Annotated in this window: 119 protein-coding genes, 3 tRNA genes and 1 other RNA gene (1 of these 123 running past the window's edge); 44 read left to right on the top strand and 79 right to left on the bottom strand. The window is 69.2% G+C overall.

The features are described 5' to 3' along the window. On the top strand, positions 1–179 hold the 3' end of the coding sequence (locus tag J2847_RS19865; protein WP_209780583.1) for a DUF2189 domain-containing protein. It extends 628 nt beyond the left edge of the window; 179 of the gene's 807 nt are visible here — the last part of the coding sequence; its start codon lies beyond the left edge, outside the window; the stop codon is at positions 177–179. Positions 180–256: 77 nt separating this feature from the next. On the opposite strand, the gene J2847_RS19860 is transcribed toward J2847_RS19865, so the two are convergent. Next, entirely contained in the window at positions 257–442 is a 186-nt protein-coding gene (locus tag J2847_RS19860; RefSeq protein ID WP_209780582.1) for a DUF1192 family protein, read from the bottom strand. Between the two features lie 123 nt (positions 443–565). On the opposite strand from J2847_RS19860, the gene J2847_RS19855 reads away from it, so the two are divergent. From J2847_RS19855 to J2847_RS19830, 6 genes are all read left to right on the top strand, one after another. Further along, complete coding sequence (locus J2847_RS19855; protein WP_209780581.1) at positions 566–1585, top strand: NAD(P)H-quinone oxidoreductase; 1020 nt, start codon at positions 566–568, stop codon at positions 1583–1585. A 247-nt stretch (positions 1586–1832) separates the two neighbouring features. Continuing rightward, positions 1833–2447 carry a DUF1013 domain-containing protein gene (locus J2847_RS19850; protein WP_085557171.1) on the top strand — a complete coding sequence of 205 codons (615 nt, stop codon included), beginning with the start codon at positions 1833–1835 and terminating at the stop codon, positions 2445–2447. 55 nt (positions 2448–2502) lie between these two features. Continuing rightward, positions 2503–3126: a UbiX family flavin prenyltransferase gene (locus tag J2847_RS19845; protein ID WP_209780580.1), complete on the top strand. Its 624-nt coding sequence runs from the start codon at positions 2503–2505 to the stop codon at positions 3124–3126. Positions 3127–3239: 113 nt separating this feature from the next. Further along, positions 3240–3917 carry a carbonic anhydrase gene (locus J2847_RS19840; protein ID WP_209780579.1) on the top strand — a complete coding sequence of 226 codons (678 nt, stop codon included), beginning with the start codon at positions 3240–3242 and terminating at the stop codon, positions 3915–3917. A gap of 85 nt (positions 3918–4002) precedes the next feature. Beyond that, a complete protein-coding gene (locus tag J2847_RS19835; protein ID WP_209780578.1) occupies positions 4003–4260 on the top strand; it encodes a hypothetical protein in 258 nt (85 codons plus the stop codon). A gap of 237 nt (positions 4261–4497) precedes the next feature. Then, positions 4498–4929, top strand: coding sequence for a hypothetical protein (locus tag J2847_RS19830; protein WP_211114790.1), 432 nt, complete (start codon positions 4498–4500; stop codon positions 4927–4929). On the opposite strand, the gene J2847_RS19825 is transcribed toward J2847_RS19830, so the two are convergent. Together J2847_RS19825 and J2847_RS19820 are read right to left on the bottom strand one after the other, a co-directional pair. Continuing rightward, positions 4919–5383: a TIGR02444 family protein gene (locus J2847_RS19825; RefSeq protein WP_209780577.1), complete on the bottom strand. Its 465-nt coding sequence runs from the start codon at positions 5381–5383 to the stop codon at positions 4919–4921. The two genes, J2847_RS19830 and J2847_RS19825, sit on opposite strands and share 11 nt — an antisense overlap. Before the next feature lie 5 nt (positions 5384–5388). Continuing rightward, positions 5389–6483, bottom strand: coding sequence for an ATP-dependent 6-phosphofructokinase (locus J2847_RS19820; protein ID WP_209780576.1), 1095 nt, complete (start codon positions 6481–6483; stop codon positions 5389–5391). 292 nt (positions 6484–6775) lie between these two features. On the opposite strand from J2847_RS19820, the gene J2847_RS19815 reads away from it, so the two are divergent. Beyond that, positions 6776–6976, top strand: coding sequence for a YdcH family protein (locus tag J2847_RS19815; RefSeq protein WP_085554764.1), 201 nt, complete (start codon positions 6776–6778; stop codon positions 6974–6976). 206 nt (positions 6977–7182) lie between these two features. Here J2847_RS19815 and J2847_RS19810 read toward each other — a convergent pair whose 3' ends face one another. Beyond that, the gene (locus J2847_RS19810) at positions 7183–7638 is read right to left on the bottom strand and encodes a group III truncated hemoglobin (RefSeq protein ID WP_233474644.1); all 456 of its coding nucleotides are present in this window, start codon (positions 7636–7638) and stop codon (positions 7183–7185) included. Between the two features lie 265 nt (positions 7639–7903). Between J2847_RS19810 and purE the strand changes: the two genes are divergently transcribed. The 4 genes from purE (at position 7904) to J2847_RS19790 (ending at position 12503) form a co-directional block, all read left to right on the top strand. Continuing rightward, complete coding sequence (gene purE, locus J2847_RS19805) at positions 7904–8371, top strand: 5-(carboxyamino)imidazole ribonucleotide mutase (protein ID WP_209780649.1); 468 nt, start codon at positions 7904–7906, stop codon at positions 8369–8371. Between the two features lies 1 nt (position 8372). Beyond that, positions 8373–9464: a 5-(carboxyamino)imidazole ribonucleotide synthase gene (locus J2847_RS19800; protein ID WP_209780575.1), complete on the top strand. Its 1092-nt coding sequence runs from the start codon at positions 8373–8375 to the stop codon at positions 9462–9464. A gap of 33 nt (positions 9465–9497) precedes the next feature. Next, positions 9498–10607, top strand: coding sequence for an alkaline phosphatase D family protein (locus J2847_RS19795; RefSeq protein WP_209780574.1), 1110 nt, complete (start codon positions 9498–9500; stop codon positions 10605–10607). Between the two features lie 207 nt (positions 10608–10814). Continuing rightward, a complete protein-coding gene (locus J2847_RS19790; protein WP_209780573.1) occupies positions 10815–12503 on the top strand; it encodes an EAL domain-containing protein in 1689 nt (562 codons plus the stop codon). A 25-nt stretch (positions 12504–12528) separates the two neighbouring features. Here J2847_RS19790 and J2847_RS19785 read toward each other — a convergent pair whose 3' ends face one another. The 4 genes from J2847_RS19785 to fumC all read right to left on the bottom strand — a co-directional run bounded on the left by J2847_RS19785 (position 12529) and on the right by fumC (position 15376). Then, positions 12529–12699 (bottom strand): hypothetical protein, encoded by a 171-nt coding sequence (locus tag J2847_RS19785; protein WP_179166166.1) that lies wholly within the window; start codon positions 12697–12699, stop codon positions 12529–12531. 168 nt (positions 12700–12867) lie between these two features. Then, entirely contained in the window at positions 12868–13590 is a 723-nt protein-coding gene (locus tag J2847_RS19780; protein WP_233474643.1) for a DUF599 domain-containing protein, read from the bottom strand. A gap of 46 nt (positions 13591–13636) precedes the next feature. Further along, the gene (locus tag J2847_RS19775; RefSeq protein WP_209780571.1) at positions 13637–13888 is read right to left on the bottom strand and encodes a ribbon-helix-helix domain-containing protein; all 252 of its coding nucleotides are present in this window, start codon (positions 13886–13888) and stop codon (positions 13637–13639) included. Between the two features lie 96 nt (positions 13889–13984). Further along, the gene (gene fumC, locus J2847_RS19770; RefSeq protein WP_209780570.1) at positions 13985–15376 is read right to left on the bottom strand and encodes a class II fumarate hydratase; all 1392 of its coding nucleotides are present in this window, start codon (positions 15374–15376) and stop codon (positions 13985–13987) included. A gap of 213 nt (positions 15377–15589) precedes the next feature. Between fumC and J2847_RS19765 the strand changes: the two genes are divergently transcribed. After that, positions 15590–15850, top strand: a complete 261-nt coding sequence (locus J2847_RS19765) for a hypothetical protein (protein WP_209780569.1) — start codon at positions 15590–15592, stop codon at positions 15848–15850. A gap of 9 nt (positions 15851–15859) precedes the next feature. Here J2847_RS19765 and J2847_RS19760 read toward each other — a convergent pair whose 3' ends face one another. Then, complete coding sequence (locus J2847_RS19760) at positions 15860–17389, bottom strand: B12-binding domain-containing radical SAM protein (protein WP_209780568.1); 1530 nt, start codon at positions 17387–17389, stop codon at positions 15860–15862. Positions 17390–17617: 228 nt separating this feature from the next. Between J2847_RS19760 and J2847_RS19755 the strand changes: the two genes are divergently transcribed. Next, positions 17618–19372, top strand: coding sequence for a thiamine pyrophosphate-dependent enzyme (locus J2847_RS19755; protein WP_209780567.1), 1755 nt, complete (start codon positions 17618–17620; stop codon positions 19370–19372). 25 nt (positions 19373–19397) lie between these two features. Here J2847_RS19755 and J2847_RS19750 read toward each other — a convergent pair whose 3' ends face one another. Continuing rightward, positions 19398–19712 (bottom strand): HNH endonuclease, encoded by a 315-nt coding sequence (locus tag J2847_RS19750; protein ID WP_233474642.1) that lies wholly within the window; start codon positions 19710–19712, stop codon positions 19398–19400. Between the two features lie 87 nt (positions 19713–19799). Between J2847_RS19750 and J2847_RS19745 the strand changes: the two genes are divergently transcribed. After that, complete coding sequence (locus J2847_RS19745; RefSeq protein ID WP_209780566.1) at positions 19800–20033, top strand: hypothetical protein; 234 nt, start codon at positions 19800–19802, stop codon at positions 20031–20033. 75 nt (positions 20034–20108) lie between these two features. Here the strand turns inward: J2847_RS19745 and carA are convergent, their stop codons facing one another. Then, on the bottom strand, positions 20109–21281 hold the full coding sequence (gene carA / locus J2847_RS19740) for a glutamine-hydrolyzing carbamoyl-phosphate synthase small subunit (protein ID WP_209780565.1): 1173 nt from the start codon (positions 21279–21281) through the stop codon (positions 20109–20111). A gap of 388 nt (positions 21282–21669) precedes the next feature. Here carA and J2847_RS19735 point away from each other — a divergent pair, with 388 nt between their 5' ends. The 5 genes from J2847_RS19735 (at position 21670) to J2847_RS19715 (ending at position 27513) form a co-directional block, all read left to right on the top strand. Further along, a complete protein-coding gene (locus J2847_RS19735) occupies positions 21670–22131 on the top strand; it encodes a GatB/YqeY domain-containing protein (protein WP_209780564.1) in 462 nt (153 codons plus the stop codon). Positions 22132–22271: 140 nt separating this feature from the next. Beyond that, on the top strand, positions 22272–24188 hold the full coding sequence (gene dnaG, locus J2847_RS19730) for a DNA primase (RefSeq protein WP_209780563.1): 1917 nt from the start codon (positions 22272–22274) through the stop codon (positions 24186–24188). Positions 24189–24345: 157 nt separating this feature from the next. Beyond that, positions 24346–26337, top strand: coding sequence for an RNA polymerase sigma factor RpoD (gene rpoD, locus J2847_RS19725; RefSeq protein WP_209780562.1), 1992 nt, complete (start codon positions 24346–24348; stop codon positions 26335–26337). Positions 26338–26646: 309 nt separating this feature from the next. Continuing rightward, the gene (locus J2847_RS19720; protein ID WP_209780561.1) at positions 26647–27330 is read left to right on the top strand and encodes a DUF6232 family protein; all 684 of its coding nucleotides are present in this window, start codon (positions 26647–26649) and stop codon (positions 27328–27330) included. Positions 27331–27437: 107 nt separating this feature from the next. After that, positions 27438–27513 (top strand) — tRNA-Ile (locus J2847_RS19715). A gap of 57 nt (positions 27514–27570) precedes the next feature. Here the strand turns inward: J2847_RS19715 and J2847_RS19710 are convergent. Both J2847_RS19710 and serA read right to left on the bottom strand, forming a co-directional pair. Then, positions 27571–28308, bottom strand: coding sequence for a hypothetical protein (locus tag J2847_RS19710; RefSeq protein ID WP_211114789.1), 738 nt, complete (start codon positions 28306–28308; stop codon positions 27571–27573). 62 nt (positions 28309–28370) lie between these two features. Further along, complete coding sequence (serA, locus tag J2847_RS19705; protein WP_209780560.1) at positions 28371–29615, bottom strand: phosphoglycerate dehydrogenase; 1245 nt, start codon at positions 29613–29615, stop codon at positions 28371–28373. Between the two features lie 244 nt (positions 29616–29859). Here serA and arsC point away from each other — a divergent pair, with 244 nt between their 5' ends. From arsC to J2847_RS19690, 3 genes are all read left to right on the top strand, one after another. After that, on the top strand, positions 29860–30201 hold the full coding sequence (arsC, locus tag J2847_RS19700) for an arsenate reductase (glutaredoxin) (protein WP_209780559.1): 342 nt from the start codon (positions 29860–29862) through the stop codon (positions 30199–30201). A 34-nt stretch (positions 30202–30235) separates the two neighbouring features. After that, entirely contained in the window at positions 30236–31189 is a 954-nt protein-coding gene (gene prmB / locus J2847_RS19695; RefSeq protein ID WP_209780558.1) for a 50S ribosomal protein L3 N(5)-glutamine methyltransferase, read from the top strand. Positions 31190–31312: 123 nt separating this feature from the next. Continuing rightward, positions 31313–32323 carry an alpha/beta fold hydrolase gene (locus J2847_RS19690; RefSeq protein WP_233474641.1) on the top strand — a complete coding sequence of 337 codons (1011 nt, stop codon included), beginning with the start codon at positions 31313–31315 and terminating at the stop codon, positions 32321–32323. Here the strand turns inward: J2847_RS19690 and J2847_RS19685 are convergent. After that, entirely contained in the window at positions 32302–32913 is a 612-nt protein-coding gene (locus tag J2847_RS19685) for a GNAT family N-acetyltransferase (RefSeq protein ID WP_209780557.1), read from the bottom strand. The two genes, J2847_RS19690 and J2847_RS19685, sit on opposite strands and share 22 nt — an antisense overlap. Before the next feature lie 206 nt (positions 32914–33119). Here J2847_RS19685 and J2847_RS19680 point away from each other — a divergent pair, with 206 nt between their 5' ends. Continuing rightward, a complete protein-coding gene (locus J2847_RS19680; protein ID WP_209780556.1) occupies positions 33120–33494 on the top strand; it encodes a hypothetical protein in 375 nt (124 codons plus the stop codon). 4 nt (positions 33495–33498) lie between these two features. Here J2847_RS19680 and J2847_RS19675 read toward each other — a convergent pair whose 3' ends face one another. Both J2847_RS19675 and J2847_RS19670 read right to left on the bottom strand, forming a co-directional pair. Next, positions 33499–34434 carry a CDP-alcohol phosphatidyltransferase family protein gene (locus J2847_RS19675; RefSeq protein ID WP_209780555.1) on the bottom strand — a complete coding sequence of 312 codons (936 nt, stop codon included), beginning with the start codon at positions 34432–34434 and terminating at the stop codon, positions 33499–33501. Further along, complete coding sequence (locus tag J2847_RS19670; RefSeq protein WP_209780554.1) at positions 34431–35129, bottom strand: phosphatidylserine decarboxylase; 699 nt, start codon at positions 35127–35129, stop codon at positions 34431–34433. The genes J2847_RS19675 and J2847_RS19670 overlap by 4 nt, the downstream gene beginning before the upstream one ends. Before the next feature lie 131 nt (positions 35130–35260). On the opposite strand from J2847_RS19670, the gene J2847_RS19665 reads away from it, so the two are divergent. Further along, on the top strand, positions 35261–35719 hold the full coding sequence (locus J2847_RS19665; RefSeq protein WP_209780553.1) for a hypothetical protein: 459 nt from the start codon (positions 35261–35263) through the stop codon (positions 35717–35719). Positions 35720–35732: 13 nt separating this feature from the next. Here the strand turns inward: J2847_RS19665 and J2847_RS19660 are convergent, their stop codons facing one another. The 6 genes from J2847_RS19660 to J2847_RS19635 form a co-directional block, all read right to left on the bottom strand. Next, complete coding sequence (locus J2847_RS19660; protein WP_209780552.1) at positions 35733–36170, bottom strand: DUF29 domain-containing protein; 438 nt, start codon at positions 36168–36170, stop codon at positions 35733–35735. A gap of 12 nt (positions 36171–36182) precedes the next feature. Further along, on the bottom strand, positions 36183–36620 hold the full coding sequence (locus J2847_RS19655) for a DUF29 domain-containing protein (RefSeq protein ID WP_209780551.1): 438 nt from the start codon (positions 36618–36620) through the stop codon (positions 36183–36185). A gap of 73 nt (positions 36621–36693) precedes the next feature. Continuing rightward, a complete protein-coding gene (locus J2847_RS19650) occupies positions 36694–37767 on the bottom strand; it encodes a BMP family ABC transporter substrate-binding protein (RefSeq protein ID WP_209780645.1) in 1074 nt (357 codons plus the stop codon). 72 nt (positions 37768–37839) lie between these two features. After that, positions 37840–38772, bottom strand: coding sequence for an ABC transporter permease (locus J2847_RS19645; protein WP_085554787.1), 933 nt, complete (start codon positions 38770–38772; stop codon positions 37840–37842). After that, positions 38769–39845 (bottom strand): ABC transporter permease, encoded by a 1077-nt coding sequence (locus J2847_RS19640; protein ID WP_209780550.1) that lies wholly within the window; start codon positions 39843–39845, stop codon positions 38769–38771. Before J2847_RS19640 ends, J2847_RS19645 begins: the two co-directional genes overlap by 4 nt. A gap of 33 nt (positions 39846–39878) precedes the next feature. Next, positions 39879–41456 (bottom strand): ABC transporter ATP-binding protein, encoded by a 1578-nt coding sequence (locus J2847_RS19635; RefSeq protein WP_209780549.1) that lies wholly within the window; start codon positions 41454–41456, stop codon positions 39879–39881. A 250-nt stretch (positions 41457–41706) separates the two neighbouring features. Here J2847_RS19635 and ygfZ point away from each other — a divergent pair, with 250 nt between their 5' ends. Further along, positions 41707–42624 (top strand): CAF17-like 4Fe-4S cluster assembly/insertion protein YgfZ, encoded by a 918-nt coding sequence (gene ygfZ, locus J2847_RS19630; RefSeq protein ID WP_233474640.1) that lies wholly within the window; start codon positions 41707–41709, stop codon positions 42622–42624. 101 nt (positions 42625–42725) lie between these two features. Next, positions 42726–43250, top strand: a complete 525-nt coding sequence (locus J2847_RS19625; RefSeq protein WP_209780548.1) for a PRC-barrel domain-containing protein — start codon at positions 42726–42728, stop codon at positions 43248–43250. A gap of 105 nt (positions 43251–43355) precedes the next feature. On the opposite strand, the gene J2847_RS19620 is transcribed toward J2847_RS19625, so the two are convergent. Genes J2847_RS19620 through crcB form a run of 4 tightly spaced genes read right to left on the bottom strand, consistent with a single transcriptional unit; the run spans position 43356 to position 46196 of the window. Beyond that, a complete protein-coding gene (locus tag J2847_RS19620) occupies positions 43356–44054 on the bottom strand; it encodes an ATP12 family chaperone protein (protein WP_209780643.1) in 699 nt (232 codons plus the stop codon). Beyond that, on the bottom strand, positions 44054–44755 hold the full coding sequence (locus tag J2847_RS19615) for an HAD-IA family hydrolase (RefSeq protein ID WP_325169446.1): 702 nt from the start codon (positions 44753–44755) through the stop codon (positions 44054–44056). The genes J2847_RS19620 and J2847_RS19615 overlap by 1 nt, the downstream gene beginning before the upstream one ends. Then, positions 44752–45795, bottom strand: a complete 1044-nt coding sequence (locus J2847_RS19610; protein ID WP_209780547.1) for an RluA family pseudouridine synthase — start codon at positions 45793–45795, stop codon at positions 44752–44754. The genes J2847_RS19615 and J2847_RS19610 overlap by 4 nt, the downstream gene beginning before the upstream one ends. Beyond that, entirely contained in the window at positions 45792–46196 is a 405-nt protein-coding gene (gene crcB, locus J2847_RS19605) for a fluoride efflux transporter CrcB (RefSeq protein WP_209780546.1), read from the bottom strand. Before crcB ends, J2847_RS19610 begins: the two co-directional genes overlap by 4 nt. 86 nt (positions 46197–46282) lie before the next feature. On the opposite strand from crcB, the gene J2847_RS19600 reads away from it, so the two are divergent. Next, a complete protein-coding gene (locus J2847_RS19600) occupies positions 46283–46864 on the top strand; it encodes a cysteine hydrolase family protein (RefSeq protein ID WP_209780545.1) in 582 nt (193 codons plus the stop codon). On the opposite strand, the gene J2847_RS19595 is transcribed toward J2847_RS19600, so the two are convergent. The 4 genes from J2847_RS19595 to dnaE form a co-directional block, all read right to left on the bottom strand. Beyond that, entirely contained in the window at positions 46827–47738 is a 912-nt protein-coding gene (locus J2847_RS19595) for a hypothetical protein (RefSeq protein WP_209780544.1), read from the bottom strand. The genes J2847_RS19600 and J2847_RS19595 overlap by 38 nt on opposite strands. Positions 47739–47756: 18 nt before the next feature. Then, positions 47757–48575: a hypothetical protein gene (locus J2847_RS19590; RefSeq protein ID WP_209780543.1), complete on the bottom strand. Its 819-nt coding sequence runs from the start codon at positions 48573–48575 to the stop codon at positions 47757–47759. Continuing rightward, complete coding sequence (locus J2847_RS19585) at positions 48572–48733, bottom strand: hypothetical protein (RefSeq protein ID WP_209780542.1); 162 nt, start codon at positions 48731–48733, stop codon at positions 48572–48574. The genes J2847_RS19590 and J2847_RS19585 overlap by 4 nt, the downstream gene beginning before the upstream one ends. 75 nt (positions 48734–48808) lie before the next feature. Beyond that, positions 48809–52294, bottom strand: a complete 3486-nt coding sequence (gene dnaE / locus J2847_RS19580; RefSeq protein ID WP_209780541.1) for a DNA polymerase III subunit alpha — start codon at positions 52292–52294, stop codon at positions 48809–48811. A gap of 172 nt (positions 52295–52466) precedes the next feature. On the opposite strand from dnaE, the gene J2847_RS19575 reads away from it, so the two are divergent. Together J2847_RS19575 and J2847_RS19570 are read left to right on the top strand one after the other, a co-directional pair. Then, a complete protein-coding gene (locus tag J2847_RS19575) occupies positions 52467–53075 on the top strand; it encodes a hypothetical protein (protein WP_209780540.1) in 609 nt (202 codons plus the stop codon). 62 nt (positions 53076–53137) lie between these two features. Further along, the gene (locus J2847_RS19570; RefSeq protein ID WP_209780539.1) at positions 53138–54019 is read left to right on the top strand and encodes an EamA family transporter; all 882 of its coding nucleotides are present in this window, start codon (positions 53138–53140) and stop codon (positions 54017–54019) included. A 38-nt stretch (positions 54020–54057) separates the two neighbouring features. Here the strand turns inward: J2847_RS19570 and J2847_RS19565 are convergent, their stop codons facing one another. The 30 genes from J2847_RS19565 to J2847_RS19420 form a co-directional block, all read right to left on the bottom strand. Next, entirely contained in the window at positions 54058–54915 is an 858-nt protein-coding gene (locus J2847_RS19565) for a dienelactone hydrolase family protein (protein ID WP_209780538.1), read from the bottom strand. An 86-nt stretch (positions 54916–55001) separates the two neighbouring features. Then, positions 55002–55751 carry an ABC transporter ATP-binding protein gene (locus J2847_RS19560; RefSeq protein WP_209780537.1) on the bottom strand — a complete coding sequence of 250 codons (750 nt, stop codon included), beginning with the start codon at positions 55749–55751 and terminating at the stop codon, positions 55002–55004. Continuing rightward, entirely contained in the window at positions 55744–56991 is a 1248-nt protein-coding gene (locus J2847_RS19555) for a lipoprotein-releasing ABC transporter permease subunit (RefSeq protein ID WP_085554803.1), read from the bottom strand. Before J2847_RS19555 ends, J2847_RS19560 begins: the two co-directional genes overlap by 8 nt. 132 nt (positions 56992–57123) lie before the next feature. Continuing rightward, positions 57124–57573 (bottom strand): hypothetical protein, encoded by a 450-nt coding sequence (locus J2847_RS19550; RefSeq protein ID WP_209780536.1) that lies wholly within the window; start codon positions 57571–57573, stop codon positions 57124–57126. 1 nt (position 57574) lies between these two features. Beyond that, entirely contained in the window at positions 57575–57862 is a 288-nt protein-coding gene (locus tag J2847_RS19545) for a hypothetical protein (RefSeq protein WP_209780535.1), read from the bottom strand. A 302-nt stretch (positions 57863–58164) separates the two neighbouring features. Then, positions 58165–59478, bottom strand: a complete 1314-nt coding sequence (gene proS / locus J2847_RS19540) for a proline--tRNA ligase (RefSeq protein ID WP_209780534.1) — start codon at positions 59476–59478, stop codon at positions 58165–58167. A gap of 125 nt (positions 59479–59603) precedes the next feature. Beyond that, on the bottom strand, positions 59604–60029 hold the full coding sequence (locus J2847_RS19535; RefSeq protein WP_209780533.1) for a hypothetical protein: 426 nt from the start codon (positions 60027–60029) through the stop codon (positions 59604–59606). Between the two features lie 12 nt (positions 60030–60041). Continuing rightward, positions 60042–60941, bottom strand: a complete 900-nt coding sequence (locus J2847_RS19530; protein ID WP_209780532.1) for a hypothetical protein — start codon at positions 60939–60941, stop codon at positions 60042–60044. A 420-nt stretch (positions 60942–61361) separates the two neighbouring features. Next, on the bottom strand, positions 61362–61931 hold the full coding sequence (locus tag J2847_RS19525) for a DNA-3-methyladenine glycosylase I (RefSeq protein WP_209780531.1): 570 nt from the start codon (positions 61929–61931) through the stop codon (positions 61362–61364). Positions 61932–61944: 13 nt separating this feature from the next. After that, on the bottom strand, positions 61945–62196 hold the full coding sequence (locus J2847_RS19520; protein WP_209780530.1) for a DUF1467 family protein: 252 nt from the start codon (positions 62194–62196) through the stop codon (positions 61945–61947). Between the two features lie 77 nt (positions 62197–62273). Continuing rightward, positions 62274–62678 carry a methylmalonyl-CoA epimerase gene (gene mce, locus J2847_RS19515; protein ID WP_085554811.1) on the bottom strand — a complete coding sequence of 135 codons (405 nt, stop codon included), beginning with the start codon at positions 62676–62678 and terminating at the stop codon, positions 62274–62276. Between the two features lie 135 nt (positions 62679–62813). Beyond that, entirely contained in the window at positions 62814–64490 is a 1677-nt protein-coding gene (locus J2847_RS19510) for a ribonuclease J (RefSeq protein ID WP_233474639.1), read from the bottom strand. Between the two features lie 35 nt (positions 64491–64525). Beyond that, positions 64526–65299, bottom strand: coding sequence for a type III pantothenate kinase (locus tag J2847_RS19505; protein WP_085554813.1), 774 nt, complete (start codon positions 65297–65299; stop codon positions 64526–64528). 15 nt (positions 65300–65314) lie between these two features. Beyond that, positions 65315–66112, bottom strand: a complete 798-nt coding sequence (locus tag J2847_RS19500) for a biotin--[acetyl-CoA-carboxylase] ligase (RefSeq protein WP_209780528.1) — start codon at positions 66110–66112, stop codon at positions 65315–65317. Next, the gene (gene nuoN, locus J2847_RS19495) at positions 66109–67557 is read right to left on the bottom strand and encodes an NADH-quinone oxidoreductase subunit NuoN (RefSeq protein WP_209780527.1); all 1449 of its coding nucleotides are present in this window, start codon (positions 67555–67557) and stop codon (positions 66109–66111) included. The genes J2847_RS19500 and nuoN overlap by 4 nt, the downstream gene beginning before the upstream one ends. A 13-nt stretch (positions 67558–67570) precedes the next feature. Continuing rightward, positions 67571–69097 (bottom strand): NADH-quinone oxidoreductase subunit M, encoded by a 1527-nt coding sequence (locus tag J2847_RS19490; protein ID WP_209780526.1) that lies wholly within the window; start codon positions 69095–69097, stop codon positions 67571–67573. A gap of 23 nt (positions 69098–69120) precedes the next feature. Then, positions 69121–71217 carry an NADH-quinone oxidoreductase subunit L gene (nuoL, locus tag J2847_RS19485; RefSeq protein ID WP_209780525.1) on the bottom strand — a complete coding sequence of 699 codons (2097 nt, stop codon included), beginning with the start codon at positions 71215–71217 and terminating at the stop codon, positions 69121–69123. 9 nt (positions 71218–71226) lie between these two features. Further along, positions 71227–71535 (bottom strand): NADH-quinone oxidoreductase subunit NuoK, encoded by a 309-nt coding sequence (gene nuoK, locus J2847_RS19480; RefSeq protein ID WP_085554818.1) that lies wholly within the window; start codon positions 71533–71535, stop codon positions 71227–71229. A 2-nt stretch (positions 71536–71537) separates the two neighbouring features. After that, on the bottom strand, positions 71538–72152 hold the full coding sequence (locus J2847_RS19475; RefSeq protein ID WP_085554819.1) for an NADH-quinone oxidoreductase subunit J: 615 nt from the start codon (positions 72150–72152) through the stop codon (positions 71538–71540). Between the two features lie 18 nt (positions 72153–72170). Next, complete coding sequence (nuoI, locus tag J2847_RS19470; RefSeq protein ID WP_085554820.1) at positions 72171–72659, bottom strand: NADH-quinone oxidoreductase subunit NuoI; 489 nt, start codon at positions 72657–72659, stop codon at positions 72171–72173. A 95-nt stretch (positions 72660–72754) separates the two neighbouring features. After that, positions 72755–73765, bottom strand: coding sequence for an NADH-quinone oxidoreductase subunit NuoH (gene nuoH, locus J2847_RS19465; RefSeq protein WP_085554821.1), 1011 nt, complete (start codon positions 73763–73765; stop codon positions 72755–72757). After that, a complete protein-coding gene (gene nuoG, locus J2847_RS19460; RefSeq protein ID WP_209780524.1) occupies positions 73758–75821 on the bottom strand; it encodes an NADH-quinone oxidoreductase subunit NuoG in 2064 nt (687 codons plus the stop codon). Before nuoG ends, nuoH begins: the two co-directional genes overlap by 8 nt. A 15-nt stretch (positions 75822–75836) precedes the next feature. Then, positions 75837–77126 (bottom strand): NADH-quinone oxidoreductase subunit NuoF, encoded by a 1290-nt coding sequence (gene nuoF, locus J2847_RS19455; RefSeq protein WP_209780523.1) that lies wholly within the window; start codon positions 77124–77126, stop codon positions 75837–75839. Positions 77127–77140: 14 nt separating this feature from the next. After that, positions 77141–77776 (bottom strand): NADH-quinone oxidoreductase subunit NuoE, encoded by a 636-nt coding sequence (gene nuoE / locus J2847_RS19450; RefSeq protein WP_085554824.1) that lies wholly within the window; start codon positions 77774–77776, stop codon positions 77141–77143. Continuing rightward, positions 77773–78921, bottom strand: coding sequence for an NADH-quinone oxidoreductase subunit D (locus J2847_RS19445; RefSeq protein ID WP_233474657.1), 1149 nt, complete (start codon positions 78919–78921; stop codon positions 77773–77775). Before J2847_RS19445 ends, nuoE begins: the two co-directional genes overlap by 4 nt. A 101-nt stretch (positions 78922–79022) precedes the next feature. After that, entirely contained in the window at positions 79023–79652 is a 630-nt protein-coding gene (locus tag J2847_RS19440; protein ID WP_085554826.1) for an NADH-quinone oxidoreductase subunit C, read from the bottom strand. A 27-nt stretch (positions 79653–79679) separates the two neighbouring features. Beyond that, complete coding sequence (locus J2847_RS19435; RefSeq protein ID WP_179166169.1) at positions 79680–80225, bottom strand: NuoB/complex I 20 kDa subunit family protein; 546 nt, start codon at positions 80223–80225, stop codon at positions 79680–79682. Next, the gene (locus tag J2847_RS19430) at positions 80216–80584 is read right to left on the bottom strand and encodes an NADH-quinone oxidoreductase subunit A (RefSeq protein ID WP_085554828.1); all 369 of its coding nucleotides are present in this window, start codon (positions 80582–80584) and stop codon (positions 80216–80218) included. Before J2847_RS19430 ends, J2847_RS19435 begins: the two co-directional genes overlap by 10 nt. A gap of 312 nt (positions 80585–80896) precedes the next feature. Further along, positions 80897–80973, bottom strand: a tRNA-Asp gene (locus tag J2847_RS19425). 145 nt (positions 80974–81118) lie between these two features. After that, positions 81119–81403: a hypothetical protein gene (locus tag J2847_RS19420; RefSeq protein WP_233474638.1), complete on the bottom strand. Its 285-nt coding sequence runs from the start codon at positions 81401–81403 to the stop codon at positions 81119–81121. A 248-nt stretch (positions 81404–81651) separates the two neighbouring features. On the opposite strand from J2847_RS19420, the gene J2847_RS19415 reads away from it, so the two are divergent. Next, positions 81652–81870 carry a hypothetical protein gene (locus tag J2847_RS19415; RefSeq protein ID WP_209780521.1) on the top strand — a complete coding sequence of 73 codons (219 nt, stop codon included), beginning with the start codon at positions 81652–81654 and terminating at the stop codon, positions 81868–81870. A 217-nt stretch (positions 81871–82087) separates the two neighbouring features. Beyond that, entirely contained in the window at positions 82088–82387 is a 300-nt protein-coding gene (locus tag J2847_RS19410; RefSeq protein ID WP_223677748.1) for a hypothetical protein, read from the top strand. 12 nt (positions 82388–82399) lie between these two features. Here the strand turns inward: J2847_RS19410 and J2847_RS19405 are convergent, their stop codons facing one another. Continuing rightward, positions 82400–82882 carry a hypothetical protein gene (locus J2847_RS19405; protein WP_209780520.1) on the bottom strand — a complete coding sequence of 161 codons (483 nt, stop codon included), beginning with the start codon at positions 82880–82882 and terminating at the stop codon, positions 82400–82402. A gap of 138 nt (positions 82883–83020) precedes the next feature. Here J2847_RS19405 and J2847_RS19400 point away from each other — a divergent pair, with 138 nt between their 5' ends. Further along, complete coding sequence (locus tag J2847_RS19400) at positions 83021–83674, top strand: DsbA family oxidoreductase (protein ID WP_209780519.1); 654 nt, start codon at positions 83021–83023, stop codon at positions 83672–83674. Positions 83675–83803: 129 nt separating this feature from the next. Here the strand turns inward: J2847_RS19400 and J2847_RS19395 are convergent. From J2847_RS19395 to J2847_RS19380, 4 genes are all read right to left on the bottom strand, one after another. Continuing rightward, positions 83804–83879: transfer RNA gene (locus J2847_RS19395), tRNA-Glu, on the bottom strand. Positions 83880–83982: 103 nt separating this feature from the next. Beyond that, entirely contained in the window at positions 83983–85782 is a 1800-nt protein-coding gene (gene recJ / locus J2847_RS19390; RefSeq protein WP_209780518.1) for a single-stranded-DNA-specific exonuclease RecJ, read from the bottom strand. 102 nt (positions 85783–85884) lie between these two features. After that, the gene (locus J2847_RS19385) at positions 85885–87192 is read right to left on the bottom strand and encodes a DUF5666 domain-containing protein (RefSeq protein WP_209780517.1); all 1308 of its coding nucleotides are present in this window, start codon (positions 87190–87192) and stop codon (positions 85885–85887) included. Next, on the bottom strand, positions 87189–88133 hold the full coding sequence (locus J2847_RS19380; RefSeq protein WP_209780516.1) for a DUF6502 family protein: 945 nt from the start codon (positions 88131–88133) through the stop codon (positions 87189–87191). The genes J2847_RS19385 and J2847_RS19380 overlap by 4 nt, the downstream gene beginning before the upstream one ends. 186 nt (positions 88134–88319) lie before the next feature. On the opposite strand from J2847_RS19380, the gene J2847_RS19375 reads away from it, so the two are divergent. Then, the gene (locus J2847_RS19375) at positions 88320–88517 is read left to right on the top strand and encodes a hypothetical protein (protein WP_209780515.1); all 198 of its coding nucleotides are present in this window, start codon (positions 88320–88322) and stop codon (positions 88515–88517) included. A gap of 89 nt (positions 88518–88606) precedes the next feature. Continuing rightward, entirely contained in the window at positions 88607–89245 is a 639-nt protein-coding gene (locus tag J2847_RS19370; protein ID WP_209780514.1) for a hypothetical protein, read from the top strand. 10 nt (positions 89246–89255) lie between these two features. On the opposite strand, the gene J2847_RS19365 is transcribed toward J2847_RS19370, so the two are convergent. The 6 genes from J2847_RS19365 to hflK form a co-directional block, all read right to left on the bottom strand. Beyond that, entirely contained in the window at positions 89256–90026 is a 771-nt protein-coding gene (locus J2847_RS19365; protein ID WP_209780513.1) for a hypothetical protein, read from the bottom strand. Positions 90027–90166: 140 nt separating this feature from the next. Further along, complete coding sequence (locus tag J2847_RS19360; RefSeq protein ID WP_085554836.1) at positions 90167–90658, bottom strand: copper chaperone PCu(A)C; 492 nt, start codon at positions 90656–90658, stop codon at positions 90167–90169. Between the two features lie 79 nt (positions 90659–90737). Next, positions 90738–91145 carry a DUF2946 family protein gene (locus J2847_RS19355; protein WP_085554837.1) on the bottom strand — a complete coding sequence of 136 codons (408 nt, stop codon included), beginning with the start codon at positions 91143–91145 and terminating at the stop codon, positions 90738–90740. Between the two features lie 222 nt (positions 91146–91367). Next, positions 91368–92855 (bottom strand): DegQ family serine endoprotease, encoded by a 1488-nt coding sequence (locus tag J2847_RS19350; protein WP_209780512.1) that lies wholly within the window; start codon positions 92853–92855, stop codon positions 91368–91370. A gap of 294 nt (positions 92856–93149) precedes the next feature. Continuing rightward, positions 93150–94025 carry a protease modulator HflC gene (hflC, locus tag J2847_RS19345; RefSeq protein WP_085554838.1) on the bottom strand — a complete coding sequence of 292 codons (876 nt, stop codon included), beginning with the start codon at positions 94023–94025 and terminating at the stop codon, positions 93150–93152. A 13-nt stretch (positions 94026–94038) separates the two neighbouring features. Continuing rightward, the gene (gene hflK / locus J2847_RS19340; protein WP_209780511.1) at positions 94039–95241 is read right to left on the bottom strand and encodes an FtsH protease activity modulator HflK; all 1203 of its coding nucleotides are present in this window, start codon (positions 95239–95241) and stop codon (positions 94039–94041) included. 166 nt (positions 95242–95407) lie between these two features. Between hflK and apbC the strand changes: the two genes are divergently transcribed. After that, the gene (gene apbC / locus J2847_RS19335; RefSeq protein ID WP_209780510.1) at positions 95408–96577 is read left to right on the top strand and encodes an iron-sulfur cluster carrier protein ApbC; all 1170 of its coding nucleotides are present in this window, start codon (positions 95408–95410) and stop codon (positions 96575–96577) included. Between the two features lie 102 nt (positions 96578–96679). Here the strand turns inward: apbC and J2847_RS19330 are convergent, their stop codons facing one another. Next, the gene (locus tag J2847_RS19330; RefSeq protein WP_209780509.1) at positions 96680–97057 is read right to left on the bottom strand and encodes a DUF983 domain-containing protein; all 378 of its coding nucleotides are present in this window, start codon (positions 97055–97057) and stop codon (positions 96680–96682) included. 207 nt (positions 97058–97264) lie between these two features. On the opposite strand from J2847_RS19330, the gene J2847_RS19325 reads away from it, so the two are divergent. From J2847_RS19325 to J2847_RS19315, 3 genes are all read left to right on the top strand, one after another. Further along, positions 97265–98245 carry an ABC transporter substrate-binding protein gene (locus J2847_RS19325; RefSeq protein WP_209780508.1) on the top strand — a complete coding sequence of 327 codons (981 nt, stop codon included), beginning with the start codon at positions 97265–97267 and terminating at the stop codon, positions 98243–98245. 150 nt (positions 98246–98395) lie between these two features. After that, complete coding sequence (locus J2847_RS19320; protein ID WP_209780507.1) at positions 98396–99301, top strand: ABC transporter permease; 906 nt, start codon at positions 98396–98398, stop codon at positions 99299–99301. Further along, complete coding sequence (locus J2847_RS19315; protein ID WP_209780506.1) at positions 99298–100095, top strand: ABC transporter ATP-binding protein; 798 nt, start codon at positions 99298–99300, stop codon at positions 100093–100095. Before J2847_RS19320 ends, J2847_RS19315 begins: the two co-directional genes overlap by 4 nt. Positions 100096–100125: 30 nt before the next feature. Here J2847_RS19315 and J2847_RS19310 read toward each other — a convergent pair whose 3' ends face one another. The 3 genes from J2847_RS19310 to thyX all read right to left on the bottom strand — a co-directional run bounded on the left by J2847_RS19310 (position 100126) and on the right by thyX (position 104674). Next, positions 100126–101901, bottom strand: coding sequence for a monovalent cation:proton antiporter-2 (CPA2) family protein (locus J2847_RS19310; RefSeq protein WP_233474637.1), 1776 nt, complete (start codon positions 101899–101901; stop codon positions 100126–100128). 79 nt (positions 101902–101980) lie between these two features. Then, the gene (locus tag J2847_RS19305; protein ID WP_209780505.1) at positions 101981–103699 is read right to left on the bottom strand and encodes an O-linked N-acetylglucosamine transferase, SPINDLY family protein; all 1719 of its coding nucleotides are present in this window, start codon (positions 103697–103699) and stop codon (positions 101981–101983) included. A 33-nt stretch (positions 103700–103732) separates the two neighbouring features. Next, positions 103733–104674, bottom strand: coding sequence for an FAD-dependent thymidylate synthase (thyX, locus tag J2847_RS19300; RefSeq protein WP_209780504.1), 942 nt, complete (start codon positions 104672–104674; stop codon positions 103733–103735). A 96-nt stretch (positions 104675–104770) separates the two neighbouring features. Here thyX and ssrA point away from each other — a divergent pair. The 3 genes from ssrA (at position 104771) to J2847_RS19285 (ending at position 106061) form a co-directional block, all read left to right on the top strand. Further along, positions 104771–105131, top strand: a transfer-messenger RNA (tmRNA) gene (ssrA, locus tag J2847_RS19295). Between the two features lie 47 nt (positions 105132–105178). Then, a complete protein-coding gene (locus J2847_RS19290; protein ID WP_085554847.1) occupies positions 105179–105676 on the top strand; it encodes an SspB family protein in 498 nt (165 codons plus the stop codon). Between the two features lie 7 nt (positions 105677–105683). Next, positions 105684–106061 carry a TfoX/Sxy family protein gene (locus J2847_RS19285; protein WP_209780503.1) on the top strand — a complete coding sequence of 126 codons (378 nt, stop codon included), beginning with the start codon at positions 105684–105686 and terminating at the stop codon, positions 106059–106061. 130 nt (positions 106062–106191) lie between these two features. Here J2847_RS19285 and J2847_RS19280 read toward each other — a convergent pair whose 3' ends face one another. Together J2847_RS19280 and def are read right to left on the bottom strand one after the other, a co-directional pair. Further along, positions 106192–106899 (bottom strand): COQ9 family protein, encoded by a 708-nt coding sequence (locus tag J2847_RS19280; RefSeq protein WP_209780502.1) that lies wholly within the window; start codon positions 106897–106899, stop codon positions 106192–106194. A 9-nt stretch (positions 106900–106908) separates the two neighbouring features. After that, on the bottom strand, positions 106909–107436 hold the full coding sequence (gene def / locus J2847_RS19275) for a peptide deformylase (RefSeq protein WP_209780501.1): 528 nt from the start codon (positions 107434–107436) through the stop codon (positions 106909–106911). A 230-nt stretch (positions 107437–107666) separates the two neighbouring features. On the opposite strand from def, the gene rpsU reads away from it, so the two are divergent. Beyond that, positions 107667–107870: a 30S ribosomal protein S21 gene (rpsU, locus tag J2847_RS34235; protein ID WP_012974546.1), complete on the top strand. Its 204-nt coding sequence runs from the start codon at positions 107667–107669 to the stop codon at positions 107868–107870. A gap of 245 nt (positions 107871–108115) precedes the next feature. Next, positions 108116–108952 (top strand): 3-methyl-2-oxobutanoate hydroxymethyltransferase, encoded by an 837-nt coding sequence (gene panB, locus J2847_RS19265; protein WP_209780500.1) that lies wholly within the window; start codon positions 108116–108118, stop codon positions 108950–108952. Between the two features lie 210 nt (positions 108953–109162). Here panB and J2847_RS19260 read toward each other — a convergent pair whose 3' ends face one another. After that, complete coding sequence (locus J2847_RS19260; protein WP_209780499.1) at positions 109163–109450, bottom strand: DUF1330 domain-containing protein; 288 nt, start codon at positions 109448–109450, stop codon at positions 109163–109165. Positions 109451–109535: 85 nt separating this feature from the next. Then, a partial coding sequence (locus tag J2847_RS19255) for an NAD(P)(+) transhydrogenase (Re/Si-specific) subunit beta (protein WP_209780640.1) occupies positions 109536–109637 on the bottom strand: 102 nt, incomplete at its 5' end.

Genomic DNA, 109637 nt, shown 5'->3' with positions numbered 1-109637 from the left:
CGACCAGCGCCGCCGTGGTGCGCGAGAACATCCGGCCGATGATCGGCTGGGCCTTCCTGGTGGCGCTGTTCACCTCGGCCGGGATGGTCACCGGCTTCCTCGGCATGGCGCTGGCCTTCCCGCTGATCGGCCACGCCTCCTGGCACTGTTACCGCGATCTGGTCGGCCAGGCCCGTTAGGAACGGGCGCCGACCGCAAGCGAAAGCCCCTTCCTCCGGGCGGAGGAAGGGGCTTTTTCATGGCCAACCCATTTCCGTCACGGCTTGCGGAAGAAAGCCTCGGCGGCGCTCTTCTGGGCCTGCTTGGCGGCGATGGCGGCGCGGGCGCGGGCGATCTCCGCCTCCAGCCCGGCGATGTAGTCGTTCAGTTCGGCCACGCCGAGAACGTTCAGGTCCTTCGGCGCCGGCTTGGCCGTGCGCGGCTCGAGATCCTCGAAGCTCATGGACGCCCTCCCCAAATCCCGTGATCGGGCCTTGCTTGTGATCGGGTCTTGGCCGGCGCCGCTTGTCAGCCCGGCGCCCCGACTCTACCTTTCCCATCCAACGAGTCAAACGGGGGAAACAGCATGGGCCTCGCCTTGCCCGACAGCATGCGCTGCGTCGAGATCGCCGAACCGGGAGGGCCTGAGGTTCTGCGCCCCGCCCGCCGCCCCGCCCCCGTCCCCGGTCCGGGCGAGCTGCTGGTCGAGGTCGCGGCGGCCGGCGTCAACCGCCCGGACACGCTGCAACGCCAGGGCCGCTACGACCCGCCGGCCGGCGCCTCCGACCTGCCGGGGCTGGAGCTGTCCGGCAGCGTCGTCGCCATCGGCGAGGGCGTGACCGGCTGGGCCAGCGGCGACCGGCTGTGCGCGCTGGTGGCCGGCGGCGGCTACGCCGAATACTGCACGGTCCCGGCGGTGCAGGCGCTGCCGGTGCCGGCGTCCCTGTCGATGATCGAGGCGGCGGCGGTGCCCGAGACCTTCTTCACCGTCTGGACCAACGTGTTCGAGCGCGGCGCGCTGAAGCCCGGCGAGACGCTGCTGGTGCATGGCGGGTCGAGCGGCATCGGCACCACGGCGATCCAGCTCGCCAAGGCGTTCGGCGCCACCGTCTTCACCACCGCCGGCAGCGCCGAGAAGTGCCGGGCCTGCGAGGAGCTCGGCGCCGACCGCGCCATCGACTACAAGACCGAGGATTTCGTCGCGGTGATCCGCGAGGCGACCGGCGGGCGCGGCGTCGACGTGGTGCTCGACATGGTGGGCGGCGACTACATCGCCCGCGACGTCGAGATCATGGCCCCCGACGGCCGCCACGTCTCCATCGCCTTCCTGCAAGGACCGAAGGTCTCGCTGAACATGGCGCCGGTCATGATGAAGCGGCTGACCCTGACCGGCTCGACGCTGCGCGCCCGCCCGGTGCCGGAGAAGGGCCGCATCGCCGCGGCGCTGCGCGAGACGGTCTGGCCCCTGCTGGAGGCCGGCGGGGTCAGGCCGCTGATCCACGCCACCTTCCCGCTGGAGCAGGCCGCCGAGGCGCACCGGCTGATGGAAAGCAGCGCGCACATCGGCAAGATCGTGCTGACCGTCGGCACCGACGCCGCCTCCTGACCGGAGAAAACGCATCTTTCTCGCCATTCCCGTGCGGTCGGGCTTGCCTTGACCGCACGGGACGGGTTAGCAGAGACGCGTGGGCGACCGGGTTTTCCCGGTGAGCCTGCGTCAGCATGCTTATTTGACCCGGCTTTCGTCCCTATATCCAGGGGAGGAACCGGAAGAATTTCCGCCCAGAGATGAAAAACCGGCAGCGCCACCCGCCAGCGGGCGCGGCCGGGCCCGAGAGTTGTCAGGAGGGATGATGGCACTGCCCTTGATGCCGAAAGCGACAGCCGTCTGGCTGGTCGAGAACACGTCCTTGTCCTTCGAGCAGATCGCAGCCTTCTGCGGGATGCATTCGCTGGAAGTCCAGGCCATCGCCGACGGCGAGGTGGCGGTCGGCATGGTCGGGCTCGATCCCGTGGCCAACGGCCAGCTCACCAAGGCCGAGATCGAGCGCTGCGAGAAGAACGAGGCCCTGCGCCTGAAGCTTCTGGTGGTCGATCTGCCGCAGGTGGCCGCGCGCTCCAAGGGCCCGCGCTACACCCCGATCACCAAGCGCGGCGACAAGCCCGACGCCATCGCCTGGCTGCTGAAGCACCACCCGGAACTGTCGGACGCGCAGACCTGCCGGCTGATCGGCACGACCAAGCCGACCATCGCCGCGGTGCGCGACCGCACCCACTGGAACGCCGCCAACATCAAGCCGCGCAACCCGGTCATGCTCGGCCTCTGCTCGCAGCGCGAGCTGGAGGAGGCGCTGGCCCTGGCGATCCGCCGTGGCGGCACCCCGCTGCCCCCGCAGGACCCGGACGAGGACGGCTACGGCAGCGAGCGGGACGACGAGTCCTACTCCGAGCAGGAAGACGCGCATTGAGGTCGCACCGGGCCTTCCCCCTTGCCGGCGGGAAGGCCCGCGGGATATCCCACCCATGACCTCCCCCTCCCGCCCCGCGCCCTCCCGCCCCGCGCCCTCTCGCCTCGTCGTCGGCATCAGCGGGGCATCCGGCGTCGTGCTGGGCATCCGCATGCTGACTACCCTGCGCCGCATCGGGGTCGAATCGCATCTGGTGGTCAGCCGATCGGCCGAGGTGACGCTGGCGCACGAGACCTCCATGAAGGTCGCGGAGCTGCGGGCGCTGGCCGACGTCACCTACGCCGCCGCCGACATCGGCGCCGCCATCGCCAGCGGCAGCTTCCGCACCCTGGGCATGGTGGTCGCCCCCTGCTCCGTCCGCACGATGAGCGAGATCGCCAGCGGCGTGACCTCCACCCTGCTGACCCGCGCCGCCGACGTGGCGCTGAAGGAGCGGCGGCGGCTGGTGCTGATGGTGCGGGAGACCCCGCTGCATCTCGGGCACCTGCGCACCATGACCGCGCTGGCCGAGATGGGGGCCGTGATCGCCCCGCCGGTGCCGGCCTTCTACGCCAGGCCGCAAAGCATCGACGACCTGATCGACCATTCGGTCGGCCGTGTCCTGGACCTGTTCGGGCTCGACGCCGGCAATCTGCGACGCTGGGGCGAGCCGTCGCCGGAGCCGGCCACGGAAGGTTGAGAGCTCTTTTCGCCGCAACGCAACGGGCGCTTGGACTGCAAGAGCAATGCCGCTATACCCCAATGGAGCGGGGCCGGCATCGCGCCGGCCGGCAGGACGAGGGACAACCGGCGATGCCTGACAGCCAACAGAGTCAACCCATCCGTCAGCTTCTGGCCGGCATCAAGGGGTTCCGCGCCCGCTATTACGAACGACGCCCCGACAGCATGCGGCAATTGGTCACGGAAGGGCAGCACCCCGAGATCCTGATGATCGGCTGCTCCGACAGCCGGGTCGATCCGGCGCTGCTGACCCAGGCCGAACCGGGCGAGCTGTTCGTCGTCCGCAACGTCGCCAACCTCGTGCCGCCCTACCAGCCCGACGGCAGCTACCACGGCACCTCGGCGGCCATCGAATACGCGGTCCGCTCGCTGGGCGTCTCGCACGTCATCGTGCTGGGCCACGCCCAGTGCGGCGGCATCCAGGGACTGATCCGCCTGCGCACCGGCCAGACGACCGACGACGATTTCGTGTCGCCCTGGGTGTCGATCGCCGGCTCGGCGCTCGACCCCTACCTCGGCGGGGCCGGGAACGAGGCCAGCAAGGCGGACGCCGAGCGGCTCCAGCAGAATCCCGGCGTCATCGAGCGTGCGGCCATCCGCACCTCGGTCGACAACCTGATGACCTTCCCCTTCGTCCGCGAACGGGTGGAGGCCGGCACGCTGAGCCTGCACGGCTGGTGGTTCGACCTGGAAAGCGGCGAGCTGTGGGCGACCGAAGGAAAAAGCAGGGTCTTCCTGCCGGTCGAATGAACCCGCGAAGGGAATGGAGGGCGGTCTTTCGCTGTTGAGGGGGGATGGATCAACCCATCAATCCTCCAACAGGAAAGGCATCGCCATGAAGTCCGCCCTCCGCCTCGCCATTCTGGTGGCCGCCCCGCTGGCGCTGGCCGCCTGCAACCAGTCCGGCAACGACCGTGGCCTGTTCGGCAGCAGCGGCGGTGGCGGCCTGTTCGGTTCGGGCGACTCCGACGCGCGCTACGCCCGCAACGGCCGCTGCGACGATCCGCGCTACAACACCTCCAACGGCGGCCGCGCCGAGGCGGGCACCGACGATTACGACTGCTCGCGCTACGGCGACGGGGTCAAGCGCTGACAAGGATACGGCATCGGGCCGGCCCCCTCCGGCCCGATGCCGCATTCCGACCGCAAATCCCGACATTTGGTTTCACAAAGTAACCTTTGTTGTCTTGCGTGATTGTCGAGGCGGATGCTTAAAACGGTCATGCCTTGCCTTTGCCGGAGCGGATTAAGGTCCGCATCCGGAATAGCCCTGGATTGTGCCGTGACCGACGCCTTGATATCCCCCGCTTCGTCCAACCAGGAGCGGGCCATGACACGCCTTTCGAGCCGACCGCCGCGCCGTCCGTCCGGCCGCCTCATCCGGCTCCTTCCGGTTGCCGCCGCGCTGCTCGCCGGCGTTCCCTTCACCGATTCGACCGCGCTGGCGAACGAAGGGGCCAAACCCGGCGGCGGCTGCCCCTGGGCGCAGGACGTGTCTCTGGAGGTCAACGGCAAGACGCTGACGCTCAACCAGGCGGTGTTCGCCACCGCCGGCGCCGAGCCGGTCGTCATCGAGCCCTACCAGATCTACCCCATGGTCGATCAGCTCAAGCTGCGGATCGTCGGCCCCAAGGGGCGGGAATGGGAAGCCTCGCTCACCCGTCTGGTCAGCGGCAAGCGGTGCAGCGCCTTCTATGTCGGCAAGGCGTTCCTGGTGTCCGACGTCGAGCGCGACCCGAACACCCTGATCCTCAACCGCTGAAGCCGCGTCCGCCGGCCAGCGCCGCGACCAGCGCGGCCAGAGCCGGGTCGCCGCCCGGCACCAGCAGCGCCATGTTCGCCGCCGCCAGGGCCACGCCGCCGCCAGGGCGCGGCGACAGCCCGCCGGCCGCGAACAGCCGGTCCTGCTGGATGCGTTCGGCCTCCAGCTCCACCGCCTTCATCCGGGCGTACAGCCCGTCGTCCTCGGCCTTCACCCGGCGGCGCACGGCGCGCAGCGGCCGGACCACCTCCCGCCGCCAGTCCGCCACGGCGGCGTCGATCCGCTCCAGCGCGGCCGGCGACAGGGCGGCCGCGCAGTCCATCCCCGCCCAGGCGGCGAACAGCAGCAGGTTGACGTCGACGCCGCGCCCGTCCTGGAGCGCCAGGCAGGCGGCGGGCACCCCCGGCCGCCCGTAGACGGCCAGGGAGAAGTCCCAGAACGGGTTGGCGCCCATCCGCCTCAGTCGCCGAAGCTGATGCTGAGGCCGCGCGCCGTCTTGACCAGCGCGCTGTCCAGCTCGACGCAGGAATACTGGGCGATGGCGTCGGTGATCGGCACGTCGATCACGCCGCGATTCGACCAGGCGACCATACGGTCGAACTTACCCTCGGCGATCAGGTCGACGGCGTGGACGCCGAAGGCCGAGGCGACCAGACGGTCGCGCGGGCTGGGCATGCTGCCGCGCTGGACATGGCCCAGCACGGTGACGCGGGTCTCGGCCCCGGTGGCGTCGGCGATCTTCTCGCCGATGTAATCGCCGATGCCGCCATAGCGCTTCTCGCCGCCCTGGAGCACCTTCTTGACGCCGGTGCCCTCCAGCGTCTTCACCGCCTCCGACACCACCACCAGGGCGAAGTTGCGGCCAGTGGAGCGCACCTCGTGAATCTTCTCGGCGATGCGCTCGATCGAATAGGAGATCTCCGGGATCAGGATCACGTCGGCCCCGCCGGCGATGCCGGCGGCCAGCGCGATGTGGCCGGCGTCGCGGCCCATCACCTCCAGCACCATGACGCGCTGGTGGCTGGCGGCGGTCGGCTGGAGACGGTCGAGCGCCTCGACCGCCACGGCGACGGCGGTGTCGTAGCCGACCGAGACCTCGGTCATGCCCAGGTCGTTGTCGATGGTCTTCGGCACGCCGACCATCGGGAAGCCGCCCTTCTGGGCCAGCTTGTGGAGGATGGCGAAGCTGCCGTCGCCGCCGATGCCGATCAGCGCGTCGAGGCCAAGCTCGCGGTAGCCGCCGATGATCTCGTCGGAGCGGTCCTTCAGCGTCCCGTCGCTCATCGGGTAGGCGAAGGGATCGCCCCGGTTGGTGGTGCCGAGGATGGTGCCGCCCTGGCGCATCATGGTGCCGTCGACGTTGCCGAGGTCGAGCGTCTGGTACTGGACCGGACGCTGCAACAGGCCCTGCGTCCCCTCCTTGATGCCGAGAACCTGCCAGCCGTACCCCGCCGCGCGATGGACGGCGGCGCGGATGACCGCGTTCAGGCCGGCGCAGTCGCCGCCGCTGGTGAGGATGCCGATGCGCTTGCCGGCTTTGATGGGGGCGTTCATTGAGGGTTTCCGTCCCGTTTCGACTGTTTGTTGCGGTGGGCGCCCATGTTACCGGAACAGGCGTTTCCCGCAATCGCCGAAGGGGAAAAGTCCCGCCCGGATTCCCGGACCGCCACCGAACCATAACCTGCGGGAGAGGCTTAGGTTTCGCGCTGCCGCTTTTCCGGAAATCTGATATAGTCCCGCCCGCTTGAGCAAGGGGCACCCCGTGACGCCGCCACGGCGGGCGCGGGTCAGGAACAGACGAAGACGCAAAAGTTTCAAGAGCAACCGGCCACTCGCAACGGGCGCAATGAACGAGCAAGAGATCCTGAAGGAAAAGCTGGCCACCCTGCGCAGCGAACACCGTGATCTGGACGACGTCATCGCCCGGCTGGTCGAGCGCGCGCCCTACGACCAGCTCCAGATGCAACGCCTGAAGAAGCGCAAGCTGATGCTGAAGGATCAGATCATGCTTCTGGAAAGCCGCCTGCTTCCCGACATCATCGCCTGACGGCGGCGGACCATCCCCGATCCTTTGGCGATCGCCCGATCATCGGCACATCCTCGCTCGTTTCTCGTCATGGCCGGGCTTGTCCCGGCCATCCACGGGCGACCTTCGCATGATGATTTGCGGTCGTGGATGCCCGGCACGAGGCCGGGCATGACGGATAAGAGGGGGCGGGGGGACGGAAAGCAGGGAGGCGGAGAGCGGAACCCTCAGGCCTCCGGCTTCTTCGGCACGGTGAAGAACTGGATTCCCATCTGGAAGCTGCGGGCGATGTTCTCCGCCTTGCCGATCAGGAAGGCGGCGCCCTCGCCGGGGAACAGCTCGTTGGCGGTCTCGCGGAACAGGCCGAGCCAGCGCTCGAAATGCTGCGGCTCCAGCCCGAGCTGGATGTGGACCGGCATCGGCCGCCCGTCGTAGCGCTGGGTCAGCAGGGCGATCGACGACCAGAAATCCATCATCTTGCGCAGATGCGGCTCCCAGTCGGTGATGGCGCGGCCGAAGATCGGCCCCAGCACCTCGTCCTTCATGATCTTGCCGTAGAAGGTCCGCACCAGCGTCTCGATGGACGCCTCGTCGATGCCCACGGACGCCATGCGCTCCTCGGCCATGGCGGTGCGGATGTCACGGTGGCTCTGGGCGTCGGCGGCGTCGGTGGCGTCTGTCATGGGGGGAGCGGTCCGGTTGGGTGCGATGATCAGGACATATGGGCACGCAGCATACGGGGAGCCATGCGGCGGCGAAAGGTCCGGGATGTCGCAGCGGCGCGCTCGGTTTTCACCGTGTCCCCGGCCCGGCGCGCGCCGATGCGCTGGACTCCGGCCCGACTCCTCCTATAATCCGCCGCTTTCCGGCTCTTTAGGAAAGCCCGCCGCCGTGTCCGCCGAAGCCCAGAACAGCACCCCGAACGGTTCGCCGCTGGTCGGCATCATCATGGGCAGCCAGTCCGACTGGACCACCATGAAGCACGCCGCCGACACCCTGGCGGCGCTCGGGATTCCCCACGAGGTCCGCATCGTCTCGGCCCACCGCACCCCGCAGCGGCTGGTGGAGTACGCCACCACCGCGAAGACGCGCGGGCTGAAGGTCGTGATCGCCGGGGCCGGCGGCGCCGCCCATCTGCCCGGCATGGCCGCGTCGATGACGCCGCTGCCGGTCTTCGGCGTGCCGGTCGAGAGCCACGCGCTGAAGGGCATGGACAGCCTGCTGTCGATCGTCCAGATGCCGGGCGGCGTGCCGGTCGGCACGCTGGCCATCGGCAAGGCCGGCGCCATCAACGCCGCGCTGCTCGCCGGCTCGGTCATCGCCCTGATGGATCCGGCGGTCGCCGACGCGCTCGACGTCTGGCGCGCCCGCCAGACCGCCGCCGTGGCCGAGGCCCCGGTGGACGAGACCGCCTGAGATGTCCGGCTCCCTTCCGCCCCGCCTTGCCCCCGGCGCCACCATCGGCATGCTCGGCGCCGGCCAGCTCGGCCGCATGACGGCAATGGCCGCCGCCCGGCTCGGCTACCAGACCCATGTCTACGCGCCCGACGCCGCCGGCAGCCCCTGCGCCCAGGTGTCGGCCGCCGCGACCGTCGCCGGCTGGGACGATCTGGCGGCGCTGGAGCGCTTCGCCCGCTCGGTCGACGCGGTGACGCTGGAGTGGGAGAACGTCCCGGTCGCCACGGTCGAGCATCTGCGCCGCTTCACCAGCGTCAATCCGGGGCCGAACGTCCTGTCGGTGGCGCAGGACCGCGTCAAGGAGAAGTCCTTCGTCAACGCTCTCGGCATCGCCACCGCGCCGTGGCGCGCGGCGAAAAGCGCCGAGGACGTCGCCCGCGCGGTGGCGGAGATCGGGCCGCGCTGCGTCCTGAAATCGACCCGGCTCGGCTATGACGGCAAGGGGCAGGCGCGCATCGGCGAAGGGACCGACCCGGCCGAGGCCTGGGCCGCCATCGGCGGGGTGGACGGCATCGTCGAGGGCTTCGTCACCTTCGCCTGCGAGGTCTCGGTGATCGTCGCGCGCGGCGGCGACGGCGCCATGGTCGCCTATCCGGCGGTGGAGAACCGCCACAAGGACGGCATCCTCGACGTCACCCTCGCCCCGGCCCGCGTCGCGCCGGAAACGGCGGCCGAGGCCGAGCGGGTCGCCCGCCGCATCGCCGAGGCGCTCGATCTGGTCGGCGTGCTGGCGGTGGAGATGTTCGTCACCGCCGACGGCGCCGTGCTGGTCAACGAGATGGCGCCGCGCCCGCACAATTCCGGTCACTGGACGATGGACGCCTGCGCCGCCTCGCAGTTCGAGCAGCTCGTCCGCGCCGTCTGCGGCCTGCCGCTGGGCTCGGTCGAGCGGCAGGCCGACGCCGAAATGACCAACCTGATCGGCGAGGACGCCCTTCGCTGGCCGGAGCTGATGGCCGAGCCGGGCGCCCGCCTGCACCTCTACGGCAAGGCGGAAGCCCGCCCCGGCCGCAAGATGGGACACGTCACCCGCCTGCTGCCCCGGACCTGACCCAGCGGACGCATTCCAGCAAAGGACATGGCCATGAGCGACACGCCCCCAGCCCCACCCGCCGCCCCACCGCGCCGGACGGTGCTGCTGGGGGCGCTGGCCTCCGTCGCCGTGCCGCAGGCCGCCGCCGCGCTGGCGGGAATCGACGCCGCTCCGGTCCTCGCCCCCGACGCCGCGCTGACCCGCATCGCCTTCGGCTCCTGCGCCGACCAGAAGCGGCCGCAGCCGATCTGGGACGCCGTGCTCGCCGCCAGGCCGGAACTGTTCCTGTTCGCCGGCGACAACGTCTACGGCGATTCCGAATCCCCCGACCTGGCCGAACTGCGCACCGCCTACGCCCAGGCGATGACCATCGACGGCTACCGGACCCTGCGCCGGACGGTGCCGGTCATGGCCGTGTGGGACGACCACGACATGGGCCGCAACGACGGCGGCGCCTCCTACCCGCTCCGGCGGGAGTCGCAGCGGCTGTTCGCCGAGTTCTGGGAGCTGCCGCCCGAGGATCCCCGCTGGAACCGCGAGGGCGTCCACACCGCGCGCGTCATCGGCCCGCCCGGACGGCGGGTGCAGGTGATCATGCTCGACACCCGCAGCTTCCGCTCGCCGTTGCTGAAGACCGACCAGCGCGGCGCGCCGGGCCGCGAGCGCTACCTGCCCGACCCGGACCCGGCGAAGACCATGCTGGGACCCGACCAATGGGCGTGGCTGGAGGAGCGGCTGAGAGAGCCGGCCGAGGTCCGGCTGCTGGTCTCCTCGATCCAGGTGCTCGCCGAAGGCCACGGCTGGGAGCGCTGGGGCAATCTGCCGCAAGAGCGCGACCGGCTCTACGACCTGATCGGCCGCAGCGGCGCCGAGGGGGTGATCCTGCTGTCGGGCGACCGGCATGTCGGCGCGCTCTACCGCGAGGCGGCCGGCCTGCCCTACCCGCTGACCGAGATCACCTCGAGCGGCCTCAACCAGGTGGCGCCGGCGAACAGCCGGGAATCCGGGCCGAATCGGCTCGGAGACCGCTTCATCGCCGCCAATTTCGGCCGGATCGACCTCGATTGGGAGGCCGGGACCGTCGCCCTCGCCCTGGTCGACGCGGCGGGAACCGAGCAGCGGACCACCACGTTGCGTCTGTCGGACCTGCGCCGTTCGTAACGGAGGCGGGCGATCGGCTCCCGCCTCTTCGCGCCGGGGTCGATATTGCGGGAAGATAGATAACGCTTAACGGATATTAAGGACAAATCCTTCTCTTTTAACCCTGTCCGATCTTCGTTACTCTCCAATTGAAAAGAAGGAAAATCTCTAAACTTTGATTCAATTTGCGTTTGGGCGATGATGAACTCCGCGCAGCAGGACACCGCAATGCGACCCACCTTGCCCGCCGCCGGAACACGCCGGCCGCAGTCCAGCCGCGACCGGGACCGCTTCGTCGGCTTCGCCTTCGCCGCCGCCGACCTGCTGCTCGAAACCGACAGCATGGGGACCATCCTGTTCTCCGCCGGCGCCCGCTGCCACCTGACCCGCGGGGAGGTCGGCACCCTGGTCGGCAGCAACCTGCTCGACGTGGTGGCCCCCAGCGACCGCAAATACGTCCATGTCCTGTTCAAGCGCATCCAGGAAAAGGCCCGCATCAAGCCGGCCCGCGTCGTCTTCCAGGCGATCGACGGCCAGAAGTTCCCGGCGCTGCTCGGCGGCTGCCGGCTCGATTCCTGTCCGGGCTCGCTGTTCCTGACCGTCCTGCTCGCGTCGGGCCCGCGCAACAGCGCCGCCGGCACCGCCCCGGTGGGGGAGCTGATGGACGAGCACGCCTTCAACAGCATCCTGGAGGAGCGCATCCACATCGCCCGCGAACGGGGGCTCGACCAGGGGCTGACCCTGCTGCTGGTCGACGGCTTCCAGGCGATGGTGCAGGCGATGCCCGAGGGCGCCGCGGAGGAGGTGAAGGAGGGCATCGACGCCTATCTGCGCGGCCTGTCGGTCGACGGCGACAGCGTCGGGCAACTGGCCGGCGACCGCTACGGCATCGTGCACGCCGCCGACATCGACGGGCGCGAGGTGCAGGGCCACATCACCCAGATCATCCAGGCGGCGGGCGGCGCCCTGCCCGGCGGCATCCGCTCCTGGACGATGGACATGACCGACGACCGGCTGGACGCCGCCGACGCGGCGCGCGCGCTGGTCTACACGGTGCAGGCCTTCGCCTCGGCGCAGGGCGGCGAGTTCACCATCTCGAGCCTGGAGGACGGCGCCAACCGGATGATGGCCGACGCGGTGGAGCGCATCGGCCGGCTGCGCGCCACCATCGAGAACAAGGACTTCTTCGTCGTCTACCAGCCCATCGTCGACATGGAGACCCAGGCGGTCCATCACCTGGAGGCGCTGACGCGGGTCGACGGGATGAACTCGCCGGCCGCCTTCATCGCCTTCGCCGAGGATGTCGGGCTGATCTACGACTTCGACCTGCTGTTGACGCAGACGGTGCTCGACACGCTGAACAGCCACCGGCGGGAACCGAACCTGCCCGACGTGGCGATCAACCTGTCGGCCAAGACGCTGATGAGCCCGATCTTCCTCAAGCAGTTCCAGTCGGTGGTCGAGCCCTACGGCGACCTGCGCCGCAAGCTGCTGATCGAGGTGACCGAGACCGTCGTCGTCACCGACATCGCCCGGCTGAACGAGGTGCTGCAAAAGCTGCGTCAGTCCGGCTACCGCATCTGCCTGGACGATGTCGGCGCCGGCTCGACCTCCTTCCAGTCGCTCTACGGCATCCAGGCCGACTACGCGAAGATCGACGGGCAGTTCGTGCGCGGCGCGGTCGAGAACCCGCGCGACATGGCGATGCTGCGCTCGATGGTCGACGTCTGCCGCCAGCTCGGCATGATCCTGATCGGCGAGCAGGTGGAGGAGCCGGTCCACGCCCAGCTTCTGGCCGACCTGAAGGTGCCGCTGGCCCAGGGCTTCCTGTTCAGCCGCCCGTCGCGGGACTTCGCCTATTTCGCCAAGGACTGGACCAAGGTGCGCGGCGGCGGCAAGGTGCTTTGGAAGAGCTGATCCGCCACCCGGCGGCGGACGGCGCTCACTCCATCGCGTGGGCTTGTTCGAGCCGCTGGCGGGCCGCGTCGAGAAGGCTGCGGTTCTGCGCCAGAGCGCTGGCGCCGGCCTGGCCGTCGCGCAGATGCATCCGGCTCAACAATTCTTCCGCTTCATCCAGAGAAGCCATGATCGCCCATGCGGTGTCGGCATCCATTTCTTTGCCCTCTTTGCTTTGCGCTTTGCTTTGCGATCCCGTTTTGCGATGCCGCGGCGCTTCCTTCGAGAGCTCGCCGTGCAACGGTCAACACTGAAGCATCCCGACACCCGGTCGAGTAGAGGATATTTGGTCGCACGCCCCGTATATCGTGTGGCTTTTGATGTATTATTGAGGTTTGGTTGATTGGCTTCTTTCCAACCGGGCCATCTGCACGCGGATCACCTTCTCGGTCGGCGAGAAGGCTTGGCGCCGGGTGAGGACGACGATGACGGCGGTGGTCGCCAGCATGAACAGGATCGGGCCGACGATCCAGGCCAGCACCGCCAGCGCGAAATAATAGGCGCGCATGCCGCCGTTGAGCGCGGCGATGGCCAGCGTCAGCGCCTGGGCGATGGTGTCGGCGGTCGGGCGAAGCTCCTCCGGCGGCAGCGGCGGCAGCGGCGCGGCACCGATCAGCGCGCAGCAGTAGTTGTACTGGCGCAGGGCCCAGGTGAACTTGAAGAAGCCGAAGGTGAAGATCACCACCAGCGTCACCATCTTGATCTCGAAGAGCTGGCGCGACGTCTTCACCGTGAAGGACAGGCTCAGCACCAGATCATGCGCGTGCTCGATGGCGCCGAAGGAGCCGACGAGGCCGGCCAGCACCAGCATGTTGGTCGAGGCGAAGAAGGTGCAGCTGTGCATCGTGTGGCCGAGCAGCTGCGAATCCATGATGCGGTTGTCGCGCTCCAGCATCCGCTCCATCCAATGCCGGCGGATGATCTTCAGATGCTGGTTGACCATCCGGCGTCCGGACATCAGATGGTCCTGGATGATGGTGAAGCCGGTCCAGCCGGCGATGAACCAGACGAACGCGACCAGATCGAGCCACGCGAAATCGTACGGCAAGGGGCGGCACCCGCGGCGGTGGGAGTGTTGTGGGCAGGCCGCTCGTTTACGCCCCATCCGGACGGCTGTCCAGGGGGCGGCTCTCCGGGGCGTCCGCCCGCCGCGCCAGCAGGCTGTTCAGGATGTGGACGCGGATGGCGCTCGACAGGTTGCCGGAGCGCGTCCGGTCGATCTCCTCGATCAGCGCGTTGACCGAGAGGTCGCGCGCCTGGGCGACCCGCTTCAGGGCCTCCCAGAACTCCTCCTCCAGCGAGACGCTGGTGGGATGGCCGGCGATCAGCACCGAACGCTTCTTCATGGCGGCGCGTCTCCGGCGGGACGGTCGGGAAGTGGGGGGCCGTGAGGCGGGGACGGCTCTCCGCCCCCGCCCTACCCCCTTACCCTACCCCCGTCGTCAGCCCGGTCCAACCATGCTTTCGGGACGGACCCAGGCGTCGAACTGCTCCTCCGTCAGCAGCCCCAGCGCCAGCCCGGCCTCCTTCAGGCTGGTGCCCTCCTTGTGGGCCTTCTTGGCGATCCTCGCGGCGTTGTCGTAGCCGATGTGCGGGTTGAGCGCCGTCACCAGCATCAGGCTGTTGCCGACCAGCGTGTCGATGCGCTCGCGGTTGGCCTCGATGCCGACGACGCAGTTGTCGGTCAGGCTGACCGCCGCGTCGGCCAGCAACCGGATCGATTGCAGCACGTTGTGGGCGATCACCGGCTTGAAGACGTTCAGTTCGAAATGGCCGGTCGCTCCGGCGACGGTGACGGTGGTCTGGTTGCCCATCACCTGGGCGCAGACCATGGTCATCGCCTCCGACTGGGTCGGGTTGACCTTGCCGGGCATGATGGAGGAGCCGGGCTCGTTCTCCGGCAGGGAGATCTCGCCGATGCCGGAGCGCGGCCCCGACCCCAGCATCCGCAGGTCGTTGGCGATCTTCATCAGCGACACCGCCACCGTGTTCAGGTGGCCGTGCGCGTCCACCAGCGAATCATGGGTCGCCAGCGCCTCGAACTTGTTCTCCGCCGTGACGAAGGGCAGCCCGGTGGCCGCCGCGACCTCCTCGGCGAAGGCTTCGGCGAAGCCGACCCGGGCGTTCAGCCCGGTGCCGACCGCCGTGCCGCCCTGGGCCAGCCGGTAGAGCTGCGGCAGGGCCGAGCGCACCCGCTCGATCCCATAGGCGACCTGGGCCGCGTAACCGGAGAATTCCTGCCCCAGCGTCAGCGGCGTGGCGTCCTGGAGGTGGGTGCGGCCGATCTTGACGATGTCGCGGAACGCGTCGGCCTTGGCGGCCAGCGCCGCGCGCAGCTTTTCCAGCGCCGGAACCAGGGCGTGGGCGATCTGCTCGGCCGCGGCGATGTGCATCGCGGTGGGAAAGCTGTCGTTCGACGACTGCCCCATGTTGACATGGTCGTTGGGATGGACCGGCGCCTTCGAGCCCAGCACGCCGCCCAGCCGCTCGATGGCGCGGTTGGCGATGACCTCGTTGGCGTTCATGTTGGTCTGGGTGCCCGAGCCGGTCTGCCAGACGACCAGCGGAAAATGGTCGGCCAGCGTGCCGTCGATCACCTCGTCGGCGGCTGCGACGATGGCGTCGCCGAGCGTCGGGTCGAGAGCCCCCAGCCGCATGTTGGCCACCGCCGAGGCACGCTTCTGGATGCCGAGCGCGCGGACCAGCGGAGCGGGCATGCGTTCGCCGCCGATGCGGAAATTCTGGAGCGAGCGCTGGGTCTGGGCGCCCCAATAGCGGTCGGCGGGAACCTCGATGGGACCGAAGCTGTCGGTTTCGGTGCGGACGCCGCTCATGATTGTCCTCTTTTTGTTCACATCGTCGGCTTGCATTCGCTGGCTGTCCTCCTGATCTTTCCACAAGCGCCGCCAAGGGCAAGGGATCTCCGGGCAAAAGAGTCGGATTTCTCCTTTTCGTTCTTGTTTCGTTCGGTTTCGGGCGGTAGGCTTTCCACATCGCCAGCCTGTCATGGCCGTCTGCCGTGCTCACCTGTCATGGGGGACCAGAGTATGGACGCGTTCGCTCCCGACCACACCCGCGCGCTGATTTCCAGGACGCGCGTCGCCGAGATGAAGAGCCGCGGCTGGCGCGTCGTCGGCCCTGGCGAGGAAGGCTCGCTGCTGATGGAAGGCCCGCAGTTCGCCCGGCCGGACCCGCTGGAGCGCCCGATGGGTTCGTTGTTCGACGACCTGATCGCCCGCGCCCTGGAGCGCGCCGAGGCGGCCGATCGGGCCATGAAGCGCCGCACCGCCGCCCGCCGCGCCGCCTGACAGCCCTTCTCAGACGCCCGCCGCCCGCCGCGAGGCCGCGACGCCGGCGGGCACCGCACCCAGCATGTGGCGGACCTGGGCGTAACGGCTGAGGAACTCGACGACCGCCCGCTGCGCGTCGGGCCGCGCCATGGCGGCGCCCAGCACCCGCAGGATCATCCGCTTCTCCGCCTCGCCCAGACCGGACAGCCGCTTGATCAGCGCGCGCTCGGTCGGCGGCAGGGGAACCATTTGCGGCGTGTCCACCCGCCGGGCGCCCGGCGCCCCATAGGCGGCCAGGAAATTCATGATCCGCCGCTCGAAGGCCGCCGGGGCGTAGAGGTCGGCGCACAGGCGCGACACGCCGTCGAGCAGTTCCGTCTGGCTCATGCCGGCGGGCCGGATGTTGGTGGCGAAGGGGCTGCTGGCGCTCTGCCAGTCCGCCCCGACCAGCCGGCCCTCGGCCTTCAGCCGGTCGTGCAGCGGCGTGCCGTTGGGCGCCACCAGCGCCCCGACCGACAGCATCGGCACCGGCGAGTCCTGGAGGAAGCCGGCCAGCCGCGCGAAGATGTCCAGCCGGTCGGCGTCGAAGCCGACGATGATCCCGGCGTAGACGGCGATCCCGTGCGACAGGATGGCGGCCAGCGCGTCGGCCGCCCCCTGGTACAGGTTCTGCCGCTTTCCCGATTCGCGCAGGCTGTCCTCGTTCACCGTCTCGATGCCGATGAAGACCGTGTCGAGCCCCGCCGCCTTGCACGCCTCCATCAGCTCCGGGTCGCGGGCGAGGTCGACCGACACCTGGGTCATGAACTGCATGGGGTCGTCGGCGTGCGCCGCGTTCCAGGCGCGCAGGGCCGCCAGCACGGCGTGCGCGTGGCGGCGGTGAACGGTGAAGTTGTCGTCGGCCAGCAGGACGCGCCGGTAGCCGTGGCGATGCAGCACCTCCAGCTCGGCGATCACCTGCTCGGGATCCTTGTGGCGCTGGCGGCGGCCGAGATACTGGATGACGTCGCAGAACTCGCACTGGAACGGGCAGCCGCGCGAGGTCTGCAACGTCCCGAGATTGGCCCCCCGGTTCGGGTAGAGGTCCCAGCGCGGCACCGGCGACGAGCGCAGGTCGGGCCGCCCGCCCTCGTAGCGGTCCTTCCAGGTGCCGGCGGCGAGGTCGGCGAACAGCCCGGCGGCGATGTCCTCGATCTCGCCCGTGACCAGCACGTCGGCGTGCGGCCGGACGTCGTCCGGGCTGAGCGAGGCGTAGGACCCGCCGATCATCACCAGCGCCCCGCGCGCCCGGTGGAGCGCCGCCAGTTCGAACATGCGGGCGCGCTGCGTCACCTTCCCGGTGATCGCCACGACGTCGTACCCATCACCGGCGGAATCGAGCGGCGCGATCGCCTCGTCGGTGATCCGGATGTCCCACCCCTCCGGCACGAAGGCGGCCAGGGTGGCGGTCGCCAGATCGGCCACCGCCGTCCGGCCCTCCAGCCCCCAGGCGGCGTAGACCTCGGCGCCGTGGTAGCTGGGCAGATCGACGGCCGGGTTGATGATGTGGATCTTCATGGGCGGCTGACCTTTCGGCCGGGGTGCGGACAGGATCGCACCGGCGGGAGGCGGGCGAATGCTTCGTCCACCCATAAAGCGGCAATCACCCAACCACAAGGCGGCCGTCCGCCCGGAACCGGCCCGCGCACCTCCTGTTGGCAAGGCGCGGGAGCGGTGGGCGACGGACGGACACAGGCCCCCCACCCTTTCCCCCGCCTCCCCTCACGCGGCACGGAGACAGCGCCCATGGCTCGCACGGCATCCGACATCCTGGTGGACGTCCTGGTGGATTGGGGGGTCGACACCGTCTTCGGCATTCCCGGCGACGGCATCAACGGCATCATCGAGGCGCTGCGCCGCCGCAAGGACGAGATCCGCTTCATCCAGGTCCGCCACGAGGAGGCCGCCGCCTTCGCCGCCTGCGGCTACGCCAAGTTCACCGGACGGCTCGGCGTGTGCATCGCCACCTCCGGCCCCGGCGGCCTGCATCTCCTGAACGGCCTCTACGACGCCAAGCTCGACCACCAGCCGGTGCTGGCGATCACCGGGCTGCAACACCACGACCTGATCGGCACCAGCACCCAGCAGGACGTCGAGCTCGACAAGGTCTTCCAGGACGTCGCGCTGTTCAACCAGCGCATCATGGGCGCCGCCCACGTCGCCAACATCGCGACTCTCGCCTGCCGCACGGCGCTGGCCCATCGCGGCGTCGCCCACGTCACCATGCCGGTCGACCTCCAGGAGCAGGCGGCCAGGGACGACACGCGGGCCCCGCGCAACGTCAAGGGCCACACCAACGCCCTGTTCGCCCCGGAACTCCCGGTGCCGGCCGAGAGCGAGATGCGCCGCGCGGTGGAGATCCTCGACGCCGGCCAGCGCATCGTCATCATGGCCGGCCAGGGCGCGCTGCGGGCGACCGACCAGCTCGAAAAGCTGGCCGACAGGCTGGGCGCCGTCATCGTCAAGGCCCTGCTCGGCAAGGCGGCGGTGCCCGACGACAGCCCCTTCACCACCGGCCAGATCGGGCTGCTCGGCACCGAGCCGTCGCAGACGGCGCTGGAGAGCTGCGACACGCTGCTGATCGCCGGATCGACCTTTCCTTACATCGAGTATTACCCGAAGCCCGGACAGGCCCGCACCATCCAGATCGACCTCGACGCGTCGCGCATCGGCCTGCGCTGCCCGGCGGAGGCGGGGCTGGTCGGCGACTGCGCGCTGGCGCTCGGCATCCTGCACGACCGGGTGCGGCGGCACGAGGACCGCTCCTTCCTGGAGACCGCGCGGAAGGGCAAGGCCGAGTGGATGCGCCTGATGGAGGAGCGCGGCAGCCGCCCCGACCTGCCGATGAAGCCGCAGGTCGCCGCCTGGGAACTCGGCAAGCGGCTGACCGACACCGCCATCGTCGCCTGCGACAGCGGCACCATCGCGACGTGGTGGGCGCGCCAGATCCCGGTGAAGCGCGGGCAGATGCACACGCTCTCCGGCAATCTGGCGACGATGGCCCCCGGCCTGCCCTACGCCATCGCGGCGCAGATCGCCTATCCCGACCGGCAGGTCGTCGCCTATGTCGGCGACGGCGGCTTCTCCATGCTGATGGCGGAGTTCGCGACGGCGGTGAAGTACAGGCTGCCGGTCAAGGTGATCATCAACAACAACGGCTCGCTGGGACAGATCCGCTGGGAGCAGATGGCGATGCTCGGCAACCCCGAATATGTCTGCGACCTCCAGCCGATCGACTTCGCCAAGGTGGCGGAGGCCTGCGGCGGCAAGGGCTTCACCATCCGCGACCCCAAGGAGTGCGGGGCCATCCTCGACGCCGCGCTGGCCCATCCCGGCCCGGTGGTGGTCGACTGCCTCGTTGACAACAACGAGCCGCCGATGCCGGCCAAGGTCCAGGCCAAGCAGGCGGCGCACTTCGTCGAGGCGCTGGCGCGCGGCACCCCGGACGCGCTCGGTCTCGCCGCCGCCATGTTCAAGGGCCGCGCCCGTGAGATCATCTGACGCGCCCTGCGGCCGGTGGAGGCTTTCAACGCCTCCGCCGCCGATCCCCCTTGGCGTGGCCGTCGACGAACTCCGGCGGCTTGCGCCGCACCCAGCGGATGAAGGCCGCGAGGTCGGGCTGGCCGCGCAGGCTGTCCAGGTCGTGGTAATGGTCGCGCAGTTGCTGCTCGGTCAGCACCGCGTGAATCTTGGCGTGGCAGATGCGATGCATCGTGACCGTCCCGCGCCCGCCGTAGGTGCGCGGGACCAGATGGTGCTCGTTCAGGCTGGCTCCCGGCACCATCGGGCGGCCGCACAGCGGGCACAGGGCCTGGGATGAGAGAGACGGCTGAAGCGGCATGGCTGTTCGGAACCCGTCGGCGCAACCAAATGTTGGAACGAGAATGGACCAGCGAAGGATATGGTCCGCCCGTGATGGGAGGTCACGATGAACGACCGCGACACCGACCCGAAGGACCGGCGATCCAGCGAAAATAAGGCCGAGAAGAGAGCCGACCAGGGCTCCGGCGAGAGGAGCAAGGACAGGCCGGCCCCCGACGCCACCGACTACGGCCAGCCGGCCGGGTCGCCCGGCGGACGCGGGGGAACCACCTGCTACGGCGGGGTGAAGCGCATGGCGCCGCGCAACGGCGCCAAGGACGAGCCGCCCGCCGGGCGATGAACCGGCCAATGAAAAGGGGGGGAGCCGCGCGACGCGGCTCCCCCCCTTTTTCTCGCGCGCGTCAGGCCGGCGGCCTTACGCCGCCTTCTTCCCCGCCATCAGCTCGACGAAGCGGTCGAACAGATAGTGGCTGTCCTGCGGGCCGGGCGAGGCTTCCGGGTGGTACTGCACCGAGAAGACCGGCTTGCCCTTCAGGCGGATGCCCTCGTTCGAGCCGTCGAACAGGCTGACATGGGTCACCTCGGCGTCGGCGGGCAGCGACTCGGGGATGACGACGAAGCCGTGGTTCTGGCTGGTGATCTCGACCCGGCCGGAGGCGAGGTCCTTCACCGGATGGTTGGCGCCGCGATGACCGAGCGGCATCTTGGTGGTCTTGGCGCCCAGCGCCAGCGACAGCATCTGGTGCCCCAGGCAGATGCCGAACATCGGCACGCCGGTGTCGAGCAGGCCCTTGATGGTCGGCACGGCGTAGGCGCCGGTCGCCGCCGGGTCGCCGGGGCCGTTGGACAGGAAGACGCCGTCCGGCTTGTGGCGCAGCACGTCCTCGGCGGTCGCGGTCGACGGCACCACCGTCACCTTGCAGCCGGCGGCGGCGAGGCAGCGCAGGATGTTGCGCTTGGCGCCGTAGTCGATGGCGACGACGTGGAACTTCGGCGCCTCCTGGGTGGCGTAGCCGGCGCCCATGGTCCAGCCGGCCTCGGTCCAGTCGTAGGTCTGGCGGCAGGACACGTCCTTGGCCAGATCCATGCCCTCCAGCCCGGCCCAGCCCTTGGCCTTGGCGACCAGCGCGTCGAGATCGAACCTGCCGTCCGGCGCGTGGGCGACGACGCCGTTGGGCGCGCCCAGGTCGCGGATGCGGCGGGTCAGGCGGCGGGTGTCGACGCCGGCCAGACCGATCAAGTCATGCGCCTTCAGCCAGTCGTCGAGGTGGCGGGTGGAGCGCCAGTTGGACGGGTCGGTGATGTCGGCGCGCAGGATCAGGCCGCGCGCCGCCGGGGTCACCGTCTCGATGTCCTCCAGGTTGGCGCCGGTGTTGCCGATGTGCGGGAAGGTGAAGGTGATGATCTGGCCGGCGTAGCTGGGATCGGTCAGGATCTCCTGGTAGCCGGTCATGGAGGTGTTGAAGCACACCTCGCCCACGGAATCCCCCACGGCCCCGATGCCTCGGCCGCGGAACACCGTGCCGTCGGCGAGAACCAGCACGCCGGTGTGAACGGCATCGTCGGAGGGGGGGGCGGCGAGAGTCATTCCTTGTGAACCTTCCCAAAAACCGTGGCCGGCGACGGAACGGCGATGCGGCGGAACGGCGACGGCCTGACGTCCCACCGGGCGCGCACACGGATCCGCTCGCACCCCACCTCCGCCGGAACGGGCGGTGACGGGATCGAGGGAGCGGATCGGTTGGGCCGGACATCCTATATGACGATTGGCCGCAAGATTTCCAGCAATAGCTTTGCAGGGCGGCCTTGCGGCCCGACGCGCGATGCCAATCTGGAGGAGGGACGGTGGCCGCGCCCGCGCGCCCAATCGTTCCTTTCAGGCCCTTTAGGCGTGGAAATCGGCGGCGTTTTTCGAAATAGTCCGCCTCCGCCGACGGCGGTTGCGCCGGCCGGCCCGACGAACGAGGAACATGGATATGCTGCGCACGCGGTTCAACGAGGCTCTGAAGGAGTCCATGCGCGCCAAGGAGATGCGCGCCGTTTCGACCATCCGCATGATCCTGGCGGCCCTGAAGGACCGCGACATCGCGGCCCGCACGCGCGGCGTGACCGACGGCATCGACGAGGCGGAGATCATGTCGATGCTCCAGGGCCTGATCAAGCAGCGCAACGAATCGGCGGCGATGTACGAGCAGGGTGGCCGCCCCGAGCTCGCCGAGAAGGAGCGCGAGGAGATCGCCGTCATCGAGGGCTTCCTGCCCAAGCAGATGAGCGATGAGGAGGTGACCGCCGCCATCGCCGCCATCGTCGGTGAACTCGGCGCCTCCAGCATCAAGGACATGGGCCGCGTCATGGCCGAGCTGAAGGCCCGCCACGCCGGCCAGATGGATTTCGCGAAGGCCGGCGGCCTGGTGAAGCAGAGCCTGTCGGGCAAGTGACGCGGCGGCGCCATCGGCCGACGCCCCCATCGGGGCGCGAATCGGGGTAGGATGAGGGAGCTACCGCCGGAGCCGTTGGTGCGTCCGGCGGGCTTCTGCTATAGCCTCGCCCCCATCACGACCCGGTGACGTTCAGAGCCATGGCCTTCCCCCCCCAATTCCTGGAGGAGCTGCGCAGCCGGCTGGCCTTGTCGGATGTCGTCTCCAAACGGCTGCGGCTGATCCGCGCCGGCCGCGAGTTCAAGGCCCCCTGTCCGTTCCACAACGAGAAGTCGCCCTCCTTCTACGTCAACGACCAGAAGGGCTTCTTCCATTGCTTCGGCTGCGGCGCCCATGGCGACGTCATCGGCTTCGTCATGCGCCACGACAACCTCGGCTTTCCGGAGGCGGTGGAGCATCTGGCCGGCGAGGCCGGGCTGGCGGTGCCGCGCCCGACCGAGGAGGACCGCCACCGCTACGAGCGCCGCAAGACCCTGCATGATCTGGTCGAGCAGGCCGCCCGCTGGTTCGAGCAGCAGCTCCACGGCCCCGCCGGCCGCGCCGGGCTGGAGTATTTCCGGCGGCGCGGCCTCGACACCGACTCGATGGCGCGCTTCCGGCTCGGCTTCGCGCCCGGCGATTCGGGCGCGCTGCGCCAGCACCTCCTCAAGCTGAATTACGAGGAGGAGGACATGGTCACCGCCGGCCTGCTGAAGCGGCCGGAGGACGGGCGCGCGCCCTACAGCTTCTTCCGCAACCGCGTCATGTTCCCGGTCACCGACCGGCGCGGGCAGGTGGTCGCCTTCGGCGGGCGCATCCTGGAAGGCGACGGCCCGAAATACGTCAACAGCACCGAAACCCCCCTCTTCCAGAAGGGCACGCTGCTCTACGGCCTGTCGCGCGCCCGCCAGGCGGCGGCCGACGGCAAGCCGGTGATCGTCGCCGAAGGCTACATGGACGTCATCGCGCTGGTGCGCGCCGGCTTCGAGGGCGCCGTCGCCCCGCTCGGCACCGCGCTGACCGAGACCCAGGTCCAGGAGCTGTGGAAGCTGATCCCGGCCGCCGAGAAGGTGCCCTTCCTCTGCTTCGACGGCGACAACGCCGGGCGGCGGGCGGCGTGGCGGGCGGTGGAGCGCATCCTGCCCCACCTCGCCCCCGGCCAGTCGGCCCGCGTCGCCTTCCTGCCCGAGGGCGAGGATCCCGACAGCCTGATCCGCGCGCAGGGCGCCAAGGCGATGGGCGCGCTGCTGGAGCAGGCGATTCCGCTGGCCGACGCCGTCTGGCGCATGGAGACGGAGGGCCGCCCGACCGACAGCCCGGAGTCCAAGGCGGCGGTCAAGGCGGCGCTGGAGGCCCGCGTCGGCACCATCGGCGACCGCGACGTCCAGTCCTTCTACCGCACCGAGATGCGCCGCCGCGTCGACGAGGCCTTCGCCCCGCCGCCGCGCGAGCGCTTCGGCCAGGGTTTCGGGCGCGGCCCCTGGCAGCCGGGCCGCCGCTTCGGCGAGCCGCCGCGCCGCCACGTCCCCGGCACGCCGGGCCGGCTGACCTCCAAGCCGGCCGGCGAGGGGCGCGGGCGGGTGCAGCGGCTTCCCCCGGTGCGCGAGCGCATCCTGCTGGCGACGCTGATCAATCACCCGGAGCTGTTCGGCGAACTGGGCGAACCGCTCGGTTTGTTGCCGTTCGGTGACCCGGAGCTGGAAAAACTGCGCTGGGCGGTGCTGGAATGCCTGTCGGAGGAGCGGAACACCGACTCGGCACTTGACGCCGCTGCCCTTTGTCGCCACTTGTCATCCGCCGGCCATGAGACGATGGTCGGTGCCTTGCTCGGCGAATCGACGTATGTCCATGCCGGCTTCGCCCGACCGGAGGCCTCGACCGAGGACGCCCGGAAGGGCTGGTGGCCGACGTGGCGTCATCTGCATCACCGGCAGATGCTCGACGATCTTAGGGAGGCGAAGGCGGCTTTGACCCGTGACAACAGCGAGGCGAACCTCGCGCGGGTCGTGGCTCTTCAACAGGAGGTCATAAAGTCCGGAATGGGTATGACGGATGACAGTGACTTTGACGATGCCTAACTGTTGGTACGGTTGGGCTTCGCGTTGAAAGGGCAAGGCCGCGATGTCGGGTTCGGGGTTGGGACAGGGTTGGTTGGGGGGCGGACGGTGCGGGTGACCGCGGCCGAGCGCTCCTTTCGTCTTTTTTTCAATGGGGTAATGCGGGGGCACCGATCGCATGGCCACGAAAGCTGCGAACAGCGTGGAAGTTTCCGAGACGCGTGAGGAGTCCGGCGACGGTCCTCTGATGGATGGCATGGGTCTTGCCGTCAAGAAGATGATCGCGCGCGGCAAGGAGCGCGGGTATGTCACCTATGACGAGCTGAACGCGGCTCTGCCCCAGGATTCGTCCTCGTCCGAGCAGATCGAGGACACGATGGCGATGCTGTCCGAGATGGGCATCAACATCGTCGAATCGGAAGAGCAGGATTCGGAGAACAACGCCGAGGCCAACAGCGACGGCGAAGGCCGTTCGTCGGGCAATCTCGACGACGACGACATCGGCCGCACCGACGACCCCGTGCGCATGTACCTGCGCGAGATGGGATCGGTCGAGCTGCTGTCGCGCGAGGGCGAGATCGCCATCGCCAAGCGCATCGAGGCCGGGCGCGAGATGATGATCGGGGCGATCTGCGAATCGCCGCTGACCATCCGCGCCATCCTTGAGTGGCACGACGCCCTCATGGAAGGGAAGATGCTGCTCCGCGACATCATCGACCTGGACGCCACCTACGGCGGCGGCCCGGACGGCGAGGAGATCCCGCCGGAGGCCCTGGCCGAGGCGGCCGAGGGCGCCGCTGCCCCCGCCCCCGCCGCCGAGGGCGAGGAATCGGACGAGCCGCAGCCGCCGCGCCCCGAGGGCGAGGGCGAGGACGGCGAGGACGGCGAGGAAGGCGACAACAGCCTGTCGCTCTCGGCCATGGAAGCCGCGCTGAAGCCGCAGGTCATCGAGACCTTCGAGGCGATCAAGGCGACCTACGACAAGCTGCACAAGCTGCACGAGTCGCGCATCGTCGCCATGCAGCGCGGCGAGGACATCACCAAGCAGACGGACAAGAAGTACGAGAAGCTGAAGCTCGAGATGGTCGAGCTGATGAACACCGTCCGCCTGAACAACCAGCGCATCGAGCAGCTCGTCGAGCAGCTCTACATCCTGAACCGCAAGCTGACCGGCTTCGAAGGCCGCCTGCTGCGCATGGCGACCGACTGCCGCGTCAAGCGCGAGGATTTCCTCAACCAGTATTTCGGCCATGAGCTGGACCCGAACTGGCAGGAGCGCATCCGCGGCCTGAACCCCAAGACCTGGGGCAAGTTCGCCGAGAAGTACGACGCCGACATCCGCAAGGTGCGCGAGGGCATCTCCGGCGTCGCCGAGGAAGGCCGCCTGCCGATCAGCGAGTTCCGCCGCATCGTCTCGACCGTCCAGAAGGGCGAGAAGGAGGCGAGCCGCGCCAAGAAGGAGATGGTCGAGGCCAACCTGCGCCTCGTGATCTCCATCGCCAAGAAGTACACGAACCGCGGCCTTCAGTTCCTGGACCTGATCCAGGAGGGCAACATCGGCCTGATGAAGGCGGTCGACAAGTTCGAGTACCGGCGCGGCTACAAGTTCTCGACCTACGCGACCTGGTGGATCCGCCAGGCGATCACCCGCTCGATCGCCGACCAGGCGCGGACCATCCGCATCCCGGTCCACATGATCGAGACGATCAACAAGCTGGTCCGCACCAGCCGCCAGATGCTGCACGAGATCGGCCGCGAGCCGACCCCGGAGGAGCTGGCGGAGCGTCTGATGATGCCGCTGGAGAAGGTCCGCAAGGTCCTGAAGATCGCCAAGGAGCCGATCTCCCTCGAAACGCCGATCGGCGACGAGGAGGATTCGCACCTCGGCGACTTCATCGAGGACAAGAACGCGGTGCTGCCGCTCGACGCCGCCATCCAGGCGAATCTGCGCGAGACGACGACCCGCGTGCTGGCCTCGCTGACCCCGCGCGAGGAGCGCGTGCTGCGCATGCGCTTCGGCATCGGCATGAACACCGACCACACGCTCGAAGAGGTCGGCCAGCAGTTCAACGTGACCCGCGAGCGCATCCGCCAGATCGAGGCGAAGGCACTGCGCAAGCTGAAGCACCCGTCGCGGTCGCGCAAGCTGCGCAGCTTCCTCGACACCTGAGCCGCTTTGGCGATTTTGTGAGAACGGAGGCCGCAAGGCCTCCGTTCTCGTTTGCGGGGGTTGCAAATCCCCCTCGGCTTGCGCAGGGCGCCGTCCTTGGCTGTGCCTGTGGTTCACAAGCTTTCCATGGGTTCGCCCGCCACCGGAATGACATGGGTCCTTCTCCCCCCCCTTGGGTTGCCCGGCGAGGCCCGCGGCTTTCCCTCTCCGGCATGCTCCGCTCCGCAAACCGCAAGCTCGACAGGATCCAGACAGTTTGCAACAATCGGGCGTTTGTGCAGGCCGCTTCAATGCGCGTGGAAGAGCTTCGTGGAAAACCCGATCTACATCGACGCCGACGTCACCATCGCACCGTCCTACGCGGTGATTGCGGGCGCCACCTATCCCATCGATACGATCCATTCCGTTCGCCTTGAGAAGGTTTCGGGACGGATCGGCGCCGGTCCGGTCGCGCTCGCCGTCGTCGGGGCTTGCGTGGCCCTGCTTTCCCTCGGTGGCTTCAGGAACGGCGATACGGCCGCCGCGACGGTCGTCCTGACGATTGGCCTCGCTCTCTTCGCTCTCGGCGTGCGGGAACTGAGGCGGGGAGGGAAATACGCCCTCATCGTCTCGACCTCGTCCGGTCAGCAGAGGATTCTTCAAGGGCGCCGTTACGATCAGCTCGAGATGATCCGGCATGTCCTCGGCAACGCCATCATTTCCGCTCGGGAAGCCACGCTTGTCCAGAAACTGTCCGATGATGGCACCAAGCCATGCCCGCTCTGCGCGGAGACCATCAAGGCCAACGCCGTGGTCTGCCGCTTCTGCGGCCACGATCTGGCGGCCGTCGCCGCCGTGCCCTCCGTCCCGGTCGCCGGTCCGCAGGCCGAGCCGGATGTGGCGGACCGCCTGCGGGATCTCAAAACCCTGCATGACAAGGCTCTGATCAGCGAGGCGGAGTACGAGGAACATCGGCGCGCGCTCCTCGCGGCAAGCTTCAAGGTGCCGACCTGATTGACGCCCTCTCGGCGGGCCACGCCGTGTCTGTGACTGGCCATGACATTTTGATGAACGGGGGTTGCAAAGCCCAGGCCTCCTGTCGCACAGTGCGGCCCTCGGTAGGGCCTGTAGTTCAGCGGTTAGAACGCGCCGCTCATAACGGTGTTGTCGTCGGTTCGAATCCGGCCGGGCCCACCATCCTCCCGCCCATTGCCCCCGCCATCGCCTCTTGGATCGGGCGAGTCACGGCGCGGCTCACGCCCGGCGGCGGGCCTGTGGCTGCGGCAGGTATTTGGCAACCTCGCCGTTGCAGACCTGCCGGATGCGCGCGTACTCCTCGGCGGTGTCGACCATGGCCTGCCGGCGGTCGCGCTCGCGCCCGAACTCCTGCATCGCCGTGCGCATCGCCGCCTCCAGCGGGCGGCGGACCGTCGCCATCGCCTGCTGCTGGCTGCGCGAGCGGGCCGGCGTCAGACGGGCGACCGCCTCGTCGAGCCGCTGACGGATCACCGGGGCGAATTCGCGCAACAGCGCCTCGTCCACCGCGACATGCCGCATCTCATGGGCCAGCACCTCGCCGTGAATGCAGCTGCCGGGCGGCAGCTCGCGGGCGACATGCACGACACGCTGCTGGAAACCGAAGGAAACGGTGAGGACGTTCGCCGAGGCGCAATAGCTGCCGTCGGGAAGCCGCTGGAACAGCGCCGAAACCTGGGACTGCTCGCCGTAGCGCGCCTGGGTCAGCCCCAGCACATGGCCGCGCGCCGACCCGGCCGGGCCCGACGTCCGTCCCGGCAGCCGGGTGAGCTGCGCGATCGCCAGCCCGTCGTTGCGCTGGAGCGGGGCCAGCGTGATGTCGAAGGAAACCGAGGCGGGCGGAAACACCGGACAGCTCAGCCCCTGCGCGCCCACACCTTGTCCGGCGGCCGGGAGTGCCAGCAGCACCCCCGACACGGCACCCAGCGGGAGAAACGGCAGCCGGCGGACGATCATGCGACCCCATGTCGCGATGCGCCCGCCCGCAAACAAGACCCCCGCCCTCTCCTTTTTCCGGCTCAGCGCTTGCCGGGGAAGAGGAAGCGCGCCTTCAGCGTGCCCTCGATGGCCTTCAGGTCGTTGGTGACCTCCAACTCGTCGACGTCGCCGTCGACGTCGACCACGACATAACCCAGTTCCGGATCGGTTTGCAGGAACTGCGCGGCGATGTTCAGGCCACGGTCGGAGAACACGTCGTTCACCTTGCGCAGCATGCCCGGACGGTTCTCATGGACGTGCAGGAAGCGGGTGCAGCCGAACTGCACCGGCAGCGCCACCTGCGGGAAATTCACGGCGCCGACGGTGGAGCCGTTGTCCGAATACTCGATCAGCTTCTGCGCCACCTCGGTGCCGATGTTGGCCTGGGCCTCCATCGTCGAGCCGCCGATGTGCGGGGTGAGGATGGCGGTCTTGATGCCGCGCAGCGCGCTCTCGAACTCCTCCTTGTCGGAGCCGGGCTCCTTGGGGAAGACGTCGATGGCGGCGCCGATGATGTGGCCGTTGTGCATCGCGGCGGCCAGCGCCTCGATGTCCACGACCTGCCCGCGCGCGGCGTTGATCAGGTGGCTGCCCTTCTTCATGACCGCCAGCTCGGTGGCGCCGATCATGTTGCGGGTCTGCGCGGTGTCGGGAACGTGCAGCGTCACCACGTCGGACACCGACAGCAGCTCCTCCAGCGAGTCGCAGGGGCGCGCGTTGCCGAGCGCCAGCTTGCGCACGGTGTCGTAGTAGCGGACCTGCATGCCCATGGCCTCGGCCAGGATCGACACCTGGGTGCCGATGTGGCCGTAGCCGACGATGCCCAGCGTCTTGCCGCGGATCTCGTAGCTGTCCTTGGCCGACTTCATCCAGCCGCCGCCATGGACCAGCGCCGACTTCTCGAAGATGCCGCGCATCAGCATGATGATCTCGCCGATCACCAGCTCGGCGACCGAGCGCGTGTTGGAATAGGGCGCGTTGAAGACCGGGATGCCGAGCCGGCGCGCCGCCTTCAGATCGACCTGGTTGGTGCCGATGCAGAAGCAGCCGACGTTGATCAGCCGGGTCGCCGCCTCCAGCACCCTGGCGGTCAGGTGCGTGCGCGAACGGATGCCGAGGATGTGGACGGAGCCGATCCGTTCCAGCAGCTCTTCCTCGTCCAACGCGCGCGGCAGGCGCTCGACGGAGGCGTAGCCGCCACGGGCCAGCTCGTCGATGGCGTTGTCGTGGACACCTTCCAGCAGAAGGATGTTGATCTTGTCCTTGGAAAGCGAAAGCTTGGTCACGGCCGGCATCCGTCTCGGTCATCGGCCCGGATGCGGCGGATCGCGTCGCGCCGGGCCACGGAAAAAGCGAGCGCGCAAGGTAATACCAACGGCGGGGCTTGTCACCTGAACGATGTTGCGCCGCCGCACCCGCTTTTCGCATGCCGGAATGGCGCGGCGCACAGGACGGGTGTATCTCTCGGAAAACCAACGCGCAGGCAGCCGCCGAACAGCCGCAGCACAGCCGAAGACGAGGGCGAGACCGATGAGCGACGTGACCATTTACCACAACCCGCGCTGCACCAAGTCGCGGCAGACGCTGGAGCTTCTCCGCGAGAAGGGCGTCGAGCCGACCGTCGTCGAGTATCTGAAGACCCCGCCCTCCCCCGCCGAACTGACCGCCATCCTCGCCAAGCTGGGCAAGGGGCCGCGCGACATCACCCGCGCCAAGGAAGCCGCCGAGGCCGGCATCGCCGCCGATCTGGACGGCGACGCGCTGGTCGCCGCCCTGTCCGCCAACCCGTCCGCCATCGAGCGGCCCATCGTGGTGAAGGGCGACCGCGCCCGCGTCGGGCGGCCGCCGGACTCGGTTCTGGACCTCCTCTAAGCCCCCGCCTTCCGCCCCAACGGAGAAGACCCCCGTGCCCGACCAGACCGCCGTCGCCTCGACCCCGCATTCGGCCGCGACCGCCGCCGCCGAGCTGTCCACCATCCGCGACTTCCTGCGCTACGGCGTCAGCCGCTTCAACCAGGCCGACCTCGACTACGGCCACGGCACGACGACGGCCTTCGACGAGGCGGTGTTCCTGATCCTGGAGTCGCTGCACCTGCCGATCGACCAGCTCGACCCCTATCTGGACGCCCGGCTGACGGCGGCGGAACGCAAGGCGGTGGCGGACATCCTGCACGCCCGCATCGACACCCGCAAACCGGCGCCCTACCTGCTGAACAAGGCCTACATCCAGGGCATCCCCTTCTACGTCGACGAGCGGGTGCTGATCCCGCGTTCCTTCATCGGCGAGCTGCTGTTCTCCGACATGTTCGGCGGCGACGACTTCACGCTGGTCGAGGATCCGACCTCGGTGGAGCGGGTGCTCGACCTCTGCACCGGCTCGGGCTGCCTCGCCATCCTCGCCGCGCGCATCTTCCCCGAGGCGCAGGTCGACGCGGTGGATCTCTCCGCCGACGCGCTGGAGGTGGCCAGGCGCAACGTCGCCGACAGCGGCTTCGCCGACCGCATCACCCTGCACCAGGGCGACCTGTTCGCGCCGCTGAAGACCCGCAAGTACGACGTCATCATCACCAACCCGCCCTATGTCGACGCCGAGGCGATGGACGCGCTGCCGGCCGAGTTCCGCCACGAACCGGCGCTGGCGCTGGCCGGCGGCGACGACGGGCTGGACATCGTCCGCCGCATCCTGAAGGAATCGGCCAAGCACCTGACGCCGGAGGGCGGGCTGCTCTGCGAGTTCGGCACCGGGCGCGAGATCCTGGAGGCCGACTACCCCAACCTCGACTTCCTGTGGCTGGAGACCGCCAACAGCTTCGGCGAGGTGTTTTGGCTGACCCGCGACCAGTTGAAGGGCGTCAAGTAGACCGTCCGTCCAGAAAGACCGCGGGCCGTGGGGAACGCTTTCCCCCGGCCCATGGTTGTCTTCCGGCAATGCTGCGGCGCAACCGAACCGGCGCGCCGCTCCTGTCCTGCCGGGAGAGACCGTATGAGCATCGAACCGCGTCACCAGCCGGCCCCCCGGACGAGCGATGACCGATCCACCGCATCCCGCGTCGGGATGGCGTTGGGCGTCACGGCGGCGGCGCTGGCCGGTCTGGCCGTCGCCAACACACTGGCGGCCCGCGCGGCGGAACGGCGGAATCCGCCGAACGGCCGCTTCATCACGGTGGATGGCGTCCGGCTGCATGTCCTGGAGGACGGCGCCGGGCCGCCGGTCGTGCTCCTCCACGGCAACGTCTCCACCGCCGAGGATTTCCGCGTCAGCGGCCTGTTCCAGCGCCTGCGCCGGAAGCACCGGGTCATCGCCATCGACCGGCCGGGCTTCGGCCACAGCGAACGGCCGCGCGGCTCCCTGTGGACTCCGGCCGAACAGGCCACGCTGCTGCGTCACGCCTTCGATGCGCTGGGGATCGAGCGGCCGGTCGTCGTCGGCCATTCCTTCGGGGCGACGGTCGCCGTTGCCATGGCTCTGGACCATCCCGACGCGGTCGGCGGGGTGGTGCTGCTCGCCGGCTATTACTTCCCGACCACCCGCATCGACGCCGCCCTGGCGGCCCCGCCGGCCATTCCGCTTCTGGGCGACGTGCTGCGCTATACCCTGTCGCCGCCCCTCGGCGCGGCGGCCATGCCGCTGCTGGTCAAGGCCATGTTCGCGCCGCTTCCGGTCCCGGACGGCTTCAGCGACCGCTTCCCGGTCTCGCTGGCGGTGCGGCCCGGCCAGATTCGCGCCAGCGCCGAGGATGGCGTGACGATGGTGCCCGCCGCCAGGGCGATGCAGGACCGCTACGGCGAATTGCTGATGCCGGTGACGATCCTGACCGGCACCGAGGACCGCATCGTCGGAGCCGACGAGCAGAGCGGCGGGCTGCACGCCGCCGTTCCCCACAGCGTTCTGCATCGGGTGCCGGGGGCCGGCCACATGGTCCATTACGCCGACCCGGACCTCGTCGCGCGGGCGATCGACCGGGTGGCGGTTCAAACCAGCGCGGAAGCCTGATCCACGGAACGGCGCAGCAGGACGCTGCCGCCCTCGTGCGGCAGGCGGGGATGCCAGGGTATCGCCGCGCGCCCCGCCTCCACGAAGCCCTGCCCGGCGTAGAGCCGCCGCGCCGCCCCGTTGTCGGCCCAGACATGCAGGGTGACGCGGTCGAAGCCGCCCGTCCGCGCCCGCTCGTAGAACCAGCCCAGCAGCCGGCCAGCGACGCCCCGGCGGCGGAATTCCGGATCGACCGCCAGCGCCGACAGGAAATAGCTGCCCCAGTCGTGCGTGGCGGCGAAGCTGGCGAGGTGCGCGACCCGGTCGGGGGGCAGGCCGCTGTAATCCTCGGTCTTGATCCAGTCCACCGGATAGCCGTGCGCCACCCCGACGACCCGGCCGCCGATCTCGGCCACCCCGCTCTGCCGGTGCGACAGCGACCCCGCCGTACCGGCCAGACCGGGCGCCAGCATCTCCCGCGCGGTCAGCCCCGGCACCAGCCCGTCGAGCAGGAACTCATAGACCCCGCCCCCGGCCAGATCGATCAGCCGCGCCAGATCCAGCGCGTCGTCGGCTTCGGCCGGGCGGATGGTGATGCTGTCCTCGGTCATTCCCGGTCTTCACCCTGTTCAGAACGTCCGCCCGCGCGAGCCGCGGCGTCTCGCCGGTTGACGGGGCCGGCTCCACACCGTAGCTTACCCGCCATGAACGCGCATCGGCTTCCCGGCATTCTGCGAATTAGCGGCCCGGTTCTCCTTTGAGAGCCGGGGAAACGCTCGTCCACACCGCAGAAACGCTTCGAGATCCGAGAGACATCATGTCCAGCAGCGCCGTTTCGTCCGCCGCCACGTCCACCGTCACGCTCACGCCGCCCGCCGCCGAGGCCCGCGCCTGCGCGCCCGAACGCCGCGTCGGCTTTTCCGTCGTCGCCGACGCCGATCCGGGCACCCTGCCCCGCATCCTGGAACTGGTCGCCAAGCGCGGCCTGGTGCCCGACGCGCTGAGCAGCCTCCTGGCCGGCGACACGCTCGTCGTCGAGATGGAGGTGGTCGGCCTGCCCAAGGCCGAATCGGACCACATCGGCAACTGCCTGCGCCAGATCCCGATGGTGGCGCGCGTCACCATGGCGGAGCGCGCGCCGGCGGAGAGGGTCGTCCGGTCCGCCGGCGACCTGCTGGTCGCGGCGGAATAACCGGTCAGGGCGCCTTCGGGGCACCGTCGGAAACCGGTGCCGACGCGGCGTCGGCCGCCGGGCTGGCCGCCGGATCGGCCGGGGCGTCCACCGGTTCGCCCGGCGGCGCCTCGACCACCCCGCTCTGCATCAGTTCGGCGGCGCGTTGCAGCTTGCGGAACTGGGCGACCGAGAATGGCAGGGTGGCGAGATAGACGAGGCCGATGATCGACAGCGTCCACCAGGGCTGGCTGACCATCATCGCGGCGATCAGTCCGACGCCGGCCAGGGCCGGCACCACCCATTGCGCCGGCACCCGCGTGCCCTTGAAGGAGAAGGTCGGCAGCGTGCTGACCATCAGCCCGCCGATCATCAGCGTCCAGGGCACGATCACCACCGGATGGCCGGTCACGTCGGCCCCGGTCTCGAAGCCAAGGATCATCGGCAGCAGCACCAGCCCGGCCCCGGCCGGGGCCGGCACGCCGGTGAAGTAGTTGTAGGCCCAGGGCGGCAGGTCGACGACGCCGAGCCGCGAGTTGAAGCGGGCCAGCCGCAGGGCGCAGCACACGGCGTAGGCCATGGCGGCGATCCAGCCCAGGCTGCCCGCCCCGTTCAGTCCCCACAGATACATCATGAAGGCCGGGGCGACGCCGAAGCTGATGGCGTCGGACAGGCTGTCCAGCTCCGCCCCGAACTTGCTCTGCCCGTTCAGCAGCCGGGCGATCCGCCCGTCCAGCGCGTCGAGGATGGCGGCGATCACGATGGCGATCACCGCCGGTTCCCAGCGCTCCTGCATGGCGAAGCGGATCGCCGTCAGGCCGGAGCACAGCGCCAGCACGGTCAGCACGTTGGGCAGCAGGTGGTTGATCGACAACCCCTTCAGCCTCGGGTGCGGACGGCGCGGGCGGCGGACGCGGCCCTGCCGGAAGATCGGCTGCTTGAAGACGGGCGGACGCTTCATCGCCGCACGTCCCCGACCCGCTGCGATTCGGTGCCGTTCAGGTCGGCGAGGATGGTCTCGCCGCCGATGGCGGTCTGGCCGACGCAGACCAGCGGCGCCACGCCGTCCGGCAGATAGATGTCGGTGCGGCTGCCGAAACGGATCAGGCCGAAGCGCTCACCCGCCTTCACCTCCTGCCCGGCCTTGGTCCACCACAGGATGCGGCGGGCGACGAGGCCGGCGATCTGGACATAGGCGATCTCGCGCCCGTCGGGCAGGCGCTGGCGGAAGGCCATGCGCTCGTTCTCCTCGCTCGCCTTGTCGAGCGCGGCGTTGACGAAGGTGCCCTTGTGGTATTCGGCGGCGACGATGGTGCCGTCGGCCGGGACCCGGTTCACATGGACGTTGAAGACGTTGAGGAAGACGCTGATCCGGGTCAGCGGCTTGTCGCCCATGCCCAGTTCCCTGGGCGGCACGGCGGGGACGATCATCGTCACGCGGCCGTCGGCCGGGCTGACCAGCAGGCCGGGCCGGGTCGGCGTCACGCGGTCGGGGTCGCGGAAGAAATAGGCGCACCACAGGGTGAGGATCAGGCCGATCCAACCCAGCGGCGCCCAGACGGCGAGACCCAGGACCAGGGAGACCACGGCGAAACCGGCGATGAAGGGCCAGCCGGCGCGGTGGATCGGAACGACAACGGTATCGATGGCGGACATCGCCCTCTTTCTTCATTCTTCAGCCGATTACGAACAGGCATTCTAGACGCCCGTTCCGAGCCTTTACAGAATTTTAGCGGCGACGGAGGATGCTGGCCGCAACTCCACTCTCCAGAATCGAGCGCCGTCCCTTGTCCGTCCCCGATTTGCAGACCATCCAATCCCTGGCCGAGGTGCCGGACGGCGCGCTGCCGATCACCCCCGGCTCGATCATCATGACTCCGGAAGGGGTGCTCGGCATCGCCAAGCCGCCCAGGCCGTGCAAGCTGCATTTCATGGCCGACGGCCTGCCCTTCAACGTCGCGGTGCGCCACGAGGGCGACGGGTCGGTCTGCCAGATCTGGGCCGACGTCGGCCACGTCCCCTACACCGCGCAGGCGCCGGAGCGCCGCCGCGCGCTGCTGTCGATCCTGCGCGGGGTCGAGGGGCTGAAGACCGTGAAGTTCGTCGTCCAGGGCGGCCAGAAGATCATCCTCTTCTCGGAGACGACCTTCGAGCACCAGGCGGCGCCGGAGGACCTGTTCCACCAGACCATCCTGGTGTTGCAGGAGGCGCGCCCCTTCCTGCGCCTGATGGGGCCGTATCTGTAAAGAATCCGGCGGGTCAGGCGTCCGGCCAGAAGCCGTCGTCGACCATCTGGTCAAAACTCCACGGGCATCGTGCCGGCAAGCCACGGCGGGGCATGCCGGTTTCCCGTTCCACCTCGATCAGCGCCAGACGATAGGCGCTCTCGATGGCTTCATCGAGCTTCGACTTCAGACTAGGATTGTCGTCGAGGTGATCAGCGATCCGGTAGCGCTGCTCCTCGACGCTGAGGCGCCAACTGTTGCCGCGTCGGTCCGGCTGGAAGCGCCATTTCAGGAGATGAAGCAGCAGGACCGTCAGGCGGCTCACCAGTTCGCGCTTCTCGGTCCTGCCCATGCTCTCGATCTCCTCGGCGATGTGGGCGATGTCCGCCGCATCGAGCTTCCCGGCCCGCAGCAAGGCCGCCTGCTCGTTCGCCCAGGCGTAGAAATCGCGCTCGTAGAGGTTCGAATCCATGGCTGGCTCCCATCAGGCGTCCGGCCAGAAATCCATGTCCATCAGCCGCTCGAACGGCCAGGGGCATGTGTCCGGAAAGGTCGGTTTCGGCAGACCGGTCTCGCCCGCCGCCAGGATCGCCGCCTTGCGGTAGGCGTCCGTGACCGCCTCGTCCAGCTTGGACTTGAGGCTCGGGTTGTCGCGCAGATGGTCCAGCAGGTCGTCGCGCTGGACGGTGATCGTGGCTTCCCAGCTCGCGCCGCGCCGGTCCGGCTGGAAGCGCCATTTCAGGAGATGAAGCAGCAGGACCGTCAGGCGGCTCACCAGCTCGCGCTTCTCGGTCTTGCCCATGCTCTCGATCTCCTCGGCGATGTGGGCGATGTCCGCCGCATCGAGCTTCCCGGCCCGCAGCAGGGCCGCCTGCTCGTTCGCCCAGGCGTAGAAATCGCGCTCGTAGAGGTTCGAGTCCATCCTGCCCTCCCCACGGCGAGCCGCGAGGCGGCGGACCGGGATGGGCTCCGGTCCGCCGTCGCACGCGCTCCGCTTACTTCGGAACCTTGCCCTGAACGCCCTCGACGTACCAGTCCATCTTCAGGATCTGCTCGTCGGTCGCGCTCTTGCCCTCCGGGATCACCACCTTGCCGGACTGGTCCTTGACCGGGCCCTGGAAGGAGTGGCGCTTGCCGGACATGATGTCGGCCTTGATCTGGTCGGCCAGCGCCACGACGTCGGCCGGGATGGCCGGGTTGTAGGGGGCCAGGAACAGCATCTTGTCCTTGAAGCCACCCCAGGTGTCGACCGACTTCCAGCTGCCGTCGAGCACCGCCTTGACGCGGTCGATGTAGTAGCCGTTCCAGTCGTCGACGATGGCGGTCAGGTGCGACTTCGGACCGAAGCGGGTCATGTCGGAGCTTTGGCCGACCGACCACAGGCCGCGGTCCTGCGCGGTCTGGATGGGGGCCGGGCTGTCGGTGTGCTGGACGATGACGTCGGCGCCCTGGTCGATCAGCGCCTTGGCGGCCTCGGCCTCCTTGCCGGGGTCGTACCAGGAATTCACCCAGACGACGCGGACCTCGGCCTTCGGGTTCTGCTCGCGCAGCGCGATGGTGAAGGCGTTGATGCCGCTGACCACCTCGGGAATCGGGAAGGAGCCGACATAGCCGATGATGTTCGACTTGGTCATCTTGCCGACGATGGCGCCGATCACCGTGCGGCCTTCGTAGAAGCGCGCGGAGTAGGTGGCGACGTTGGCCGAACGCTTGTAGCCGGTGGCGTGCTCGAACTTCACGTCGGGGTAGCGCTGGGCCACCTTCAGCGTCGGGTTCATGAAGCCGAAGGAGGTGGTGAAGATCAGCTTGTGGCCGCTGGCGGCGAGCTGCTCGATCACGCGCTCGGCGTCGGCGCCCTCCGGCACATTCTCGACATAGGTGGTGGTGACCTTGTCGCCCAGCGCCTTCTCGACCGCGAGGCGGCCCTGGTCGTGCTGGTAGCTGTAGCCGTGGTCGCTGATCGGCCCGACATAGACGAAGCCAACCTTCATCTTCTCCTGCGCGCTCGCGACGCCGACGCTCAGCGCGACGGCGGCGGCACCGGCCAGACCCAGAAGCGTCTTGCCCATCGTCCTTCTGTTCACGTCAAAGCTCCTTGGGTGTTTGGTTTCAGCGTCTTGTTTCGTTTTTTGGCGGCTTGGTCAAGAATCCGGATGAAACAGCTTGCCCAGGCAAGCCGGCGCGTTCAGGCGGATGCGGGCGACGTCCCGCGAGATCAGCACGAGAACGAGAACGGTAGCCAGATAAGGCAGCATCGACAAGAGCTGCGAGGGGATGGCGATGCCCATGCCCTGGACATGCAGCTGGGCGATGGTGACGCCGCCGAACAGCCACGCCCCCAGCATCACGCGCACCGGCTTCCAGGTGGCGAAGACGACCAGCGCCAGCGCGATCCAGCCGCGCCCGGAGGTCATGTTCTCCGCCCACATCGGCGTGTAGTCCATCGACAGGAAGGCGCCGCCCAGCCCGCTCATGGCGCCGCCGAACATCACCGCCAGGAAACGGATGCGGATCACCTTGTAGCCGAGCGCGTGGGCCGCGTGGTGGTTCTCGCCGACCGCGCGCAGCACCAGCCCGGCGCGGGTCCGGTAGAGGAACAGATGCACCAGCGGCACGGCGAGCACGCCGAGATAGACCAGCAGATCCTGTCCGAACAGCGCCTGCCCGATCACCGGCAGGTCGGTCAGGCCGGGGATGTTCAGCTTGGGCAGCCCTTCCAGCGGGATGCCGACGAAGCCCTGCCCGATCAGCGCCGACAGCCCGACTCCGAACAGCGTCAGCGCCAGCCCGGTCGCCACCTGGTTGGCCAGCAGCAGCAGGGTCAGCACGCCGAACAGCGCCCCCATCGCCGCCCCGGCGCCGGCGGCGACCAGCAGCCCGAGCGGGGCCGAGCCGGTCTTCACCGTGATGGCGAAGCCGCAGACCGCCCCCATCAGCATCATGCCCTCGACGCCCAGGTTGAGGACGCCGGATTTCTCGACCACCGTCTCGCCCAGCGCCGCGAACAGCAGCGGCGTCGCCGCCGCGAACATCGCCGCCAGGATGGGGCCGATCAGAGCCAGCTCGGCGCTCATGCCACGGCCCTCCGCGCGCCGAAGCGGATCCGGTAGCGGATCAGCACGTCGCTCGCCAGCAGGAAGAACAGCAGCATGCCCTGGAAGACTCCGGTGATGGCCTTGGGCAGGCCCATGGCGATCTGCGCCGCCTCGCCGCCGATGAAGGACAGCGCCATCAGCAGCGCCGCCAGCAGGATGCCGACCGGGTGCAGCCGCCCGAGGAAGGCGACGATGATGGCGGTGAAGCCGTAGCCGGGCGACACGCTGGGGGTGATCTGGCCGATCGGGCCGGCAACCTCGCCCATCCCGGCGACACCGGCCAGCGCGCCGGAGAGCAGCAGGCTGAGCCAGATGATCCTCTTCTGGTCGAAGCCGGCATAGCCCGCCGCCGCCGGGGTCAGGCCGATGACCTTGATCTGGAAGCCGACGAAGGTCCGCGCGATCAGCACCCAGCCGGCCGCCACCGCGAGCAGGGCGAAGGCGGTGCCGAGATGCACGCGGGTGCCCGACCACAGGACCGGCATCACCGCGTCGGCCTCGAACAGGCGCGACTCGGGGAAGGCGAAGCCGTCGGGGTCGCGGTAGGGGCCGTGGACCAGATAGTTCAGCAGCAGCAGCGCCACGTAGGTCAGCATCAGGCTGGTGAGGATCTCGCTGGCGTTGAAGCGGACGCGCAGGAAGGCGGGGATCGCCGCCCAGGCGGCGCCGCCGGCGGCGCCGGCGACCACCATCAGCGGCAGCAGCCACCAGCCGCCCTCGCCGTAGAAGGCCAACGCCAGACCGCCGCCGGCGATGGCGCCGACGGTGAGCTGCCCTTCCGCCCCGATGTTCCAGACGTTGGCGCGGAAACCGATGGCGAGCCCGACGGCGCAGAGCACCAGCGGCGTCGCCTTGACGATCAGCTCGCCGATGCCGCGCCTGGAGGAGACGGGATCGATGAAGAAGGCGTGCAGCGCCTTCACCGGATCGAAGCCGAGCAGAAGAAACAGGACGAAGCCGCTGAGCAGGGTCAGCGCCACCGCCAGCAGCGGCGTGACGTAGACCATGGTCTTCGACGCCTGCCCGCGCGGTTCCAGACGGATCAGGCTCATGCGTGGATTTCCTTGAACACCTTGCCGGGCACCTTACACCGCACGCGTGATCTCCCCGTCTTCGTCCGGCGGCGTGCCGAACAGCCCGCCCATCAGCAGGCCGATGCGTTCCACGCTGGTTTCATGAGTCGGCCGGCTGTCCGACAGGCGGCCGTGGAACAGGACCGAGATGCGGTCGCTCAGCACGAACAGCTCGTCGAGATCCTGGCTGATGACCAGCACCGCGGCGCCCGAGCGGGCCAGCGCGATCAGCGCCTTGTGGATCGCCGCCGCCGCCCCGGCGTCGACGCCCCAGGTCGGCTGTCCGACCACCAGCAGCTTCGGCTTCTGGAGGATCTCCCGGCCGATGATGAATTTTTGCAGATTGCCGCCCGACAGCGACCGCGCCTCCGCCCTATGGCCGTGGGCGACGACGTTGAAGCCCTTGATGATGGTCTCGGCGTAGGCGCGCGCCCGGCCGAAATGCACCAGCCCGCCGCGCACCAGCGGTTCGCGGGCGTAGCCGGACAGCAGCGCGTTCTCCGACAGGCTCAGCTCCGGCACGGCGCCGCGGCCCAGCCGCTCCTCCGGCACGAAGGCGAGGCCGAGCGACCGGCGGGCGCGCGGCCCCAGATGGCCGGCCGGCACCCCCTCGATCGTCACCGCCTGCGGGTCGGCGATCAGCGCCTCGCCGCTCAAGGCCGCCATCAGCTCGGCCTGCCCGTTGCCGGCGACCCCGGCGATGCCGAGGATCTCGCCGGCCCGCACCTCGAAGGAGACGTCCTTCAGGCTGGTGGCGAAGGGGTTGTCCGAGGTGGTCGACAGGTGCCGCACCACCAGCCGGGCCGCCCCCGCCTCGCCCGGCGGCAGCCGTTCCGGCGTCGACAGCTCGCTGCCGATCATCATCTCGGCCAGGCCGCGCGCGGTTTCGCGGCGCGGGTCGCAGGCGCCGACCACCCGGCCGGCGCGCAGCACCGTCGCCCGGTCGCACAGCGCGCGGATCTCCTCCAGCTTGTGGGAGATGTAGAGGATGGTGCAGCCCTCCGCTGCCAGCCGGCGCAGGGTCTCGAACAGCTTGGCGGCCTCCTGCGGCGTCAGCACCGAGGTCGGCTCGTCCATGATCAGCAGCCTGGGGTCCTGCAACAGGCAGCGCACGATCTCCACCCGCTGCCGCTCGCCGACCGACAGGTGGAAGACGTGCCGCTCGGGGTCGAGCGCCAGCCCGTAGCGTTCCGACACCGTGCGGATGCGCTCCGACAGGGCGTCCATCCTTCCCGGCTCGTCGAGGCCGAGCGCGATGTTCTCCGCCACGGTCAGCGTGTCGAACAGCGAGAAATGCTGGAACACCATGCCGATGCCGAGCCGCCGGGCGCCGGCCGGATCGGGGACGACGGTCTCCCGCCCCTGCCACAGCAGGCTGCCGGAATCGGGGTGCAGCACCCCGTAGATCATCTTCACCAGCGTCGATTTGCCGGCGCCGTTCTCGCCCAGCAGCGCGTGGATCTCGCCGGGCCGGAGAAGGAGGTCGACATGGTCGTTGGCGAGACAGCCGGGAAAGCGCTTCGTGATGCCGCGCAGCTCCAGTCGGGGCGGCGCGGCGTCCGGCGCGGGTGTCTTGGCGTGCGAATCCAAGGAGGAGGGATCCAAAAGAGGGAAAACCTTCGGGGCAATGCCAAAGCCGTGCCACCACCGGACACAGTAACGCGGTCGGCACACCGCGCGTCAACAGCGGATCCTTTGCCCATCGGTCAGGCAAATGCCCTTTTGGGCGGCAGGCGAGGCGCCGGGTCGGGAATGGAGGCGCGGCGATCCGTCAGCACCCTTGCCATACCCCAGCGATCCGCCCAACTATCCCTTCGACGCGAGGCGAGCGGAGACGGTCATGGCGATGGGCATGAAGGCGGGCATGATGGCGGGTTACGCGGTGCTGGAGCATCGCGGCGTGGTGGCGGTCTCGGGCGAGGACCGGGCGGCCTTCCTGCAAGGGCTGGTGTCCAACGACGTCCTCAAGGTCGGCCCGGCGCACGCGGCCTACGCGCTGTTCCTCACCCCGCAGGGCAAGTTCCTGCACGACTTCACGCTCGCCGATGCGGACGGCGCCCTGCTGCTCGACCCGGAGACGGAACGCCGGGCCGACCTGCTGCGCCGGCTGAAGATGTACAAGCTGCGCTCCAGGATCGCGCTGGAGGACCGCGCCGACTCGCTGCGGGTCGCCGTCGCCTTCGGCGAGGGCGCGCTGGCGGCGCTCGGCCTGCCGGCTGAGCCGGGAGCCGCCGTGCCGTTCGGCGGCGGCGTCGCCTTCACCGACCCCCGCCTGCCCGCCCTCGGCGCCCGGCTGTTCCTGCCGGCGGAAGGAATCGCCGCCCTGGAGGCGACCGGGCTGACACGCCGCGACGCCGCCGACCACGACCGGCTGCGCCTGTCGCTGGGCGTGCCGGAGGGCGGCCGCGACCTGATCCCGGAGAAGTCGATCCCGCTGGAGAACCGGCTCGACGCGCTGAACGCGATCTCCTGGGACAAGGGCTGCTACATGGGGCAGGAACTGACCGCCCGCACCAGGTACCGCGCCCTGATCCGCAAGAAGCTGTTCCCTGTGACCGCCGAGGGGCCGCTGCCGGCCCCCGGCACCCCGGTGACGCGCGACGGCAAGGACGTCGGCGAGATCCGCAGCGGGCGCGACGGGCTGGCGCTCGCCCTGCTGCGGCTGGAGGATGTCGCGGAGACGGCCGGCGGCGGCCCGCTGACGGCCGGCGGCGCGGTCCTGACCCACCGCGTGCCGGAGTGGGATGTTACCTCCTAAGGAGGGGGACTCGCCAAAAGAGTTCGCGGCGCGCGAAATCAAACCTCTTCCTTCGCTGTTGTTGACGGGTATCCGGTCCACAATGACGAAGGAGCCACCTCATGCGCCGTACTCTTATCGCCGCCACCGCCACCCTGGCCCTGCTCTCGGGCGCGGCGTTCGCGCAGACCACGTCGCCGACGGTCGCCAACCCGTCCAGCTCGACCTCGTCGATGTCGAACACGGCGACGCCGGACAGCGCGGCGACCACCGGCTCGGCCACGACGGGCAGCACCCTGGGCGCCGGCCAGATGGCCAGCGCCGACCAGCTGCTCGGCAAGAACGTCTACGGCCGCGACAACGACAAGCTGGGCGAGGTCGACGACGTGATCCTCGACAGCAACGGCCAGGCCAAGCAGCTCGTCATCGGCTCGGGCGGCTTCCTCGGCATCGGCGAGAAGAAGGTCGCCGTCGATTACACCGCCGCCAACTGGGACGCGCAGAACAACCGCCTCAACATGTCCGGCCTGAGCCGCGACGACGTGAAGGCGATGCCGGAGTTCAAGTACGACGACACCATGACGTCGCTGAACCGCACCCGCAAGCCGGCCGACGGCACCACGACCGGCACGACGATCGCCAAGTAAGGCATCGTCAGGCAGCCGCTTCCTTCGGCGTCCTGCGTTGAAGCGAAAGCGCTGAAAGCGGAAAGCCCCCCTTCCGTCGGAAGGGGGGCTTTTCCGTTGCGGGCGTCAGGCCCGCAGAAGATCGACGAAGCGCCGGCAGGACTCGATGTCGGCGCGGAGGGCGGCGCGCCGCTTGGTCGTTTCCGGATCCTCGCCCCAGCGCTCGATCTCGAAGGTCTCGTCGATCTGCGAGACCTCGAACGCCTCGGCCGCGTCGATGCGGCCCTCGACCAGCGCCAGCGCGACGACCAGCGACCCGCAGGCGCCCGTCGCGGTCTGCAACGCCGCCAGCGTCCAGTCGTCATAGCCCTCGACCGCGCTGCGCAGGGCGCGCAGGGCCTCCGGCGTCTGCGGCTGGGGCATCAGCCCGGCGCAGACCCGCAGGGGAGCGTCGTACTGCAACGCCGCCCAGTCGAGCAGCGGCTGCCACGCCCGCGCCTGACGCTCGACCAGGCTTTCCGGATGCTCGGCGCGGTAGCAGAGCAGATCGGTCCCGGCGTAGGCGGCGACCGCGTCGACGATGCCGTCGCGCTTGGCCGGAATCAGGTCCACCGCCGTGCTGGCGAGCTGCATCAGCGGCATGGCGTTGGCGTCGATCTTGTCGCCCTGCGCCTCCCACTCCGCCGCCACGCCCTCGGCCAGCGCCCTGGAACGGAAGACCAGCGGCGCCTTGGCCGGGCTGCGGACCGGGCGGCCGTCCAGCTCGACCTGGAACCCGCCCTCCGGCGCCGCGCCGACGCCGGCCGCCTTGTAGAAACGCTTCATCATTCGCCTTTCAACAGATCCAGCACCGCACCGGCGACCTCGACGCCGTCATGCACGATGCGGTCGGCGCCGGCCGCCTCAAGCTCCGCCACCGCGTGGTATCCCCAGGAGACGCCGACCGACGCCACCCGCGCGTTGCGCGCCATCTGGATGTCGTAGGTGGTGTCGCCGATCATCACCGTGCCGGCGGCCTCCGCCCCCGTTTCGGCCAGCGCGCGCTGGACCATGTGGGGGTTCGGCTTGCCGGGCGAGACGTCGGCGGTCTGCAAGGTCACGAAGCGGTCGGCGATGCCGTGCAGCTTCAGGACCGCGTCCAGCCCGCGCCGCGACTTTCCGGTCGCCACGCCGAGCAGCACCCCGGCGTCGGCCAGCGCGGTCAGCGTGTCGAGGATGCCGGGGAACAGCGGCTCATGCACCTCGCCACGGCCGCGCCTGGCGGCGAAGGCCCGCTTGTAGCTTTCGGCGACGGCGACGTGCAGGTCCGGAGAGCGCCCCGGCAGCAGCAGCCCGACCGCCTCGACCAGCGACAAGCCGACCATGCGGCGCACCGCCATCGGATCGGGCACGCCAAGGCCATGCTCCTCCCAGGCGGCGGTCATCGCGTCGATGATGGCGAACTGGCTGTCGACCAGCGTGCCGTCGCAGTCGAACAGCGCCAGCCTCAACGGGGGCGCCAACGGAGCGGTCGGGGGGCCGCTCACTCCACGTCCTCGAACGGGTCGTCGCGCAGGTTGGCGCTGAAACCGAGATACTTCCAGGTCGCCAGCATGTGGTCGGGCAGCGGGGCCGTCACGTCGATGGTCTTGCCGCCGCGCGGGTGCGGCAGGATCAGCCGGCGCGCGTGCAGGTGCAGCTTCCTCGCCACCTCGGCGCCCGGCAGGAAGGCGCCCTGCCCGGCGTACTTCCCGTCGCCGAGGATCGGCGTGCCGATCGCCGCCATGTGGACGCGGAGCTGGTGGGTGCGCCCGGTGCGCGGCCACATGGCGACGAAGGCCGACTGCTTCCCGGCGTTCTCCAGCACGGTGTAGTAGGTGACGGCGCGCTTGCCCTCCTCCTTGGCCTCGGCGACGCGCTCGCCGTGCGGCCCGCCCTCCTTGGCCAGCGCCAGATCGATCTTGCCCTGGTAGGGCTTCGGCACGCCGACCGTCGCCGCCCAGTAGGTCTTGCGGACGTCCGAACCACGGAACATCTCGGTCAGCTTGGTGGCGGCGAAGCTGGTGCGGGCGAGCAGCAGCACGCCCGACGTGTCCTTGTCGAGGCGGTGGACCAGCTTCGGCCGCTCCTTGCCGTCGAAGCGCAGGGCGTCGAGCATGGCGTCGAGATGCTTGGAGGTGCCGGTGCCGCCCTGCACCGCCAGACCGGCCGGCTTGTTGATGGCGATGACGTCGGCGTCGCGGAACAGCACCAGCGCCTGGAGTTCGGCGATCTGCTTGTCGGACATCGCCGGCTTCTTCGGCGCCGCGGCCTGGGACGGCCCCTTGGCCGGTGCCGCCCAGTCGGCGAGCGGCGGGATGCGCACGCTCTGCCCGGCGGCCAGCCGGTCGGAGGTCTCGGCCCGCTTGCCGTCGATGCGGACTTGGCCCGTGCGCAGCAGCTTCTGGAGGTAGCTGTGGTTCACGTCGGGGAAGTGGCGCTTGAACCAGCGGTCGAGGCGCATGTCGGCCTCGTCCCCCGTCACGGTGCGGTTCTCCACCCGGCTTTCGGTGGCGGGCTTGGGAGCGGGCTGGGCGGAATCAGTCATGACAAGGACACCGGAACAAGAGAACGCACGACCCACAGGCCGGCAAAGAAACCCAGGATGGTCAACACCACCGAGGCCAGAAGATACCCCATCGCCGCCGCCATCTCGTTCCGCCCCACCAGGACGCCGATGTCCAGGGTGAAGGAGGAGAAGGTGGTGAAGCCGCCGAGCACGCCGACCAGGATCAGCGCGCGCAGCTCCGGCGACGGCGACCAGACCAGCGCCGCCAGCTCCGACAGCACGCCCATCGCGAAGCAGCCGGAGGCGTTCACGATCAGCGTCCCGTAGGGAAAGCGCGCGCCGACCCATTGCCCGACCAGCAGGATCAGCAGATAGCGCGCCACCGAACCGGCGGCGCCGCCCACGGCGACCGCGAGCAGCGAGACAGGCGAAGCGAGCACGGACCCTCCCGGCGACGGAACAGGCCGAATAGAGCCAGAAACGCGCCCGCTTGTCACGCGGCGCACGCGACGGCAGGATGGTTGCCATGGAAAGATCGGATACCCTGCCCGCCAGCGCCGCCCTGCTGGTGGTCGATCTGCAAAAGGCCATCGACGACCCGCGCTGGGCCGCCGTCGGTCCCCGCAACAACCCCCGGGCCGAGGCCAACATCGCCGCCCTGCTGGCCGCGTGGCGGCGGACGGGGCGGACGGTGGTCCACATCCGCCACGATTCGACGGAGCCGGGCTCGACCTACCGCGCCGGCGGACCGGGGCACGGCTTCAAGGAGGAGGCGACGCCGCTGCCCGGCGAGCGGGTGGTGGGGAAGAGCGTGCACAGCGCCTTCATCGGCACCGACCTCGACGGCTGGCTGCGCGAACGCGGAATCGGCACGCTGGTCGTCACCGGGGTCATCACCAACAACAGCGTCGAGGCGACGGCGCGGATGGCCGGCAACCTCGGCTACGACACGCGGGTGGTCGGCGACGCGACCTTCACCTTCGCCCGGCTCGACTGGTCGGGACGGCGCCGTACGGCCGAGGAGGTGCACGACCTGTCGCTGGCGAACCTGTCGGGGGAGTACGCGGCGATCATGGACACGGCGGGGGTGCTGGCGGCGCTGGGGTAGTCCGCGCGCCCACCCCGAAAATCCAGCCCTCCTGACGCCGCGCCCGCTCGTCGAGCGCGGGCGGTGCCCAGACCTCCGGACGCCCGGCCAGCCGGCGCAGGCCCGCCGCCGAGACCAGCGCGTCGGCGGCGTGGTCGCTGACCGCCCCCGCCAAGCCCAGCGGCCGCGACCCGAGCTGCGCCAACGCCGCGTCCACATCGGCGCCGTCGCGGATCTTGCGCTGGCCGAAGCCGGTGCGCTTCAGGAACAGGCGCGGGTAGATTTCGGCCAGCACGGTGCGGCCGGGCGCCGGCTCGTCGAAGGGCCACACCGCGACGCGTTCCGGTTCCGCCATCCGCAGCGCCCGCAGCATCCGCATGCCGGCCAGCCCGCCCTTCCCCACCTGCTTGGAGCCGATCAGCTTGTAGGGGCTCTGCGGGTTGCCCAAACCCTCGGCGCGGCAGGCCTGCTCGGCCGCGCGGTGCGGGTCGCGGTACCAGTCCGGCTGCGGCCCGGCCCGCCAGAAATCGGCGCCATGCCGTTCATGCTCGGCGAAGGGGGCGCCGCCGAAGTCCGGCTCCCCGGCGCAGACGCTCTCGACCAGATCCCACAGGTCGAAGACGGTCGGCACCCGGCCCGGAAAGCCGCGCTCCGCCACCGCGAAGGGCAGCGAGAAGGCGCAGTCGATGCCGACCAGCGCCGGCCCGCGCTCCAGCCCGACACGCAGCCAGTCGAACACAGCCGTCCGCGACCACCAGCCGCCCGGCCCTTCCACCGGCACCGGCGGCGCGTCGCCCGGCCCGCATTCGGCCACGGCGATGCCCGCGTAGCGTCGGCCCCGCGCGCCCGACCAGTCGATGGCGATGAAACGGTCAAACCCGGCTGGCTGCGGCACTCTGGCTGCTCTCGTCGATCACACGCCCCCTTTCACGCATTGCCGTCCTTCCCTGCTCCCAACCAGGCACAGCAGAACGTCGGAATTGCGGTTCAGGAAATCCCGAAGGGCTCCACGCAAAACGGTTATGTCGAGCGTATCCAGCCAGCTTTCCGGCTGCAATTGAATGCGGTATCGCCACACCTCGAACGCGTCGGAGATCGACCGTTCGCTGGAAAGGCTCCGCAAGCTCAACGACGCTTTTCGCCCGGGATCGATCCGCCGCCAGGCGACCAGCAGGGGCCCCTGAGAGGCTTCGACGCTGTCGGCGGCTTGCTGGCCGACCTTGAAGTCATAATGATCGATAAGATAATCGCAGTTCCCGAGCTTGCCTTCGTCCGGGTATGCGGTGTCCAGGGGCCAGAATACCGCCATGATCCGATCCGTCTCCCACGGCAGAACCAAAGGATCCCTTCCCACACCGATCGACAGGAAGTTGTTGATCCAGGCCTTGCAGATCGCGTGATACTGGTCTCTTTCGCCCGCCAGTGGCTTGCGCGTCAGCACGACCACGCTGGTTCCGCCGAACCGCGTTTGCCAGGAACTGCCTGGAAGCGCAAAAACCCGCTCCGCACGAAGGGCCGCGGCGCCTCCCGTCGGGAGCTTCTTCTCCTGGAAATCTTCCTCGCCGATTTTCCCGCGTTCACTCACAGGTCTGGCCACAGGCCCGGCCACAGACCCGGCCTGAGCATCATCCCGTCCGGCTTCCGCCGCAACCCCCTGATGGGAGGAGACGAGAAGCAATCCGAGAAATCCCATACATTTCAAGATATTGGCCACGCCGACCGCCTCGCTCATTTCTTCGAGGCAGGGAACAGGCCCGCGATCGCCTTGGCAAAACCGATGCAAAGCACAATGACGAACGCGAAGGCGACCGTGGAAAGCCCATCGATCCAAGCAGCCAGAAGCGAGCCGACGACGATGCCTGAAGGTACCGCGAATCCCTGCCGATTCATGCCCGCCCTCCGCGATGATTGTCGCAGGCGAGCGTATCAGGAATTGCGGCCGGGCGCCATTCGCCGATCCTCAGGTTACAGCTCCGCCACCTCCACCACCCCCGGCACCGCCTTCAGGGCGGACCGGCTCTGCGCGGTGATGGCGTAGGCGCCGGGAAGCTCGATCTCGACCTCCTTCAGCGGCTCGATCTCGACCAGCACGTTGATCTTGCTCTTGCCGCGCGACAGGCGTTCCAGCGTGGACTTCAGCGACTCGATGGGACCGCCGTCGCGCAGCACCACCCGCAGGCCGGTGCTGACCGAGGCGACCGCCTCCTCCAGCGGGCGGATCTCCTGGCAGGTCAGGCGGATCTCCTCGCCGTTGAGCTGGGCGTCCACCGTGATCAGAACCGGGGTGCCCGGCTCCAGCAGGTCGCGGTTGACCGCCAGCACCTCCGAGAACAGCGTCACCTCGTAGCCGCCGGTCGCGTCCGACAGCTCGACGAAGGCGAAGCGGTTGCCCGACTTGGCGGTCTTCTCCTTCTTGGAGACGACGATGCCGGCCATCTTGTAGCGGGTCGAACCGCCCCGCTGCACCGCCGCCATCAGCTCGGCCGAGCGCACCACCTTCATCCGGCCGAGCGGACCGGCGTAGGTGTCCAGCGGGTGGGCCGACAGGTAGAAGCCGATGGCCGAGAACTCGTGCTTCAGCTTCTCCAGCGGCTCCCAGTCCTTGACCTTGGGGAGGTCGGGCTCCGGCAGCCCGCCGCCCCCGCCGCCGAACAGGTTGCCGATGCCGCTGTCGCGCTCGGCGGCCTCGGCCTGGGCGTAGCGGATGATGGTCTCCAGCGCCGCGTGGACCTGCGCCCGGTTGGGATTCAGCCCGTCGAAGGCGCCGGCGCAGGCGAGATTCTCGAGCTGCCGCTTGTTGATGGTCTTCAGGTCGAGCCGGCGGGCGAAGTCGAACAGGCTCTTGTAAGGCCCGTTCCTCCGCCGCTCCTCCACCACCGCCTTCATCGCCGGGGCGCCGACGCCCTTGACGGCGGCCAGCGCGTAGCGCACCGCCTTCCCCCCGTCGCCGAGATGCTCGACGCCGAAGATGGCGTCCGACCTGTTGATGTCCGGCGTCAGCAGCTTGATCTTCAGGCGCGCCAGCTCCTGCCGGAAGACGTTCAGCTTGTCGGTGTTGCCGAGGTCGAGCGTCATCGACGCCGCCATGAACTCGACCGGATAGTTCGCCTTCAGATAGGCGGTGTGGTAGGCGACCAGCGCGTAGGCCGCCGCGTGGGACTTGTTGAAGCCGTAGCCGGCGAACTTCATCACCTGGTCGAAGATCAGGCTGGCGAGTTCCGCCTTCACGCCGCGCTGCTCGGCGCCGTCGCAGAAGATCTTCCGCTGGGCGTCCATCTCCTCCTTGATCTTCTTGCCCATGGCGCGGCGCAGCAGGTCGGCGCCGCCCAGCGAATAGCCGGACAGCACCTGCGCGATCTGCATGACCTGTTCCTGGTAGATCATGATCCCGAAGGTCTCCTTCAGGATCCCTTCCAGGCTGTCGTGCATGTAGTCGGGCTTTTCCTCGCCGTTCTTCACCCGGATGTATTTCGGGATGTTGTCCATCGGGCCGGGGCGGTAGAGCGACACCAGCGCGATGATGTCCTCCAGCCGGTTCGGCTTCAGCCGGCGCAGGACGTCGCGCATGCCCGAGCTTTCGAGCTGGAACACGCCCGTCGCCTCGGCGCGGCTGAGAAGCTGGTAGCTCTTCTCGTCGTCCAGCGGGACGGTGGTCAGGTCCGGCTTCCCGGGGATCAGGTTGACGGCCGTCTGCAACACGGTCAGCGTCTTCAGGCCGAGGAAGTCGAACTTCACCAGCCCGGCCTGCTCGACGAACTTCATGTTGAACTGGGTGACCGGCATGTCGGATCGCGGGTCGCGGTAGAGCGGCACCAGCTCGTGCAGCGGCCGGTCGGAAATCACCACGCCGGCCGCGTGGGTCGAGGCGTGGCGGTACAGCCCCTCCAGCTTCAGCGCGATGTCGATCAGGTGGGCGACGGTCTCGTCGCCGTCGCGCGCGGCGCGCAGCATCTCCTCGCTGTCGAGCGCCTGCTGGAGCGTGACCGGGTTGGCCGGGTTGTTCGGCACCATCTTGCAGATCTTGTCGACCTGCCCGTAGGGCATCTGCAACACGCGCCCGACGTCGCGCAGCACGGCGCGCGCCTGGAGCTTACCGAAGGTGATGATCTGGGCGACGCGGTCGTAGCCGTACTTGTCCTGGACGTATTTGATGACCTCTTCGCGGCGGTCCTGGCAGAAGTCGATGTCGAAGTCGGGCATCGACACGCGTTCGGGATTCAGGAAGCGCTCGAACAGCAGGCCGAAGCGCAGCGGGTCGAGGTCGGTGATGGTCAGCGCCCAGGCGACGACCGAGCCGGCGCCCGAGCCGCGCCCCGGCCCCACCGGGATGTCGTGGTTCTTGGCCCATTTGATGAAGTCCGACACGATCAGGAAATAGCCGGGGAACTTCATCTTGACGATGACGTCCAGCTCGAACTCCAGACGCTCGAAATAGGTCCTGCGGGTTTCGGCGCGCTGCTCCGGCGTCATCTCCGGCGTGTAGACGACCTTCTCCAGCCGTTCCTCCAGGCCGGCGCGCGACTGGGCGCGCAGCTCGTCGTCCTCGGTCCGCCCGCCCTCGCAGGCGAAGGGCGGCAGGATCGGCTTGATCGGCTTCAGCAGGAACGAGCAGCGGCGCGCGATGGCCAGCGTGTTGTCGATCGCCTCCGGCAGGTCGGAGAACAGGAAACGCATGTCCTCCGCCGACTTGAAGCAATGGTGGGGTGTCAGGCGCCGGCGGCTGTCCTGGCTGATGTAGGCGCCCTCGGCGATGCAGAGCAGCGCGTCGTGCGCCTCGTACATGTCCTCGGTCGCGAAGTGGCAGTCGTTGGTGGCGACCAGCGGCAGGCCGTGGGCGTAGGCGAGGTCGATCAGCGCCGGCTCGACGGCGTTCTCCAGCGCCTCGAAATGGCTGTCGGGATGGCGTTGCAGCTCGACGTAGAGCCGGCCGGGGAACAGCCGCTTCAGCCGGTCCAGCACCTCCAGCGCCAGATCCTTCTGCCCCTCGCCGAGCAGCCGGCCGAGCGAGCCGCCGATGCCGCCGGTCAGCGCGATCAGTCCGGCGGACTGCCCCTCCAGCGCGTCCAGCGCCACCTGGGGACCGGCCAGCGGGTCGGACTCCAGGAAGGCCTTGGACACCAGCTTCATCAGGTTGCGGTAGCCCTCCTCGTTCTGGCAGAGCAGCACGAGCTGGTCGGGCGTGGAGGCCGCCTTGCCGGGCAGGCCGGGCTTGGTCGCCGCCGGGCCGACGCGGGTGATGCCGAGCACCGTGCCGAGGATCGGCTGCACGCCGGTGTCGGCCGCCGCCAGCGCGAACTCCAGCGCGCCGAACAGGTTGCCGGTGTCGGTCACCGCCACGGCGGGCATCTGCTTCTTGTGGCAGAGCTTCACCAGCTCCTTCATCTTGATGGCCCCTTCCGACAGCGAATAGGCGGAATGGACGCGCAGATGGATGAAATCGGCGTGGGGCATGGCAACCGTTGGCGATCGGGGACGGGGGCGGGGACGGGGGGCGGGCGGGCAAGGCGGACCGGCTGGATCCGGTTCTAGCACAGCCGGCGCTTCCGCCTCCACGGTCGCCCGCCGCACGCGTTCGTGGTATGCAGAAAGACGAAACGCGAACAACGCTGGGGAGGATGCCGCGATGGATCGGCAGAGCCTTGCTCGAACGGCCGCCCGGATCGCCGCGCCGCCGGCCACGCTGACGACCCTGCTGCTGCTGGCCGCCTGCCAGACGACGGTGGCCCCGCCCGCCGCTCCGCCGGCCCCGCGCGGGCTGGAGGAGGCGTCCGGAACCCCCTACAACACCCCGACGCGCGGCTGGAGCGTGACCATCCACAAGCCGGCCAGCGGCAAGACCTATTGCCAGGCGGTGCGCACGGCGCCGGTTCCCGCCGGCCCGACCGGCGAAAGGGGCGGACCGGGCATGGTGTTCCGCACCGCCGCCGTCGAATCGGGCTTCACCCTGACCGGCACCGGGGCGGCGGTGACGGCCGGCGAGCGCTACGACCTGACCGCCAGCTTCGACCAGGGCTCGAAGGTGATGCTCGGCGCGCGCGGGCTTCCCGGCGGCGGCCTCTACGTCGCCATCCCCAGCAAGACCTATCTGGAGGAGCTGGAACCCTTCGCCCGCAACCGCCGCGTGACCTTCCGCAGCGCCGCGCTGGGGGAACTCGGCACCCTGCTGCTCAACGGGTCGTCCTGGGCGATCAACGCGTCGGACGAATGCCGCATTCTGCACGCCGACGGCTGATCCGCGCGGCGCACGGGTCTGCCCGCGTTGACGCAACGGAAAGGCGCGCCTAGGGTCGGATCATGCGCCTTCCTCACATCCTGCTCGCCGTGGCGGTCGCCGCCGTCTGGGGCGTGAACTTCGTCGCGATCAAGCTGGGATTGCGCGACCTCCCGCCCTTCCTGTTCACCAGCCTGCGCTTCATGCTGGCCTCGCTGCCGGTGCTGGCGCTGGGGATGCGGGCGGGGCCGCCGATTCCCTGGCGCTACGTCGTCGGCATCGGCGTGCCGCTGGGCGCCGTCCAGTTCCCGCTGCTGTTCCTCGGCATGGATGTCGGGATGCCGGCGGGTCTGGCCTCGCTGGTCCTGCAAAGCCAAGCCTTCTTCACGGCGCTCTTCGCCGTCTTCGCGCTTGGCGACCGGCCGGGGCCCCGGCAGATCGCCGGCATGCTGCTGGCCTTCGCCGGCATCGGGCTGATCGCTACGGAGATGCCGACCGGCGATTCGCTGCTCGGCCTCCTCCTGACGCTGGCGGCGGCGGCGTCCTGGGGCCTCGCCAACATCGTGATGAAGAAAGCCAAGGCGCCCGACCTGTTCCGCATGATGGCCTGGGTCAGCCTGATTCCGCCGCTGCCGCTGCTGGCCCTCTCCTTCCTGGCCGAAGGGCCGGACCGCATCGCCCACGCCTTCGCCAACCTGACCTGGGTCGGGATCGGCGCGCTGGTCTACATCGCGGCGGGCGCCACGCTGTTCGGCTTCGCCGCCTGGGGCTTCCTGATGCGCCACTACCCGGCCAGCCTCGTGGCGCCCTTCTCGCTGCTGGTGCCGCTCTTCGGCATGAGCAGCAGCGCCCTGCTGCTGGGCGAGACCTTCACCGCGCTGAAGCTGGCGGGCGGGCTGCTGGTCTTCTGCGGGCTGGCGCTGTCGGTGCTGAAGCTGCCGGCGCTGGCGCGCGCGAAGGCGTAGTTGCTTTCCCTCTCCCGGAACGGGAGAGGGAAAATTCATCACGCCAGCTTGGCCTTGAGGAACTCGACGCTGCGCTTCCACGCCAGATCGGCAGCCTCCTTGTTGTAGCGCTCGGCCGAGGTGTCGTTGTGGAAGGCGTGGTTGACGCCGTCATACATGAACACTTGGTGCTCGACCCCGGCCTTGGTCAGCGCCGCGTCGTAGGCCGGCACGTTGGCGTTGATGCGCTGGTCCAGCCCGGCGTAATGCAGCATCAGCGGCGCCTTGATCGTCTCGACCAGCGCCGGGTCGGGGGTCGGCCCATAGAAGGCGACGCCGGCCTTCAGGTCGGCCGCCTTGATCGCCAGCCGGTTGACCATGCCGCCGCCCCAGCAGAAGCCGACCGCCCCGACCTTGCCCGACGAATAGCGGTAGGCCAGCAGATGGCTCATCGCCGCGACGAGGTTGTTGACCGTCTTGTCGGCGTCGAGCTGGGCGATCATGTCGCGCGCCTTGTCGGCGTCGGGCGGCGTGCCGCCCAGCGGCGACAGCAGGTCGGGGGCGAACGCCACGAAGCCCTCCGTCGCCAGACGGCGGGTGACGTCCTCGACATAGGCGTTGAGGCCGCGGTTCTCGTGGATGACGATCACCGCCGGGGCCTTGTCGCTCAGCTTGGGCCGGGCGATGTAGCCGGCGATGTCGCCGGTCGCGCCCTGGAAGCTGACCTTCTCGGCGGCGAGCCGGCTGTCGGTCTCCTCGACCACGGCGGCGCGGGCGTAGTTCGGCTCGATGGCGGCCAGGATCGCCGGAAGGGCGGCGGCGCCGCCGGCAAGGGCGGCGAGCCGTTCCAGGAACACCCGGCGCGGCAACGGCGCGTGGGTGTATTCGTCGTAGAGATCGATGATCCTCTGGTCCATCCCCTCAAGCCCCTGCCATTGTTCGGTTGCGCTGAGTGTGGTGACGCCGCCTTTTTCCGGCAACGGCATAGAGGAAAGATTCCGGACTACACCCCCCCTTGCACCTCCCCTTGCACCTCTCCCCGCCCCCGCTCCCGGGCATCCTCCGGCGCCGGCGCGTGCTCCACCAGCACCCCGTCCCGCATCTCCAGCACCCGATCCATCCGGCGCGCAAGGTCGAGGTTGTGGGTCGCCACCAGGGCGCCGACGCGGGCCTGCCGGACGATGGCGGTCAGCATGGCGAAGACGTTCTCCGCCGTGTGGGGGTCGAGGTTGCCGGTCGGCTCGTCGGCGATCAGCAGCGACGGGGCGTTGGCCAGCGCGCGGGCGATGGCGACGCGCTGCTGCTCGCCGCCCGACAGGCGGGCCGGTCGGTGGCTGCCGCGCGCCTCCAGCCCGACCATGCGCAGCAGCTCGTCGGCGCGCTGCTTGGCGACCCGCTTCGGCACCCCGGCGATCATCTGCGGCAGGACGACGTTCTCCCGCGCCGAGAATTCCGGCAGCAGATGATGGAACTGGTAGACGAAGCCGATCGAGCGCCGCCGCACCTCGGTCCGCCTGCCGTCGTCGAGGTTCGACACGTCGGTCCCGGCGATGCGCACGGTGCCGCCGGTCGGCTTCTCCAGCAGACCGGCGATTTGCAGCAGGGTCGACTTGCCGGCGCCGGACGGACCGACCAGCGCCACCAGCTCGCCGGCGCGCACCGTCAGCCCGGCCCCGCGCAGCACGTCCAGAACCGTGCCGCCCTGTTCGAAGCGGCGGACGATCCCGGAGAGTTCCAGCATCGGCTCATTCATAGCGCAGGGCCTCCACCGGATCGAGACGGGCGGCGCGCCAGGACGGGTAGATCGTCGCGGCGAAGGACAGGCCGAGCGCCATCAGCGTCACCTGCACCACCTCGCTCCAGTCGATCCGCGCCGGCAGTTGCGACAGGAAATAGATCTCGGCGGAGAAGAGGTTGGTCCCGGTCAGGCTCTGGATCGCCTGCCGGATGCTCTCGATGTTCAGCGCGAAGGACACGCCGAGCGCCAGCCCGAGCAGCGTCCCGGTCACGCCGACGCTGGCGCCGGACAGGAAGAAGATGCGCATGATCATGCCGCGCGTGGCGCCCATGGTGCGCAGGATGGCGATGTCGCGCCCCTTGTCCTTCACCAGCATGATCAGGCTGGAGATGATGTTGAAGGCCGCGACCATGATGATCAGCGACAGGATCAGGAACATCACGTTGCGCTCGACCTGGAGCGCGGTGAAGAAGCTGGCGTTCGACTGCTGCCAGTCGACCACCCGCCCGACCCCGGCGACCACCGACTGCACGGCGTCGCGCGCCGCGCGGATCTGCACCGGGTCCTGGACGAAGACCTCCAGCGAGGACACCGCGTCGCCGGTGCGGAAGAAGGCCTGCGCCTCCTCCAGCGGCAGGAAGACGAAGCTGTTGTCGTACTCGAACATGCCGACGTCGAAGATGGCGCCGATCGGGTAGCTGCGCAGGCGCGGCACGGTGCCGAAGGCGGTGACGTTGCCCTGCGGCGCGATCAGGGTGAGCTGGTCGCCGACCGACAGGCCGAGCCGCTGCGCCATCCGGCTGCCGATGGCGATGCGGTCCTCCCCGAAATCCTCGGCCGAGCCGCGGACGATGTTGCGCGACAGGGTCGGGCGGACGCGGAAATCCTCCGCCCGCACGCCGCGCACCACGGCGCCCGAGGCCAGCCCGCGCACCGAGACCAGCGCCTGTCCCTCCACCGTCGGGGTGACGTTGGTGACGCCCGGCGTGTTGCGCAGCTTGCCGGTCAGGATGTCGAAGTCGGGCAGCGGCCCGCCGCGGACGTTGTAGACGTTCAGGTGCCCGTTGAGGCCGAGCACGCGGCCGAGCAGCTCCGCCCGGAAGCCGTTCATCACCGACATCACGATGATGAGCGTCGCCACCCCCAGCGCGATGCCGAGCAGCGAGAATCCCGCGATGACCGAGATGAAGCCTTCCTGGCGGCGCGCCCGAAGGTACCGCATCGCGACCATGCGTTCGAAGGCGTTGAAGATCATGGGGGTTTCCGGCCTGCCGAAGTGGCGGTGAGAACGATGGCGAACCACCGGGATGCAGTCCCGGGATTCGCCATCGGAAGATAGGACAGCTTGCGGGCCGGCGCAAAGGCTGCCTTTTGTTCGATCAACCGCTTAGCCGATCTCCACGACCTCGGCGAAGGTGAAGGCGGCGGCCACGGCGCTGGCGTTCGTGGCCTGGCTGATCCGCAACTGCACCGGCACCGCGCCGGTCCTCGTGTCGATGATGGCGTGGCTGATCGGCTGCTCCGCCATGAAGACGCCGCTGGTTCCGGGAATGTGCCGCGAGCCTGTCCCGATCGCGAGCCCGCCGGCGGTGTCGAACCAGACCGTCCGGGCGGTTCCGTCGCCGGACGAGAAATTGAAGGCCGTGCCCGCCAGCAGACGGAACAGCCGACCGGCCGGCAGCAGGATGGCATAGCCACCGGCGAGCTCCAGCGTCCCGGCGGTCACCGTCTCGAAGCGAACCGGGCTGTCGGCCGTCAGCCCAGCCGTCTGGTTGGCCGAAAGCCCGAAGACGCCCCAGGAACGGGACGCCGGCGGGGCAACCGCGCGAAGCGCCATGTCACTCGCCCTCGCCGGTCGTGACGTCCAGCATGGTGCCACCGTTCACGCCGATGCCCGTGATGAAGCCGTTGGCCTGACGGTCGAAGATCTCGACGGTCCGCGCCATGATCGTCAGCGTGTTGGCGGTGGAGGAGGTGAAGGAGGAGGTGAATTTGATGAGCGCGTCCGACGGCCCCAGGTTGGCCACGCGGACATTGCGCCCGATGCTCGGCAGGGCATAGGTGCCGGTGCTGGAGGCCGTGAGGCTGAGCCGCTGGTTCTCGATGGGGGAAAAGGCGAAACCCATGGTCGTGTCTCCCGTTCTGGTTCGAAATCGAAGGATTCGCAAAAGCGCACCTGTACTTCCGATACGCGCTTCCGGCCGAGCAAGGCCGAAACCGAGTGTTTAATCAGAGCGGGCTGGAGTCAAAGGTTGTAGGAAAAAATGGCTGCTTTCAATGCTTGGTTATCCTGGGCGATGCTTGGGAACCCCGCATCTCTCCCGCCGCGCCAAAGGCACGCGTTTCCCTCCCCGAAGAGCCGCCGAATCGCACAAAAAAAGCGCCGGGCAGGGCCGGCGCTTTTCTTTCCGAACCACGGAGGCGATCGTCAGGGCAGCAGCTTGGCCAGAGCGCTATCGACCGAAAGTTCCTCCTTCACGCCGGTGGCGCGGCGCTTCAGCTCGACGACGCCGGTCTTCAGCCCGCGCGGCCCGACGACGAGCTGCCAGGGCACGCCGATCAGGTCCATGTCGGCGAACTTGGCGCCCGGACGCTCGTCGCGGTCGTCGTAGGCGACGTCCAGCCCGGCGGCCTGGAGCTTGGCGTAGAGATCCTGGCAAACCCGGTCGGTCTCGGCGTCGCCGACCTTCAGGTTGATCAGGCCGACGTTGAAGGGGGCCACCGAGTCCGGCCAGACGATGCCGTTGTCGTCGTGGCTCGCCTCGATGATGGCGCCCATCAGGCGCGACACGCCGATGCCGTAGGAGCCCATCTCGACCGGGACCGACTCGCCGTTGGGGCCGGCGACGACGGCGTTCATCGGCTTGGAATATTTGGTGCCAAAGTTGAAGATGTGGCCGACCTCGATGCCGCGCGCCGAGACCAGGTCGGCCTCCGGCACCGGGCTGTTGGCGACGTCGTGCTTCTCGTCGGTCGCGGCGTAGATGCCGGTGACGCGGTCGAAGAAGGGCTGCAGGTTGTCGTCCATGCCGGGAGCGTCCTTCAGGACGTCCAGATCCATCCACTCCTTGTGGCAGAAGACGCCGCTCTCGCCGGTCTCGGCCAGGATGATGAACTCGTGGCTGAGGTCGCCGCCGATCGGGCCGGTGTCGGCGCGCATCGGGATCGCCTTCAGGCCCATGCGGGCGAAGGTGCGCAGATAGGCCAGGAACATCTTCTGGTAGGCGCGGCGCGCGCTGGCCGGGTCGATGTCGAAGGAATAGGCGTCCTTCATCAGGAACTCGCGCCCGCGCATCACGCCGAAGCGCGGCCGGATCTCGTCACGGAACTTCCACTGGATGTGGTAGAGGTTCAGCGGCAACTGCCGGTAACTCTTCACGAAGGTGCGGAAGATGTCGGTGATCATCTCCTCGTTCGTCGGGCCGAACAGCATGTCGCGGTCGTGGCGGTCGGTGATGCGCAGCATCTCCTTGCCGTAATCGTCGTAGCGGCCGCTCTCGCGCCACAGGTCGGCCGACTGGATGGTCGGCATCAGCAGTTCCTGGGCGCCCGCCGCGTTCTGCTCCTCGCGGACGATCTGCTCGATCTTCTTCAGCACCCGGTGGCCCAGCGGCAGCCAGGCGTAGATGCCGGCGCTGGTCTGGCGGATCATCCCGGCCCGCAGCATCAGGCGGTGCGAGACGATCTGCGCCTCGTTCGGGGTCTCCTTGAGGGTCGGCATGAAGAAGCTGGACAGCCGCATGGCTTGGATCTCGTGTGCGGGGTGTGCGGGGACGCGCCGCTCCGTCGGCGGAGCGGAGGCCCTGTCGGGAGTGCGACTTTAAGGAAGGACGCCCCGGCTTGTCCACCCGGCTTGTCCGCCGGCCCTCAGCGGGCGCGGCAATAGGCGTAGAGTTCGCCCTGGGCGGCGTCGCCGACCGGCTGGCCGTTGAAGAACAGCCGGTTGCCGTCCATCGTCAGCCAGCCGATCTGGGTGTCGCCGCGCAATCCCCCGGTGGGGACATGCAGCCCCATCCGCCTCGCCAGGTTCAGGGTCACCGGAATATCGAAGCGGTCGATGGCGGGAGCGGCCGACCCCGGCAGGTCGGCCGGAGCCACCGGACGGCCGCGCACGTCGACCCCCGGCTTGTATTCGACGTCGGGCGCCGGGCGATGGCGGGTCAGCGTCTGGCAGGCCGACAGGTCGATGGGCGCCGGGCGTCCCTGCGGCGCGCCCTGCTGGAGCCCCTGCTGCGCCATGGCCGGTCCCGCCGTCGCCAGGATCAGGAAGGCCGCCGCCAAGGTCCCGCGCATCGCCGTCACTCCCTACAGGCTGTGCTGTTGCTGGACGATCACCGGATTCGACATCGCCTTCCAGTAGACCGACAGATAGGGCATGCCCTTCTCGGCCTCCTCCTGGGTGCGGGCTGACTGGCGGATGTACTTGCCGATGAAGGGCTTGGTCACATGCTCCAGATCGACCGCGGCCTTGATGACCAGGAACTCGCCGATCTTGTCCGGCAGGTTGTAGTGCCATTTTTGCAGGCAGTCGGAGGTGACGCCCGGCTTCGCCTGCTCCTTCTCCGACAGGTAGAATTCCTGGTGATGGTACTGGGAAATCTCTTTCCAGGCCTGGGCCAGCCGCCCCGGCTTGACGCGGGGCATGCCCTTAAGGATGCGCACGTCGTCGTGGAACAGCGGCAGGAAACCGCGCCGCCCGGCCAGTTCGGTCAGCATGCTGTGCAGGCCGGCCATCACCCCGCCCTCACCCTCCTCCGCCGGACGGCTGTCCGGCTTGGGCGCGCTCTTGCGGCCGAACAGGGAGCTGAGGAACCCCTTCTTGGGCTTGGCGGCGTTCGCCGCCGCGCTGTCGGCGCCGACCTTGCGCTCGTCCCACAGGGAATCCCAGGCGTAGTCCCAGGCGGTGAACACGGCGTTGGAGCGGTCGTCGAGGACGGTCAGCAGATACTCGCGCCCCTCCCGGCTCCAGTCGACGTCGCCGACGATCGCCCGCACCGGCCGGCGGCTGAGCACGACCGGCAGGATGCCGACCCGCACCAGCTCGGCGTAGAATTCGACGAAGGAGGGTGTCTGGACGAAGGGCAGCCTGGAGCAGGGCTGCTGCTCCGGCGCCAGCAGCTCCATGCTTTTCCTGGTCCGCTCCAACAGTTCGGTCATCAGAACCGCGGCGAACTGATCGAACCGCTCGTTTTCGTTCGCGGCCATCGATGCCCCGACTGTCCTTCCTTCCGCACCCGACATGACCGAGGCGCTGCCGGAACCGTCCGACCGTCCCGATATGTGGTAATGGAAGCAACATTACCAAGTAAACCGTTAACGCTTTTTGCAACGCGAACGAAAAGAACCGATCCCTTCCCCCGCGCCCTCCGCCCCGCCCTTCCCCGGCCGGCACAAAGAAAGGCCGCGCGGCGGATGCGGCGCGGCCTGACGAGTTTAGGGAGGAATCGCCACCAGGCGTCGGAAAAGGGGAACATGCATCCCCCTCGTCACACCAAAAGTCTGGACCCGCGCGACGGCACTGGCAAGCCCAAAACACAGGCAACCAGGATGTCTGCTCAAAATTTTTGCTGTTTTGCCTGAAGCTTGGCCCTTTGCCCGCCGAAAAGGCGCTTCATTGCCTATTTCTTACTCATCGTATCCGGTGAAGCCGGCGTCCACGGCGCTCTTCCAGGGTGGCGCCTGGGCGATCACCACCCCGTGGACCGGGCAATCCGGCTGGTGGGCGCCGGGCAGATAGCCCAGGCTCATCAGGAACTCGCCGACGATCTCGCCGCCGGTGAAGCGGAAGGTCTTGCGGAACAGCGCGACCCATTGCGCCTTGCCCAGCGGATGGTGGGCGCGCAGCCAGCCGTCGAAGGATCCGTGACTGTCCCGCAGGGCGACGATGCGCCGGGCGTTGTCGATGGCGGCGTCCACCTTCAGCCGGTTGCGCACGATGCCGGCGTCGGCCAGCAGGCGGGCGCGTTCCGCCTCGCCATAGGCGGCGACGCGGTCGACGTCGAAGCCGTCGAAGGCGGCGCGGAAGGCCTCCCGCTTCTTCAGGATGGTCAGCCAGGACAGGCCGGCCTGGTTGATCTCCAGCACCAGCCGTTCGAACAGAACGCGCTCGTCGGCGCTGGGGAAGCCGTATTCGGATTCGTGGTACGGCCCATGATACGGATGGCCGGGGGCGGCCGCGCAGTAGGTCAGGCTCACCGGTCGCGCTCCCTCACATATCCTTGATCATGTCGCGGAAGGACACCAGCCCGGACTGGGCGATGGCGTAGATCACCAGCCAGACGACCAGGGCGACGATGGAGGTGGCGACGAACTTGCGCAGGATGTGCGGTTCGACCGGCGCGCCGTGGGCCATGCCCGGCTCCGGATTTTCCGGTGTCCGCACGCCCCAGGGCAGCACCGCGAACAGCACCACCCACCAGACGATGATGTAGACGAAGATTCCCGTCACCCAACCGTCCATGACACCCTCCCAGCCCCGGCCGTACCGCCCTCACCCGATCCGCGATCGCCCGATCCGCCTTATCGAATGTGGACGGATCAGGCCTGCTCCAGCTCCACCAGCGTGCCGCAGAAATCCTTCGGGTGCAGGAACAGCACCGGCTTGTCGTGGGCGCCGATCTTCGGCTCGCCGTCACCCAGCACCCGGGCGCCCTGCGCCTTCAGCTGGTCGCGGGCGGCCAGGATGTCCTCCACCTCGTAGCAGATGTGGTGGATGCCGCCGGACGGGTTCTTGGCCAGGAAGGGCGCGATGGTCGAGCCCTCGCCGAACGGATGCAGCAGCTCGATCTTGGTGTTGGGCAGGGTCACGAAGACCACGGTGACGCCATGCGCCGGCAGATCGACCGGATCGGACACCGTGGCGCCCAGCGTGTCGCGGTAGAGCGCGGTCGCCGCCGGCAGATCCGGAACGACGATGGCGACATGGTTCAGCTTTCCGATCATGGTGTCCTCGCGATGCCTGAGAGACGGAATGTCCGTGGCCCCCGCCCTTATACACGGCCCCCGAACACGGGCAAGCCAGACGCGGGCAAGCCAGACACGGACAAGCTAGACACGGGCAAGCTAGACACGGGCAAGCTAGACACGGACAAGGTGGACCTCCGTCACCGGCTTCTTGCCATGGGACGCGTTGAAGCAGCGGCGGACGGCGACGCGCGCCGCCTCCTTCACCTGGGCGTCGTCGGCCCGCGCCGTCCTGGACAGGCCGGCGACCGCCTCGCGCACGGCGTCGACCACGTCCAGCACCATGTCGCGGTCGGCAACCTCGTCGACCAGCCCCATCAGCGCGACCTGCGGCGCCGTCAGCAGCTCGCCGCGCGCGGACATCACCAGCGTGACCACCGAGGCACCGTTGTTGACCATGCGGTTGCGCGTGCGCATCAGCCCGGCGTCGAGCGGCACCAGCCGCTTGCCGTCGAGCGCCATGCGGCCGGCCTTCACATGGGCGACGACCCGCGGCGGCGCGTCCGGCCCGAGCCGGATCAGCTCGCCGTTGGCCGGGACGATCTGCTCGGGAATCTGGCACTCCTGCGCCAGGGCGGCGTGGGCCTGCTGGTGGCGCTGCTCGCCATGCACCGGGACGGCGATGCGCGGACGCACCCACTGGTACATGCGCACCAGCTCGTCGCGCGCCGGGTGGCCGGAGACATGGACCGGCGCCTCGTCGGCGGTCACCAGCTCGACCCCCTGGGCGACGAGCTGGTTCTGCATGCGGCCGATGTCGCGCTCGTTGCCGGGGATCTCGCGGGACGAGAAGACCACGACGTCGCCGCGCGACAGCGTGATCTGCGGGTGGTCGTCCGCCGCGATGCGGGCGAGCGCCGAGCGCGGCTCGCCCTGGCTTCCGGTGCAGATCAGCACCAGCTTCTCGCGCGGCAGATAGGCGGCGTCATGCTCGGTCAGGAATTTCGGCACGTCGGCGAGGTAGCCGTTGGCCCGGGCCGCCTCGTTGATCCGCCACAGCGAGCGGCCGACCAGCGCGACATGGCGGTCGTGCGCCGCCGCCGCGACGGCGATGCTCTCCAGCCGGGCGACGTTGGTGGCGAAGCAGCTCACCGCGACGCGCACGTCGGGGTAGCGCCCGATCAGATCGATCAGCGTTTCGCGGACCGTCGCCTCCGACCCGGTGGTGCCCGGCACCAGCGCGTTGGTGCTGTCGCCGACCAGCGCCAGCACGCCCTCGTCGCCGATCTCGCGCAGCCGCTTCTCGTCGGCGACGCTGCCGACCTGCGGATCGGGGTCGAGCTTCCAGTCGCCGGTGTGCAGCACCGTCCCGGCCGACGTGCGGATGGCGAGCGCGTTCGGCTCCGGGATCGAATGGGTCATCGTGACGTATTCGACCGCGAAGGGACCGGCCTCCAGCGAGCCGCCGAGCGGCACCTCGTGGATCGGCACGACGCCGCTCAGGCCCCGCTCGTGCAGCTTGGCGCGCAGCACCGACGCGGTGAAGGGCGTGCAGTAGACCGGGCAGCGCAGCTCCGGCCACAGATACTGGATGGCCCCCAGATGATCCTCGTGCGCGTGCGTCACCACCAGCCCGACCAGATCCGCCCGCCGCTCCACGATGAAGGCCGGGTCGGGCATGATCACGTCGAGTCCCGGCATCGAATCGTCGGCGAAGGAAATGCCGAGATCGACCATCAACCACTTGCCGCGATGGCCGTAGAGGTTGAGGTTCATGCCGATTTCGCCGGAACCGCCGAGCGGCAGGAAATACAGCGCGTCATCCTCCGGAACGAAGGGGTCCGCCGGCATCGGTGCGGCTCCGGCGGCGGTCTTGGAGGATTGGGTCATTTGCTCGTGTTGCGCTTGTGGATCAGGAGGAGACCGCGAAGCGTCAGCTCGCCGTCGGTGTGTTCGATGACATGGGTCGCCTTGGCGAAAAGAACAGCGAGCCCGCCGGTGGCGACCACCGACATCGGCTCGCCATACTCGGCCTTGATGCGGGCGACCAGCCCCTCGATGAGGCCGACATAGCCCCAGAAGATGCCGGACTGCATGCAGGCCACCGTGTTGCGGCCGATCACGGCGGCCGGCGGCTGGATCTCGACGCGCGGCAGCTTGGAGGCCGCCATCTGCAACGCCTCCAGCGACAGGTTCAGGCCGGGCGCGATGACGCCGCCGCGGTAGTTGCCGTCGGAATCCACCACGTCGAAGGTGGTCGCGGTGCCGAAATCGATGACGATCAGCGGGGTCTTGTAGGTGGCCGCCGCCGCCACCGTGTTGACGAGGCGGTCGGCGCCGACCTCCTCCGGCCGGTCGACCAGCGCCTTGGTGCCGAGATCGACCTCGGGCTGGCCGACGATCACCGGCTCGCAGCCGAAATGGTCCTTGCACAGCCGCTTCAGGTTGAAGGTGGCGCCGGGAACCACGCTGGCGATGATGGTGCCGAGGATGTCGACCGGCTTCAGCCCCTTCAGCGCCATCAGGTGGGTCAGCCACACCATGTACTCGTCCGACGTCCGCTTCGGGTCGCTGGCCGTTCGCCAGATGCCGCGCTGTCGGTCGCCGTCGTAGATGGCGAAGACCACGTTGGTGTTACCGGCGTCGATGGCGAGCAGCATGGGCTGGCGTCCGTGTCAGGAAGCGGGCGGAGGGGCGAAGAAGACGTCACCGGCGGCGATGCGCTGCCGCGCACCACCGTCCGCTGGATCAAGCAACAGAACGCCGTCGCTGTCCAGATCGGCGAAGGTTCCGGGGATGGTGCGGTCGGCCAGCCGAACCAGGATCGGCCCGCCGAGCCCGCGCGCCCGCGCCAGCCAGGCGTCGCGCACCGGGCCGAAGCCGAACTCCCGCCAGCGGCCGTACCAGGTCGCGAGATGGCCGGCGTAGATCTCCAGCAGGGCGGACGGCGCCATCGCCGGCGCGCCCTCGGCGGTCAGCGAGGTGGCGGCATAGCCGGCGTCGTCGGGGAAATGACGCAGATTGATTCCGACGCCGAGCACGACCCAGGCGACCGCCCCATCCGCGCCGGGCTCCGACTCCAGCAGGATGCCGGAGAGCTTGCGGTCATGGACCAGGACGTCGTTGGGCCATTTGCAGCGCACGCCCGACGGGTCGGGCAGCACCGATTCGGCGGTTTCGGCGATGGCGAGCGCGGCGACGAACGAAATCTGCGCCGCCTCGGCCGGCGACCGGCCCGGCCGCAGGATGGTGGAGCTGTAGAGGTTGCCCTCGGGCGAGGTCCAGGCCCGCCCGCGCCGGCCGCGCCCGCTCTCCTGCCGGCGCGCCCAGACGATGGTGCCCTCGCCGGCCCCCGCACGCGCCAAAGCCTTCGCCTCGTCGTTCGTGCTGCCGACGGAGGCGAAGGCTTTGATCTGGAAGCCCGGAGGCAGGCGCAGGCGCGCCGCCTCCGACTCGGGTAACGCTGCGGTCATCCGGCGAAGAGTGCCGCGGCCGCGGCGGCGGCCCCGTTCAGGATCGGCGCCGGGGCGACGAAGAACAGCAGGGTGAACAGGCTGGTGGCGACCAGGATGCCCGTCATGCCGTCGTCGTCGACCTTGTCGACCACCACCACCGGCTCGTCGAAATACATGATCTTGATGATGCGCAGGTAGTAGTAGGCACCCACCACGCTGGTCAGCACGCCGATCACGGCGAGCGCGTAATCCTGCGCGGCGACGGCGGCGAGGAAGACGTAGAGCTTGCCGAAGAAGCCGGCCATCGGCGGAATGCCGGCCATGGAGAACATGAAGATCGCCATGGTGGCCGCCAGCAGCGGGTTGGTCTTCGACAGGCCGGCGAAGTCCTTGATCTCCTCCAGCATCACGCCCTTGGCCTTCATCGACAGGATGACGGCGAAGGCGCCGATGTTCATGGCGATGTAGAGCGCCATGTAGATCAGCACGCCGCGCACGCCGTCCTGGGTTCCGGCGGCCAGACCGACCATCGCGTAGCCGATGTGGCCGATCGAGCTGTAGGCCATCAGCCGCTTGATGTTGGTCTGCATGATGGCGACGAAGGAACCGATGACCATCGACAGGATGGCCGTCGCCACCAGCACCTGGTGCCACTGCGCGGTCAGGTGGCCGAACGGCTCGATCAGCACGCGGGTGAACAGCGCGATGGCGGCCACCTTGGGTGCTGCGGCGAAGAAGGCCGTCACCGGGGTCGGCGCGCCCTCGTAGACGTCGGGCGTCCACATGTGGAAGGGGGCGGCCGACACCTTGAAGGCCAGGCCGGCCAGCACGAAGACCAGACCGATCACCACGCCCGGCGACACATGGGCGCCGCCGGCGAAGAGGGCGGCGATCTTGTCGAAGGAGGTCGTGCCGGCGAAGCCGTAGACCAGCGAGGCGCCGTACAGCAGCATGCCGGACGACAGGGCGCCGAGGACGAAATACTTCAGGCCGGCTTCCGACGACTTGGCGCTGTCGCGGCGGAAGGCCGCGATGACGTAGAGCGCCAGGCTCTGCGTCTCCAGCCCGACATACAGCGAGATGAGATCGTTGGCCGAAATCATCATCAGCATGCCGAGCGTGGCGAGCAGCATCAGCACCGGGAACTCGAAGCGGGCCATCTCCTCCCGCTCGTTGAAGCCGAGCGAGAGGATGACCGAGGCGGCGGCGGCCACCAGCACCAGCACCTTCATGAAGACGCCGAAGGCATCCATCACGAACAGGCCGTTGAAGGTGACGACGCGGCCGGTGCCGTAGCCCATCGTCAGGACGGCGGCGAGCAGCATGACCACGACGGTCAGGTAGGAGACGGGGCGGGTGAAGCCGTCGCCGCGGAAGACGCCGAGCATCAGCAGGGCCATCGCCGCCGCCGCGAGGAAGATCTCCGGCAGGGCCGGCCAGATGTCGGGAAACACTGCGGTCATGTCGAAGAACCCCTTAGCGCGCGGCGACCGACAGGCCGGACGCGGCGTGCGACGCGGCCAGCTTGGTCTGGTAGGTCTGGATCAGCTGCTCGACCGACGCCGAGGTCACGTTCAGGAAGCTGCTCGGATAGACGCCCATCCACAGCACCACCAGGACCAGCGGGATGAAGACCGCGATCTCGCGGGCGTTCATGTCGAACATCGCCTTGACGTCCGGCTTCACCAGCTTGCCGTACACGACGCGGCGGTACAGCCACAGCGCGTAGGCGGCGCCCAGCACCATGCCGGTGGCGGCCAGCGCCGCGACCCAGGTGTTGTCGCGGAAGACGCCGAGCAGCACCAGGAACTCGCCGACGAAGCCGGCGGTGCCCGGCAGGCCGACGGACGCCATGGTCATGAACAGGAAGACCACCGCGTATTTCGGCATGTTCTTCACCAGACCGCCGTAACGGGCGATCTCGCGGGTGTGCAGCCGGTCATAGACGACGCCGACGCAGAGGAAGAGCGCGCCCGAGACGACGCCGTGCGACAGCATCTGGAAGATCGAGCCCTCGATGCCCTGCTGGTTCAGCGCGAACATGCCGATGGTGACGAAGCCCATGTGGGCGACCGAGGAGTAGGCGATCAGCTTCTTCATGTCCTCCTGGGCGAGAGCGACCAGCGAGGTGTAGATCACGGCGACGACCGACAGCGTGTAGATCAGCGGCGCGAAATACTCGGTGGCCTCCGGCAGGATCGGAATGTTGAAGCGCAGGAAGCCGTAGCCACCCATCTTCAGCAGCACGCCGGCCAGGATGACCGACCCTGCGGTCGGCGCCTCGACGTGGGCGTCCGGCAGCCAGGTGTGGACCGGCCACATCGGCACCTTCACGGCGAAGGAGGCGAAGAAGGCCAGCCACAGCCAGAGCTGCATGCCGCGCGGGAACTGGGTGGCGGTGATGGTCGGGATGTCGGTGGTGCCGGCCACATAGTACATGGCCAGGATTGCCAGCAGCATCAGCACCGAGCCGAGCAGCGTGTAGAGGAAGAACTTGAACGCCGCGTAGACCCGGCGCGGGCCGCCCCAGATGCCGATGATCAGGAACATCGGAATGAGGACGCCCTCGAAGAACATGTAGAACAGCACGAAGTCCAGCGCGCAGAACATCCCGATCATCAGGGTTTCCAGCGCGAGGAAGGCGATCATGTACTCCTTGACCCGGGTCTGCACCGACTCCCAGCCGGCCAGGATGCACAGCGGCATCAGGAAGCCCGACAGCACGACGAACAGCACCGAGATGCCGTCGACGCCCATGTGGTAGGAGATGCCGAAATCGGGGATCCACGCCGCCTTCTCGACCATCTGGTAGCCGGGATTGCGCGGATCGAAGTTGATCCAGATGAACAGCGTCAGCACGAAGGTGACGAGTGTCGTCCACAGCGCGATGTAGCGGACGTTCCGCACCACATCCGGCGACGTGCCCCTGCAAAAGAGCAGGATCAGCGCCACACCGACGAGCGGCAGGAAGGTCGTGAACGACAGGAGCGGCCAGCTAGCCATTTTTGTTGTTCCCCCTCAACCGCTCAACCGAAGGCCGCAAGCCAGGCGACGAGCAGGACGACCCCGATCACCATGGCGAAGGCGTAGTGATAGACATACCCCGACTGCAACCGGCTGGCGCGGGCCGCGACGTCGCGGGTCGCGGCGGCGACGCCGTCCGGACCGACGCCGTCGATCAGCGCGCCGTCGCCCGACTTCCACAGCCCGTAGCCCAGCGACTTGGCCGGACGGGTGAAGAGGCGGTCGTACAGCTCGTCGAAGTACCACTTGTTGTAGAAGAAGGCGTGCAGGCGCGGCAGCGCCTTGGCCGCCTTGGCCGGCAGGCCGGGCATCTGGATGTAGGCGATGTAGGCGGCGGCGATGCCGAGCAGACCGACGACCAGCGGCGCCAGCTTCACCCAGCCGGGGGTGTGATGGTGCGCGGCCTCGATGCTGTCGGTGTCGTGCAGCGCCAGGATCGCCTTGCCCCAGAACGCGGCGCGGTCGTGACCGATGAACCACTCGTGGAAGCCGACGCCGGCGAACAGCGCGCCCAGCGCCAGGACGCCCAGCGGGATCAGCATGACGACGGGCGATTCATGGGCGTGGTCGTAGACCGACTTCTCCATGCGCGGCTTGCCATGGAAGGTCATGAACAGCAGACGCCAGGAGTAGAAGGCGGTCAGCAGGGCCGCGGCGATGCCGAGCGCGAAGGCGAAGCGGCCGATCGGGCTGGCGGCGGCGTAGGCGGCCTCCAGGATCATGTCCTTGGAGTAGTAGCCGGCGAAGAAGGGCAGACCGGCCAGCGCCAGGTTGCCGATCCACATCACCGCGTAGGTGAAGGGGATCTTGCGCCAGACGCCGCCCATGTTGCGCATGTCCTGCTCGTGGTGCAGGGCATGGATCACCGAACCGGCGGCAAGGAACAGCAGCGCCTTGAAGAAGGCGTGCGTGAACAGGTGGAACATGGCCGCGCCATAGGCCGAGACGCCGGCGGCGAAGAACATGTAGCCGAGCTGCGACATCGTCGAATAGGCGATGACGCGCTTGATGTCGAACTGGGTGAAGCCGATGGTCGCGGCGACGAAGGCGGTCAGGGCGCCGACGACGGCCACCACTTCCAGCGCGACCGGCGCGTATTCGAAGACCGGCGACAGGCGGCACAGCATGAACACGCCGGCGGTCACCATGGTCGCCGCGTGGATGAGCGCCGACACCGGGGTCGGGCCTTCCATGGCGTCCGGCAGCCAGGTGTGCAGGCCGAGCTGCGCCGACTTGCCCATGGCGCCCATGAACAGCAGCAGGCAGGCGATGGTCAGGCCGTTGAAGTCCCAGCTGAGGAAATGCAGCGACTGGCCGGTGATCGTCGGGGCCTTGGCGAAGATCGCGTCGAACTGGACCGAGCCGGTCAGCACGAAGATCGCGAAGATGCCGAGCGCAAAGCCGAAGTCGCCGACGCGGTTGACCAGGAAGGCCTTCATGGCGGCGGCGTTGGCCGAGGGCTTCTCGTACCAGAAGTTGATCAGCAGGTAGGAGGCGAGACCGACGCCCTCCCAGCCGAAGAAGAGCTGCACGAGGTTGTCGGCCGTCACCAGCATCAGCATGGCGAAGGTGAACAGCGACAGGTAGCCCATGAAGCGCGGCTTCTGCGGGTCGTCGGCCATGTAGCCGATCGAGTAGAGATGCACGCAGGCCGAGACGGTGTTGACGACGATCAGCATCACCGCGGTGAGCTGGTCGACGCGCAGCGCCCACTTGACGTCGAGCGTGCCGCTCTGGATCCAGGTCATCAGCTCGACCGTGCGCGGGTGACCGCCGACGGCGACGTCGAAGAACAGGATCCAGGAGAGCAGCGCCGACACCAGGACGGCGCCGGTCGTCACGAACTGCGCCGCGCGGTCGCCCGCCGTCGGCGGCCCGGCGACCACATGGTGGTCGTCGTGCGCGTCGTCATGACCATGATCGTCATGGGCGTGGGCGGCGTGGGCGGCGTGCGCATGATCGTCGTGACCGTGCGCATCGTGATGATGATCGTGTCCGTGACCGGCAGCCGCCGGCGCGGCCTTCGGCCCGCCGAACAGCGCGATCGATCCGGCGATGAGGAACGCCAGAAGCGGAAGGAATACGACAAGCACTTCCATGGCGCCGCCTCAACCCTTCATCATGTTGATGTCTTCGACTCGGATCGAGCCGCGATTGCGGAAGTAGACCACCAGGATGGCGAGGCCGATGGCCGCCTCGGCGGCCGCCACGGTCAGGATGATCATGGCGAAGATCTGGCCGACCAGATCGTGCAGGTGCGTCGAGAAGGCCACCAGGTTCAGGTTCACCGCCAGCAGCATCATCTCGATCGACATCAGGATGATGATGACGTTCTTCCGGTTCAGGAAGATGCCGAGGACGCCGAGCGTGAAGACGATGGCCGAGACCGTCAGATAATGCCCGAGACCGATCTCCATGATCACACGCCCTCCCCGGTCGTGACCTTGCGGATGACGACCACATCGTCCCGGTGACGGGCGATCTGGGCGCCGACATTCTGCTTCCGGACGCCGGCGCGGTGGCGCAGCGTCAGCACGATGGCGCCGATCATGGCGATCAGCAGGACGATGCCGCAGGCTTGGAACAGATAGACATACTGGGTGTACATCAGGCGCCCGAGCGCCTCGGTGTTCGACACGGCGTCGATCGCCGGGGTCGGCGCCGCGGCCAGCTTGTCGACGCCGGGGGCGACGATCCAGCCGCCCAGCACCGCCGCCAGCTCGGCCAGCAGGATCAGCCCGATCAGCGCGCCGAGCGGCAGCACCTCCATGGCGCCCTGCCGCAGCTCGCGGAAGTTGATGTCGAGCATCATGACCACGAACAGGAACAGCACCGCGACCGCGCCGACATACACGATGACCAGGATCATCGCGACGAACTCGGCGCCCATCAGCAGGCACAGGCCGGCCGCCTGGAAGAAGGCGAGGATCAGATACAGGACCGAATGGACGGGGTTGCGCGCCGAGATGACCATCACACCGGAGGCCACCAGCAGCGCCGCGAACACGTAGAAGGCGATGCCTTGGATAATCATCGTTTTTCTCGCTTCCGCTTACCGGTAAGGAGCCTCGGCCGCGAGGTTCTGGGCGATCTCCGCCTCCCAGCGGTCGCCGTTCGCCAGCAGCTTCTGCTTGTTGTAGAAAAGCTCTTCACGGTTCTCGGTGGAGAACTCGAAGTTCGGCCCCATGACCACGGCGTCGACCGGGCAGGCCTCCTGGCACAGGCCGCAGTAGATGCACTTGGTCATGTCGATGTCGTAGCGCGTCGTGCGGCGGCTGCCGTCGTCGCGCGGTTCGGCCTCGATGGTGATGGCGAGCGCCGGGCACACCGCCTCGCAGAGCTTGCAGGCGATGCAGCGCTCCTCGCCGTTCGCGTAGCGGCGCAACACGTGCTCGCCACGGAAGCGGGAGCTGATCGGCCCCTTCTCATACGGGTAGTTCAGCGTGACCTTGGGCTTGAACATGTAGCGCAGGGTCAGCGCAAGGCCGCCCACCAGCTCGGTCAGGAACAGGCTGCGCGCCGCGCGGTCGAGGAACGCCATGGCCTCTTCGTCTCCTTCCTTGCCGGCGGACCCCTCTTGGAGTCTCCGCCGGCGCTCTCAACGAAATTCAGTAATGGGCTTTCGGTTCGGACCGCTTACTTGGGCAGCCAGCCGAAGGTCACGAGCACGCCCGCCGTCAGCACGACCCAGAACAGCGAGAAGGGCAGGAACACCTTCCAGCCCAGCCGCATCAGCTGGTCGTAGCGGTAGCGCGGCATGGTGGCGCGGACCCAGACGAAGGTGAACAGGCACAGCGCGATCTTCAGAGCGAACCACACCACGCCCGGGATCCAGGTGAAGGGCGCGAAGGGCAGCGGCGACAGCCAGCCACCCAGGAACAGGATGGTGGTCATCGCGCTCATCAGGATCATGTTGGCGTATTCGCCAAGGAAGAAGAGCGCGAAGGGGGCCGAGCTGTATTCCACCATGAAGCCGGCGACCAGCTCCGACTCGCCTTCCGGAAGGTCGAAGGGCGAGCGGTTCGTCTCGGCCAGCGCCGAGATGAAGAACATGATGAACATCGGGAAGAGCGGGATGGCGAACCAGATGGTCTCCTGCGCCCGCACGATCTCCGTCAGGTTCAGCGAGCCGACGCAGAGCAGCACCGAGATGATGATGAGGCCCATCGAGACTTCGTAGGACACCATCTGCGCCGCCGAGCGCAGCGCGCCGAGGAAGGCGTAGCGCGAGTTCGACGCCCAGCCCGCCATCACGATGCCGTACACGCCCAGCGAGGAGATCGCGAACAGGTACAGGACGCCGACATTGATGTTCGACAGCACGACGCCGTAGTCGAACGGGATGACCGCCCAGGCGACCAGCGCCAGGAAGAAGGTGATCATCGGCGCGATGTAGAAGACGACGCGGTTGGCGCCCTCGGGAAGGATCTGCTCCTTGGCGAACAGCTTCAGGCCGTCGGCGAAGGGTTGCAGCAGGCCGAAGGGACCGACGATGGCCGGCCCCTGGCGGAGCTGCATCGCGCCCATGATCTTGCGCTCGGCGTAGGTCATGAAGGCCACGGCGACCAGCAGCGGCACCGTGATCGCCAGGATCTTCAGAACGATGATGATGAGCGGCAGCAGGAAGCCGCTGAAGAACTCAGCCATGGGTGCCAGTCCTCTCCTGGGCGGGGCCGACAAGCGCTTCCGTGCAGTTGGCCATCGTCACCGAAGCCCGGCTGATCGGGTCGGTCATGTAGAAGTTCGCGACCGGCGACACGAAGGGCGCCGCGTCGACCGGACCCTGCGCGCCGAAGGGCGCCCAGGCGGCCGGGGTGGTCTGGCCGACCGCCGCGAAGATCGGGTTCGCCGCCATCAGGCGCTGGCGGAGCTGCGTCTGCGTGTCGTAGGGCAGCGTGGCACCGACCGCTTCCGACAGGGCGCGGACGATCTTCCAGTCCTCGCGGGCCTCGCCCGGCGGGAAGGTCGCCAGACGGGCGAGCTGCGGACGGCCCTCGGTGTTGACGTACACCGCGTTCTTCTCGGTGTAGGCGGCACCCGGCAGGATCACGTCGGCGCGGTGGGCGCCGGCGTCGCCATGGTGGCCCTGATAGACCACGAAGGCCTTGCCCAGCTTCGCCGTGTCGATCTCGTCGGCGCCGAGCAGATAGACGAAGTCGATCTCGCCCTTCGACGCGCCGTCGAGGATGCCGTGGATGTCGCGACCGCCCTCGCCCGGCAGGAAGCCGGCCTCGATGCCGCCGACGCGGCCGGCGGCCGTGTGCAGCACGTTGAAGCCGGCCCAGTCGTCGCGGAACATGCCGTAGACCTCGCCGACGATGCGGGCGGCGGCCTGGACCGCGAGGCCGTCGGCGCGCTGGAAGGCGCCCATGCCGACGATCATCAGCGGGTTCTTGGCGTTGCGCAGCGTCTCGGAGAAGGCGTGGCTGCCGTCGCTGAGCTGCTGGAGAACCTCCGGCCCCGTGCCGATGTGGGCGTAGGGGTAGGTCAGGTCCTTCTGCTCGCCGATCAGCGCGATCTTGACGTTGCCGGCCAGATAGCGCTTGCGGATGCGGGCGTTGACCAGCGTGCCTTCCCAGCGCGGGTTGGTGCCGACCAGCAGGATGACGTCGGCCTTCTCGATCCCGGCGATGCCGGAATTGAACAGGTAGCCGGCGCGCACCGAGGTGTCGAAGCGGGCGCCGTCCTGGCGGCAGTCGAGGTTCGCCGAGCCCAGGCGGCCCAGCAGCTCCTTCAGCGCGAACTGCGCCTCGACGTCGGCCAGATCGCCGGAGATGGCGGCGACGCGGTTGCCCGGCAGGCCCTTCAGCTTGGCGGCGACGGCGGAGAACGCCTCGTGCCAGCCGACCGGGACAAGCTTGCCGTTCTTGCGGACGTAGGGGCGGTCGAGACGCTGGCGCTTCAGCCCGTCATAGGCGTAGCGGCTCTTGTCGCTCAGCCATTCCTCGTTGATGTCGTCGTTGACGCGCGGCAGGACGCGCATCACTTCCGAGCCGCGCGTGTCGACGCGGATGTTGCAGCCGACGGCGTCGAGCACGTCGATCGTCTCGGTCTTGCGCAGCTCCCAGGGCCGCGCCGTGAAGGCGTAGGGCTTGTGGGTCAGGGCACCCACCGGGCAGACGTCGGCGAGGTTGCCCGACAATTCCGAGCCGATGGCCTTTTCGACGAAGGTGGTGATCTCCATATGCTCGCCACGGTTCACGGCGCCCACGTCGGGGACGCCGGCCACCTCGTTGATGAAGCGGACGCAGCGGGTGCAATGGATGCAGCGGGTCATGATGGTCTTGATGACCGGACCCATATACTTGTCCTGGACGGCGCGCTTGTTCTCCAGGTAGCGGCCACGGTCGAAGCCGTAGGCCATCGCCTGGTCCTGGAGGTCGCACTCGCCGCCCTGGTCGCAGATCGGGCAATCCAGCGGATGGTTGATCAGCAGGAATTCCATGACGCCCTTGCGGGCCTTGAGCACGGTCTCGCTGTTGGTCTTGACGACCATCCCGTCGCCGCAGGGCATGGCGCAGGACGCGACCGGCTTGGGCGCGCGCTCCATCTCCACCAGGCACATGCGGCAGTTGGCCGGCACGCTGAGGCGCTCATGGTAGCAGAAGCGCGGAATCTCGATCCCCAGCTGCTCGCAAGCCTGGAGGATCGAGGTGCCCGGCTCGACCTCGATCTCGATCCCGTCGATGGTGAGTTTCGGCATGGGAACGGGAACTCCTTACTCGGCCGCCAGCGGCGCAGCGTTGCGGTAGGCCTGGATGCGCCGCTCGACTTCCGGACGGAAGTGGCGGAACAGGCCCTGGATGGGCCAGGCGGCGGCGTCGCCGAGCGCGCAGATGGTGTGGCCTTCGATCTGCTTGGTGACCTGGAGCAGGAGATCGATCTCCTCGACCCGGGCGTTGCCCGTCACCATGCGCTGCATGATGCGGCTCATCCAGCCGGTGCCCTCGCGGCACGGCGTGCACTGGCCGCAGGATTCATGCGCGTAGAAGCTCGACAGGCGGGCGATCGCCTTCACGACGTCGGTCGACTTGTCCATGACGATGACCGCCGCCGTGCCAAGGCCGGAGCGGACGTCGCGCAGGGAGTCGAAGTCCATCAGCACGGTGTCGCAGGTTTCCTTGGGCATCAGCGGCACCGAGGAGCCGCCGGGGATGACCGCCAGCAAATTGTCCCAACCGCCGCGCACGCCGCCGGCGTGACGCTCGATCAGCTCCTTCAGCGGGATGCCCATCTCCTCTTCGACGTTGCACGGCTTGTTGACGTGCCCGGAGATGCAGAAGAGCTTGGTGCCGGTGTTCTTCGGACGGCCGATGCCGGCGAACCAGCCGGCGCCGCGGCGCAGGATGGTCGGGACGACGGCGATCGACTCGACGTTGTTCACCGTGGTCGGGCAGGAATAGAGACCGGCCTGGGCCGGGAACGGCGGCTTGTTGCGCGGCTGCCCCTTCTTGCCCTCGATCGACTCGATGAGCGCGGTCTCCTCGCCGCAGATGTAGGCGCCCGCACCCCGGTGGATGTAGACGTCGTAGCTGTAGCCGGTGCCGCAGGCGTTCTTGCCGATCAGCCCCGCCGCGTACGCCTCGTCGATGGCGCGCTGGACGTTGGAGCCCTCGTTGTAGAACTCGCCGCGGATGTAGATGTAGCAGGCGCTCGCGCCGATGGCGAAACCGGCGATCAGGCAGCCTTCGATCAGCTTGTGCGGATCGTGGCGCAGGATGTCGCGGTCCTTGCAGGTGCCCGGCTCGCCCTCGTCGGCGTTGATGACGAGGTAGACCGGCTTGTCGACGACGTTCTTCGGCATGAAGGACCACTTCATGCCGGTCGAGAAGCCGGCGCCGCCGCGCCCGCGCAGGCCCGATTCCTTGACCTGCTCGATGATCCATTCGCGGCCGTTCTGCAAGATGGCGGCCGTGTTGTCCCAGTCACCACGCTTGCGGGCGGCGTCAAGACCGAAGTCCTGGAACCCGTAGAGGTTGGTGAAGATGCGGTCCTCGTCGCGAAGCATCGCGGTCTCCCCCCTCAGTCGTCGGCTTGGGTCGTGGTGAAGGCGGCCAGCGTCGTCGGTCCGCCAACGGGCTCCGACGACCGGCGGCCGATCTGCGACCCTGGCTTGGGCGTCTCCCCGCGCTTCAGCGCCTCGACGATGCCGTCGATGTGCTCCGGCGCAACGTCCTCGTAGTAGTCGTCGCCGATCTGCACAACCGGCGCGTTGACGCAGGCGCCCGAGCATTCCACCTCGCCGAGCGTGAACTGGCCGTCCGCCGTCGTCTCGCCGAGCCCGATGCCGAGCTTGTTCTTGCAGGCGTGGACGATGTCGTCCGAGCCGCGCAGCCAGCAGGGGGTCGTCGTGCAGACCTGGATGTGGTGCTTGCCGACCGGGTTCTTGTTGTACATCGTGTAGAAGGTCGCGACCTCGTACACGCGGATGCGCGGCATGCCCAGCAGGTCGGCCACGGCGTCCATGGCGACGCGCGGCAGCCAGCCGCCGTTCTGGCGCTGCGCCACGTCCAGCAGCGGCATGCAGGCGCTGGCCTGCTTGCCTTCCGGGTACTTGGCGATGATCCGCTTGGCCAGCTCCAGGTTCTCCTGGGTGAAGGCGAAGCTGGTCGGCTCGTGGCCATGCTGGTGGCCGTGATCGGAAGCGGGCGCGCTCATCGATCGATCTCTCCGAAAACGATGTCCATCGAGGCGATGTTGGCGACGGCGTCGGCCAGCATGTAGCCCTTCGACATGAAGTCCAGGCCCTGAAGATGGGCGAAGCCCGGCGCGCGGATCTTGCAGCGGTAGGGCTTGTTGGTGCCGTCGGAGACCAGATACACGCCGAACTCGCCCTTGGGCGCCTCGATGGCGGTGTAGGTCTCGCCGGCCGGAACGTGGAAGCCCTCGGTGAAGAGCTTGAAATGGTGGATCAGCGCCTCCATCGAGCGCTTCATCTCGCCGCGCGGCGGCGGCGAGACCTTGCGGTCCTCGATCTTGTAGGGGCCGTCCGGCATCTCCTTGCAGCACTGGCGGATGATGCGCAGCGACTGCCGCATCTCCTCCATGCGGACCAGATAGCGCGCCCAGCAGTCGCCGGTCAGGCCGACGGGCACGTCGAAGTCCATGCGGTCGTAGACCTCGTAGGGCTGCGACTTGCGCAGATCCCAGGCGACGCCGGAGCCGCGCAGCATCGGGCCGGTGAAGGCCCAGTCGTACGCCTGCTCCTTCGTCACCACGCCGATGTCGACGGTGCGCTGCTTGAAGATGCGGTTGTCGGTCAGCAGGTTGTCGAGGTCTTCCATGAACTTGGGGAAGCGCTCGGTGAAGGCCCAGATGTCGTCGAGCAGGCCGGCCGGCAGGTCCCAGGCGACGCCGCCGGGACGGAAATAGTTGGCGTGCAGCCGGGCGCCCGACACGCGCTCGTAGAACTCCATGAGGATTTCGCGTTCCTCGAAGCCCCACAGCGCCGGCGTGATGGCGCCGACGTCCAAGGCACCCGTCGTGATCGACAGGATGTGGTTGAGGATGCGCGTGATCTCGGAGAACAGGACGCGGATGTACTGGGCGCGCAGCGGCGCCTTGATCTGCAACAGGTTCTCGATGCCGAGCACATAGGCGTGCTCCATGCACATCGGGCTGACATAGTCGAGACGGTCGAAATAGGGGACCGCCTGGACGTAGGTCTTGTACTCGATCAGCTTCTCGGTGCCGCGGTGCAGCAGACCGATGTGCGGGTCGCAGCGCTCCACCACCTCGCCGTTCAGCTCCATCACCAGACGGAGCACGCCGTGGGCGGCCGGGTGCTGCGGACCGAAATTCATCGTGTAGGGCTTGATCTGCGTCTTGGTCGCAGGGCCCACAGGTCCGCCGGGGCCGGCCACGACGACGCCGGTCGCCGATTCGGTGGAAACGGTGGTCATGGTCACGGCGTCTTGCTCCCGTCCTGGAGGGCCGCCTTCTCGTCGCCCGGAAGCATGACGTTGGTCATGCCTTCCCACGGGCTGAGGAAGTCGAAGCTGCGGAAATCCTGCGTCAGGCGGACCGGCTCGTAGACGACGCGCTTCTGGTCCTCGTCGTAGCGGGCCTCGACGTAGCCGGTCAGCGGGAAGTCCTTGCGGAAGGGATGCCCCTCGAACCCATAGTCGGTCAGGATGCGGCGCAGGTCCGGATGACCGTCGAAGAACACGCCGTACAGGTCCCAGACCTCGCGCTCGAACCAGTTCGCCGCGCTGTAGGCGGGAACGGCCGACGGGACGGGCGTGTCCTCGTCGGTGGTCAGCTTCACGCGCATGCGGCGGTTGTGGGTGTAGCTGAGCAGCTGGTAGATGACCTCGAAGCGCTCGACGCGCTCCGGGAAATCGACCGCCGTGACGTCGGTGAGCTGCTCGAACCGGAAGGCCGGCTCGTCGCGCAGCGCCGTCAGCACCGCGACGATGGCCGGACGCTTGACCGTCACCATCAGCTCGCCGAGCTTGACCTCGACCGTCAGGACGTCGCCGCCGAGCTTCGCGGCGATGGCGTCCCCAAGTTCCTTCAACGCCTGTTCGGACATGGGTGGGACTTGCCTTCCTACTCGTCTTTAGCGGGCGATGCGGTTGCCGCGCCGGATCTTCTTCTGGAGCTGGAGGATGCCGTAGACCAGCGCCTCCGCCGTCGGCGGGCAGCCCGGAACGTAGATGTCGACCGGAACGATCCGGTCGCAGCCACGCACGACCGCGTAGGAGTAATGGTAATAGCCGCCGCCGTTGGCGCAGGATCCCATCGAGATGACCCAGCGCGGCTCCGGCATCTGGTCGTAGACCTTGCGGAGCGCGGGGGCCATCTTGTTGGTCAGCGTGCCGGCGACGATCATGCAGTCGGACTGGCGCGGGCTGGGACGCGGAATGACGCCGAAACGGTCGAGATCGTAGCGGCTCATGTAGGCGTGGATCATCTCCACCGCGCAGCAGGCCAGACCGAAGGTCATCGGCCACAGCGACCCCGTGCGGGCCCAGGCGAGCAGATCCTCGTACTTGGCGAGAACGAAGCCCTTGTCCTGGATCTCATCGGAGACGGCGCGGATGTAGGCGTCCTGTTCCGGTCCGGGCGGAATCGGCGCCAGCGGCTTGGCCACCTCTACTCCCATTCCAGAGCTCCTTTCTTCCACTCGTAAATGAAGCCGATGGTCAGGATCCCGAGGAACAGCATCATCGACCAGAAGCCGAACAGCCCGATGTCGCCCAGGGCGACGGCCCACGGGAACAGGAAGGCGACTTCGAGGTCGAAGATGATGAAGAGGATCGAGACCAGGTAGAACCGCACGTCGAACTTGGTGCGGGCGTCCTCGAACGGCTCGAAGCCGCATTCGTAGGGGGAGACCTTTTCGGCGTCCGGGTTCTTCGGGCTGATGACGTAGGACGCGCCCACCATCACCACCGCCAGCGCGATACCGATCAGCAGGAACACCAGGATCGGAAGATACTCAATGATCAGCGGAGTCGACACCGCGTTCCTCCCATAAGCCCACGGCCACGGGCGCCGTTCCGGCCGGTAAATCGGCGGAAGCGCGAGCCGTGGCAGGTATGCCTTGGATTAGCCCATCAGACGGGCCGGAATATATGCCGACTGAGTGACCAAGGAAAGCGCTTTGAATCGCTTTCCACCAAGCGGAAGGACCTATTCAAACGCATGGCTAGCCTTGGTATTACCACGCTTTTAAAGCCAGCGGAAGCCAAGACGACTGCAAAGCAAAAAAGACCCGCGAAGCGCGAGTCTTTGGTCGTTTCCGGCGATCTTCAGTAAATTTCAAAAGGAAAGTGGCGCGAGTGACGGGACTTGAACCCGCGGCCTCCGGCGTGACAGGCCGGCGCTCTAACCAACTGAGCTACACCCGCGCAGAGCGACGTTTGAAACCGGCTAACACCTTGAGGCGCTTGTCGTTTTCGAGGTCCGTGTCGGCCCCCGTCGTTCGGTGGGCGGTTTGTAGTCGGCCAGGGCACCCCCTGTCAACAGCCATTTTTCAAAAAAAAGCGGGAGGGGCTATTTTCCTTGTCCGCCCTCCCCCGCCCCGCCCGCCGCCGGCACGGCCAGACCGTTCCCGGAGCGGTCGAGCGTGGTCCGCCGCAACGCTTCGAGCCGCTCGAAAGCGGTGACCATGCCGGCCGGCAACTGGCGGTGCTCGACCGCGCTGGGGCCGCCGAAGCGGGTGAGGGTCCCTTCCAGGGCGCGGGCGAGATGCTCGGCCACGTCGAGATGCTGCTGGTCCAGCGCCAGCTCCAGCGCGGACAGGATGCGGTCGCCCAACCGGCGCTCGTTCAAGCTCATGCCACCTCCAGGAATGTCGGCGTCTCGCCGGCGTCAGGATAGCAGATGACCGACCGTTCCGCCGGGGCTTTGCGAGGCTGCGACACTCTTGCGGCGTCATCGAGCGGGGCGTCATCGAGCGGGCCGCCATTGAGCGGGATGCGTCCGGCGCGCCCGCGTGGCATAGTCGGGGCATGCACCGGCACCGATTCCCGACGCTCCCTCGCCTCCGGTCCCTTCCGTGGATCGTCCCGCCCCTGGTCGCCGCCATGGCGTTCCCTGCCCTCGGGGCCAGCGTCTCGGCCGGACAGGCCGAGGCCAAGGAGGTCGCGAAGTCGCAGGGCAACTGCACCCCGGCCAAGGTCGAGGTGATGCGCTACACGATGGGCCGCGAGGGGCAGACCGTCTTCAAGGTCGGCTGCACCGAGGACAAGGAGGCCTTCGTCCTGGTCCAGTGCCGCGCCCGGATCTGCACACTTCTCCGATAGGAGAATTCACCGGTTGTTAAGGACGTTGGCGCGCAATAGCCGGGATCGCGCGGCGGGCGGGATCGCGCATCGGCGCAGCCACGGGGGGCGGAACGTGAACGGGGCAACGGCAGGACACCGGCGAAACGCGGGGCGACCGTTCCGGTCGGCGCCGATTCTCGCTTTCGCCGCCCTCGCCGCCGTGGCGGTCGGCGGATGCTCCTCGCCGCCTCCTTTGGTGCCCTCCCTGATCGGCGCGGACATCATCACGCTCAACGCGACCAAGAAGACCATCGGCGACCACATCGTGTCGGCCGCCACCGGGCGCGACTGCTCGGTGATCTCCTTCACGGAAACCGGCGACTATTGCCCCGACAAGGTGGTGGTCGACCGCTCGCGCGTTTATTGTTACCGGACGCTGGCCGACGTGGAATGCCACCACATCCCCGACCCCTACAAGAACGGCCACACCGCGCTCGCCAGCCCGCCGCCGGACATCCGGACGGTGCCCCGCAGGAAGGGCTGGTTCGACGAGTGAGGGCGGCCGCGCTCAGCGGACCTTCTTCGCCACGAACGCCTTGGCGATCGCCATCATCGCCTTCTCATGGGTGACGCCGCCCTGCCCACTCCCCTGCCCGCTCCCCTGGCCACCGGAAGCGCGCGCGGCGCCGCCCGGCTGGGCGCCGGCCTGACGGGCGGCGGGCGCCTGCGGCGCGCCCCCGTCATCCTCACGCCCCAACCGGTCGAGCAGGCTTTCCAGCGCGTCGCGGCTGAGGCCGGAGGCCGACGGGCGGGCACCACCCGCCGCGGCCCCGCCGCGAGCCCGCGCGGCTCCGCCGCCGGACGCCGCCGGACGCGCCGCCCGCTCGATGGCGGCGGCGGCGATGGCTTTCAAAAAGGGCTGGGCGATGCCGCGCAGCAGGTCGGGATCCTCCGCCGCCCACGCCATCAGAAGCTTCTGCGCGTTGGTCCGGCTGCCCCTGGCCGCCATGATCGCCTCGCGCACCTTGCCGTCGACATAGGAATTGCTCATCGTCCGTCCGTCTCCGCCAAAAAGCCGCTTCACGAATCGCTGGAGGCCGCGAATCCGGCGCCGCGATCAAGGCGACTGTCCGTCCGTATCGGTTAACAAAGAGTTGCCCGAAAAAGATCCCTCGGAGATAGTGTGGGAATGCTGATCGAAACCTTCGCCGATCTGACCTGCCCCTGGTGCTACATCGGCAAGCGCCGGCTGGCCCGCGCGCTGGACCAGCGGCCGGGGCTTCGCGCCGACATCCGCTGGCAGCCCTTTCAGCTCAACCCGGACATGCCCCCCGGCGGCATGGGGCGCGCCGATTACCTCGCCGCCAAGTTCGGCGGCGCCGAGCGCGCCCGGCAGATCCACCGGGTGGTCGAGGAGACGGCGGAGCGCGACGGCCTGCCCCTGGCGCTCGACCGCATCCAGCGGACTCCCAACAGCTTCGACGCCCACCGGCTGATCCGCATCGCCGGACGGCGCGGCCTGGGCAACCCGATGGCCGACACGCTGTTCGCGGCCTACTTCATGGAAGGCGTGGACATCGGCGACCGCGACGCGCTGGCGGCGACGGCGGAACGGCTCGGGCTGGACGGCGCCGAGATCCGGCATCTGCTCGGCACCGACGCGGAAGCCGCGTCGGTCCACGCCGCCGACTCCCTGGCGCGCCAGATGGGGTTGCAGGCGGTGCCCTGCTACATCTTCAACCGGCGCTACGCCCTGTCGGGCGCGCAGGAGCCGGCGAGCTTCCTGCCGCTTCTCGACCTCGGCAACGAGGAACCGGAGAATCTGTCGGTGGTGGCCGGCTGAGGGCAGCCGCTCCATCGCGCCGCCACACACACCGGACCCGCGAGTCGGGCGGCCATCCGCCGCGTGGGAACCCATCCTCCGGAAACGACTAAGCCCCGCACGAGGCGGGGCTTAAGTCATTGAACCGGTTGGCGTCCCCGACGGGATTCGAACCCGTGTCGCCGCCGTGAAAGGGCGGTGTCCTAGGCCTCTAGACGACGGGGACGTCGTTCGCGGTGACGCGCTTTCTAAAGATCATGGCCCGGTCGCGCAAGCGCTTTTTTGCACGAACGGTTTCTTTTTTCCGCCACCCGCCCGAACGCCTCCGGTCAGGCCGAGCGGGCCGGCGCCGCGTCGTCGATCAGGAGCTGGACGCCCTCCGATCCGTTCCAGCGGTCGATGCGCAGGATGCCGGCGATGTGGAACGGCGTGCCGCGCCCGTTCAGCAGCCCCTGCCCCAGCTCGTTGTCCAGCGCCCGGAAGGCGATGGCCTTCAGGCGGGCCCCGTCGTTGCCCTGGAGGATGCAGCGCACATGGTTGGCGCCCACCACGTCGGCCCGCACCACGCGGGCGTCGGCGATGGCGAAGCGCGGCTCGGCGTTGCCCGTCCCGTAGGGGCCGAGCGTGTTCAGCGTGCCCACCAGCGCGGGCGTCGCCCCCCCCACCGACAGCGCCCCGTCCAGTTCCAGCGTCGGGACCAGCGGCGCCGCCGCGAGCTGCTCGGCGACCCTCGTGGTCAGGAAGTCGCGCAGCGCTTCCAGCCGCTCACCCGCCACGGTGAAGCCGGCCGCCATCCGGTGGCCGCCGCCGCCGATCAGCAGCCCCTCCTGCCGGGCGGCGATCACCGCCGCCCCGAGATCGACCCCGCGCACCGAACGGCCCGACGCCTTGCCGATCACCGTGCCGTCGGCCTGCTCCTCCAGCGCGACGACACAGGCCGGGCGGCTGTAGCGCTCCTTCAGGCGGGCGGCGACGATGCCGATCACGCCGGGGTGCCACCCCTCCCCGGCGACGAAGACCAGTTCCGCCGCGCGGCCCGATTCCGCCGCCACCCGCTCCAGGGCGTCCTCCAGCACCGCCTGCTCGACGGCGCGGCGCTCGGCGTTGTGCGCCTCCAGCTTCTGGGCCAGCTCCATTGCCTCGATCGGGTCGTCGGTGGACAGCAGGCGGGCGCCGAGATCCGAGGCGCCGACCCGCCCGCCGGCGTTGACCCGTGGTCCCAGCACGAAGCCGGCCTGGTAGGCGTCCGGCTTCTCCTTCACGCCCGCCACGTCGGCCAGCGCCGCGAGGCCGGGATTGCCGCGCCGCGCCATCACCTTCAGCCCCTGCGCCACCAGCGCGCGGTTCAGCCCGGTCAGCGGCACCACGTCGCACACCGTTCCCAGCGCCACGAGATCCAGCCAGTCCATCAGCTTCGGCTCGTCCCGCCCCTGGTAGAAGCCGGACTGGCGCAGGGCGCGGTTCACCGCGACGATGGTGATGAAGGTGACCCCGGCGGCGCAGAGCGTGCGGTAGGCGCCGTCCTCGTCCAGCCGGTTCGGGTTGACCAGCGCCACCGCCGGGGGCAGGCGCGGCTCGGCGGCGTGATGGTCGAGCACCACCACGTCGAGGCCCGCCCCGGCCGCCGCCTCCAGCGCCGCGAAGGCGGAAATGCCGCAATCGACCGTCACCGCCAGCCGGATGCCCTCCGCCTTCAGGCGCAGCAGGGCCGGCGCGTTGGGGCCGTAGCCCTCCTTGATGCGGTCGGGAACATAGACCCGCAACTCCGCCCCGACCGAACGGAAGAAGCGGCGCAGCAGCGCGGCGGAGGTGGCGCCGTCGACGTCGTAGTCGCCGAACACGGCGACCGGCTCCCCCGTGCGGATCGCATGGGCGATGCGCTCCGCCGCCGGGTCCATGTCGCGGAAACGCGAGGGATCGGGCAGCAGCGCCTTCAGGGTCGGGTTGAGGAAACCGTCGCAGACCTCCTCCGTCACCCCGCGCGCGGTCAGAATGCGGCCGACGATCTCCGGCAGGCCGCGCGTCTGCGCCAGGGCCAGGGCCAGCCGTTCGTCGCAGGGCCGCGCCTGCCAGCGCTTGCCGGACAGGGAGTGGGCGACGTTCAGGAAAGCGGCGGCGGTGTCGGTCATGATCGGAGAGGACTCGGCTGCTTGAACAGGGGCAAGCCATAGCAGAGAAGCGCCCATCCCGCCCAGCCCCGGGGGCGCCCGGCCATCCGTCGGCGCCACCTCTCAGCGGCCGCCCTCGGCCCCGCCGCCCCGTCCACCCGGCGGACCGCCGCCACGGGAACCGACGCCCCTTCCGCCGCGCGGCCCGCCGCCATGGCCCCACCCGCCCGAGAGGCCCGGGCCCGCCGGGCTGCCGCGCGCGCCGTCACGGTCGCCCCCTCCGGCCGGCTTGCCGTGTCCACCGCCATTGGGGCCGCCGCCATTGGGGCCGCCACCATTGGGGCCGCCAAAAGGCCCATCCGGCCCGCGTCCCATTCCGCGCTCTCCATCCCGGTGGTCCATCTCGCCCGGGTTCAGCCCCTCCGGCGGACCGAAGCCCGGCATCCCGTTTCCTGGCGGACCATCCCGCCGCATCCCCTCGCGCGCCAGCCCGGCGGCGCGGGCGGACGGATCCGCGCCGGGAGCCACGGTGCCGCCCAGGCTCGGGGCGCGGAAGGATCGCGAGTCGCGCAGGCCACCCCCCGCCCCCACCCCGCTGTCGATCACCACGCGGCGGCCCTCCGACGTTCCCGCGCGCACCTCGTCCCCATTCCCGTCTGCCACGCGCCCGTCGTCGTCGACGAAGGTCTCGACCGACAGGGCGCCGACGCTGTCGCCGAAGGGATTGAAGGGATCCGGCGCGACCGACAGCGCCAGGGTGAGGACCGCGCCCGGCCCGGCAACGCGGACCATGCTGCCGGCGGGCGGCAGCGCGGCGTCCGTCACGGTCCGCGACAGGGTGAGCCCGGCGACCGTCAGCGCCGTCGGCGACACGGCGTCGAGCCGGCCGCGCAGCAGCCAGCCATGCGCGTCGCTCCAGCCGTCGACGCGGCTGGCGTCGATGGTTCCGTCGGCCCGGCGCAGCCCCGACACGGCGACCCAGGCGCCGGGGCGCAGGGCGTCGCGCCCCTCCGCGTCCGCCGCGTCGATCCGCTGCCCGAGCACGATGGCCGTCATCCCCTCCAGCCGTTCGACCGGCCCGGCGACGGCGTAGCGCACGTCGAGGCTGCGCGCCTCCAGCCCCGTCGGCCCGCCGGCCGCCGCCTTCATCGCCACCAGATGACCGATCCGGACGGCCGCCGTGTCCACCGCCCGCCCCTCGATCCTCACGACGGCGCTTGCCGGCAGATCGACCCGCAGGCCGTTGACCCACACGCTGCCGAAGGCGGTGACGGTGCCGACGATTCCGGTGCCGCCGATGCCGCGATCGCTCACCGCGATCCCGGTGCCGCCGATGCCGCGGTCGGCGACGCCCGCCTCGCGGCCCCCGCCGGCGCAGGCCGCGATCAGCAGGAGAAGGGACAGGATCAGGGAGCGGCGGCCGGTGATCACGGCGCGGCCCCGTCTTCCCCGCCCTCACCGGAACCGCCTTCGGGCGCGTGACGGGCGCCGGGGGGCGCGCCGGGGATGCCGTCCGGAGCGTCGTAGGCGTAGAGACCGGCGGTGAAACGGTGATGGGCGTCCGCCCTGCCCTCGTCGCGGTCGGCCAGTTCCATGGCGAAGCGGTTCAGACGGACCAGCATGTCCATCCCCGCCCGCTCCGCCTCGATCCGCAGGGCCGCCACCGATGCAGGGGTCAACCCGTCATGAAACATGGCCCGCTCCAGGAAGGGCGGCGCGCCGCCCGCCAGATTGTGCCCGGCCGCGGCGACATGGTCGGCCAGATTGCGGCCGAAATAATAAGCCAGCTTGTCGACGTCGCCACGCGGCAAATGGGCCGACACCACAAGGTGCAGCAGCCCGTCGCTCCGCTCCTCCACCAGCCCCGCATAGAGCAGCTCGTCGAGCAGCGCGCGGGGCCGGATGTCCTTGCTGACCCCGGTCACCAGCGTCTCGAAAGCCGCCTCGCCCTCCGCCGAGCCGGCGCGAGGCAAGGGGCGCGGCCGGCCATCGGCGTCCCGGTAGCCGTCATGGCCGAGCCAGCGCCCGAGAACCTGGGCGCCCAGCGACGGCGACGACGAGGCCACGGATTCGGCCGACGGGGCCTTGCCGCGCAGCTGGCTGACATCCTTGCGGTGGACCCCGGTCAACAGGGTGATGCGGCTGTCGGTCATCGGCTTGTCGGGCAGCGCGAAGTCGCGTTCCGCCACCTCGACATACACCCCCTTCATCAGACCCGACAGCATCGGCCACGGGATCCCGAAATGGATCAGCGCCCGCACCAGCGGCGCCAGCACCCGCCTGAGCGCCACCAGCACCGTCGGCGGCGGTGACGCGAGCGGAGTGGCGCCCTTTCCGGACGGGTGGTGGGGATCGGGGCTGCGGGTCGGCACGAACCAGGCACTCCGGGCAGGCGCCACGGCGGCGGTGACCGTGGGAGATTTGCCCACAATAACGCGGATCCCCCAAAAGTGAACGGCGATTCCGCTTGATGTGGGATTTTTTCCCACGCATCATGGTCGAACAGATCGGGCCATGCCCCACGCCGCTTGAACAACCGAGTCCAAGGAGAAACCTGGATGGGCCGTGACGACACCGCCGTCCCGCCGGGCGCGCTTTCGCCCTACGACGCCGCCGCGCCGACATCGACCGTGGCGCTGCTGCGCGACCGTCTGGGCGACCAGCTGGTGTCCCTGTCGGCCGACCGCGGCGTGGACGGGACGGCGCCGCGCCGGGCGGGCTTCGGAGGGACGGGATTCTCGTCGTTGCAGTCGTGAGGGCGGCGCCGAACCGCCGCGGGGCCGGACCGGCCGAAGCCCCTTCCCCACCCCGTTTTTCCCCTTCCACCGGACAGCGAGCCCTTGCCATGGCGCCGCAGCTTCCCCCCAAGGCCACGCCGTCGCCCCCTTTCCTGGCCGGGGCCGGCGCGGTCGGCGTGCTCGCCAACGGTCTGGTCCTCTGCGCCCCGCTCTACGCCGCGCCGATGTACGACTGGCTGCGCGAGGACCGGAGCAGCGCCGGCCCACTGGTCCTCGCGGCGGCCGCGCTGGGCCTCTTCGGCGTCCACACGCTGCTGAACGCCATGCACGCGCGACGGGACGCGGCGTGGCGGTTCGACGCCCTGTGGATACCGCCCTATCTGCTGGCTCTCGCCTTCCTCCACCCGATCCTGGGCGCGATGGCGGTGGCGGGCGTGGCCGCGCTCGCCGCGCTGATCGCGGCCGACGAACTGAGCGCCCCGTCGCCCTGGAGCGCGGGCGGGCGGGAGAGCCGGCCATGGACCGCCGATCCCTTCGGTCCGGCCGACGCCTTCCACACCGGGCTGCGCTTCTGCGGCGTGGTGTATCAGGCCCTGATCCTGGGCGCCGGGGCGGCGCTGGTGCTCCACGACACGCTGGCACCCGGGCCGTTCGCCGGCGCCGCGCTGATCGCCGTCGCGACGATGCGGACCGCGGTGCGGGTGACCGCCGCGTGGCGGACCCGGCCGGCCGCCGGCACCGTCTGATCCGGCGCCGTCACAGGCATTTCGACAGGACCAGCGGCTTTTCCGGGGAATAGGGCGGGCGCTCCGCGCGGGTCAGGATGGCGTCGGTGAAACGGTCCTCCAGGAACAGGACCAGACCGTCGGACCGGAGCTGCGTCGAGGCCGAATCGCCGGACGGCCCCGTGTTGACCAGCAGCCGGTTGCCGACGGCGAGCACCCAGTTGACCGGCGAGCCGAACAGGGTGCGCGGCCCCACCCGCATCAGGCGCCCGCCGCCGAGCCGCAAGGCGCTGCAATCCGCCGCCCAGTCGCCCTGGAACAGCCAGGGAATCTCCGGCTGGGACCGCGCCGCCACCCAGTCGCGCGGCAGGGTCCGCGAGGCCGGCGGCAACGCCGTCCCGGCCGTGGGCGGCGGAGCCGGGTTGGAGGACGGCGGCCGCGCCGCCGTCAGCGTGTGCAGACCGATCAACGCCAGCCCCATCAGCGGCAGGACCACCGCCACAACGGCAAGCTTGGCCGCCATGGGAAGACGGCCCAGCTCCCGGCCCAGCGGCCTGAAGACGGCGGGACCCGACGGCGAGGGCTGCGAACGCCCGGCGAAGCTCAGGAAATCCTTGCGTTCGTAAACATTCTTGATCGGGTCGTAGATCTCGACCGCGACCTTGACCTCTTCCCTGCCGCCGGCGATCCGCGCCACCACGGCGGCGGCGGCGGCCATCGACGGCAAACCGACCGTCAGGCGCCAGCGGTTGTTCCGCACCTGGAGGGCGAAATCGAGAGGGGGGTCTTGCTGGTCGCTCACGGCGGCTTCGAGAAAGGATGCGACGCTTGCGGAACGCGCCCGGCACGGCGGCCGGGCGCGGGAGCGAGCCTACATCAGGAGGCGATTCGCCGGACACTCTTTTCCCCGGAGACAGCCGGGGAGGACGGCCGGGTACGGCGTCACGGCTTGTGGCCACCCGCATCCGGGGCGCGGTGGGCGGGGGCCGCCTCGCCGGCTCCCTGGACATCGACCTGCACCGTGGCCGCGCCGGCCTTCTCGAAGACGAGCGTCAACGGGAAGCTCCTGCCCTTGACCAGGGGCTGCTTCAGGCCGAGCAGCATGACGTGGAGACCGCCGGGCGCCAGCGCGGCCGGCGAACCGGGCGTCACCTCGATGGCGTTCACCGGACGCATCTTCATGACGCCGTTGTCCATCAGGTGGGTGTGCAGTTCCGCCTTCTCGGCGACCGGGGTGGAGGCGGACAGCAGGCGGTCGCCGTCCGGGCCGACGCTGTTCAGCACGAAATAAGCGGCCCCGTTGGGCGCGGACGGAGCGGTGGCGCGCGCCCAGGGGTGGTCGATCGCGATGGGGCCGGCCTTGTAGTCGTGCGCCAGGGCGCCGCCGGTCCCGAACAGGAACAGGGCGGCGGTAACGCGAAGCAGGCGGTTCATGGTGTTTTCCTCGGATACGGATCTCGGACAGGCGCGGACAAGCCGGACGGGACGCCGATACCGGCGCCGGTCGGCACGGTCAGGCGGTTGCCGGAGGCGCCCGCGCCCGGAGCGTGAACAGGAACCGGCCGGTGGCCACCGGCTCGCCGCCCCGCTCCCCGGTCCCGCAAGACACGGGATCGGCCGGCACGGACAAGGCGGCCGGCGCCGCCACGGCCAGAGCGCCGGCCAGCGGGCAGAGCGAGCAGGACGGCGCCGCCCTGCCGGTCCCGGAATCGGTCGGATCGTGGGGAGCCTTGCGGCCGTCCAGCGCCACGCTCCGGAAGCCGTCCGGCGTGCAGATGACGATCTCGGCGGCGTCGGCGGTGGAAGGCGCCATCCAGACCGGCATCCAGGCCCAGGCGACGAGCTGGAGCAGCAGCGCGGCCGCACCGGCCAGAAGGCCGGCCGGGCGTGCCCGCCGCGTCGCGTTCCGATGCCCGACCATGCCGCCCCTCACCTCGCCACCGCCCGCCTTCCCGCCATCGCCCCGACGACGCGCCGGAGAATACCCCAGAGCCGCGCACGGAGAACGCGGCATTTTCACCGGCCCGCCACGCCGCGGAAGAAATATGCGGGCGTGAAAAGCGGGTGGTCATGAAAAGGGCGCCGGCGGAAGGACCGCCGGCGCCCCGTCACACCACTGCGGGTGGCACCCGCTCCCCGCCGATCAGCTCAGCGGGATCGCCACGAAGCGGAGGTCGCCCTTGCGGTCGACCAGCAGCAGCACCGACTTGCGGCTCTGCTCCTTGGCCTTCTGCACCTTGGCGGTCACGTCCTCGGGCTTGCGGACCTCTTCCTGGCCGACTTCGAGGATGACGTCGCCGGCCTTCAGGCCCTTCTCGGCGGCCGTGGAGTTGCCCGTCACCTCGGTGATGACCACGCCCTTCAGCTCGGGCTTGATCTCGTGCTGCTGGCGCAGCTCCGGGGTGATGTTGGTCAGCTTCATGCCCAGCGTCTCGGTCGGCTTCTGCGCCGGGGCCTTGTCCTTGGGAGCCTGCTTGTCCTCCGGACCGGCGGCGAGCAGCCCCTGCTCCTCGGCGGCCTCCAGCTCGCCGACCTTGACCTGGATGGTCTGGGTCTTGCCCTTGCGCCACACCTCGACCGGGACGGCCTTGTCGATGGAGGTCTCGGCGACGACGCGCGGCAGGCGGCGCATCTCGTTGATTTCCTTGCCGTCGAACTTGATCACCACGTCGCCGGCCTGGATGCCCGACTTGGCGGCCGGGCCGTCCGGCGTGACCGAGGCGACGAGCGCGCCCTTGTGGGCCGGCAGGCCGAGGCTCTCGGCGATCTCCGGCGTCACCGCCTGGATGCGCACGCCCAGCCAGCCGCGGCGGGTCTTGCCGTACTCCTTGAGCTGCGCGACGACCTGCTTGGCGAGGTTCGACGGGATGGCGAAGCCGATGCCGACCGAGCCGCCCGACGGCGAGAAGATCGCCGTGTTGATGCCGATGACCTCGCCGTTCAGGTTGAACATCGGGCCGCCGGAATTGCCGCGGTTGATCGAGGCGTCGGTTTGCAGGAAATCGTCATACGGGCCGGCGTCGATGTTGCGCTGGCGGGCCGAGATGATGCCGGCCGTCACCGAGCCGCCCAGCCCGAACGGGTTGCCGATCGCCAGCACCCAGTCGCCGACGCGCATGGCGTCGCTGTCGCCGAAGGGGACGGCGACCAGCGGGTGGCTGGTCTTGATCTTCAGCAGGGCGAGGTCGGTCTTGGCGTCGCGGCCGACCAGCTCCGCCTTGATGTTGGTGTCGTCCTGGAGGATGACGGTGATCTCGTCGGCGTCCTGGACGACGTGGTTGTTGGTGACGACGTAGCCGTTCTTGGCGTCGATGACGAAGCCCGAGCCGAGCGAGGTCGCCTTGCGCTGCGGCTGGTCCTGCTGCTGCTGGCGGTCGAAGAAGTCGCGGAAGAAATCCTCGAAGGGCGAGCCGGGCGGGAACTGCGGCATCTCCGGACGCTGGCCGGGTTGGCGCTGCGGCGCCGCCTGGCTGGTCGAGATGTTGACGACCGCCGGCAGCAGCTTCTCGGCCAGATCGGCGAAGCTGCCGGGGGCGGAGCGCGGCGCCGCCGCCTGCGCCAGCGCCGCGCCGGGCGCGCCGGCCACGACCGTGGAGGCGGCGGTCAGCGCCAGCAGGAGAGCGGCGATCATGGGACGGACGCCCGCCTTCCGGCCGCCCGCGCGACCGTGAGCGCGGTCGAAGGCCGCCGCGGCGGGTTCGGTGTTGTGGGTGCTCATCGACTCTGCTCTCCCTGCCGGATCGCCGGCCTTAGGCTTGGGCGGCGGAGTCCGGATCTGTGTAGACCGGTCCAGTGTTGGGCCAGGAGTATGGCCGCAAAATGGCGCGGCGGTCCAGACGACGCGTGAGGAACTTTTGGTCGCGGACGTCATAGGCCGGGTCCGGCAGGCACCCTGTGCTGCGCGGACCCGGCCGAACGCTTCACATCAGCGGGCCGGCTGGGCCGCCGGCGCTCCGAAATAACGGAAGAACTCGCCGTTCGGCGACAGCACCATGGTGGTGTCGTCCTTGTTCAGCGCCTTCCGGTAGGCTTCCAGCGAGCGGTAGAACCCGTAGAACTCGGGGTCAGCCCCGGTCGCCTCGGCGATCAGCTTCAGCGCGGTGTTGTCGCCCTCGCCGCGCAGGATCTGCGCGTCGCGCTGCGCCTCGGCGACGATCACCGTGCGTTCGCGCTCGGCGCGCGAGCGGATCTGCTGCGCCTGCTCCTGGCCCTGGGCGCGGGCCTCGGCGGCCTCGCGCTCGCGCTCGGAGCGCATGCGGGAGAAGATCGACTGGCTGGTCTCCTCCGGCAGGTCGGCGCGGCGGATGCGGACGTCGACGATCTCGATGCCGAAGCGCTGCGCCTCGCCGTTCACCTGCACCTTGATGTCGTTCATGATCTTGGCGCGCTCGTCGGACAGCACGGCCAGCACCGTGACGTTGCCGAGCACGCGGCGCAGCGCCGAGTTGACGGTGGCGTTCATGCGGGTCTCCGCGACCGCCTCCGTCCCCGCCGTTTGGTAGAAGCGCAGCGGGTCGTGGATGCGGTAGCGGGCGAAGGCGTCGACGTCGAGGCGCTTCTGGTCGGCCAGGATGACCTGTTCCACCGGCGGGTCGAGGTCGAGCACGCGGCGGTCGAGGATCCGGACCTCCTGGATGAAGGGGACCTTGAACTTCAGGCCGGGCTCGCGGATGACGCGGCGCGGCTCGCCGAACTGGAGGACCAGCGCCTGCTGCGCCTCGTTGACCGTGAAGACCGACGAGCTGATGAGCACGCCGAGGACGACGACGCCGAGGCCGATGGCGGTGAGAGTGCGGTTCATGGTGCGTCCCTCCTCACCGGTTGGTCTGCTGGGGGGCGGCCGGCGTCCCCGCCTGCGGGGCCGCCGGACGCGCCGGAACGGATTGGGTGGGCGCCGCCGGATTCGGGGTGAGCTGGTTCAGCGGCAGGTAGGGCACGACGCCCTGCGCCGCGCTGTCGACGATGATCTTGTTCCGGCCGCGCAGGATCTCCTCCATCGTCTCCAGATACATGCGCTTGGCGACGACGTCCTTGGACAGCGCGTAGGCCTCGTACACCTTGCGGAAGCGGTCGGCGTCGCCCTGGGCCAGGCTGACGACCTGCTCGCGGTAGGCGGAGGCTTCCTGCACCAGCCGCTCGACCTCGCCGCGGGCGCGCGGGATGATGTCGTTGCGGTAGGTCTCGGCCTCGTTGCGGGCACGCTCGCGGTCGGCGCGGGCGCGCTGCACGTCGTTGAAGGCGTCGATGACCGGGGCCGGGGGGTCGGCCTTCTGCAACTGCACCTGGGTGATCTGGATGCCCGACTGGTACTCGTCGAGCATGGCCTGGAGGAGCTGGGTGGTCGAGGTTTCGATCTGCTGGCGCGCCTCGGTCAGGGCGGGTTGCAGGTCGGTGCGGCCGATCACCTCGCGCATGGCGCTCTCGGCGGCCTTCTTCACCGTCGATTCCGGATCGCGGATCTTGAACAGGAAGTTGCCGGCGTCCTTGATGACCCAGAAGACCGTGAAGTCGATGTCGACGATGTTCTCGTCGCCGGTCAGCATCAGCGATTCGTCGGGCACGTCGCGGTCGCCGCGTCGCCCGTCGCCGGCCGAGCGGTAGCCGACCTCGATGCGGTTGACGCGCGTCACCTTGGGCAGCAGCACCGTCTCGATCGGCGACGGCAGCCGGTAGCGCAGGCCGGGCTGCTCGGTGCGCGTCCATTCGCCGAAGCGCATGACCACGCCCTGCTCGTCGGCCTCGACGCGGTAGATGCCGCTGGCCAGCCAGATCAGCGCCAGCACGCCGACGACCAGCGCAACGCCGCGCCCGCTGCCGAAACCGCCGGGCATGGCGCGGCGCAGGCGGTCCTGGCTGCGCCGCAGCAGATCCTCAAGGTCGGGAGGCGTGGGGCCACCGCCGCCACCGCCGCCGCCACCGGGGGGACGCCCCCAGGGGTTGTTCGGGCCGTTGTTGCCGCCCGGCGGAGGCCCCCAGGGGCCGCCACCGCCGCCCCCGCCTTGATTGTTCCACGGCATACGCTTCGATCCCCCTTATGTCGTGCTCACTGTTTCGGGATGCGGGATGCTAGGCCCCCTTCCCTTGTCCATTCTCGACGAACGGTCCTATAGTGCCCCTCCCTTCGGAGAGGATTCCACCATTGGATATCCGCCCAATATCGGGAAGGCAGCGGAGTTTTCAACCATGGCGCAGATCGGCGAAGCTCAAGTGATGGCGGCGCTGAAGTCCGTCATCGACCCCGACCGGGGCGGCGACATCGTCAGCCTCGGCATGTTGTCGGGTCTGGTGGTGCGCGACGGGCACGTCGCCTTTTCCATCGAGGTCGACCCCAAGCGCGGCGCCCAGGCCGAGCCGGTGCGCCATGCCGCCGAAAAGGCGGTGGAGGCCCTGCCCGGCGTCCTGTCGGTGACGGCCGTGCTCACCGCCCACCGCGGCGGCCCGCAGGCGGCGCCCAGGCCGGCCCCCCAGCAGGGCCACGGGCACAGCCACGGCCCCGGCGGGCACGGCCACGCCCATGGCGCGGCCCATGGCGCACAGGAGCAGAAGCCGCTGGTTCCCGGCGTGAAGGCGATCGTCGCGGTCGCGTCCGGCAAGGGCGGCGTCGGCAAATCGACCACCTCGGTCAATCTGGCGCTGGCGCTGGCGGCCAACGGCCAGCGGGTCGGGCTGCTCGACGCCGACATCTACGGGCCGTCGATGCCGCGCATGATGGGCATCTCCGGCCGGCCCAACAGCCCGGACGGCAAGCGCCTGGAACCGATGGAGAATTACGGCGTCAAGGTGATGTCCATGGGCTTCCTGGTCGCCGAGGACACGCCGATGATCTGGCGCGGCCCGATGGTGATGAGCGCGCTCCAGCAGATGCTGCGCGACGTGAACTGGGGCGATCTCGACGTGCTGGTGGTCGACATGCCGCCGGGCACCGGCGACGCGCAGCTCACCATGGCGCAGCAGGTGCCGCTGGCGGGCGCCGTCATCGTCTCGACGCCGCAGGACATCGCCCTGCTCGACGCCCGCAAGGGGCTGAACATGTTCCGCCGGGTCGACGTGCCGGTGCTGGGCATCATCGAGAACATGAGCTATTTCTGCTGCCCGAACTGCAACCACCGCACCGACATCTTCAGCCACGGCGGCGCCCGCAAGGAAGCGGCCGACCTCGGCATGGAGTTCCTCGGCGAAATGCCGCTGCACCTGTCGATCCGCGAGACCTCCGACCAGGGCCAGCCGATCGTCGTGTCGCAGCCCGATTCGGAGCACGCGCAGACCTACCGCCGCATCGCCGCCCGCCTGTGGGAGAAGATCGGCGGGCCGGGCGCCGGCGGTCGCGCCGCGCCGCGCATCGTGGTGCAGTAACCCTCACGCGTGAGCAACCGCCTTCCGATCCGTCATGCCCGTGCTCGACATGGGCATGACGGAGGGGGCGGAGACGGAAGGCACTGACAGGGGGGAGGCTTTTTACCGCTCCGACCCGGGCGCGCCGGTGCTCCACAGCAGCCCCAGCACCAGCCCCTTGCAGCGCGGCAGCAGGACCAGCGTCATCAGCAGCGACAGCAGCGGCCAGACCGCCATGTGCACCCAGGTCGGCGGCTCGTAGCTCTGCTCGACGCTGAGCAGCGCCGGGATGACGACGTGGCCGACGATCAGGATCGTCATCCAGGGCGGCGCGTCGTCGGCGCGCAGGTGGCCGTAGGCTTCGCCGCAGGCCGAGCACGCCTCCACCGGCTTCAGGTAGTTGCGCAGCAGCCGCCCCTGCCCGCAGTTGGGGCAGCGGCCGATCAGACCGCGCAGCGACGCGACGAATTTCGAGGGTGCCGGCGTGGTGCTCGCGATCATGCCCTATCCTTCCGTGTTGCCCGCAATATAGGCTCTTTCCAATCCAGCACCAACCCGAAGGGCCATTCGCCGCGGGCTTTCCTGCGCTGCGCGAGCCTTTCCTGCGCTGCGCGGCTCTTTCCTGCGCTGCGCGGCCGGCGCGCCGTTGACGGCGGCGCGCCCCCGGTCTAGGGGATGGCTTTGCCGTTCCGCAGGAGAGACGACGCCATGACCTTCCCCCGCCTGTTGTGCGCCGCGGTCGCGCTGGCCGCGCTCTCGGCCCCCGTCGCCGCCCCGACCGTCGCCTGGGCGCAAACCAGGACCGTCGCCATCACCGCCATCGTCCAGCATCCGGCGCTCGACGCCACCCGCGACGGCGTGGTCGAGGCGCTGAAGGCCGCCGGCTTCACCCCCGGCGAGAACCTGAAGGTCGAATACCAGAGCGCGCAGGGCAACCCGGCCACCGCCGCGCAGATCGCCCGCCAGTTCGCCGGGTCGAGGCCGGACGTCATCGTGCCGATCTCCACCCCCTCGGCCCAGGCGGTGGCGGCGGCGACGCGCGACATCCCGGTGGTCTTCACCGCCGTGACCGACCCGGCCGGCGCCCAGCTCGTCAAGAATCTCGACAAGCCCGGCGGCAACATCACCGGCCTGTCCGACCTGTCGCCGATCGCCGCCCATGTCGGGCTGATCCGCGAGGTCCTGCCGGCGGCCAAGCGGCTCGGCGTGCTCTACAACCCCGGTGAACCGAACTCGGTGACGCTGGTCAAGCTGTTCAAGGAGGAGGCCGCCAAGGCCGGCTTCTCGGTGGTCGAGGCGTCGGTGCCGAAATCGTCCGACGCCCAGCCGGCGGCGCGCAGCCTCGTCGGCAAGGTGGACGCGGTCTACATCCCGCTCGACAACACGGTGGTGTCGGCGCTGGAAAGCGTGGTCGCGGTCGGCCAGCAGGCCAAGCTGCCGGTCTTCTCCGGCGACACCGACAGCGTCGGGCGCGGCACGGCGGCCTCGATCGGCTTCGACTATCTCCAGGTCGGCAAGCAGACCGGCGAGATCGTCGCCCGCGTGCTGAAGGGCGAGAAGCCGGGCGACATCCCGGTCGGCAACGCCAAGGGGACCGATCTGGTGGTGAACCCGAAATCGGCGGCGGCGATGGGGCTGACCCTGCCGGACGCGCTGGTCAAGCGGGCGACGAAGGTCGTCGGGCAGTAACGTTGGACCCCCACCCTACCCCTCCCCCGCCGGGCGGGAGAGGGAACTCCGCCGTCCTTCCGCGAAGCTCCTGCGCAATCCCCCTCCCCCGCCCAGCGGGGGAGGGTCGGGGTGGGGGCAAGTGCCTTCCAACACCAAGCACCCTCCCCCATGAGTGAAATCGCCCTCTTCGGCGCCGTCGAGATCGGACTCGTCTACGCGCTGGTCGCCGTCGGCGTGTTCCTGTCCTTCCGCGTCCTCGACTTCCCCGACCTGACCGTCGACGGCAGCTTCCCGCTGGGGGCCGCCGTCTGCGCCGTGCTGCTGATCGCCGGGGTCAACCCCTGGCTGGCCAGCCTCGCGGCGGCGCTGGCCGGGGCGGCGGCCGGGCTGGTCACGGCGCTGCTGAACGTGCGCTTCAAGATCCTGCACCTGCTCGCCAGCATCCTGACGATGATCGCGCTGTTCTCCGTGAACCTGCGGGTGATGGGGCGGCCGAACGTGGCGCTGCTGATGCAGGACACGGTGCTGACGCCCTTCTACGGGCTGGGGATCCCCGACCACATCGTGCGGCCGCTGGTGGTGCTGGTCATCGTCGCGGCGGTGGTCGCGCTGCTGGCCCGCTTCCTCGCCAGCGAGTTCGGGCTGGCGATGCGGGCGACCGGGGTCAACGCGCGGATGGCCCGCGCCCAGGGCATCGACACCGACGCCCATGTCTACGCCGGCATCGCGCTGTCCAACGCGCTGTGCGGGCTGGCCGGCGCGCTGTTCGCCCAGACCAACGGCTTCGCCGACGTCACCACCGGCATCGGCACCATCGTCGTCGGGCTGGCCGCCGTCATCGTCGGCGAGACGGTGCTGCCGGCCCGCGGGCTGGCGCTGATGCTGGTCGGCTGCGTCGCCGGCTCGATCCTCTACCGGCTGGCGGTGCAGTTCGCGCTGTCGGCCGACGCCATCGGGTTGCAGGCCTCCGACCTCAACCTCGTCACGGCGCTGCTGGTCGCCGTCGCGCTGATCCTGCCGCGCCTGAAAGCGAAAGCCGGCGTCCGGAAAACCGGCGGGAGTGCCGCAAGATGATCGCCGTCCAGGACATCCACGTCACCTTCGGGCGCGGCACGCCGCTGGAGAAGCACGCGCTGCGCGGCATCGACCTGACCATCCCGGAGGGCCAGTTCGTCACGGTGATCGGTTCCAACGGGGCCGGCAAATCCACCTTCCTCGGCGCGCTGGCCGGCGACGTGCTGGCCGAGCGGGGCCGCATCGCCATCGACGACACCGACGTCACCCGCTGGGACACGCCGCGCCGCGCCGGGCTCGTCGCCCGCGTCTTCCAGGACCCGATGGCCGGAAGCTGCGCCGCGCTGACCATCGAGGAGAACATGGCGCTGGCCGCCGCGCGCGGGCGACGGCGCGGGCTGGCCCTGGCGCTCGGCGGCGACCGGCGGCGCGGCTTCCAGGAGCGCATCGCCGCGCTCGGGCTCGGGCTGGAGACCCGCTTGCAGGACCGCATGGGGCTGCTGTCGGGCGGGCAGCGGCAGGCGGTGAGCCTGCTGATGGCCGCGCTGGCCGGCTCGAAGATCCTGCTGCTCGACGAGCACACGGCCGCGCTCGACCCGGCCACCGCCGACTTCGTGCTCGACCTGACCCGGCGGATCGTCCGCGAGAACCGGCTGACCACGCTGATGGTGATTCATTCGATGCGGCAGGCGCTCGATTACGGCGACCGCACGCTGATGCTGCACGAGGGCCGCATCGTCCTCGACGTGGCGGGGGAGGAGCGCGCCGGGCTCGACGTGCCGCATCTGCTGGCGCTGTTCGCCAGGCAGCGCGGCGGGGCGGAGATCAGCGACGACAGCCTGCTGATCGGCTGATCGGCGGAAAACTGACCGCCGCGCGCCGGATCACCGCTCCGCGCGGTCGGCCTCGAAGAGGGATTGCAGCTCCTCGGCCGCCTGCCGGGTGGTCTGGATCAGGCGTCCCTCGTCGTGGTGGACGGCGTGCTGGCGGACCAGCGTGCGCTCGTCGTGGGCGCGGAAGGTGTCGATCGTCCGCGCCACCTCATCATCCGCGACGCCAAGCTCGCGCAGCACGTCGGCGGTCAGGCGCAGGCTCGAATCGAAGGTCTCGCGCACCGGGTTTTCGACGCCCCGGTCCATCAGCTGGTGGACGTGCCAGCGGTTGCGGGCGCGGACGAACAGGGTCAGGTTGGGGAAATGGCGCCGCGCCACCTCGACGACGCGCAGCGATTCCTCGGTCTCGGCCAGCGCGACGACCAGCACGCGCGCCTTCTCCGCCCCGGCGGCGCGCAGCAGTTCCACGCGGGTCGGGTCGCCGTAATAGACCTTGTTGCCGAACTTCCGCACGAAATCGACCTGGGCGGCGTTCTTCTCCAGCGCGGTGAAGGGAATGCCGCGCATCCGCAGCACGCGCCCGACCACCTGCCCGACCCGGCCGAAGCCGCAGATGATGACCGGCGAGCCGTCCTCGGCGATGGAATCGAACGGCCGCTTGGGCTTGGCGAGCAGGCGCGGCACCAGCCAGCGCTCCGCCGCCGCGAAGACGAAGGGGGTGGCGATCATCGACAGCGTCACCACCAGCATCGCCGCCGACGCCTGCTCCTGCGTCATCGAGCCGCCGGCCACCGCCAGCCCGAACAGCACGAAGCCGAACTCGCCGCCCTGGCTCAGCACCGCGCCCATGCGGACGGCACCGGCGACCGGCACCCCGGCGACTCGCGCCAGGACCACCATGACCAGCGCCTTGGCCGCCATCACGCCGAGCGCCAGCGCGGCGAAGCGCAGCGGCTGCGCCATCAGCGCCGGCAAATCGGTCCCCATCCCGACCGAAACGAAGAACAGCCCGAGCAGCAGCCCCTCGAAGGGCTGGATGTCGGCCTGCACCTCGTGCCGGTACTCCGAGTCGGAGAGCAGCACGCCGGCCATGAAGGCGCCGAGCGACATCGACAGCCCGGCCTCCTCGACCAGCACCGCCGTGCCGATGACGACCAGCAGGGCGGTCGCCGTGAAGATCTCCGGCGTCCCCGCCCGGTCGACGATGCGGAACAGCGGCCGCAGCAGGAAGCGCCCGCCGACCAGCACGACGGCGACGGCCGCCGCCGCCTTGGCGACCGCGACCCAGGCGCCATCGGCGTCGGGAACCGAACCGTTGCCGAGCAGCGGCAGCAGCGCCACCGCCGGGATGATCGCGAGATCCTGGAACAGCAGCACGGAGAAGGCGTTGCGCCCGGACTGGTTGGCGAGCAGCCCGCGCTCGGCCAGCATCGGCAGCGCCATGGCGGTGGAGGACAGCGCCAGCCCGAAGCCGATCACCAGGGCGGCGGGCACCGGCAGGCCGAGCAGCGCGATCCCCAGCCCGGCGACCAGCGCCGCGGTGACGCCGACCTGCGCGCCGCCCAGACCCAGCACCGACTTGCGCATGACCCACAGGCGGGCCGGCCGCAGCTCCAGCCCGATCAGGAACAGCAGCATCACCACGCCGAGTTCGGAGGCGTGGGCGATGGCCTCGACGTTGGTGACCAGCCCGAGCCCCGCCGGCCCCACCGCCAGCCCGGCGGCGAGATAGCCGAGCGGCGCGCCGAATCCGAACCGCTTCGCCACCGGCACGGCGACGACCATCGCCACCAGCAGCACCACCACCGTCACCAGACCCGCCATCATCCCCCGCCCGACCCGGTTCTGTTCAGACTATGGACGGAAAGCGGAGATGGGCGGGAGGTTTTTCCGAGGAACCGGCCGGTCAGCCGAGATCGAACGAAAAGGACGCCCGCCCCTGCCCGGCCGCCGCCCGCTGCCACATGGCGCCGAACGCCGCCTCCAACGCGCGGGTGAAGCGCACCCCGTCCAGAGCCGGGGAGGTCGTCAGCCGGTCGCGCAGCCCGGCGCGCAGCCCGGCGAGCGCCATGGAATCGGAAACCAGCGCCGCCGCCATGGCGACGTAGGCGTCCGCGTCCCCCACCGCCAGGGCCGACAGCCCGGCCGAGGCGAGGTGCGCCGCCGCGCGGCGGGCGCCGAAGCGGTCGCTGCCCAGCGTCACCACGGGCACGCCCATCCACAGCGCCTCCAGCGTCGTCACCCCGCCCGAGCAGGGGAAGGGATCGAGCGCCACATCGACCGCGCCATAACCGGCCAGGACGTCCTGCTGCGACTCCCCGCCCCGCAGGTCGAATCGCGCCGGATCGAGCCCGGCGGCGATGAACAGGGCGGCCGTGCGCGCCCGCTGCCCCGCCTCCTCCAGCCCCGCCGCGCGCAGCATCAGCCGCGCCCCCGGGACCGCCGCCAGCACGCGCGCCCACAGGGCGGCAACCGCCGGATTCAGCGAGGACAGCGCGTTGAAGGAGCCGAAGGTCGGATGTCCGCGCTCCAGCATGGGAAGCGGCGCCACTGCCGGCGCATCCTCCGGCGGCTCCCAGGGAACATGGGCGTCGGGCATGCGGACGATGCCCTCGATGGCCCAACCGTCGGCACCCTCGGGACTCAGCCGATGGTCGGAGATCAGGTAGTCCATCGCCGGAAGGCCGGTGGTCCCGGCGTAGCCGGCCCAGGTCACCTGCACCGGCGCCGCGCGCCGGGCGAAGACTCCCAGCCGGTTGCCGGGGCCGTGACCGGCCATGTCGACGAGGATGTGGATGTTGTCGGCACGGATCCGCGCCAGCAGAGCGTCGTCGCTCATCCCGGCGGTTTCCACCCAGGCGTCGGCGCGGGCCTTCAATCGCCCGGTCGTTCCACGCGGGTGGGCGGCGTCGGCGTAGCAGACGGCCTCCACCGCGTCGCGGTCGTGAGCGGCCAACACCGGCTCCAGGACGGATCCCGCCGGATGCGCCCGGAAATGGGGCAGGACGTAGCCGATGCGCAGCTTCGGCGCCGGAGGCGCCACGGCGGGGGCCGGGCGGTCCGGATGGCGGGCCCCCCAGTCGGCGTGGGCCTGCGCCACCTGCGCCATGGTCCGGCCGGGATCGTGCTGCATCAGGAAGAGCCGCGCCCCGTGCAACGAATCGGCGTCGGGCTCCAGGCGCAGGGCGCGTTCCACCCCGGCCTGCGCCTCGGCCGGACGGCCCTGCGCCAGCAGCGCGTGGGTGGCGTGGAGGCCCCACAGCTCCGCCCAGGCCGGATCGAGGACGAGCGCCCGCCGCAGGCAACCCTCGGCCAGCGCGGCGGGGGCGGCGCCGCACAGGCCGCGCAGCACCACGAGCAGCCCGTTTCCGGCGATCGCCAGCCCACCGCCATCAGGCCCGCCATCAGGCCCGCCATCGAGGTTCAGCGCCCCGGCGTAGGCCTGGACGGCCCCCAGCGCGTCGCCCGCGCTCTCCAGCACCAACCCGTAATGAGCCCACCAGGCGGCGACTCCGGGACGGGCGGCGATCGCCTGGGCGATGAGGTCCAGCGCCTCGTCGAGACGCCCCGCCTGCGCCGCGATCAGGCCCTGGCGGTGGCAGCCCTCGGCCTGTTCCGGCGTCATGGCGATGCGTCTCCGATCAGGACTCAGGGCCGCTCAGGACTCGGACCGGCCGAGCTGGTCCATCAGTTCGCGCCATTCGCGTTTGGTCAGGCCACTGGTCTCCTGCGTCACCGGCTCGCCGGCCAGCAGGCGCTTGACGACCTCCAGCCCGGTCTTCGACAGGTGGCCGCCGCCCAGCCGGTACTCGCTGAACGCCTCGCAGACCGCCGGAACCCAGCGGCGGACGATGTCCAGCATCGCCTCGGCGTAGACGCGGATCTCGTACTGGGCATGGCTGTCGGCGCGCAGCGACAGGAAATGCAGCAGGTTTTGCAGATCCACCTTCCAGTACCACTGGGTGTAGTAGTTCAGCGGCAGGTTCATGCGCGCCAGCTCGCGCGCCAGCCCCTGGCGGGACGGGTCGATGACGCTGCCGTCCTCGCGGTGGTTCAGCATCTCCTCGTAGCTGTCGTAGGCGCGCTCGGAATCGGCGCGCAGCAGCGCCAGCACCGAGGCGGCCTCCTCGCCCTCCAGCACGTCGCCGCGGCCCTGGCGGTTGACCACCGCCTGGGCGCCGAGCTGTTCCGGCGCCGGGATGTAGAACTCGCGGTCGAGGATCGAGTAGCGCGCCGAATACTCGTTCACGTTGGCCGTGCGGTGGCGGATCCACTGGCGGGCGACGAAGATCGGCAGCTTGACGTGGAACTTGATCTCGCACATCTCGAACGGGGTCGAGTGGCGGTGGCGCATCAGGTACTTGATGAGGCCGGCGTCCTCGCTGACCTTCTTGGTGCCCTTGCCGTAGGAGACGCGCGCCGCCTGGACGACGGCGGAATCGTCGCCCATGTAGTCGATGACCCGGACGAAGCCATGGTCGAGAACCTCGACCGGCTGGTAGAGGATCTCCTCCAGCGCCGGAACGGTGGCGCGGCGGGTGGTGGCGGTGACGGCGCGCAGGCGATCGATTTCGTCGCGCTGCTCGGGCGTGATCGGCATGGTGACTCCGGGGCTTCGATGGCCGGCACTCTACCCCGTGGGCCTCGCCCGTTCCAAGCACGCTATGGTGACGCAATCGGCCGCATCGCCACACACCCCCTTCCCTTGCGGGCCGGGAGTGCCTATATTCCGTCCGTCGGTTCGCCGACTATGGCGATAAACGCCTTGTGGAATAAGCGTTGTGGACCCGGGGGCGGTACCCGGCGCCTCCACCAACCATCATCCGGACTCGTTGACCGGGGTCGTTGGGGGCGAAATAGGATCGACACGCGTGGTAAAGGCATGGTTTTCGCTCGGCATGGTTCCGCCGTTATCGGGCCGTTGCAATAGTTGCCAACGACAACGTTGCTCAGGCTCGCCTCGCTGCCTAACGGCGGCTGGTAGCCTAAACCTAATCCCCGATGGTTAGCGCCTGAGGGTGGGGCCGTGGGCCGCCTAGCAACAGAAGGCCCACACCTTATCTCTCCAAGCTTCACCAAGCGATTTCCAGGGGCCCGCCCAAGCATGCCGAAAGAGCAGCTTCGCTATGACCGGATGGTCGAAACCGCGCTGCGCGGTGTCGTCCGCGACGCTCTGACCGATGTGGCCGAGCGTGGGCTTCCCGGAAACCACCATTTCTACCTGACCTTCCGCACCGGCTATCCGGGGATCGACATCCCGGATTACCTGACGGCGCAGTATCCCAACGAGATGACCATCGTCCTCCAGTTCCAGTATTACGGGCTGGAGGTGCACGACGATCATTTCGAGGTGACGCTGAGCTTCAACAACGTGCATGAGCGTCTGGTGATCCCCTTCGCCGCGATCACCACCTTCGCCGATCCGTCGGTGAATTTCGCCCTGCAATTCCAGCCGCTGGCGCCCGCCGAGTCGGGGGATGTCGCGGCGATGCCGGCCCGCCCGGTCATGGTCGAGCGCAAGGACGAGCCCAAGGACGCCGCTCCGGCCGAGGAGCCGAAGCGCGGCGAGGTCGTCGCCCTGGACGCCTTCCGCAAGAAGTGACCTCTCCATGCCCGCCCGCCCGCCGAGCGCGTTCGTCTCCAACATCTGCGAGACGCTGGCTCGGCTTGGCGATGTGCGGGCGCGCCGCATGTTCGGCGGCTACGGCATCAGCTGCGACGGGCTGACCTTCGCGCTGGTGGCCGACGAGACGCTCTATTTCAAGGTCGACGCCACCAACCGGGCCGCCCACGAGGCGCTCGGGCTGGAGCCCTTCCGCCCCTTCGCCGACAAGCCGACGGCGCTGTCCTATCATCCGCCGCCCGACTCGGCGCTCGACGACCCCGACGAGTTGCTGGACTGGGCGCGCCCGGCGCTGGAGGCGGCGCTGCGCGCGGCCGCCGCCAAGCGGTCGAAGAGGACGAGGAAGACGGTCGCCGCTGGTTGAGCGGTCCCCCCCCTTCCGCCGTCACGCCCGGCCTTGCGCCGGGCATCCACGACCGCAACCCGTCACACGAGGACCGCGCGCGGATGACCGGGCCAAGTCCGGTCATGACGAACGGCAGGCGCCGAAACCCTCAGATGTTCTCCGCCATGTGCGCGGCCGCCGCGTCGGTCCTGGCCTCGGCCTTGGCGTCGCCGGTGCGCCGCCGCACCTGCCGCGCGAAGCGCACCGGGTTCGGCAGATAGGACAGCAGCGAGCCGACCTTGCCCAGCGACGCGGTCGCCTTGCCGACGTTCATCACGTCGGCCAGACGGCGGTCGACGAAGGCCCAGGTCTCCGCATGGTCCTCCGACTGGTCGTCGAGCCAGTAGAAGGTCGAGGAGCTGACCACCGCCGCCAGCAGGGCGCGCTTGGTGTAGTGGTTGTAGTCGGTCGAGGTGTCGCCGGCCGCGAACCACATCGAATCGACGGTGCGGTACAGCAGCCTCAGCCCCAGCCCGACATTCTGCGGCAGCGCCAGATAGGAGAGCTGCCGCCGCTTGGCCTCGCGATGAGGGGCCAGCACCTCGAAATGGGTGCGGATGGCCAGCGCGATCTTCTCGCGGACCTTCATGGTCTCCAGCGGCTGGGCGTCCAGCCGGTTCAGTGTCTCGCGGTCGGTCCAGTCGGCGAAATGCCCGATGGCGTCGGCGACGCCGCCGGGAAAGGCGCGCAGCAGGGCCGACGGCTCGTGCCCCGCCATCTCCGTGCCGTCGCGCAGGGCCTGGAGGCTCCAGCCGTCGAAGACGACGTTGGGCAGCGTCGCCAGGAGAATCTCGTCGCGCAGCCGGTCGATGCTCATCGGTGTCTCCTACCCCTTGCGGGCGTCGGTGATGTGGTGGGCCTCATCGGTGAAGGCCAGAAGCGTCAGGTCGTCCATGCGGTCGATGTAGAGGACGCCGTCGAGATGGTCGATTTCGTGCTGGAGGACACGGGCGTGGAAGCCGCTCGCCTCGCGTTCGATCGGCGCGCCGTCCAGCCCGATCCCGCGGTAGCGGATGCGGCGGTGGCGCGGCACCAGCCCGCGCAGGCCGGGAATCGACAGGCAGCCCTCCCAGCCCAACTCGGTCCCGCCGTCCAGCGGCTCGATCACCGGGTTGACCAGCACGGTGGTCGCCACCGTCTCGCCCTCCCCCCGGTCGGCGGGCACGCGGAAGACGACGATCCGCCGTGCCACGGCGACCTGCGGCGCCGCCAGCCCCACGCCGGGCGCGTCCATCATCGTCTCGATCATGTCGGCGGCCAGCCGCGCGACCTCGGGATCGGTCGGATCCGCGATCGGTTCGGCGACGGCGCGCAACACCGGGTTGCCCATGCGGGCGATCGTCAACACAGCCATGGCTTATTATCTGTGACCGGACCGGGTCCCGGCAACCGTTTCACGGTCCGGACGGCGGCTTTCCCGGCGAAAGGCACCCGCCCCGGGGGCATCGGGAGCAAACACAAGACTCCGCTTCACAAGAAGGACGCACCGTGCTACACACTCATCCACACAAGGGGTGCGCCCGCCGCGCATGCCTGCTTGTTGCTTAACTGCAACACGGCTCACTTGGAAGGGTGACGGTTAACGTGCAAGTTCTGGTCCGAGACAACAACGTCGATCAGGCCCTCCGCGCGCTCAAGAAGAAGATGCAGCGCGAGGGTATTTTCCGTGAAATGAAGCTGCGCCGCAATTACGAGAAGCCCTCGGAAAAGCGCGCTCGCGAGAAGGCGGAAGCGGTGCGTCGCACCCGCAAGCTCCTCCGCAAGCGGATGGAACGCGAGGGCTATTGATCGACGGGCGCCGTTCGGCGCCTGCGATTTCGGGCGCGCCCGGTTCACGCCGGAAGACGCGCCCAAGACCCCTTTGTGTCTTGCACCCGACCGTCCCGTGATTTTTCGCGTGGGCGGTTTTGGTGTATCCGGACCTCCCCTGCCCTGATTGTGCGTGGGGCGCGCGTATTGCTGCGCCACCAAAGCCTTGGGCCGAAGCCTTGGGCCGAAGCCACGCGCCAACATCTTCCGGTGGAAGGATCGCCATGAGCGCCTCGAAGTCCAACGCCCGTGTCTCGGTTCCGGCGCTCCGCGCCCGCAAGGGCGGCGATCCCATCGTCTGCCTGACCGCCTACACCGCCCCGGTCGCCCGCCTGCTCGACCCGCATGTCGATCTGCTGCTGGTCGGCGACTCGCTGGGCATGGTGGTCTATGGGCTGGACAGCACGCTGCCGGTCACGCTGGACATGATGATCGCCCATGGCGCCGCCGTGGTGCGCGCGTCGGAGCGGGCCTGCGTGGTGGTCGACCTGCCCTTCGGCAGCTACCAGGAGAGCCCGCAGGCGGCCTTCCGCGCCTCGGCCCGCGTGATGGCGGAGACCGGCGCCCAGGCGGTGAAGCTGGAGGGCGGGCTGGAGATGGCCGAGACGGTGGCCTTCCTCGCCGCGCGCGGCATCCCGGTGATGGGCCATGTCGGGCTGACGCCGCAGTCGGTCAACACGCTGGGCGGCTACAAGGCGGTCGGCCGCGACGCCGAGGCCGCCGAGCGGATCGCCGCCGACGCCCGCGCCATCGCCGAGGCCGGCGCCTTCTCGCTGGTGATCGAGGGCACGATGGAGTCGCTGGCCCGCCGCATCACGCAGGAGGTCGCCATCCCGACCATCGGCATCGGCGGCTCCCCGGCCTGCGACGGACAGGTGCTGGTGACCGACGACATGCTCGGGCTGTTCGGTGCCTTCCAACCGAAATTCGTCAAGCGCTACGCCGAGCTGGGCACGGCGGTCGGCGAGGCCGCCGCCGCCTACGCCGCCGAGGTGAAGGCGCGCAGCTTCCCCGGTCCCGAGCATTGCTTCGGCGTCAAGAAGGCCGCGACGCCGGCCTGAGGCCACCTCCTGCAACTCGGTCAACGGATGGATCGAGGTGGCGCACAGCCAGAGCCCGACGATGAGCAGACCGGCACGATTTCCACTCGGCGCTTGAAAGTCGTCGGCCACTGCCTTTCGCGGGTTTCGATGGGCCGGCATCCCTCCTTTTTCGTCATGACCGGGACAGGCCTGGTCATGACGAAAGGCGCGGATGGAGAGGCTGTTTCCTCACACCCCGTCGACGATGATCATGTTGAAGTCAGCCGCACCCTTCCGGGCCTCGCGCGCCTCGCGATACTCGGGGCTGTCGTAGAAGGCCCGGGCGGCGGCCATGTCCGGAAACTCCAGGATCACGACACGGTTGGGCCGCCAGTCGCCCTCCATCACCGCCGTCTCCCCGCCCCGGCTGAGGAAGCGCCCGCCGTTCCTGGCGATGGCATTGGGCGTCAGCGCCTTGTAACGCTCGTAGGCGACGGTATCGGTCACCGCGACGTCGGCGATGACATAGGCGGTCATGGGTGGCCCCCTTGTTTTCCAGCATGAAAAAGGCGCGGGAAGCCTAGCTCCCCGCGCCCGTTCCATCAAACCGGACAAGAGCCTATCAGGCTTCCATCGCCTTCACCACCTCTTCGGTGACCTTTTTCGCATCCCCGAACAGCATCATGGTGTTGGGGCGGAAGAACAGCTCGTTCTCGACGCCGGC

This window comes from Azospirillum agricola, assembly GCF_017876095.1.
Classification (GTDB): Bacteria; Pseudomonadota; Alphaproteobacteria; order Azospirillales; family Azospirillaceae; genus Azospirillum; species Azospirillum agricola.
Note: the sequence above shows the minus strand (reverse complement) of the source record. Positions and strands in the feature narration are given on the sequence as shown.

Bases quoted from the DNA above. Each gene is read 5' to 3' on its own strand.
- J2847_RS19860 (WP_209780582.1), bottom strand. From the start codon at position 442: ATGAGCTTCGAGGATCTCGAGCCGCGCACGGCCAAGCCGGCGCCGAAG.
- J2847_RS19855 (WP_209780581.1), top strand. From the start codon at position 566: ATGGGCCTCGCCTTGCCCGACAGCATGCGCTGCGTCGAGATCGCCGAA.
- J2847_RS19850 (WP_085557171.1), top strand. From the start codon at position 1,833: ATGGCACTGCCCTTGATGCCGAAAGCGACAGCCGTCTGGCTGGTCGAG.
- J2847_RS19845 (WP_209780580.1), top strand. From the start codon at position 2,503: ATGACCTCCCCCTCCCGCCCCGCGCCCTCCCGCCCCGCGCCCTCTCGC.
- J2847_RS19840 (WP_209780579.1), top strand. From the start codon at position 3,240: ATGCCTGACAGCCAACAGAGTCAACCCATCCGTCAGCTTCTGGCCGGC.
- J2847_RS19835 (WP_209780578.1), top strand. From the start codon at position 4,003: ATGAAGTCCGCCCTCCGCCTCGCCATTCTGGTGGCCGCCCCGCTGGCG.
- J2847_RS19830 (WP_211114790.1), top strand. From the start codon at position 4,498: ATGACACGCCTTTCGAGCCGACCGCCGCGCCGTCCGTCCGGCCGCCTC.
- J2847_RS19825 (WP_209780577.1), bottom strand. From the start codon at position 5,383: ATGGGCGCCAACCCGTTCTGGGACTTCTCCCTGGCCGTCTACGGGCGG.
- J2847_RS19820 (WP_209780576.1), bottom strand. From the start codon at position 6,483: ATGAACGCCCCCATCAAAGCCGGCAAGCGCATCGGCATCCTCACCAGC.
- J2847_RS19815 (WP_085554764.1), top strand. From the start codon at position 6,776: ATGAACGAGCAAGAGATCCTGAAGGAAAAGCTGGCCACCCTGCGCAGC.
- J2847_RS19810 (WP_233474644.1), bottom strand. From the start codon at position 7,638: ATGACAGACGCCACCGACGCCGCCGACGCCCAGAGCCACCGTGACATC.
- purE (WP_209780649.1), top strand. From the start codon at position 7,904: ATGGGCAGCCAGTCCGACTGGACCACCATGAAGCACGCCGCCGACACC.
- J2847_RS19800 (WP_209780575.1), top strand. From the start codon at position 8,373: ATGTCCGGCTCCCTTCCGCCCCGCCTTGCCCCCGGCGCCACCATCGGC.
- J2847_RS19795 (WP_209780574.1), top strand. From the start codon at position 9,498: ATGAGCGACACGCCCCCAGCCCCACCCGCCGCCCCACCGCGCCGGACG.
- J2847_RS19790 (WP_209780573.1), top strand. From the start codon at position 10,815: ATGCGACCCACCTTGCCCGCCGCCGGAACACGCCGGCCGCAGTCCAGC.
- J2847_RS19785 (WP_179166166.1), bottom strand. From the start codon at position 12,699: ATGGATGCCGACACCGCATGGGCGATCATGGCTTCTCTGGATGAAGCG.
- J2847_RS19775 (WP_209780571.1), bottom strand. From the start codon at position 13,888: ATGAAGAAGCGTTCGGTGCTGATCGCCGGCCATCCCACCAGCGTCTCG.
- fumC (WP_209780570.1), bottom strand. From the start codon at position 15,376: ATGAGCGGCGTCCGCACCGAAACCGACAGCTTCGGTCCCATCGAGGTT.
- J2847_RS19765 (WP_209780569.1), top strand. From the start codon at position 15,590: ATGGACGCGTTCGCTCCCGACCACACCCGCGCGCTGATTTCCAGGACG.
- J2847_RS19760 (WP_209780568.1), bottom strand. From the start codon at position 17,389: ATGAAGATCCACATCATCAACCCGGCCGTCGATCTGCCCAGCTACCAC.
- J2847_RS19755 (WP_209780567.1), top strand. From the start codon at position 17,618: ATGGCTCGCACGGCATCCGACATCCTGGTGGACGTCCTGGTGGATTGG.
- J2847_RS19750 (WP_233474642.1), bottom strand. From the start codon at position 19,712: ATGCCGCTTCAGCCGTCTCTCTCATCCCAGGCCCTGTGCCCGCTGTGC.
- J2847_RS19745 (WP_209780566.1), top strand. From the start codon at position 19,800: ATGAACGACCGCGACACCGACCCGAAGGACCGGCGATCCAGCGAAAAT.
- carA (WP_209780565.1), bottom strand. From the start codon at position 21,281: ATGACTCTCGCCGCCCCCCCCTCCGACGATGCCGTTCACACCGGCGTG.
- J2847_RS19735 (WP_209780564.1), top strand. From the start codon at position 21,670: ATGCTGCGCACGCGGTTCAACGAGGCTCTGAAGGAGTCCATGCGCGCC.
- dnaG (WP_209780563.1), top strand. From the start codon at position 22,272: ATGGCCTTCCCCCCCCAATTCCTGGAGGAGCTGCGCAGCCGGCTGGCC.
- rpoD (WP_209780562.1), top strand. From the start codon at position 24,346: ATGGCCACGAAAGCTGCGAACAGCGTGGAAGTTTCCGAGACGCGTGAG.
- J2847_RS19710 (WP_211114789.1), bottom strand. From the start codon at position 28,308: ATGATCGTCCGCCGGCTGCCGTTTCTCCCGCTGGGTGCCGTGTCGGGG.
- arsC (WP_209780559.1), top strand. From the start codon at position 29,860: ATGAGCGACGTGACCATTTACCACAACCCGCGCTGCACCAAGTCGCGG.
- J2847_RS19690 (WP_233474641.1), top strand. From the start codon at position 31,313: ATGAGCATCGAACCGCGTCACCAGCCGGCCCCCCGGACGAGCGATGAC.
- J2847_RS19685 (WP_209780557.1), bottom strand. From the start codon at position 32,913: ATGACCGAGGACAGCATCACCATCCGCCCGGCCGAAGCCGACGACGCG.
- J2847_RS19680 (WP_209780556.1), top strand. From the start codon at position 33,120: ATGTCCAGCAGCGCCGTTTCGTCCGCCGCCACGTCCACCGTCACGCTC.
- J2847_RS19675 (WP_209780555.1), bottom strand. From the start codon at position 34,434: ATGAAGCGTCCGCCCGTCTTCAAGCAGCCGATCTTCCGGCAGGGCCGC.
- J2847_RS19670 (WP_209780554.1), bottom strand. From the start codon at position 35,129: ATGTCCGCCATCGATACCGTTGTCGTTCCGATCCACCGCGCCGGCTGG.
- J2847_RS19660 (WP_209780552.1), bottom strand. From the start codon at position 36,170: ATGGATTCGAACCTCTACGAGCGCGATTTCTACGCCTGGGCGAACGAG.
- J2847_RS19655 (WP_209780551.1), bottom strand. From the start codon at position 36,620: ATGGACTCGAACCTCTACGAGCGCGATTTCTACGCCTGGGCGAACGAG.
- J2847_RS19650 (WP_209780645.1), bottom strand. From the start codon at position 37,767: ATGGGCAAGACGCTTCTGGGTCTGGCCGGTGCCGCCGCCGTCGCGCTG.
- J2847_RS19645 (WP_085554787.1), bottom strand. From the start codon at position 38,772: ATGAGCGCCGAGCTGGCTCTGATCGGCCCCATCCTGGCGGCGATGTTC.
- J2847_RS19640 (WP_209780550.1), bottom strand. From the start codon at position 39,845: ATGAGCCTGATCCGTCTGGAACCGCGCGGGCAGGCGTCGAAGACCATG.
- ygfZ (WP_233474640.1), top strand. From the start codon at position 41,707: ATGGCGATGGGCATGAAGGCGGGCATGATGGCGGGTTACGCGGTGCTG.
- J2847_RS19625 (WP_209780548.1), top strand. From the start codon at position 42,726: ATGCGCCGTACTCTTATCGCCGCCACCGCCACCCTGGCCCTGCTCTCG.
- J2847_RS19620 (WP_209780643.1), bottom strand. From the start codon at position 44,054: ATGAAGCGTTTCTACAAGGCGGCCGGCGTCGGCGCGGCGCCGGAGGGC.
- J2847_RS19610 (WP_209780547.1), bottom strand. From the start codon at position 45,795: ATGACTGATTCCGCCCAGCCCGCTCCCAAGCCCGCCACCGAAAGCCGG.
- J2847_RS19600 (WP_209780545.1), top strand. From the start codon at position 46,283: ATGGAAAGATCGGATACCCTGCCCGCCAGCGCCGCCCTGCTGGTGGTC.
- J2847_RS19590 (WP_209780543.1), bottom strand. From the start codon at position 48,575: ATGAGCGAGGCGGTCGGCGTGGCCAATATCTTGAAATGTATGGGATTT.
- J2847_RS19585 (WP_209780542.1), bottom strand. From the start codon at position 48,733: ATGAATCGGCAGGGATTCGCGGTACCTTCAGGCATCGTCGTCGGCTCG.
- dnaE (WP_209780541.1), bottom strand. From the start codon at position 52,294: ATGCCCCACGCCGATTTCATCCATCTGCGCGTCCATTCCGCCTATTCG.
- J2847_RS19575 (WP_209780540.1), top strand. From the start codon at position 52,467: ATGGATCGGCAGAGCCTTGCTCGAACGGCCGCCCGGATCGCCGCGCCG.
- J2847_RS19570 (WP_209780539.1), top strand. From the start codon at position 53,138: ATGCGCCTTCCTCACATCCTGCTCGCCGTGGCGGTCGCCGCCGTCTGG.
- J2847_RS19565 (WP_209780538.1), bottom strand. From the start codon at position 54,915: ATGGACCAGAGGATCATCGATCTCTACGACGAATACACCCACGCGCCG.
- J2847_RS19560 (WP_209780537.1), bottom strand. From the start codon at position 55,751: ATGAATGAGCCGATGCTGGAACTCTCCGGGATCGTCCGCCGCTTCGAA.
- J2847_RS19555 (WP_085554803.1), bottom strand. From the start codon at position 56,991: ATGATCTTCAACGCCTTCGAACGCATGGTCGCGATGCGGTACCTTCGG.
- J2847_RS19550 (WP_209780536.1), bottom strand. From the start codon at position 57,573: ATGGCGCTTCGCGCGGTTGCCCCGCCGGCGTCCCGTTCCTGGGGCGTC.
- J2847_RS19545 (WP_209780535.1), bottom strand. From the start codon at position 57,862: ATGGGTTTCGCCTTTTCCCCCATCGAGAACCAGCGGCTCAGCCTCACG.
- proS (WP_209780534.1), bottom strand. From the start codon at position 59,478: ATGCGGCTGTCCAGCTTCTTCATGCCGACCCTCAAGGAGACCCCGAAC.
- J2847_RS19535 (WP_209780533.1), bottom strand. From the start codon at position 60,029: ATGCGCGGGACCTTGGCGGCGGCCTTCCTGATCCTGGCGACGGCGGGA.
- J2847_RS19530 (WP_209780532.1), bottom strand. From the start codon at position 60,941: ATGGCCGCGAACGAAAACGAGCGGTTCGATCAGTTCGCCGCGGTTCTG.
- J2847_RS19520 (WP_209780530.1), bottom strand. From the start codon at position 62,196: ATGGACGGTTGGGTGACGGGAATCTTCGTCTACATCATCGTCTGGTGG.
- mce (WP_085554811.1), bottom strand. From the start codon at position 62,678: ATGATCGGAAAGCTGAACCATGTCGCCATCGTCGTTCCGGATCTGCCG.
- J2847_RS19510 (WP_233474639.1), bottom strand. From the start codon at position 64,490: ATGCCGGCGGACCCCTTCGTTCCGGAGGATGACGCGCTGTATTTCCTG.
- J2847_RS19505 (WP_085554813.1), bottom strand. From the start codon at position 65,299: ATGCTGCTCGCCATCGACGCCGGTAACACCAACGTGGTCTTCGCCATC.
- J2847_RS19500 (WP_209780528.1), bottom strand. From the start codon at position 66,112: ATGACCGCAGCGTTACCCGAGTCGGAGGCGGCGCGCCTGCGCCTGCCT.
- nuoN (WP_209780527.1), bottom strand. From the start codon at position 67,557: ATGACCGCAGTGTTTCCCGACATCTGGCCGGCCCTGCCGGAGATCTTC.
- J2847_RS19490 (WP_209780526.1), bottom strand. From the start codon at position 69,097: ATGGCTAGCTGGCCGCTCCTGTCGTTCACGACCTTCCTGCCGCTCGTC.
- nuoL (WP_209780525.1), bottom strand. From the start codon at position 71,217: ATGGAAGTGCTTGTCGTATTCCTTCCGCTTCTGGCGTTCCTCATCGCC.
- nuoK (WP_085554818.1), bottom strand. From the start codon at position 71,535: ATGGAGATCGGTCTCGGGCATTATCTGACGGTCTCGGCCATCGTCTTC.
- J2847_RS19475 (WP_085554819.1), bottom strand. From the start codon at position 72,152: ATGATTATCCAAGGCATCGCCTTCTACGTGTTCGCGGCGCTGCTGGTG.
- nuoI (WP_085554820.1), bottom strand. From the start codon at position 72,659: ATGGCGTTCCTCGACCGCGCGGCGCGCAGCCTGTTCCTGACCGAGCTG.
- nuoH (WP_085554821.1), bottom strand. From the start codon at position 73,765: ATGGCTGAGTTCTTCAGCGGCTTCCTGCTGCCGCTCATCATCATCGTT.
- nuoG (WP_209780524.1), bottom strand. From the start codon at position 75,821: ATGCCGAAACTCACCATCGACGGGATCGAGATCGAGGTCGAGCCGGGC.
- nuoF (WP_209780523.1), bottom strand. From the start codon at position 77,126: ATGCTTCGCGACGAGGACCGCATCTTCACCAACCTCTACGGGTTCCAG.
- nuoE (WP_085554824.1), bottom strand. From the start codon at position 77,776: ATGAGCGCGCCCGCTTCCGATCACGGCCACCAGCATGGCCACGAGCCG.
- J2847_RS19445 (WP_233474657.1), bottom strand. From the start codon at position 78,921: ATGAATTTCGGTCCGCAGCACCCGGCCGCCCACGGCGTGCTCCGTCTG.
- J2847_RS19440 (WP_085554826.1), bottom strand. From the start codon at position 79,652: ATGTCCGAACAGGCGTTGAAGGAACTTGGGGACGCCATCGCCGCGAAG.
- J2847_RS19435 (WP_179166169.1), bottom strand. From the start codon at position 80,225: ATGGGAGTAGAGGTGGCCAAGCCGCTGGCGCCGATTCCGCCCGGACCG.
- J2847_RS19420 (WP_233474638.1), bottom strand. From the start codon at position 81,403: ATGAGCTTGAACGAGCGCCGGTTGGGCGACCGCATCCTGTCCGCGCTG.
- J2847_RS19415 (WP_209780521.1), top strand. From the start codon at position 81,652: ATGGCGTTCCCTGCCCTCGGGGCCAGCGTCTCGGCCGGACAGGCCGAG.
- J2847_RS19405 (WP_209780520.1), bottom strand. From the start codon at position 82,882: ATGAGCAATTCCTATGTCGACGGCAAGGTGCGCGAGGCGATCATGGCG.
- J2847_RS19400 (WP_209780519.1), top strand. From the start codon at position 83,021: ATGCTGATCGAAACCTTCGCCGATCTGACCTGCCCCTGGTGCTACATC.
- recJ (WP_209780518.1), bottom strand. From the start codon at position 85,782: ATGACCGACACCGCCGCCGCTTTCCTGAACGTCGCCCACTCCCTGTCC.
- J2847_RS19375 (WP_209780515.1), top strand. From the start codon at position 88,320: ATGGGCCGTGACGACACCGCCGTCCCGCCGGGCGCGCTTTCGCCCTAC.
- J2847_RS19370 (WP_209780514.1), top strand. From the start codon at position 88,607: ATGGCGCCGCAGCTTCCCCCCAAGGCCACGCCGTCGCCCCCTTTCCTG.
- J2847_RS19360 (WP_085554836.1), bottom strand. From the start codon at position 90,658: ATGAACCGCCTGCTTCGCGTTACCGCCGCCCTGTTCCTGTTCGGGACC.
- J2847_RS19355 (WP_085554837.1), bottom strand. From the start codon at position 91,145: ATGGTCGGGCATCGGAACGCGACGCGGCGGGCACGCCCGGCCGGCCTT.
- J2847_RS19350 (WP_209780512.1), bottom strand. From the start codon at position 92,855: ATGATCGCCGCTCTCCTGCTGGCGCTGACCGCCGCCTCCACGGTCGTG.
- hflC (WP_085554838.1), bottom strand. From the start codon at position 94,025: ATGAACCGCACTCTCACCGCCATCGGCCTCGGCGTCGTCGTCCTCGGC.
- hflK (WP_209780511.1), bottom strand. From the start codon at position 95,241: ATGCCGTGGAACAATCAAGGCGGGGGCGGCGGTGGCGGCCCCTGGGGG.
- apbC (WP_209780510.1), top strand. From the start codon at position 95,408: ATGGCGCAGATCGGCGAAGCTCAAGTGATGGCGGCGCTGAAGTCCGTC.
- J2847_RS19330 (WP_209780509.1), bottom strand. From the start codon at position 97,057: ATGATCGCGAGCACCACGCCGGCACCCTCGAAATTCGTCGCGTCGCTG.
- J2847_RS19325 (WP_209780508.1), top strand. From the start codon at position 97,265: ATGACCTTCCCCCGCCTGTTGTGCGCCGCGGTCGCGCTGGCCGCGCTC.
- J2847_RS19320 (WP_209780507.1), top strand. From the start codon at position 98,396: ATGAGTGAAATCGCCCTCTTCGGCGCCGTCGAGATCGGACTCGTCTAC.
- J2847_RS19315 (WP_209780506.1), top strand. From the start codon at position 99,298: ATGATCGCCGTCCAGGACATCCACGTCACCTTCGGGCGCGGCACGCCG.
- J2847_RS19310 (WP_233474637.1), bottom strand. From the start codon at position 101,901: ATGATGGCGGGTCTGGTGACGGTGGTGGTGCTGCTGGTGGCGATGGTC.
- J2847_RS19305 (WP_209780505.1), bottom strand. From the start codon at position 103,699: ATGACGCCGGAACAGGCCGAGGGCTGCCACCGCCAGGGCCTGATCGCG.
- thyX (WP_209780504.1), bottom strand. From the start codon at position 104,674: ATGCCGATCACGCCCGAGCAGCGCGACGAAATCGATCGCCTGCGCGCC.
- J2847_RS19290 (WP_085554847.1), top strand. From the start codon at position 105,179: ATGCCGAAAGAGCAGCTTCGCTATGACCGGATGGTCGAAACCGCGCTG.
- J2847_RS19285 (WP_209780503.1), top strand. From the start codon at position 105,684: ATGCCCGCCCGCCCGCCGAGCGCGTTCGTCTCCAACATCTGCGAGACG.
- J2847_RS19280 (WP_209780502.1), bottom strand. From the start codon at position 106,899: ATGAGCATCGACCGGCTGCGCGACGAGATTCTCCTGGCGACGCTGCCC.
- def (WP_209780501.1), bottom strand. From the start codon at position 107,436: ATGGCTGTGTTGACGATCGCCCGCATGGGCAACCCGGTGTTGCGCGCC.
- panB (WP_209780500.1), top strand. From the start codon at position 108,116: ATGAGCGCCTCGAAGTCCAACGCCCGTGTCTCGGTTCCGGCGCTCCGC.
- J2847_RS19260 (WP_209780499.1), bottom strand. From the start codon at position 109,450: ATGACCGCCTATGTCATCGCCGACGTCGCGGTGACCGATACCGTCGCC.